Origin of the sequence: Brachybacterium halotolerans (assembly GCF_016623465.1) — a bacterium.
In the GTDB taxonomy this organism is placed as follows: domain Bacteria; phylum Actinomycetota; class Actinomycetes; order Actinomycetales; family Dermabacteraceae; genus Brachybacterium; species Brachybacterium halotolerans.
Genome location: NZ_JAEDAJ010000012.1, coordinates 1 through 85,899, shown reverse-complemented (window position 1 = coordinate 85,899; position 85,899 = coordinate 1). Strand labels below are relative to the sequence as shown.

At 72.7% G+C, this 85,899-nt stretch carries 80 protein-coding genes; 67 read left to right on the top strand and 13 right to left on the bottom strand.

Annotated features, from left to right (window positions below; all coding sequences use genetic code 11):
* Positions 1-412: hypothetical protein (locus I8D64_RS15125; RefSeq protein WP_214651301.1), on the bottom strand; the 412-nt coding region annotated here is incomplete at its 3' end.
* Positions 413-1,173: 761 nt separating this feature from the next.
* Between I8D64_RS15125 and ileS the strand changes: the two genes are divergently transcribed.
* From ileS to I8D64_RS15105, 4 genes are all read left to right on the top strand, one after another.
* The gene (gene ileS, locus I8D64_RS15120) at positions 1,174-4,470 is read left to right on the top strand and encodes an isoleucine--tRNA ligase (RefSeq protein WP_200503624.1); all 3,297 of its coding nucleotides are present in this window, start codon (positions 1,174-1,176) and stop codon (positions 4,468-4,470) included.
* 100 nt (positions 4,471-4,570) lie between these two features.
* Entirely contained in the window at positions 4,571-5,632 is a 1,062-nt protein-coding gene (locus tag I8D64_RS15115) for a DUF2891 family protein (RefSeq protein WP_200503623.1), read from the top strand.
* An 11-nt stretch (positions 5,633-5,643) separates the two neighbouring features.
* Complete coding sequence (locus I8D64_RS15110) at positions 5,644-6,345, top strand: DUF969 domain-containing protein (protein WP_200503622.1); 702 nt, start codon at positions 5,644-5,646, stop codon at positions 6,343-6,345.
* The gene (locus I8D64_RS15105; protein WP_200503621.1) at positions 6,342-7,316 is read left to right on the top strand and encodes a DUF979 domain-containing protein; all 975 of its coding nucleotides are present in this window, start codon (positions 6,342-6,344) and stop codon (positions 7,314-7,316) included. The genes I8D64_RS15110 and I8D64_RS15105 overlap by 4 nt, the downstream gene beginning before the upstream one ends.
* Before the next feature lie 90 nt (positions 7,317-7,406).
* Here I8D64_RS15105 and I8D64_RS15100 read toward each other — a convergent pair whose 3' ends face one another.
* The gene (locus I8D64_RS15100) at positions 7,407-9,074 is read right to left on the bottom strand and encodes a WXG100 family type VII secretion target (RefSeq protein ID WP_246483087.1); all 1,668 of its coding nucleotides are present in this window, start codon (positions 9,072-9,074) and stop codon (positions 7,407-7,409) included.
* 322 nt (positions 9,075-9,396) lie between these two features.
* Here I8D64_RS15100 and I8D64_RS15095 point away from each other — a divergent pair, with 322 nt between their 5' ends.
* The 9 genes from I8D64_RS15095 (at position 9,397) to ffh (ending at position 19,623) form a co-directional block, all read left to right on the top strand.
* The gene (locus tag I8D64_RS15095) at positions 9,397-10,770 is read left to right on the top strand and encodes a glutamate ligase domain-containing protein (RefSeq protein ID WP_200503619.1); all 1,374 of its coding nucleotides are present in this window, start codon (positions 9,397-9,399) and stop codon (positions 10,768-10,770) included.
* A gap of 2 nt (positions 10,771-10,772) precedes the next feature.
* Positions 10,773-11,189, top strand: coding sequence for a DUF4233 domain-containing protein (locus tag I8D64_RS15090; RefSeq protein WP_200503618.1), 417 nt, complete (start codon positions 10,773-10,775; stop codon positions 11,187-11,189).
* An 89-nt stretch (positions 11,190-11,278) separates the two neighbouring features.
* A complete protein-coding gene (gene ndk / locus I8D64_RS15085) occupies positions 11,279-11,701 on the top strand; it encodes a nucleoside-diphosphate kinase (protein WP_200503617.1) in 423 nt (140 codons plus the stop codon).
* 154 nt (positions 11,702-11,855) lie between these two features.
* Positions 11,856-12,005: a hypothetical protein gene (locus I8D64_RS15080; RefSeq protein ID WP_193636296.1), complete on the top strand. Its 150-nt coding sequence runs from the start codon at positions 11,856-11,858 to the stop codon at positions 12,003-12,005.
* A gap of 83 nt (positions 12,006-12,088) precedes the next feature.
* Positions 12,089-13,606 (top strand): signal recognition particle-docking protein FtsY, encoded by a 1,518-nt coding sequence (ftsY, locus tag I8D64_RS17875; RefSeq protein ID WP_200503616.1) that lies wholly within the window; start codon positions 12,089-12,091, stop codon positions 13,604-13,606.
* 174 nt (positions 13,607-13,780) lie between these two features.
* Positions 13,781-15,211 carry an ammonium transporter gene (locus I8D64_RS15070; protein ID WP_200503615.1) on the top strand — a complete coding sequence of 477 codons (1,431 nt, stop codon included), beginning with the start codon at positions 13,781-13,783 and terminating at the stop codon, positions 15,209-15,211.
* The gene (locus I8D64_RS15065) at positions 15,208-15,546 is read left to right on the top strand and encodes a P-II family nitrogen regulator (RefSeq protein WP_200503614.1); all 339 of its coding nucleotides are present in this window, start codon (positions 15,208-15,210) and stop codon (positions 15,544-15,546) included. Before I8D64_RS15070 ends, I8D64_RS15065 begins: the two co-directional genes overlap by 4 nt.
* Positions 15,536-17,884 (top strand): [protein-PII] uridylyltransferase family protein, encoded by a 2,349-nt coding sequence (locus tag I8D64_RS15060; protein WP_200503613.1) that lies wholly within the window; start codon positions 15,536-15,538, stop codon positions 17,882-17,884. Before I8D64_RS15065 ends, I8D64_RS15060 begins: the two co-directional genes overlap by 11 nt.
* Positions 17,885-18,033: 149 nt before the next feature.
* Positions 18,034-19,623: a signal recognition particle protein gene (gene ffh / locus I8D64_RS15055; protein WP_200503612.1), complete on the top strand. Its 1,590-nt coding sequence runs from the start codon at positions 18,034-18,036 to the stop codon at positions 19,621-19,623.
* 25 nt (positions 19,624-19,648) lie between these two features.
* Here the strand turns inward: ffh and I8D64_RS15050 are convergent, their stop codons facing one another.
* On the bottom strand, positions 19,649-20,575 hold the full coding sequence (locus tag I8D64_RS15050; RefSeq protein ID WP_200503611.1) for an SRPBCC family protein: 927 nt from the start codon (positions 20,573-20,575) through the stop codon (positions 19,649-19,651).
* A gap of 113 nt (positions 20,576-20,688) precedes the next feature.
* On the opposite strand from I8D64_RS15050, the gene I8D64_RS15045 reads away from it, so the two are divergent.
* From I8D64_RS15045 to I8D64_RS14965, 18 genes are all read left to right on the top strand, one after another.
* On the top strand, positions 20,689-21,885 hold the full coding sequence (locus I8D64_RS15045) for an amidohydrolase family protein (RefSeq protein ID WP_200503610.1): 1,197 nt from the start codon (positions 20,689-20,691) through the stop codon (positions 21,883-21,885).
* 77 nt (positions 21,886-21,962) lie between these two features.
* The gene (locus I8D64_RS15040; RefSeq protein WP_200503609.1) at positions 21,963-22,604 is read left to right on the top strand and encodes a DivIVA domain-containing protein; all 642 of its coding nucleotides are present in this window, start codon (positions 21,963-21,965) and stop codon (positions 22,602-22,604) included.
* Between the two features lie 146 nt (positions 22,605-22,750).
* Complete coding sequence (locus tag I8D64_RS17500; RefSeq protein ID WP_246483086.1) at positions 22,751-22,987, top strand: hypothetical protein; 237 nt, start codon at positions 22,751-22,753, stop codon at positions 22,985-22,987.
* A complete protein-coding gene (locus tag I8D64_RS17495) occupies positions 22,984-23,490 on the top strand; it encodes a MarR family winged helix-turn-helix transcriptional regulator (RefSeq protein WP_343068601.1) in 507 nt (168 codons plus the stop codon). The genes I8D64_RS17500 and I8D64_RS17495 overlap by 4 nt, the downstream gene beginning before the upstream one ends.
* A 65-nt stretch (positions 23,491-23,555) precedes the next feature.
* A complete protein-coding gene (locus I8D64_RS15030) occupies positions 23,556-24,929 on the top strand; it encodes an Nramp family divalent metal transporter (protein WP_200503607.1) in 1,374 nt (457 codons plus the stop codon).
* 202 nt (positions 24,930-25,131) lie between these two features.
* The gene (rpsP, locus tag I8D64_RS15025) at positions 25,132-25,629 is read left to right on the top strand and encodes a 30S ribosomal protein S16 (protein WP_200503606.1); all 498 of its coding nucleotides are present in this window, start codon (positions 25,132-25,134) and stop codon (positions 25,627-25,629) included.
* Position 25,630: 1 nt separating this feature from the next.
* Positions 25,631-25,873: an RNA-binding protein gene (locus I8D64_RS15020; RefSeq protein ID WP_200503605.1), complete on the top strand. Its 243-nt coding sequence runs from the start codon at positions 25,631-25,633 to the stop codon at positions 25,871-25,873.
* 105 nt (positions 25,874-25,978) lie between these two features.
* Complete coding sequence (gene rimM, locus I8D64_RS15015) at positions 25,979-26,533, top strand: ribosome maturation factor RimM (RefSeq protein WP_200503604.1); 555 nt, start codon at positions 25,979-25,981, stop codon at positions 26,531-26,533.
* 3 nt (positions 26,534-26,536) lie between these two features.
* Positions 26,537-27,268 carry a tRNA (guanosine(37)-N1)-methyltransferase TrmD gene (gene trmD / locus I8D64_RS15010; RefSeq protein WP_200503603.1) on the top strand — a complete coding sequence of 244 codons (732 nt, stop codon included), beginning with the start codon at positions 26,537-26,539 and terminating at the stop codon, positions 27,266-27,268.
* 301 nt (positions 27,269-27,569) lie between these two features.
* The gene (rplS, locus tag I8D64_RS15005) at positions 27,570-27,920 is read left to right on the top strand and encodes a 50S ribosomal protein L19 (protein ID WP_200503602.1); all 351 of its coding nucleotides are present in this window, start codon (positions 27,570-27,572) and stop codon (positions 27,918-27,920) included.
* A 2-nt stretch (positions 27,921-27,922) separates the two neighbouring features.
* Positions 27,923-28,498, top strand: a complete 576-nt coding sequence (lepB, locus tag I8D64_RS15000) for a signal peptidase I (protein ID WP_343068600.1) — start codon at positions 27,923-27,925, stop codon at positions 28,496-28,498.
* Positions 28,499-28,508: 10 nt separating this feature from the next.
* The gene (lepB, locus tag I8D64_RS14995; RefSeq protein WP_200503601.1) at positions 28,509-29,318 is read left to right on the top strand and encodes a signal peptidase I; all 810 of its coding nucleotides are present in this window, start codon (positions 28,509-28,511) and stop codon (positions 29,316-29,318) included.
* Between the two features lie 8 nt (positions 29,319-29,326).
* Complete coding sequence (locus I8D64_RS14990; protein ID WP_343068599.1) at positions 29,327-30,220, top strand: ribonuclease HII; 894 nt, start codon at positions 29,327-29,329, stop codon at positions 30,218-30,220.
* The gene (locus I8D64_RS14985; protein ID WP_109275318.1) at positions 30,217-30,519 is read left to right on the top strand and encodes a DUF2469 domain-containing protein; all 303 of its coding nucleotides are present in this window, start codon (positions 30,217-30,219) and stop codon (positions 30,517-30,519) included. The genes I8D64_RS14990 and I8D64_RS14985 overlap by 4 nt, the downstream gene beginning before the upstream one ends.
* A 160-nt stretch (positions 30,520-30,679) precedes the next feature.
* Positions 30,680-31,087 carry a YraN family protein gene (locus tag I8D64_RS14980; RefSeq protein ID WP_200503600.1) on the top strand — a complete coding sequence of 136 codons (408 nt, stop codon included), beginning with the start codon at positions 30,680-30,682 and terminating at the stop codon, positions 31,085-31,087.
* Positions 31,084-32,649: a YifB family Mg chelatase-like AAA ATPase gene (locus tag I8D64_RS14975; protein ID WP_200503599.1), complete on the top strand. Its 1,566-nt coding sequence runs from the start codon at positions 31,084-31,086 to the stop codon at positions 32,647-32,649. The genes I8D64_RS14980 and I8D64_RS14975 overlap by 4 nt, the downstream gene beginning before the upstream one ends.
* A gap of 110 nt (positions 32,650-32,759) precedes the next feature.
* Positions 32,760-33,926: a DNA-processing protein DprA gene (dprA, locus tag I8D64_RS14970; RefSeq protein WP_246483085.1), complete on the top strand. Its 1,167-nt coding sequence runs from the start codon at positions 32,760-32,762 to the stop codon at positions 33,924-33,926.
* A gap of 80 nt (positions 33,927-34,006) precedes the next feature.
* The gene (locus tag I8D64_RS14965) at positions 34,007-35,068 is read left to right on the top strand and encodes a tyrosine recombinase XerC (protein ID WP_200503597.1); all 1,062 of its coding nucleotides are present in this window, start codon (positions 34,007-34,009) and stop codon (positions 35,066-35,068) included.
* Between the two features lie 10 nt (positions 35,069-35,078).
* Here the strand turns inward: I8D64_RS14965 and I8D64_RS14960 are convergent, their stop codons facing one another.
* Positions 35,079-35,696, bottom strand: coding sequence for a murein hydrolase activator EnvC family protein (locus I8D64_RS14960; RefSeq protein WP_343068598.1), 618 nt, complete (start codon positions 35,694-35,696; stop codon positions 35,079-35,081).
* 524 nt (positions 35,697-36,220) lie between these two features.
* Here I8D64_RS14960 and rpsB point away from each other — a divergent pair.
* From rpsB to I8D64_RS14915, 9 genes are all read left to right on the top strand, one after another.
* A complete protein-coding gene (gene rpsB / locus I8D64_RS14955) occupies positions 36,221-37,243 on the top strand; it encodes a 30S ribosomal protein S2 (RefSeq protein ID WP_200503596.1) in 1,023 nt (340 codons plus the stop codon).
* Positions 37,244-37,342: 99 nt separating this feature from the next.
* Positions 37,343-38,167 (top strand): translation elongation factor Ts, encoded by an 825-nt coding sequence (gene tsf, locus I8D64_RS14950; protein WP_200503595.1) that lies wholly within the window; start codon positions 37,343-37,345, stop codon positions 38,165-38,167.
* Positions 38,168-38,359: 192 nt separating this feature from the next.
* Positions 38,360-39,118 (top strand): UMP kinase, encoded by a 759-nt coding sequence (gene pyrH, locus I8D64_RS14945; RefSeq protein WP_200503594.1) that lies wholly within the window; start codon positions 38,360-38,362, stop codon positions 39,116-39,118.
* A gap of 165 nt (positions 39,119-39,283) precedes the next feature.
* Positions 39,284-39,850, top strand: a complete 567-nt coding sequence (frr, locus tag I8D64_RS14940; protein ID WP_228358887.1) for a ribosome recycling factor — start codon at positions 39,284-39,286, stop codon at positions 39,848-39,850.
* Positions 39,851-39,884: 34 nt separating this feature from the next.
* The gene (locus I8D64_RS14935; protein WP_228358886.1) at positions 39,885-40,799 is read left to right on the top strand and encodes a phosphatidate cytidylyltransferase; all 915 of its coding nucleotides are present in this window, start codon (positions 39,885-39,887) and stop codon (positions 40,797-40,799) included.
* Positions 40,796-42,148 (top strand): dual-specificity RNA methyltransferase RlmN, encoded by a 1,353-nt coding sequence (gene rlmN, locus I8D64_RS14930; RefSeq protein ID WP_200503592.1) that lies wholly within the window; start codon positions 40,796-40,798, stop codon positions 42,146-42,148. Before I8D64_RS14935 ends, rlmN begins: the two co-directional genes overlap by 4 nt.
* A 124-nt stretch (positions 42,149-42,272) precedes the next feature.
* Positions 42,273-42,821: a hypothetical protein gene (locus I8D64_RS14925; RefSeq protein ID WP_200503591.1), complete on the top strand. Its 549-nt coding sequence runs from the start codon at positions 42,273-42,275 to the stop codon at positions 42,819-42,821.
* Between the two features lie 76 nt (positions 42,822-42,897).
* Positions 42,898-44,238 (top strand): M50 family metallopeptidase, encoded by a 1,341-nt coding sequence (locus I8D64_RS14920; RefSeq protein ID WP_200503590.1) that lies wholly within the window; start codon positions 42,898-42,900, stop codon positions 44,236-44,238.
* A gap of 58 nt (positions 44,239-44,296) precedes the next feature.
* Complete coding sequence (locus I8D64_RS14915) at positions 44,297-45,100, top strand: GNAT family N-acetyltransferase (RefSeq protein ID WP_343068596.1); 804 nt, start codon at positions 44,297-44,299, stop codon at positions 45,098-45,100.
* Positions 45,101-45,106: 6 nt separating this feature from the next.
* On the opposite strand, the gene I8D64_RS14910 is transcribed toward I8D64_RS14915, so the two are convergent.
* From I8D64_RS14910 to I8D64_RS14890, 5 genes are read right to left on the bottom strand one after another with little or no spacing between them, the layout of a single operon-like run.
* Positions 45,107-45,928 carry a class I SAM-dependent methyltransferase gene (locus I8D64_RS14910; RefSeq protein WP_200503588.1) on the bottom strand — a complete coding sequence of 274 codons (822 nt, stop codon included), beginning with the start codon at positions 45,926-45,928 and terminating at the stop codon, positions 45,107-45,109.
* Positions 45,929-45,932: 4 nt separating this feature from the next.
* A complete protein-coding gene (locus I8D64_RS14905; RefSeq protein WP_200503587.1) occupies positions 45,933-46,808 on the bottom strand; it encodes a class I SAM-dependent methyltransferase in 876 nt (291 codons plus the stop codon).
* A 56-nt stretch (positions 46,809-46,864) separates the two neighbouring features.
* Positions 46,865-47,866, bottom strand: coding sequence for an ABC transporter substrate-binding protein (locus I8D64_RS14900; RefSeq protein WP_200503586.1), 1,002 nt, complete (start codon positions 47,864-47,866; stop codon positions 46,865-46,867).
* Positions 47,863-48,870: an ABC transporter permease gene (locus I8D64_RS14895; RefSeq protein WP_200503585.1), complete on the bottom strand. Its 1,008-nt coding sequence runs from the start codon at positions 48,868-48,870 to the stop codon at positions 47,863-47,865. Before I8D64_RS14895 ends, I8D64_RS14900 begins: the two co-directional genes overlap by 4 nt.
* Entirely contained in the window at positions 48,867-50,495 is a 1,629-nt protein-coding gene (locus I8D64_RS14890) for a sugar ABC transporter ATP-binding protein (protein WP_200503584.1), read from the bottom strand. The genes I8D64_RS14895 and I8D64_RS14890 overlap by 4 nt, the downstream gene beginning before the upstream one ends.
* A 297-nt stretch (positions 50,496-50,792) precedes the next feature.
* On the opposite strand from I8D64_RS14890, the gene I8D64_RS14885 reads away from it, so the two are divergent.
* Positions 50,793-51,071 (top strand): hypothetical protein, encoded by a 279-nt coding sequence (locus tag I8D64_RS14885; RefSeq protein ID WP_200503583.1) that lies wholly within the window; start codon positions 50,793-50,795, stop codon positions 51,069-51,071.
* A 111-nt stretch (positions 51,072-51,182) separates the two neighbouring features.
* Positions 51,183-52,964: a proline--tRNA ligase gene (locus tag I8D64_RS14880; RefSeq protein ID WP_200503582.1), complete on the top strand. Its 1,782-nt coding sequence runs from the start codon at positions 51,183-51,185 to the stop codon at positions 52,962-52,964.
* A gap of 116 nt (positions 52,965-53,080) precedes the next feature.
* Here the strand turns inward: I8D64_RS14880 and I8D64_RS14875 are convergent, their stop codons facing one another.
* The gene (locus I8D64_RS14875; protein WP_200503581.1) at positions 53,081-54,154 is read right to left on the bottom strand and encodes a DUF4439 domain-containing protein; all 1,074 of its coding nucleotides are present in this window, start codon (positions 54,152-54,154) and stop codon (positions 53,081-53,083) included.
* Between the two features lie 232 nt (positions 54,155-54,386).
* Between I8D64_RS14875 and I8D64_RS14870 the strand changes: the two genes are divergently transcribed.
* The 7 genes from I8D64_RS14870 (at position 54,387) to truB (ending at position 62,618) form a co-directional block, all read left to right on the top strand.
* Positions 54,387-55,058, top strand: a complete 672-nt coding sequence (locus I8D64_RS14870) for a ribosome maturation factor RimP (protein ID WP_200503580.1) — start codon at positions 54,387-54,389, stop codon at positions 55,056-55,058.
* 1 nt (position 55,059) lies between these two features.
* Positions 55,060-56,202: a transcription termination factor NusA gene (gene nusA, locus I8D64_RS14865; RefSeq protein ID WP_200503579.1), complete on the top strand. Its 1,143-nt coding sequence runs from the start codon at positions 55,060-55,062 to the stop codon at positions 56,200-56,202.
* A 79-nt stretch (positions 56,203-56,281) separates the two neighbouring features.
* Entirely contained in the window at positions 56,282-56,590 is a 309-nt protein-coding gene (locus I8D64_RS17685) for a DUF448 domain-containing protein (protein WP_200503578.1), read from the top strand.
* Between the two features lie 96 nt (positions 56,591-56,686).
* Positions 56,687-59,623, top strand: a complete 2,937-nt coding sequence (gene infB, locus I8D64_RS14855) for a translation initiation factor IF-2 (protein ID WP_200503577.1) — start codon at positions 56,687-56,689, stop codon at positions 59,621-59,623.
* A gap of 130 nt (positions 59,624-59,753) precedes the next feature.
* A complete protein-coding gene (locus tag I8D64_RS14850) occupies positions 59,754-61,169 on the top strand; it encodes a TRM11 family SAM-dependent methyltransferase (protein WP_200503576.1) in 1,416 nt (471 codons plus the stop codon).
* The gene (gene rbfA, locus I8D64_RS14845; protein ID WP_200503575.1) at positions 61,162-61,668 is read left to right on the top strand and encodes a 30S ribosome-binding factor RbfA; all 507 of its coding nucleotides are present in this window, start codon (positions 61,162-61,164) and stop codon (positions 61,666-61,668) included. The genes I8D64_RS14850 and rbfA overlap by 8 nt, the downstream gene beginning before the upstream one ends.
* Positions 61,668-62,618 (top strand): tRNA pseudouridine(55) synthase TruB, encoded by a 951-nt coding sequence (gene truB / locus I8D64_RS14840; protein ID WP_200503574.1) that lies wholly within the window; start codon positions 61,668-61,670, stop codon positions 62,616-62,618. The genes rbfA and truB overlap by 1 nt, the downstream gene beginning before the upstream one ends.
* A 190-nt stretch (positions 62,619-62,808) precedes the next feature.
* Here the strand turns inward: truB and I8D64_RS14835 are convergent, their stop codons facing one another.
* Positions 62,809-64,383 carry a L,D-transpeptidase family protein gene (locus I8D64_RS14835; protein WP_200503573.1) on the bottom strand — a complete coding sequence of 525 codons (1,575 nt, stop codon included), beginning with the start codon at positions 64,381-64,383 and terminating at the stop codon, positions 62,809-62,811.
* Positions 64,384-64,726: 343 nt separating this feature from the next.
* Here I8D64_RS14835 and I8D64_RS14830 point away from each other — a divergent pair, with 343 nt between their 5' ends.
* The 6 genes from I8D64_RS14830 to I8D64_RS14805 all read left to right on the top strand — a co-directional run bounded on the left by I8D64_RS14830 (position 64,727) and on the right by I8D64_RS14805 (position 71,456).
* The gene (locus I8D64_RS14830) at positions 64,727-65,737 is read left to right on the top strand and encodes a bifunctional riboflavin kinase/FAD synthetase (RefSeq protein WP_200503572.1); all 1,011 of its coding nucleotides are present in this window, start codon (positions 64,727-64,729) and stop codon (positions 65,735-65,737) included.
* Between the two features lie 166 nt (positions 65,738-65,903).
* On the top strand, positions 65,904-66,173 hold the full coding sequence (gene rpsO / locus I8D64_RS14825) for a 30S ribosomal protein S15 (RefSeq protein WP_152353576.1): 270 nt from the start codon (positions 65,904-65,906) through the stop codon (positions 66,171-66,173).
* A gap of 256 nt (positions 66,174-66,429) precedes the next feature.
* Positions 66,430-68,685 carry a polyribonucleotide nucleotidyltransferase gene (locus tag I8D64_RS14820; RefSeq protein ID WP_200503627.1) on the top strand — a complete coding sequence of 752 codons (2,256 nt, stop codon included), beginning with the start codon at positions 66,430-66,432 and terminating at the stop codon, positions 68,683-68,685.
* A gap of 109 nt (positions 68,686-68,794) precedes the next feature.
* Positions 68,795-70,144: an insulinase family protein gene (locus I8D64_RS14815; protein ID WP_200503571.1), complete on the top strand. Its 1,350-nt coding sequence runs from the start codon at positions 68,795-68,797 to the stop codon at positions 70,142-70,144.
* Between the two features lie 56 nt (positions 70,145-70,200).
* A complete protein-coding gene (gene dapB, locus I8D64_RS14810; RefSeq protein ID WP_200503570.1) occupies positions 70,201-70,956 on the top strand; it encodes a 4-hydroxy-tetrahydrodipicolinate reductase in 756 nt (251 codons plus the stop codon).
* 2 nt (positions 70,957-70,958) lie between these two features.
* Positions 70,959-71,456 (top strand): hypothetical protein, encoded by a 498-nt coding sequence (locus tag I8D64_RS14805; RefSeq protein ID WP_200503569.1) that lies wholly within the window; start codon positions 70,959-70,961, stop codon positions 71,454-71,456.
* On the opposite strand, the gene I8D64_RS14800 is transcribed toward I8D64_RS14805, so the two are convergent.
* Both I8D64_RS14800 and I8D64_RS14795 read right to left on the bottom strand, forming a co-directional pair.
* Entirely contained in the window at positions 71,457-71,771 is a 315-nt protein-coding gene (locus I8D64_RS14800; protein ID WP_200503568.1) for an AzlD domain-containing protein, read from the bottom strand.
* Positions 71,768-72,562 carry an AzlC family ABC transporter permease gene (locus I8D64_RS14795; protein ID WP_200503567.1) on the bottom strand — a complete coding sequence of 265 codons (795 nt, stop codon included), beginning with the start codon at positions 72,560-72,562 and terminating at the stop codon, positions 71,768-71,770. The genes I8D64_RS14800 and I8D64_RS14795 overlap by 4 nt, the downstream gene beginning before the upstream one ends.
* Positions 72,563-72,631: 69 nt before the next feature.
* On the opposite strand from I8D64_RS14795, the gene I8D64_RS14790 reads away from it, so the two are divergent.
* The 12 genes from I8D64_RS14790 to recA all read left to right on the top strand — a co-directional run bounded on the left by I8D64_RS14790 (position 72,632) and on the right by recA (position 85,833).
* The gene (locus I8D64_RS14790) at positions 72,632-73,369 is read left to right on the top strand and encodes an HAD-IA family hydrolase (protein ID WP_200503566.1); all 738 of its coding nucleotides are present in this window, start codon (positions 72,632-72,634) and stop codon (positions 73,367-73,369) included.
* Between the two features lie 29 nt (positions 73,370-73,398).
* The gene (locus I8D64_RS14785) at positions 73,399-74,736 is read left to right on the top strand and encodes a DUF1727 domain-containing protein (protein WP_214651300.1); all 1,338 of its coding nucleotides are present in this window, start codon (positions 73,399-73,401) and stop codon (positions 74,734-74,736) included.
* Positions 74,733-75,593 carry a type 1 glutamine amidotransferase gene (locus I8D64_RS14780; protein ID WP_343068595.1) on the top strand — a complete coding sequence of 287 codons (861 nt, stop codon included), beginning with the start codon at positions 74,733-74,735 and terminating at the stop codon, positions 75,591-75,593. The genes I8D64_RS14785 and I8D64_RS14780 overlap by 4 nt, the downstream gene beginning before the upstream one ends.
* Before the next feature lie 29 nt (positions 75,594-75,622).
* Positions 75,623-76,354, top strand: coding sequence for an FAD-dependent thymidylate synthase (gene thyX, locus I8D64_RS14775; RefSeq protein ID WP_200503564.1), 732 nt, complete (start codon positions 75,623-75,625; stop codon positions 76,352-76,354).
* Positions 76,355-76,425: 71 nt separating this feature from the next.
* The gene (gene dapA / locus I8D64_RS14770) at positions 76,426-77,346 is read left to right on the top strand and encodes a 4-hydroxy-tetrahydrodipicolinate synthase (protein ID WP_200503563.1); all 921 of its coding nucleotides are present in this window, start codon (positions 76,426-76,428) and stop codon (positions 77,344-77,346) included.
* Positions 77,347-77,361: 15 nt separating this feature from the next.
* Positions 77,362-79,062: a ribonuclease J gene (locus tag I8D64_RS14765; protein ID WP_200503562.1), complete on the top strand. Its 1,701-nt coding sequence runs from the start codon at positions 77,362-77,364 to the stop codon at positions 79,060-79,062.
* Positions 79,063-79,370: 308 nt separating this feature from the next.
* Complete coding sequence (locus I8D64_RS14760; protein WP_343068594.1) at positions 79,371-82,349, top strand: FtsK/SpoIIIE family DNA translocase; 2,979 nt, start codon at positions 79,371-79,373, stop codon at positions 82,347-82,349.
* A gap of 71 nt (positions 82,350-82,420) precedes the next feature.
* Positions 82,421-83,029 (top strand): CDP-diacylglycerol--glycerol-3-phosphate 3-phosphatidyltransferase, encoded by a 609-nt coding sequence (gene pgsA / locus I8D64_RS14755; RefSeq protein ID WP_152353564.1) that lies wholly within the window; start codon positions 82,421-82,423, stop codon positions 83,027-83,029.
* Complete coding sequence (locus I8D64_RS14750; RefSeq protein ID WP_200503560.1) at positions 83,026-83,556, top strand: CinA family protein; 531 nt, start codon at positions 83,026-83,028, stop codon at positions 83,554-83,556. The genes pgsA and I8D64_RS14750 overlap by 4 nt, the downstream gene beginning before the upstream one ends.
* Before the next feature lie 339 nt (positions 83,557-83,895).
* Complete coding sequence (locus I8D64_RS14745) at positions 83,896-84,201, top strand: helix-turn-helix domain-containing protein (protein WP_152353562.1); 306 nt, start codon at positions 83,896-83,898, stop codon at positions 84,199-84,201.
* Between the two features lies 1 nt (position 84,202).
* Complete coding sequence (locus I8D64_RS14740; protein WP_152353561.1) at positions 84,203-84,427, top strand: DUF3046 domain-containing protein; 225 nt, start codon at positions 84,203-84,205, stop codon at positions 84,425-84,427.
* Between the two features lie 284 nt (positions 84,428-84,711).
* A complete protein-coding gene (gene recA, locus I8D64_RS14735; RefSeq protein ID WP_152353560.1) occupies positions 84,712-85,833 on the top strand; it encodes a recombinase RecA in 1,122 nt (373 codons plus the stop codon).
* Positions 85,834-85,899: the final 66 nt, after the last annotated feature.

The following is an 85,899-nucleotide window of genomic DNA, read 5'->3' as shown; positions in this document are numbered from 1 at the left end:
GCATCGCCACAGCGACCATCAGGTCCTGCTGCTCGACCTCGAACGGGTCGGCGTCCATGTCCTCACGCCCCGCCCAGAACGGAGCCAGCGCCACGAAGCGGCGGGAGAGCTCATAGGACTCGTCGACACCCTCGTCCCACAGGGCACGGACCTGCGCAGTGAGCTCCGCATCCGGCCTCGCCTTGACCCTGCGCGCCACCACATCCCGGCAGACCGCCTTTTTGGGTTCCTTCACGATGAACAGCGGCTTGACACCCTCCGGGGGCGCGGCCACGAAGCGGGGCGTGTGGGCATGCATGTCCTCACGCTGACGCTCGGTCATCTTCTCCACGTCATCCAGGACCGAGAAGGTCGACTCGACCGCCGGCTGCCCGGGCAGGTCCAGACGACCCTGCGACTCCGGCTGCTCCACCGCACTCATGACACCCACCCCCTTCCCGGCATTCCACGACTCCGCGCGATAGTGCACGACGTAAGGACTCTGAATCGATAGACGAGAACAATGAATCCGACGACTTCGCCCGTGAACCCGCGATCTCTCATGCTCGATCGATATGTCCGATTCTATCCCGTCTTGCCACCGAAAACTAGACCTCAATCGAGAATGTGGATAAACCCGCGAACATTCTCCGCCTCCTCTGTGCCCACCCACCTCTCAGTGGATAACCCCGTGGACAACACCCCCTTGTGGAGGAACCACGGATACCGAGCCGACGCGCACGCGACACCAGAACCTGACACACGTCGAGAGCGACACGAGTCGAGCTCTCGCGCCGATGCATCGCGCCGCACCGGCACGCCCGCCCGTGGGCCTCATACCGCCCTCCGCCCACCCGCCCCACCCCACGACGAGACCGATTCCACCGCGGACCCCGGTGACCCGCCCGTCGGCCCCGACGTAGACTGACGCCCATCGGCATCGACCCGGCCATCACCGGTGAGCCGCGGGAAGAACGGTCAGGGGCCCGAGCGCGCAGCGCGAGCGGCCCGTCGGCCCAGTAGAACCTGCCGGGACCAGCCCGTCACAGCTGAGGAACGAGGGGACGCCTTCCGGGGCGTCAACCGAGGTGGTACCGCGCACGCGCACCGCCCCGCCGCAGGTCGGCAGGGGAGGGGAGCGGCGTCCTCGGACAGCACAGTCGCCGTCCGCCTACGCCCCGCTCGGAGGTCCTCATGGTCTATCCGGTCTCCGGAGACCCGCTCGTCCCCTCGCCGAACCTTCCCGACCTCGAGAGCCGCATCCTGCGGTTCTGGGACAGGGACGACACCTTCCGCGCCTCGATCGCGCAGCGCGAGGGCGCCCCCGAGTACGTGTTCTACGACGGCCCGCCCTTCGCCAACGGGCTCCCGCACTACGGGCACCTGCTCACGGGCTTCGTCAAGGACGTGGTCCCGCGCTTCCGCACAATGGACGGGTACAAGGTGGACCGCCGTTTCGGCTGGGACACCCACGGCCTGCCCGCCGAGCTCGAGGCCATGCGCGAGCTGGGCATGACGGAGAAGTCCGAGATCGAGGAGATGGGCGTCCAGGCGTTCAACTCCGCCGCGCGCTCCTCGGTGCTGAAGTACACCAAGGAGTGGGAGGAGTACGTGACCCGGCAGGCGCGCTGGGTCGACTTCGAGAACGGCTACAAGACCCTCGACGTCTCCTTCATGGAGTCCGTGCTGTGGGCCTTCAAGACCCTGTGGGACAAGGGTCGTGCCTACGAGGGCTACTACGTGCTGCCCTACTGCTGGAACGATCAGACGCCGCTGAGCTCCCACGAGCTGCGCATGGACGACGACGTCTACCAGGACCGCCAGGACCCGACCGTCACCGTCACCTTCCCCTTCGAGGGGGAGAGGGCCGACGAGCTCGGCCTCGCGGGCGTCAAGGCTCTCGCCTGGACGACGACCCCGTGGACGCTGCCCACGAACTTCTCGCTGGCCGTGGGCCCGGAGGTCGAGTACGCGGTGGCGCCCGCCGGGCCCGAGGGTGCGGCCGACGGCGGAGCCTCCGGCGCCGACCGGTACCTGCTGGCCGCGGCCCTGGTCGGCGAGTACGCGAAGGAGCTCGGGTACGCGAGCGCCGAGGACGCCGTCGCCGCGGTCGAGGAGCGCACCTATCGCGGCGCCGAGCTCGAGCACATGGCCTACGAGCCGCTGTGGACCGTCTACTCGGAGGACCGCGATCGCTGGGGCACGCAGAACGCGTGGATCGTGACGGTCGCCGACTACGTCTCGACCGACGACGGCACCGGCGTGGTCCACCAGGCCACCGCTTACGGCGAGATCGACCAGCAGGTCAACGCCGAGTACGGGATCCCCGTGATCGTCTCCGTCGACGACGGCGCGCAGTTCCTCGACTACTTCCGCGGCACCGCGCTCGACGAGATCGCCGGGCTGCAGGTGTTCGATGCGAACCGGCCGATCATCCGCAACCTGCAGCGCGAGCACCGGCTGATGCGGGAGAAGAGCCACGTGCACTCCTACCCGCACTGCTGGCGCTGCCGGAAGCCGCTCATCTACAAGGCCGTGAGCTCCTGGTACGTGAAGGTCGCCGATCAGCGCGAGCGGATGCTCGAGCTCAACGAGCAGATCGACTGGGTGCCCGGCAACGTCAAGCACGGCCAGTTCGGCAAGTGGCTCGAGGGCGCTCGCGACTGGGCGATCTCCCGCAACCGCTACTTCGGCTCGCCGATCCCGGTGTGGAAGAGCGACGACCCGAACCACCCGCGCATCGAGGTGTACGGCTCGCTCGCGGAGCTCGAGGAGGCCTTCGGGACGCTCCCGCGCGACGAGTTCGGCGAGGTCAACCTGCACCGGCCGTACATCGACGAGCTCACGCGGCCGAACCCCGACGATCCGAGCGGGAAGTCGACGATGCGCCGCATCACCGACGTCTTCGACGTCTGGTTCGACTCCGGCTCGATGCCGTTCGCGCAGGTGCACTACCCCTTCGAGAACGCCGAGTGGTTCGAGAGCCACAACCCCGCGGACTTCATCGTCGAGTACATCGGCCAGACCCGCGGCTGGTTCTACATGATGCACGTGCTGGCCACGGCGCTCTTCGACCGTCCCGCGTTCACCTCCGTCATCTGCCACGGCATCGTGCTGGGCGAGGACGGGCAGAAGATGAGCAAGTCCCTGCGCAATTACCCCGACGTGCGCGACATGTACGCGACCTACGGCGCGGACGCGATGCGCTGGTTCCTCATGAGCTCGCCGATCCTGCGCGGGGGCAACCTCATCGTCGACGAGGCGAAGATCCGCGACGCCACCCGCCACGTGGTGCTGCCGCTGTGGAACGTCTGGTACTTCCTGGGGCTGTACGCCAACGCCGCCGGCCCGAAGGACGCGGACGGCCGGCCCCAGGGGTACCGGGGGAAGACGCGATACGAGTCCGACGACGTCATGGACCGCTACCTGCTGGCCCGCACGGGCGTGCTCGCACGGGGCGTGCGGGAGTCCTTCGAGGCCCTCGCGATCGCCGATGCCGCCGAGAAGGTCCAGGACTACCTGGACATGCTCACCAACTGGTACGTGCGCCGCTCGCGCGATCGCTTCTGGGAGGGCGACGAGCAGGCGATCGACGTGCTCTACACGTGCCTGGAGACGCTGTGCCGCGTGGCAGCGCCGCTGCTGCCGATGGTCTCCGAGGAGATCTGGAAGCAGCTCACCGGCGGTCGCTCGGTGCACCTCACCGACTGGCCGGACGCGGAGCTGTTCCCGGCCGATCAGGGTCTGGTGGCGCAGATGGACGACGTGCGGCACGTGGCGAGCGTCGGCAACTCGCTGCGCAAGAAGGAGGGGCTGCGGGCGCGTCTGCCGCTCGCGCAGCTCACCGTGGTCCACCACGACCCGGCCTCGCTCGCGCCCTTCGCGGAGATCATCGCCGACGAGCTCAACGTCAAGGACGTGCGGCTCGTGGACGTGGCGAGCGAGGAGTCGCGCTCGATGGGCGTCGAGCAGCGTCTCAGCGTGAACGCGCGCGCCGCCGGGCCGCGCCTGGGCAAGCAGGTGCAGGCCGTCATCAAGGGATCGAAGACGGGCGACTGGTCCGTGGCCGAGGACGGCACGGTCACCTCCGGCGGGATCGCACTGGCCGAGGGCGAGTACTCGCTGGATCTCGTCGCCGGCTCCGACTCGGCGGCCGAGGGCCGGGCGATCGGCGTGCTGCGCGGCGGCGACTTCCTGGTGCTCGACACCCGGGTGACGCCCGAGCTGGAGGCCGAGGGCACCGCCCGCGACGTGGTGCGCGCGATCCAGTCGGCCCGGCGCGACGCGGGGCTCGACGTCTCGGACCGGATCACCCTCACGGTCTCGGGCGACCAGGCCGTCGTCGACGCCGTCGCCGCCCACCGGGACCTGGTGGCGGGCGAGGTCCTCGCGACCGCGCTCGAGGTGCCGGCCGATCCCGCTCCCGGGGCGCACGAGACGAGCGAGAAGGTCTCCGGCGGCACGGTGAATGTGTCGGTCGCGAAGGCGTGAGGCGGCGGGGACCCGGCGCGTCGGCTCGATACGGGCGGTGCCGGGTCCCAGACTGTCGGGGCGGTCCGCGCGCTGGGCGCCGCCGTGGAAGGAGCCCCGGATGACCACCATCGCGCACACCGGAGTCCCCGCCGACGCGCCGCTCGACGCCCTGGCCGGGGTGGCCCTGGAGAACCTCTCGCGACAGTTCCCGTACGCCGCCCACCACGTGCAGGACTCCGCCGAGGACCTACATCAGCCCGCCCGGATGCACCCGGCCTTCGCCACCTCCTTCGACTGGCACTCGAGCGTGCACATGCACTGGCTGCTGGCATCGCTCGTCGAGGCCACGGCCGACGCCCCCTGGCGGGAGCAGGCCCTCGTGCTGCTCGCCGACCACCTCGCCCCGCAGGAGCTCGCGGTCGAAGCGGCCTATCTGCGCGAGCACCCCACCTGGGAGAGGCCCTACGGATGGGCGTGGGCGGCGCAGCTCGCCGTGGCGCTCGCAGAGGCCCGCACACCGGAGCTGCGCCGGCTCGCCGGCGCCGCCGCCCCGCTGCGAGACGAGGTGCTCGCCCTGACGCGCAGCTGGCTCCCGCGCACCCCGCTGCCGGTGCGGCACGGGCTGCACACCAACACCGCGTTCGGCCTGCGCCGCCTGCTGCTCGCGGCCCGCGCGACCCGTGCGGCCTCGGCCGACGAGGCGAGCGGCGAGATCGAGCAGGCCGCCCGGCGGTTCTTCCTCGACGACGCGGACTGGGCCTTCGACCAGGAGCGCAGCGGGCAGGACTTCCTCTCCGCCGGGCTCAGCGAGGCGGACCTCATGATCGAGGTGCTCGACGAGGACGAGCTCGCCGACTGGCTGCCGCGCTTCCTCTCCCGCCTCCGTCCCGGCTCCGACGTGCTCCGCCCCGTCCCCGTGATCGATCCGAGCGACGGGTACCAGTCCCATCTCGACGGGCTCGGCCTCACCGCCGCAGCGAGCGGCCTGCGGATCGCCGACGCGCTCGAGCGGATCGGATCCGAGCACGGCCGGGAGCTCGCCGCAGCCCTGCGGGATGCGGCCCCGCGCCTGATGGAGCCCGGTCTGCGCTCCGCCGTCTCCGAGGAGTACATGGCCTCCCACTGGCTGGCCACGTTCGCCTGGGAGGCGCACCTCGCCCTCGCATCCCGCACCGACTGAAGGAAGCGCCCATGTTCGTCCTCATCGGGGTCGCGCTGGTGATCATCGGCTTCGCCCTGCGCATCAACCCCCTCCTGGTGGTGACCGTCTCCGGCATCGTCACCGCGCTGATCGGCGGCCTCACGCCGGTCGAGATCCTGAACACCTTCGGGACCGGGTTCGCCGGGTCCCGCTCCATCACCACCTTCGTGCTCGTGCTCCCGGTGATCGGCCTGATCGAGCGGTACGGGCTGCAGGCCGCGGCCGGCAACCTGATCCGCAGGCTGAGCGGCCTCACCGCCGGGCGGCTGCTCGCCCTCTACATGCTGATCCGCCAGGCGACGGCCGCGATCGGCCTCCAGTCCGTCGCGGGCCCCGCCCAGACGGTGCGGCCGCTGGTCTACCCGATGGCGGAGGCCGCCGAGGAGCGGCGCCGAGGAGCCGCTCCGAATGAGAAGGCCACCGAGACCATCAAGGGGTACTCGGCCTCGGCCGACACCGTGGGCGTCTTCTTCGGGGAGGACGCCTTCGTGGCGATCGGGTCGATCCTCCTCATCACCTCCTTCGTGGACACCACCTACGGGCTCACCCTCGAGCCCATCCAGCTGGCGCTCTGGGCCGTGCCCGTGGCCGTGATGGCCTACCTGGTGCACGGCACGCGGTTGCTGCGGCTCGACCGCAGGCTCGACCGGCTCGCCGGCGCCGTCCCCGTCCCGCAGGGAGGCGCGAAGTGATCTCCAACGAATGGCTCTACTGGCTGATCGGCGCCTTCTTCCTCACCGTCGCCGTGCTCGTCGCCACGCACGAGGACCACTCGCGCAGGCTCGGCTCCGCGGCGTTCTGGGGGCTGCTGGGCCTCTCGTTCTTCTACTCCACGTTCGTGACCGCCGGCTCCGCGCCCGCCTGGGTGCTGGGCCTCGCGGTGCTCGCGATGGTGGCGATCGCCGGATTCGGCGGACTCGGCAAGGGCACCGAGCACACCACCTCCGAGGAGGAGAGGGAGGGCTTCGCGGCGCGGCTGCGCGGGCGGCTGTTCATCCCCGCGCTGCTCGTGCCGATCGTCACCGTGATCGTGGCGCTGCTCGGCCCGCGGCTCAGCGTGGGCGGCGAGCCGCTGCTCGCGGAGGGCTCGGCCACGCTCACGGGGCTCGGCGTGGGCGCGCTGGTCGCCCTCGTCGTCGCCTGCATCATCCTGCGGCCGCCGCGCCTGTCGGTCCCGTTCACCGAGAGCACGAGACTGCTCGAGGCCATCGGCTGGGCGGCGCTGCTCCCGCAGATGCTCTCGACCCTGGGGACCCTGTTCACGGAGGCCGGCGTCGGCACCGCCGTCGGCGACATCTTCGGATTCATCGTCCCCGAGGACGTCCTGGTCTGGGGCGTGATCGCGTACTGCGTCGGCATGGCCGTGTTCACCGTGATCATGGGCAACGCCTTCGCGGCCTTCCCGATCATGACCGCCGCCGTGGGCTGGCCCATCCTCGTGGAGAACTTCCACGGCAACGCCCCCGCGGTGTTCGCCCTCGGGATGCTCGCCGGGTTCTGCGGGACCCTGTGCACGCCGATGGCCGCGAACTTCAACATCGTGCCGGCCGCGCTGCTGGAGATGAGGAACAAGTACGGCGCGATCGCCGTGCAGATCCCGACGGCGCTGATCATGCTCGTGCTCATCACCGTGTTCATGTGGGGCTTCGCCTTTTCGCACTGAGCATCGGCCTGCGGGGCCTGCGGGGCCTGCGGGGAGGGCGGCGGCGCCGCGACGGCCGGCCCTGATCCGGGACGACCCGACCGGACGCCGTCACGGCTCACCGCGCCCGACGTCGACCACGGTCGAACGGGAGACGTACGTGCCCTCGCCGATGTACCGGCCGTCGAGATCGCCCTGGAGCGCGGACAGGACGGGGTCGGAGGCGGTGTGCTCCTGGATCGATCCGTAGTAGTAGGCGTCCGGGGAACCGCTCTCGAAGGACTCATGGTTCGCCTCGATCCCGCGGACCCCGTCGCTCGCATGCTGCGTGCTCCCGGGCAGCATCACCTCGTGCACGTTCGGCGCGCTCAGGGTGCCGCCTCCCATCTGGGCGCCCTGCAGGTCCAGCTCCGCGATCGGATCGCCGGTGTACTCGAGGTCCGGGCGGTGGGAGGTGCCGAGGGAGAGGTGGGGATCCAGGCCGACGGGGCCGTGCGCCACGTTGACGACCTGGGTCGAGTCCTGGGACGGGATCACCGTCTGCACCGGGGAGCCCGCCGAGAAGCTGTGGGTCACGTTGAAGGTGCCCTCCGCGCCGCAGGTGCTGTTGAAGCTCGGGTCCGCCGCGAGGTGCGAGGTGATGATCCCGCCCTGCGAATGGCCGACCAGCATGACGTCGGCCCCGGCGGGGACGTCGGCGGCCGTCATCGCCGCGCGCACGTCGTCCATCGCGGCAGGGTCTTGGCCCGCGACGAGCCGCAGGTTCGAGCCCCAGTCCCGGGAGTTGCCCGTCTGGCCGTAGGCGCCGGAGAGGTCCTGGACATCGGGGCCCTCGGTGGGCGGCACCTGCACGATGTACACGGGATCGCCGCCGGACGTGCTGCGCACCTCCTGCACGCCGATCTGCCCGGTCGCGAGCGCGCCCGAGGAGTCGGCGCCGCGGCCCTTCATCCGCAGGGAGTCGTTGCCGATGAGGAGGTCGCCCAGGTCCCGCGGGCTCGCCGACGGCGCGTCGTCGACCCGCACATCGGAGACGATGCCGCCGGGACGGTCGTCGAGGAAGGCGGTGTCCTGGTCGTCGTCGCTGACCGCCTCGGAGGTCACGGCACCGGCGGAGCCGAGCGTCACGACCCCGGAGGCCCCGAGCTCCGCGTACGTGGGCGCTCGCTCGCCCGCGGCCCAGTCCTCGAGGATCCCCCCGAACCGGTCGCCGTCCCGGCGCAGCTGGCCGATGGCGTCGCTGCGCCGACCGGAGCGATCGAGCCCCAGCTCGAGGACGTCGAGGCCCGAGTCCCAGCTCCGGCCGACCGCATCGGAGACCGAGTGGGCGGTGCCGGAGAGGAGCTGCTCCCCGGGGTGCTCGAGCCAGTCGGGGATCACGGGGTTGTCGTCCCGCAGGTACCCCTGGTGCATGTCCGACGACGGCGCATCCGGGATTCCCGAGACGGGGTCCGATGCGTCGGGCGCGCAGACGCCGAGCGCTCCCGGTTCCGAGCCACGCCCCCCGCCCGCCCCACCCCCGCTGCCCTGGGCGCTCGAGGCCGCGTCCTGGTCGTCGGCCTGCGCGGCGGCCTGCTCGCCTCGCGAGGCGAGTGCCGCGGTGGCGGACCGGAAGGCGTCCAGGGAGAGCAGTGCCCACAGGGAGCGGAAGGCCTCCGCGTCCGGACCGCTCCACGCGGCGCCCGCGACGGCGGCGTCCAGATGCGACTGCCATGCCTCGAGCCGGTCGGCGGCGCCGCGGAGCTGCTCGGCGTGATCGCGCACCTGTGCGGTGTCCATGCCGCAGAAGCCGCTCATCGTCCGACCCCTGCCGCCCCCGGTCCCACCGTCTCCCGCCGGACCTCCCGGAGTCCCGTCAGTCCCTCGGCCATGTGCCCCTCCTCGCCCGCCGCTCGCGCCGCGGGAGGTGCCCCGCGGTGCATGCCGGTCACGCTAGGTAGACGGTGCCCGTGCGACCACGGCCGGGCGCCCGTTGTGGATGGGCGCACGATGGGGAGGACCCGTGAGGGCGTTCCCCGGCGCGCGCTCGTAGACTGGAGGACGGCCGCCGGCCGTCGGCCGCCGCACTCCACCCCGCCCCACCCCGTCCCGAGGAGCCGCAGTGCCACGTCCGTCCCGTCCGGAGCTCGGCCCTCAGCTGCGCGAGGTCTACGCGGCGCTGCTCGAGCGGGCGCCCGAGAACCGCATCGAGCCCGACCTGAGCCGCATCCGCCGGGTCATGGAGCTGATGGGGGACCCCCAGAACTCCTACCGCTCCATCCGCATCGCCGGCACCAACGGCAAGACCACGACCGCCCGCATCGCCGAGGCGATCCTGCGCGCCGCCGGCCTGCGCACCGGGCGCACCACGAGCCCCCACCTGCACTCCCCGGCCGAGCGGATCGCGATCGACGGCGAGAGCGTCGACGAGGAGACATTCGTCCAGGCCTACCGGGACGTCGAGCCCTTCGCGCTGATGGTCGACGAGGAGTCCCGTGCGGCCGGCGGCCCGCCCCTGACCTACTTCGAGTACCTCACCGCGATGGCCTACCAGGCCTTCGCCTCCGCCCCCGTCGACGTCGCCGTCGTCGAGACCGGCATGGGCGGCACCTGGGACGCGACCGGCGTCGTCGATCCCGACGTCACCGTCATAGCGCCCATCGGCTTCGACCACCAGGAGTACCTGGGCGAGACCATCGAGGAGATCGCGGGGGAGAAGGCCGGGATCCTCACCTCGCGCGCGCTCGCCGTGATCGCCGAGCAGAGCGAGCCCGGGGCCTTCGACGTGATCCGCGAGCGCCTGCTCGAGCTGGGCACCGAGGCCGCGATCGAGGGCGACCAGATCGGCGTGCTCTCGCGCACCCCCGGCGTCGGCGGGCAGCTCGTGGCCTTCCAGGGCATCGCCGGCCGCTACGAGGACGTGTTCCTGCCGCTGCTCGGCGAGCACCAGGCCCACAACGCCCTGCTCGCGATCGCCGCCTGCGAGGCGCTGCTGGGAGGCGGCGAGCAGGTGCTCGGCGCGGACCTGCTCACCGAGGGCCTGGCGACCGTCACCTCCCCGGGCCGTGCCGAGGTGGTGCGCCAGGCGCCGACGATCCTCGTGGACGCCGCCCACAACCCCGCGGGCGCCGAGGCACTGGTCGCGACCGTGCGCGAGAACTTCCGCTTCACCCGCACCATCGGCCTCGTCGGGATTTTGCAGGAGAAGGACGCCGAGCAGCTGCTCGCGACCCTCGAGCCGCTGCTGGACACCGTGGTCGTCACCCAGTCCTCCTCGCCGCGCGCGATCCCCGCCGACCGCCTCGCCGACGTCGCCCGCGACGTCTTCGAGGACGAGGACCGCGTCATCGAGTCCGCCTCCCTGCCCGATGCGATCCAGCGGGCCGTGGACCTCGCGGAGGCCTCGGGCGACCAGTTCGGCGGGGTCGTCGCCGCGGGCTCCGTGACCCTCGCCGCCGAGGTCCGCGACCTGCTCGGCGTGGCCGAGGAGGTCTGAGCATGGCCCTGCACCTCACCCCGTCCCAGCGCCCGCACGGGGCGCAGCGCATGTTCAGCTCCACCACGCTCACCGTCGAGGCGCTCATCGTCTTCTTCGCGGCGCTCGTCTCCCACCAGCTGAACCCCGATGACCGTGTCCCCGTGTGGACGATCTCCCTGATCAGCGCCGTGCTCCTGCTCGCCTGCGCGGGCATGCTGAAGAAGCGCGCCTGGCCGTACGTGCTCGGCGCCCTGCTGCAGATCCCGATCCTGCTGCTGGGGCTGTGGGTGAGCGCCATGTGGATCGTGGGCGCCCTGTTCGCCGTGCTCTTCGTATACGGGGTCCTCAAGGGACACGCGCTGGACCGGGAGAAGGACGCGGTCGACGCCCGCTACTGGGCCGCCCATCCCGAGCAGGCGGACACCCCGGGGACCTGATCCCTCGGTCGAGGGCTGGTCGAGGGCCGGTCGAGGGCTGGCCGACGGCGGTGAGACGCCGTGCGGGCACGACCGATACAGTGCCCTCCATGACCGAACGCACTCTGATCCTGCTCAAGCCCGACGCCGTCGAGCGCGGCCTGCGCGGCGAGATCCTCCGCCGCCTCGAGGCCAAGGGGTACGGCATCGTCGCCCTCGACCAGCGCGTGGCCGACGCCGACACCCTCGCCGCCCACTACGCCGAGCACGAGGGCAAGCCCTTCTACGGCCCGCTCGTCCAGTACATGGGCTCCGGCCCGCTCGTCGCCGTCGTCGCCGAGGGCGAGGGCGTCATCGCCGGCTTCCGCTCGCTCGCCGGCGCCACCAACCCCACCGAGGCGGCGCCCGGCTCGATCCGCGGCGACCTCGCCCGCGAGTGGGACGCCCCGGTGATCCAGAACCTCGTGCACGGCTCCGACTCCGTCGAGTCCGCGACCCGCGAGATCGGGATCTGGTTCCCCTCGCTCGGCTGAGCCCGCTCCGCGCAGCACTGCGGCCGACGGCCCCGCTCCCGCGCCCTCGTGGCTCGGGGGAGCGGGGCCGTCGCCGTTCGCCTGTGAGCAAGGCGACACGCGGTCGTCCTCTCGGATGATGGAAGCGGAGGCCCCTCCCGCTGAGAATGAACCCATGGGCATCGTCATGATCGTCTTCCTCCTCTTCGCCGTCCTCGTTGGGGCGCTCGTCCTCGTGCTGACCGCGCTGAGCTCGCGCGCCGTCGAGCGCGCCGAGGACGGCACCGTGCTGCGCGGTTCCTCGCGCACCCGCCGCGACGCCTGAACGCGCGGTCCGCACCTCCCTCCGTCCCGCCTACACTGGGCGAGGCCTGCGCCGCCCGGCGCCGTTCGACCCGGAGGTGACCTGTGGACCCCAATGACATCCTCGCCGCCCTCGCCGGCACCGGCGGCGGCATCGTCGTCATCGGCGCCGGAGCCTGGGCATGGGTGCGCAGCCGGCGTCGCCGCGGCCAGGGCGGGGATCAGGACGCCGAGGGCCGCCAGGACTCCCAGGGCGCCGGTCGCGCCGATCGCACCGGCGGCTCCACCGCCACCGCGCAGAAGCCCCGCACCGACCGGCCCGCGGCCCCGACCTGGGGCGACACGCTCTCCAAGCCCGCCTCGCCGTCCGCTCCCGCGACGCCCACGGCCGGCAGCGCCTCCGCGCGCGCCGCCCACCCCTCGAACCCCGTCATCCCCGGCACGGAGCCGGGACGCACCACGACGCCCGACTCCGCCTCGACCAGCGCCTCGCCGTCGGCCCCGGCCGATGGCCCCGAGGCCGCGGAGACCACGGAGTCCACGGAGTCCACGGAGCCCACGGAGCTCGCTCAGGCCTCCGGGACCGCCGAGGCGCCCGCCGAGCTGCCGGAGTCCGACGCCCAGGCGCCCGCGGACGCCCAGAGCGCCGAGACCGCGCCGCCGCTCGAGACCCCCGAGCCCGCCGGCAGCCGCATGGAGCGCCTGCGCGACCGGCTCTCGCGCTCCGGCTCGCTCGGCCGCGGCCTGCTGGGCCTGCTCACGAGCGGCACGATCGACGAGAGCACCTGGGACGAGATCGAGGAGACGCTGCTGCTGGCCGATCTCGGCCCCGACGCGACCGACGAGCTCATGGAGAACCTGCGTCGCCGGATCCAGGTCATCAGCACCGACGACCCCGCGCAGATCCGCGAGGCCCTGCGCGCCGAGCTGCTCGCCCTCGTCGACCCGAGCCTGGACCGCCGTCTCGCCGCGACCCGCCGCGAGGCGCCCGACGGCACCGAGGTGCCCTCCGTCGCCCTCATGGTGGGCGTCAACGGCACCGGCAAGACCACGACCGTCGGCAAGCTCGCCCGCGTGCTCGTCGCCGAGGACCGCAGCGTCGTCCTCGGTGCGGCCGACACCTTCCGCGCCGCGGCCGCCGACCAGCTCGCCACCTGGGGATCCCGCGTGGGCGTGGACACCGTGCGCTCGGACCGCGACGGGGCCGACCCCGCCTCGGTCGCCTTCGACGCCGTCGCCCAGGGCATCGCGCAGCAGGCCGACGTCGTCATCATCGACACCGCCGGCCGCCTGCAGAACAAGAAGGGCCTCATGGACGAGCTCGGCAAGGTGCGCCGGGTCGCCGAGAAGGCCCTGCACGGCGACGGCGTCGCCGAGGTGCTGCTCGTGCTGGACGCGACCACCGGGCAGAACGGCATGCAGCAGGCGAAGGTCTTCTCCGAGGTCGTCGACGTGACCGGCATCGTGCTCACCAAGCTCGACGGCACCGCCAAGGGCGGCATCGTCGTCAACGTGCAGCGCGCGCTCGGCGTCCCGGTGAAGATGGTCGGGCTCGGGGAGGGCATGGATGACCTCGCCCCCTTCGACCCGCACGGCTTCGTCGACGCCCTCCTGGAGGCCTGAGCCGGCCGCGGTCGGCGCGCTCCGTGGGCGTCCACGCCCCGGACCCGAGATCACAAAAGGATCACGGCAGGGCCTGGAGGAGCGGACGATCAACTCTGCGCCGCACGATGTGGGGACGATCCACCCGGGTCGCGCCGGGCCCTCGGCCCGGGCCCTCCGAGCCAGGACACCGACATGGCCTTCACCCTCGATACGGGAGCCACAGCGTGGCTCCTGGTCAGCGCGTCCCTCGTGCTGCTCATGACGCCCGCCCTCGCGTTCTTCTACGGCGGCATGGTGCGCGCCCGCACCGTGCTCAACATGATGCTGATGTCCTTCGCCGCCCTCGGGGTCGGCGCGATCGTCTGGACGCTCGTCGGCTACTCGATCGCTTTCGGCGACGACATCGCCGGACTCTTCGGCAATCCGTTCCAGTTCCTCGGCCTTCACGGCGAAGACGGCCAGTCCCTCCTGGCCGAATCGGGCGTCCCCTTCCTCGTAGCCGCGGGCTTCCAGATGACCTTCGCGATCATCACGGTGGCCCTGATCTCCGGTGCGATCGCGGATCGCGTGAGATTCGGTACGTGGATCGCCTTCAGCGCGATCTGGATCGTCCTGTGCTATGCGCCGATGGCGCACATGGTCTGGGGTGGCGGCCTGCTCTCGGCCGACGGACCGTTCGCGGCGATCGCGGAGCCGATCGACTTCGCAGGCGGCACGGTCGTGCACATCAACGCGGGCACAGCCGGCCTGGTGCTCGCCCTGATCGTCGGCAAGCGGCTGGGATGGCGCAAGGATCCGATGAAGCCTCACAGCCTGCCGCTGGTGATGCTGGGAGCTGCGCTGCTGTGGTTCGGCTGGTTCGGCTTCAATGCGGGCTCGGCCGGCACCGCCGACTCCACGGCCGGACTCGCATGGGTCAACACCACGGTCGCGACTGCCGCCGCGATGCTCGGCTGGATGATCACCGAGAAGATCCGGGACAAGAACGTCACCAGCCTGGGAGCCGCCTCGGGCGTGGTCGCGGGTCTGGTGGCGATCACGCCGGCCGCCGGCTCGGTGAGCCCGATCGGCTCGATCGTGCTCGGCGCGATCGCCGGCATCGTCTGTGCGCTGGCGGTCGGGCTCAAGTACCGTCTCGGCTTCGACGACTCGCTCGACGTCGTCGGCGTGCACCTCGTCGGCGGTCTCGTGGGCACCGTACTCATCGGGTTCCTCGCCACCGACAGCGGCCTCCTCTACGGAGGTGGGGTGCGCCAGCTGCTGGTCCAGATCGTGATCGCTGTTGCGGCCGTGATCTTCTCCGCCGTGGTGACGACGATCATCGCGCTGTTGCTGAAGGCCCTGATGGGCTGGAGGGTCAGCGAGGAGGACGAACTCACCGGGATCGATGTCACCCACCACGCCGAGACGGGATGGGACCTCATGGGGGGCTTCGGCTCCCGTCGGGCCGCGGGTTCCCCGCAGAGCACGGGTGCCTCCACCGGTTCAGCGGGCTCCGCCCCGTACGGTGAGACCATGTCCGCGCATGCCGCTGCGCAGGATCCGCCCACCGACAGCTCGTCCCCGGAGGACGACCGCGAGTCCCGTCCCGCCCAGCCCGCCACCACAGGAGAGCCCCGATGAAGCTCGTCACCGCCATCGTCCAGCCGCACGCGCTCAGCGACGTCGCCGACGCCCTCCGCGAGTACGGGATCGCCGGGATGACCGTCACCCAGGTCGCGGGCTACGGCCGACAGGGGGGCCACACCGAGGTCTATCGCGGCGCAGAGTACAGCATCGACCAGATCCCGAAGTCCCGCATCGAGATCGTCCTGCCCGACGAGAGCGTCGCCGAGGCCGTGGACCTCATCGTGCGCACCGCACGCAGCGGTCGCATCGGCGACGGCAAGGTCTGGGTGACCGACGTCGTCGACGTGGTGCGCGTGCGCACGGGGGAGCGGGGCGCGGATGCCATCTGAGCCGCTGCCCGGCAGGCGTCTCACCCACGTCCTGCACGCGGGCTTCGCGGACCCGCAGGCCGGCCCCTCCCGGCGCCGCGAGCATGCCGTCCTGGTGGACGAGTGGCTCGGCGAGCTCTGGGAGGCGGCCGGCCCGCCGGCGTCCGGCGCCGCCCTCGCCGCGATCGGCTCCCTGGGCCGCCTCGACCTGGGGCCCATGAGCGACCTGGACCTGATCCTGCTCGTGGACCGCGAGCAGGTCGACGAGGAGGAGGCCTCCCGGCTGGCCGCTGGCCTGTGGTACCCGATCTGGGACTCGGGGACCTCCCTCGACCATGCCGTGCGCAGCCCCGCCGAGTGCGCCGAAGTGGCGCGCGAGGACCTGCGCGCGGCGATCTCCCTGCTCGACCTGCGGCCCGTCGTCGGCGACGCCGCGCTCGTCGACGAGTCGGCGGCGCGGGTGAGGGCGCAGTGGCGCCGCGACGCCCGCCGCTTCACCGAGGACATGATCCGCATCGCCGAGGACCGGGAGGGCCGCTACGGCCAGCTCGCCCACTCCACCGAGCCCAACCTCAAGTCCGACCGCGGCGGCCTGCGCGATGCCGTGGTGATCCGCGCCTTCGCCGAGTCCTGGCTCGCCGACCACGACCACCGCGTCCTCGAGGAGGCCTCGGGCGTGCTGCTCGACGCCCGCGACGCCCTGCAGACCGTCACCGGGCGCAGCACCACGCGGCTCGCGCGCGCGGAGCAGGACGCGGTCGCCGCCCTCACCGGCCACGACACCGCCGACGACCATCTCGCCGCCCTCGCCGACGCCTCCCGTGCGGTCGCCTGGCAGCTGCACCGCACCGTGCGCGCGGCGCGCGCCGCCGCGGCCCCCGGCGGGCGCGGCACCCGCGGACTGGGCGCCGACCGCCGCCCGGCCCTCACCCGGCACCCGCACGGCGTCATCGTCCAGGCCGACGAGATCTCGATCGACCCGCGCGTCACCGACCCCCTGCGCGACCTGGCCGCGGTGCGGCTCGCCGCGACCACCGGCATGCCGCTCTCCGATGCGACCCTCACCCGTCTCGCCGCCGGGTCCGCGCGCGCCTCCCTGAGCTCCGTGCAGCGCGACGTGCTCGTGGACGCGCTCGCCGGGGAGCGCATCGGCGCCGCCTACGAGGCCCTCGACGTCCACGGGGCCTTCGGCCGCTGGGTCGCCGGCTGGGACGGGGTGCGCAACCGCCCCCAGCGCTCGCCGGTGCACCGCTTCACCGTGGACCGCCACCAGATCGAGACCGTCCGCGAGTCCCAGGCGATGCTGGGCACCGTCGACCGGCCGGACATCCTGCTGGTCGCCGCCCTCCTGCACGACCTCGGCAAGCGGGCCGGCAGCCGGGACCACGCCGCCGAGGGGGCGCCGCTCGCCCGCGCCGCCGCGCTGCGCCTCGGCTTCGACGCGAGGGACGCCGACCTCGTCGAGCTGCTCGTGCGCGAGCACCTCACCCTGGTCGAGCTCGCGACCGGGCGCGACCTCTCGGACGCGAGCACGCTCGAGGCCCTGCTCCAGGCCGTCGGCCGTGACCTGACGACTCTCGAGCTGCTGCGCGCCCTCACCGAGGCCGACGCCCGCGCGGCCGGCCCCGCCGCGTGGTCCTCGTGGCGCTCCCAGCTCGTCGACCACCTCACCGCGCAGGCCCGCGACGCCCTCACCGGCACGCCCCGCGCCCCGCGCGACCTGCTCGCGCCGCAGCGCGCCGTCCAGGAGGCCGTGCGCGAGGCCGTCGTGCGCACGGGCTCAGCCCAGGTCCTCTATCCCGCCCCGACCGACGAGGAGCCCATCACCCAGGTGTGCCTGGGCGCGTCCGACGGGCCCGGGGTCTTCGCCGCCCAGGCGCGGGTCCTCGCCCGCCACCGGATGGACGTGCGCAGCGCGGTCGTGCTCACCCTCGACGGCGTCGCCGTGAACACCTGGTGGGTGACGGGCAGGCCGTCGGACCAGCCGCACCCGACCGCGCTGCGCTCGGCCCTCGAGAGGGAGCTGCGGCGCCGGGAGGATCCCGCGGCGCGCGTCCTGGACGTCGATCCCGGCGCCCCGCCGCGCACCGCCGAGGACGCCCCGGTGGTGACCCTGCTGCCCGGGGCCTCGAGCGAGGCGACCGTCGTGCAGGTCAACGCCCGCAACCGCCCGAGCCTGCTCGCGGACGTCGCCGAGATGATCACCCTCCTCCGCCTCCACGTGCGCAGCGCCCATGTGATGACCCTCGGCCAGCGCGCCGTCGACGTCCTCTACCTCACCGATGCGCGCGGGCGTCCGCTCGAGGCGCCGATGGTGGGCCGGGTCATCGCCGCGCTCATGGACGCGGCCGCGACCTGACCGGCTGACCGGCGCGCGTGCGATGCGCGCGAGGGGTCCGAGGGCGACCCGAGGGTGAGGTGGGCCGCGCCGGGGCCTCCCGGCCAGGGTCCGCCCCGGACGGCTGACTACACTGGGGCGGTCCGTCCGAGCAAGGGGAAGCCGCTTTCGTGTTCAACAACCTCTCCGACCGCATCACCGCGTCCCTCAAGGGGCTGCGAGGCCATGGCCGTCTGAGCGAGGCGGACGTCGACAAGACGATCCGCGAGATCCGCCGCGCGCTGCTCGACGCCGACGTCGCCGTCCCCGTCGTCCGGGACTTCACCGGGCGCGTGCGCGAGCGCGCCCTGGGCGAGGAGGTCTCGAAGGCCCTCAACCCCGCCCAGCAGGTCGTGAAGATCGTCAACGACGAGCTGGTGGACGTCCTCGGCGGCGCCACCGGCGAGCTCACCTGGGCGAAGAACCCGCCCACGGTCATCATGCTCGCGGGCCTCCAGGGCGCCGGCAAGACCACCCTCGCGGGCAAGCTCGCGAAGTGGACGAAGGACCAGGGGCACACGCCGATGCTGGTCGCGGCCGACCTCCAGCGCCCCAACGCCGTCAACCAGCTGCAGATCGTCGGCGAGCGCGCGGGCGTGCCGGTGTTCGCCCCCGAGCCGGGCAACGGCGTGGGCGACCCGGTGCAGGTCGCCCTCAACGGCGTCTCCACCGCGCAGTTCCAGCAGCACGACGTCGTCATCGTCGACACCGCCGGCCGGCTCGGCGTCGACGAGGAGATGATGCAGCAGGCGCGCGACATCCGCGACGCCGTGCACCCCGACGACACCCTCTTCGTGGTCGACGCGATGATCGGCCAGGACGCCGCGCGCGTCGCCGAGGCCTTCCGCGACGGCGTCGGCTTCACCGGCGTCGTCCTGTCCAAGCTCGACGGCGACGCCCGCGGCGGCGCGGCCCTCTCGATCACGGGCGTCACCCAGCGCCCCATCCTCTTCGCCTCCACCGGCGAGCAGCTGGGCGACTTCGAGCGCTTCCATCCCGACCGCATGGCCGGGCGGATCCTCGACATGGGCGACGTGCTCACCCTCATCGAGCAGGCCGAGCGCACCTTCGACCAGGCCGAGGCCGAGAAGACCGCGAAGAAGCTCCAGAGCGGCCAGGACCTCACCCTCGACGACTTCCTGGGCCTCATGCAGCAGGTCAAGAAGATGGGCAGCCTCAAGAAGATGCTCGGCATGATGCCGAACATGGGGCAGTTCCGCGACCAGCTCGACAGCTTCGACGACAGCCAGCTGGGCCGCATCGAGGCGATCATCCACTCGATGACCCCTTCCGAGCGCGCCGACCCCAAGCTCATCAACGGCTCGCGCCGCTCCCGCATCGCCAAGGGCTCCGGCTCGACCGTGCAGCAGGTCAACCAGCTGCTCGAGAACTTCAAGAACGCCCAGCAGGCCATGCGCTCGATGGGCCGCGGCGGCGGCGGAGGCATGCCGGGCATGCCCGGGATGCCCGGCATGGGCGGCGGCAAGAAGTCCCGTGGCCGCATGCAGGCCCCGGCGAAGAAGGGCAAGAAGTCGAAGTCGAAGAACCCGGCGAAGGCGGCCCGCGAGGAGGCCGAGGCCGCGCGCCGCGCCGCCGAGGAGCCCGCGGACTCCGGCTCGGCCTTCGGCCCCGGCGCGGGCGGCGGGTCCTCGGACCTCTCGGACATCGATCCCTCGCAGCTGCCCGCGGAGATGCAGAAGCTCTTCGGCCGCGGCCGCTGAGCCGCGGCGCGATCCTCGCGGGTCCTCAGCCGCCGAGCACCTCGGCGAGCTGGCCCAGGGTGGACTCCCAGCCCTGCCGGTAGTTCTCCTGCAGGGAGTCCTCGGCCCAGGGGCCCGTGTGGCGCACGCGCAGACGGGTGTTCCCCGGGGACGTCCCCTCCTCCAGGCGCAGGTCGATCGCCTCGTCGGCCGCGGTGCCGCTCGCCTCGGACCACACCCAGGTCGCCGCGAGGCGGGCGGGGCGCTCGACCACGAGGCGTTCGAGGTCGAGGGTCGTGGCGATCCTCGGGGCGGTGATCCGGGCCGCGCCGCGCTCGCGGTCGAGCTCGACCTCGACGTCGTCCCAGTGGCGCCACCACCAGGACGCGAGCCCCTCGCGCGTGGTCAGCGCCTCCCAGACCCGCTCGGGGGAGGCCGGCAGCACGCGCTCGATCTCGACGGGGCGCTGCGTCATCAGGTGCCAGCGCTCGGCGGCGGCGGTCTCGATCGCCGCATCGTCCTCCGCGTCGGCCGCCTCGCAGCCGAGCTCCCGGGCGAGGGCCTGGAGCACCTGCTCCCAGCCGCCGCCGTAGCCCTCGACGTGATCGGGCTCGGCGAGGGAGTGGCGCACCCCGATCTCGCTGCCCGCACCGTCCGGCCCGGGGCGCACGCGCACGTGCAGGACGCTCTCGCGCTCGCCCTGCCAGGACCACGTGGTCGCCAGGTGCTCAGGGTCCAGCAGCAGGAGCCGGCCGACGGCTGCGTCCGAGGCCTCGTCGCCCAGTCTCAGCTCGAAGGCGTCCCCGGCCGCGGCCGGATCCCCGTCGAGGGCGCCCAGCCAGCGTCCGCGCCGCTCGGGGTCGGCGAGGGCCTCGCGCACAGCCTCGGGCGCGGCGGAGACGCGGCGGAGCAGCACCAGCTCGGGGGACTCCGCCGTCCCCAGCAGGAAGCGGGAGGTCGGGTGCGGGCTCATGGGTGCTCCTTCGACGATGGTGAGTGACGCACGGCACATCCAGTGAAGCACTCCGGGGTCTCGAACGACAGCCCTCGCCCTCGGGGCGGCCCGCTGCTCGATAGCCTCGGGGCATGCGCACCGATGCCCCCTCCGTCCGCGCCGCCCGCGAGTCCTTCGCCGAGGGCCGACGCCCCGCCGCCGACGGCCCCGCCTACGACCGCGCCGAGGCGACGGCCTCGCCCGTCCTGCACCTGACCGGGCCGATCCTGCTCGGGCCCGAGGAGGAGCTCGCCGAGGCCTGGGTGGCGGGCGGGCGCATCCACCACGAGAAGCCGGACCTCCCCGCCGGGACCGGGATCGAGCGGATCGACGGCTTCGTGCTGCCCGGTCTCGCGGACCTCCACTGCCACGTGGGCATCAGCGACGAGGGCACCGCGACGGGACTCGAGGGCGCCCGCGCCCAGGCGCGCATCGACCGCGACACCGGCGTGCTCCTCATCCGCGACGCCGGCTCCATCACCGACACCGCGCCCCTGCAGCGCGAGGCCGATCTGCCCCGCATCGTCCGCGCGGGACGGCACGTCGCCCGCACCCGTCGCTACCTCATCGGCTACGCCCACGAGGTCGACCCGGAGGACCTGCCCGCCACCGTCGCCGCCGAGGCCGAGCGCGGCGACGGCTGGGTGAAGCTCGTCGGCGACTGGATCGACCGGCAGGTCGGGGACCTCACCCCGACCTGGTCGGCCGACGACTTCCGCGCCGCGGCCGAGGCCGCGCACGCCCACGGCGCCCGCATCACGACGCACACCTTCGACGAGGAGACCCTGCCGCTGGTCCTCGACGCGGGCTTCGACTGCCTCGAGCACGCGACCGGTCTCACGGGCGACACCATCGCCCGCGCCGCCGAGGCGGGCGTGCCCGTGGTGACCACGCTCGTGAACGTCGACGAGTTCGAGACGTACGCGAGCCAGGGGGAGCGGAAGTTCCCCGACTACGCGGCGCACATGCGGCGCCTGCGCGCACGGCGGTTCGAGCGCACGCGCGACGCCCACGACGCCGGCGTCCAGCTGCTCACCGGCACGGACGCCGGGGGAGTGCTGGGCCACGGCATCATCCACGACGAGCTCGACGAGCTCGCCGCCTGCGGGCTCGATCCGCTCGCGATCCTCCAGGCGGCCTCCTGGGGGCCTCGCGCGTTCCTCGGCGCCCCCGGCCTCGAGGACGGCGCCCCCGCCGATCTCCTCGTCGCGTGCGAGGATCCCCGCCGCGACCATCGCGCGCTGCGGGATCCCGCGCACATCGTGCTCGGCGGCGCGGTCATCCGCTGACGGCGGCATCCGCTCACGGCGGCGGTCGTTCCCTCCATCCCCTTCATCCCATCCCACTCCGCTCCGGGAGAACCACCATGACCGTCGACCCCTTCGGCTCCGCCTCCGACCCCACCGCTCCCGACCCCGCCGCCCCCTCCGACGCCGACGTCGTCGCGCTGCTCACCGGCGCACGGTTCGTGACGGTCAAGGGCTTCGGATCCGGCTACGACTGCGAGGAGGTCGACCAGTACCTCGACCGCCTCGCCCGGGAGGTCGGGGCCTCCGGGCGCCGGCGCGACCTCGAGCTGCTCGGCGGGATCTCCGACGTGCGCTTCACCCCGCGCATGTCCGGCGTCCGCTACGCGATGGACGCGGTCGACGACTTCCTGGACTCCCGGGCGGCTCCCGCCGCCGCCGCCGTGCTGGGGCGGGCACAGGGGGCGAGCCGAATCGCCGAGGGCACCGCGACGGGTGCGATCGCGGCCGAGCTGCAGGAATCGCGCTTCGCCCCGGCGCGCCGCGGGGACCGCTACGACATGGACGGCATCGACCAGCTCCTGGACCAGGCCTTCGCGGCGCTCACGGCCGAGGGCGACGAGCACTCCCGCGCGGACGCCGCCCTGCAGCTGCTCCTCGGCGGACGGCCCACCGCCGTCCGCCGCCTGCGCGAGGGGTACCGCAGCGCCGACGTCGACGACTTCCTGCGCGGCATCGTCGAGCGGCTGCGCGGGATCTGAGCGCCGCGCCGCCGTCCGACGGGCGGCGGCCGCCGTGATGCCCATCGCCCTCTCGGCCCAGGGGTGGCCGAAAGGCGCTCCGCGTCGCACAATGGATTTGTGCACCAAACATTGGTGCGCAAGGCACCGACGTCGACGGAGGGCACATGGACAGGCCACGCGGCACCGACTCCTTCTCCTGGCTGTATCGCACCGGGTTCCGGACGAGCTATATCCTGCTGCACATCAAGGGGCCGGCCACGCTCGACTCGGCCATCGACCCCCGCGCCCGGCGCAAGCGCGAGTACCTGCGCCGACGCGACCTGCATCGGCAGTGGCGCGAGAGCAGGCGGACGGACAGCGAGAGCAGGCAGACGGACCAGCGGGAGGAATCCTCGACGTGAGCGGGACTCGGGCAGACGCGGGCGCGACGAGCGATGCCGCGCGGCAGGAGGTCGACCCCCTCGCGCTCGAGAGCCAGGTGTGCTTCGCCATCACGCGCGCGTCCCGCGGGATCGTCGCGGCCTACCGGCCCGTGCTCGAACCCCTGCATCTGACGCATCCGCAGTACCTGGTCATGCTCGCCCTGTGGCAGGAGTCCCCGCTCTCCCTGAAGGAGCTCAGCTCCCGGCTGGCTCTGGACCCCGGGACCCTGTCGCCCCTGGTGAAGAGGCTCGAGTCCACCGGCTATCTCGAGCGGACCCGGGCCTCGGAGGACGAGCGCTCGCTCGCGATCGTGCTCACCGACACCGGCCGGGCCCTGCGCGAGCGCGCGCAGGCCGTCCCCGGCATCATGCGCGAGCGCCTGGGGATGGACGAGGACGATGTGCAGGCGCTGCACGCCGGGATGATGAAGGTCGTCGAGCTCGCGGCGCGCTCCGAGCAGGGCGGGCCCGCGGAGATCTGACGGGCGTCGGGCGGACGGCGCGCCGCGGTGCGCGGACGGCGGCCTCGGCCCTGTAGCGTCGGCGCATGCACTCCGAGGACGCAGCGCACCCCTCCCCGCACCCCAGAGATCGCACCGACGCCCCCTCGACGTCGGAGGCGCCCACCGCCGTCGACGCGGTCGAGGAGGCCTCCGGCCCCGCCCGCTGGCGGATCATCGGACCCGGCCTCGTCGTGGCCGCGACCGGCATCGGCGCGGGCGACCTCGTGGCGACCCTCGTCGCCGGGTCCCGCTACGGCTACGCCCTGCTGTGGGCCGCGGTCGCCGGCGTCGTCATCAAGATCTTCCTCGTCGAAGGCGCGGGCCGCTGGACGCTCGCCACCGGGCACTCGATCTTCGAGGGCTGGCGGCGCGTGGGCCGCTGGACCTCCTGGTACTTCGGGCCCTACATCATGGTCTGGGGCTTCGTGTACGGTGCGACCGCCATGAGCGCCTCCGCGCTGCCGATCGCCGCGCTCGTCCCGCAGCTGCCCGTGATCGGCGACATCGGTCTGTTCGCCCACATGCCTCTGGCCGTCTACGCGGTCTTCTCGGGTCTGGTCGGCGCGGGGCTCGTGTGGTTCGGCCGCTACCACGCCCTCGAGAAGGTCGTCGCGGTGCTGGTCGGCATCATGTTCGTGACCGTCGTCGGCGCGGCCGTCATCACCCTGCCGAACATCCCGGACATCCTAGGAGGGCTGATCCCGCGGATCCCCGAGGGCGGACTCTGGTACACCCTGAGCATCGCGGGCGGCGTGGGCGGCACCATCACGCTCGCCGCCTACGGCTACTGGCTCACCGAGAAGGGCTGGTCCACGCCGCGCTGGATGCGCGTGATGCGGATCGACAACGCGATGGCCTACGTCATCTCCGGCATCTTCGTGGTCGCGATGCTCATCGTCGGCGCCGAGCTGCTGTACTCCAGCGGCATCGCGATCGGCGAGGAGGACCGCGGTCTGCTGGATCTCGCGGACGTCCTCGCCTCCCGCTACGGCACCGCCATGAGCTGGGTCTTCCTCATCGGCTTCTGGGCATCGTCGTTCTCCTCCGTGCTGGGCGTGTGGAACGGCGTCTCCATCATGTTCGCCGACTTCTGGGGCAGCGCCCGCAAGCTCCCCGAGGACCACCCGAAGCGGCGCATCGGCGGCACCTACTACCGCTTCTTCATCCTCTGGCTGACGTTCCCGCCGATGCTCCTGCTGCTGCTCGGCAAGCCCGTGCAGGTGATCGTCGCCTACGGCGTGCTGGGGTCGCTGTTCATGCCCTTCCTCGCGATCACGCTGCTGGTGCTCATGAACTCCCGGCACATGCCCGAGCGCTGGCGCAACGGCTGGGTGCTCAACGCGATCCTCGGGATCGTCGCGGTCGTGTTCATCGCGCTCGGCGGCAATCAGCTCGTGGGCGCGATCGCCGGCGCCTGAGGCGGGGGAGGGGCCGTGTGCCTCGGGGCACACGCCCTCGCCTGGCGACCGCCCGTCGGGCCTGGCATAATCGACCCCTGTATGCGCGCCGACCGGCCCTCTACCCGTCTTCGCGCGTCACCCCGAGACGCGTCAGCGCCCGCATGACCCCACAGGCTGCGGCGCGGCTCACCCGAACATCGCCGAAGGAGAGTCCACACTCGTGGCCGTCAAGATCCGTCTCAAGCGCATGGGCAAGATCCGTGCACCGTTCTACCGCATCGTCGTGGCCGACTCGCGCAAGAAGCGCGACGGCGCCGTGATCGAGGAGATCGGCAAGTACCACCCCACCGAGCAGCCCTCGTTCATCGAGGTCCAGTCCGAGCGCGCGCAGTACTGGCTCGGCGTGGGTGCGCAGCCCACCGAGCAGGTCGCCGCGATCCTCAAGGTCACCGGCGACTGGCAGAAGTTCACCGGTGAGGGCGACGCCGCCGGCTCCCTCAAGGGCGCCGAGTCCAAGCAGTCCGCCGAGGACCTCATCGCCGAGGCCGACAAGGCCGCCGCCGCGTCCCGCGAGGACGCGAAGAAGGCCAAGGACGCGGACGCGGCCGAGCAGCCCGAGGGCCAGGACGTCGAGCCCGGCTCCGAGGAGGCCCCCGCCGAGGGCGAGACCACCGCCGAGGCCGCCGCCGCCGACGACGCGAAGCCCGACGAGGCCTGAGATGAGCGCACGCGCTGAGGCTCTCGACCACCTGGTCCGCGGCATCGTCGACAACCCCGACGACGTCCGCGTCACCGAGAAGGACACCCGGCGCGGCCCGCTCCTCGAGGTGCGCGTCAGCCCCGAGGACCTGGGGCGCGTGATCGGCCGCTCGGGCCGCACCGCCCGCGCCCTGCGCACCGTCACCGGAGCGATCTCCGAGGACGACGTGCGGGTGGACATCGTCGATGTCGACCGGCGCTGAGCAGAGCTCATCTCGCACCGCACACGGAGGCGGCACCGGTCACCGGTGCCGCCTCCGTCGCGTCAGGGCCCGTCGGCCCCATCCCCTCCGGCAGAAAGCGATCCCATGAACGCACTGGACGTCACCGTCGCGACCATCGGCAAGGCCCACGGGCTCAAGGGCGAGGTCGCGCTGATCCTGCGCACCGACCAGCCCGAGGAGCGCCTCGCCGCCGGCACCGTCTTCACCGCCGCGACGGAGACCGGCGAGCGGGACCTCACGGTCGCCGCGACCCGCATCCAGCAGGGACGCTGGTACGCGCGCTTCTCCGAGGTCTCGAGCCGCACCGACGCCGAGTCCCTGCGAGGGGTCGAGCTGACCCTCGCCGTGGACACCGAGGTCGAGGCCGAGGAGGACCCGGAGGCCTGGTACCCCTCCGAGCTCAAGGGCCTCGCCGTGCGCCACGTCGACGGACGCGAGCTGGGCACCGTCATCGATCTCGAGCACTACCCGGCCCAGGACCTGCTCATCGTGCGCGCCGCCGACGGCCGTCGCGTCATGCTGCCCTTCGTCGAGGAGCTCGTGCCCGAGGTCGACATCGAGGCCGGCACGGTGCTCGCCGACCCGCCCGGAGGTCTCTTCGAGGCGACGGACGAGGACGCCCCGGGGACCGGGGCCTGAGCCGTGCGCGTCGACGCGATCACCATCTTCCCCGAGTACCTCCAGGCCCTCGACCTCTCCCTCATCGGGAAGGCGGCGCGCGACGGCCTGATCTCCGTGCACCGTCACGACCTGCGGACCTGGACCCACGACCGCCATCGCACGGTCGACGACTCGCCGCTCGGCGGGGGCGCCGGCATGGTCATGAAGCCCGAGCCCTGGGCCGAGGCCTTCGCCGCCGTGCTCGCCGCGGGCCGCGCCGAGCTCGGGGCCGACGCACGTCCGCTCATCGTCTTCCCGAATCCCGCGGGGCGGGTGTTCCGGCAGGACCTCGCCCAGGAGTGGTCCGCGCGCGAGTGGATCGTCTTCGCGTGCGGGCGCTACGAGGGCATCGACGAGCGGGTCTACGAGCACCTGGCCGACGAGGGCCACGAGGTCGCCCTGGTCTCCCTCGGCGACTACGTGCTGAACGGGGGAGAGGTCGCCGTGCTCGCCCTCACCGAGGCGATCGTGCGCCTGGTCCCCGGCGTCGTCGGGAACGCGGCGTCGCTGGTCGAGGAGTCCCATTCCGACGGGATGCTCGAATACCCCCTGTACACGCGGCCGGCGCGCTGGACGGACCCGTCCGGCGCCGTGCGCGAGGCCCCCGAGATCCTGCTCTCCGGGGACCACGGACGGATCGCGGCCTGGCGCGCCGAGCGCTCCGCCGAGCGCACGCGGCAGCGCCGCCCCGACCTCTGGGACGCCCGCGGCTGATCCCTCCTGGCGTCCATCCCCCGCCCGGGCGTGATCTGCGCCGGACCGGATTGCCGGGGCGCTCGCGCTGCTGGCAGAATGACCCGCTGTGTGCATGCCGCGCACCGCTCTGCCCCAGGGGAGCGATGCAGGCAGCGGCCGGGCAGGTCCGTCGCGTCGGAAACGCGGCCAGAGGCCCAGCACCACGGAGCGGCGCGACTCCTCGCGAGCGGCGCCGCACCGGAACCCACGGTTCACCATGCAGGGGCTCAGGGCCCTTCGAGAACCCCGTCCGACCTGGGGCGAACGGCAGGAGAGAACGATGCAGAAGCTCGATGCGATCGATCAGGCGCAGCTGCGGGACGACGTCCCCGATTTCCGCGCCGGCGACAACATCAAGGTCCACGTGAAGGTCGTCGAGGGCAACCGCTCCCGCGTGCAGGTCTTCCAGGGCTACGTCATCGCCCGTCAGGGCGACGGCATCCGCGAGACCTTCCGCGTGCGCAAGGTGTCCTTCGGCGTCGGCGTGGAGCGCGTGTTCCCCGTCCACGCCCCCACGATCGACAAGATCGAGGTCGTCACCCGCGGTGACGTCCGCCGCGCGAAGCTGTACTACCTGCGCAACCTCACGGGCAAGAAGGCCCGCATCAAGGAGAAGCGCGAGCACTCCTGAGCGTGCCCAGCACCTCGTCCACGCGGCGGCGGCCACTCCTGGTGGCCGCCGCCGCGTGCGTCGTCCTGCTGCTGGTCGTCGCGTTCGGGGTGCGCCAGTTCGTCGCCGCGCCGTTTCGGGTCCCCAGCGGATCGATGGAGCCGACGCTGCGCTCGGGCGACGTGATCCTCGCCGACCGCACCGGAGGTACGGCGGTGCAGCGCGGCGAGCTCGTCGTCTTCGACGGCTCGGGCTACTTCCCGAAGGACGGCGCGATCTCGCGCTACTGGGTCAAGCGCGTGGTGGCCGTGGGCGGCGACAGCATCCGCTGCTGCGACGACGGCGGGCACCTCGTGCTGAACGGCGAGAGGCTCGAGGAGCCCTACCTCGCGCCCGGCACCGACACCACCACGGTCCGCTTCGACCTCGAGGTCCCCGAGGGGCGCATGTTCGTCCTCGGCGACAACCGGGCGGACTCCACGGATTCCCGCTTCCTGCTCGGATCGCCCGGCGGGGGCATGATCCCGACCGATCGCGTGATCGGTGAGGCCAGTCGCATTGTCTGGCCCCTGGGAAGAGCGGGCCGACTCGACCGATAGGATCAGCGCGATGAACGAGAAGGCGCCGACCCCCGGGGACCACGATCCCGAGGACGCGACCGTCCGCGACCAGTCGTCGGAGGCCGCGAGCGCCGGCGGCGCGGGGCAGCAGCCCCAGCCCGGCCGGAGCGGGGGCGCACGCGCCGCGAGGCGCCGCGGATACCGCGGGAGCTGGCTCGACTACGCGGTGACCATGCTGGTCGCGCTGATCATCGCCGTGCTCGTCAAGACCTTCCTCATCCAGCCGTTCTTCATCCCCTCGGACTCGATGAACCCGACGCTGGTCCAGAACGACAAGATCCTGGTCTCGAAGCTGAGCCCCGGGGTCTTCGACCTCCATCGCGGCGACGTCGTCGTCTTCGAGGACACCCAGAACTGGATGCAGAGCGAGACAGGGACGGACCAGTCCTCCCGCTACCGCCTGCTCTCGGTGCTCAGCTGGGTGGGACTGGCCCCCGATCCCTCGCAGAACCACCTGGTCAAGCGCCTGATCGGCCTTCCGGGTGATCACGTGAAGTGCGTCGAGGGCGGAGATCTCTCTGTGAACGGCAAGACCCTCGACGAGCCGTACATCAACCCCGAGACCCCCGCCTGTCAGACCTCCTTCGACGTCACGGTCCCGGCGGACAAGCTCTGGGTCATGGGCGACAATCGCTTCGACTCCGCGGACTCCTCGTACCACTACTCGCAGGGCGAGGAGCCCTACGTCGACGAGGACGACGTCACCGGCCGCGCGGTCGCGATCTTCTGGCCCGTGAGCCGCTGGACCGGACTGGGCGACGGGCGCGACGCCTTCGCCTCGGTCCCCGACCCCTCCTGAGGGCGCCCGTGACCGCGCCCGCGTCCTCGACTGCTGGTCGGCGCCGCGCGTCGGCCCCGACCTGGGACACCGAGATCGCCCTCGCGCTCGCGCACGCCGGTGCCGCGCACCCCGCGCCGCACGGGCACCCCGCCCCGCACGGAGACGCAGCCGCCGAGCCCGCGCGCCCCGTCGTCATCGCGGGCGTGGACGAGGTGGGCCGCGGTGCGCTCGCGGGCCCGGTGGTCGTCGGGGCCTTCGCGGTGCTCATCGGAGCCGACGGCCCGGAGCGCGCCCTGCCCGAGGGCGTCCGCGACTCCAAGGCCCTCACCGCCCGCCGCCGCGAAGCCCTCGTCGGCCCCCTCCGGGAGGTCGCCCACGCCCATGCCCTGGGTTGGGCGAGCCCCGAGGAGATCGACGCCCGCGGCATCCTCGCCGCGCTGAGCCTCGCCGCGGGCCGCGCGATCGCCGGGCTCGGCGTCGCCGCGGACATCGTGCTCATGGACGGCGACGCCGACGTCATCACCCCGGCCCTCGCCGCACAGGGACCCGGATCGGCCGACGGGTGGGAGGCCGGACATCCCCTGCCCTCGGTGCACCTGCGCGTGAAGGCCGACCGCGACTGCATGAGCGTCGCCGCGGCGAGCGTGCTCGCGAAGGTCGCGCGCGACGCGCACATGGTCGACCTCGACGCCCTCGCGCCCCACTACGGCTGGGCGGGCAACAAGGGGTACGGATCGGCGGCGCACCGCGAGGCGCTGCGGACCCGCGGGGCCCACGCCCAGCACCGCAGGTCCTGGAACCTGGGACTCCCCGTGAGCGGGGCCGCGAACGTCCAGGAGACGCCGGGCGTCCCTGGCGTACTGTGGTCGGACGCGGGCGAGCAGCCCCGTCCCCGGATCCCGAAGGAGGCGCAGCCGTGAGCACGCAGGACCTCGAGAGCTACGAGTCCGACATGGAGCTGCAGCTCATCCGGGAGTACCGCGACGTGGTGGGGCTGTTCACCTACGTCGTCGAGACCGAGCGCCGCTTCTACCTGTGCAACCAGGTCGACATGCAGGTCCGCACCGCCGGCGGCGAGGTCTTCTACGAGCTCACCCTGGCCGACGTCTGGGTCTGGGACATCTACCGCTCGAGCCGCTTCGTCCGCTCCGTGCGCGTGGTGACCTTTAAGGACGTCAACATCGAGGAGCTCGCGAAGCCGGACATCGCGCTTCCCTGAGCCCTGATCCCTGAGCCCTGAGCCCTGATCCCCGGGGGCGACGGACGGGCCGATCCCGTCGGCCGGCCGCGGGCCGCCCTCCGTTCCTCCCCAGTGCCCCGTCATCCACATCGGCGGCCCCGGCCGCGCGCGAGGCGTGCGCGAGCGCCAGGGTGAGGGCATGACACGTCGACCCGCACCCATCCCGTTCCCCGCCGCCGTCCCGCTGGCCAGGCTCAGCGCCCTCGAGCTCGGGAGGATCGGCGAGCAGGTCGTCGCCGACCACCTCGCCGGGGCCGGCTGGCAGATCGTGGAGCGCAACGCCCGCTTCCGCGCCGGTGAGATCGACATCGTCGCCCTCGAGGGCACCACCCTCGTGTTCGTCGAGGTCAAGACGCGCCGCACCCTGGTGACGGGTGTCCCGCAGGCGGCCGTCACCCCGTTGAAGATGCGACGCCTGCGCGCACTCGCCGGCGCGTACCTCATGGAGCACGCTCCGCGGCACCACGAGGTGCGGATCGACGTGGTCGCCGTGCACGTGCTGGGTGCGGGCGGCTGCGAGATCGAGCACCTGCGGTCCGTGTCATGAGCGCCGTGACCACGCGCCGGGGCGCGAGGACGGGCGCCGTCGGGCTGCGCGGCGTCACCGGGACCCTCGTCGAGGTCGAGGCCGACGTCGCCACCGGGCTGCCCGCGTTCTCGCTGGTCGGCCTTCCGGACTCGACCACCCTCCAGGCGCGCGAGCGGGTGCGCGCGGCCGCGGGTGCCATCGGCACCCCGCTCGCCCAGCGCCGGATCACCGTGAATCTGAGTCCCGCGTTCATCCACAAGGTGGGCTCGGGGTTCGACCTCGGGATCGCCGTCGCGATCCTCGCCGCCCAGGGCACGCTGGATCCGGAGGCGGTGGCGGACGTCGTCCACCTCGGCGAGCTCGGTCTGGACGCGACGCTGCGCCCGATCCCGGGAGTGCTGCCCGCGCTGATCGCCGCGCGCGCGGCGGGCGTGCGCCGCGCCGTCGTCCCCGAGCAGAACGCGCGCGAGGCACGGCTCGTGGACGGCATCGAGGTGTTCTCCGCGGTGGACCTGGGCCAGGTCATGCGCCACCACGGATGCCGGGCGCCGCTGAACCCTCCCGCCCAGAAGACCCTCGCACCGCGCAGACCTCCCGCGACCCGAGCGGAGGCCGGTGCGCGCCGCCCAGGCCTCGACTTCGCCGACGTCATCGGTCAGGCCCAGGCGCGCCGTGCCGCCGAGGTCGCCGCCGCCGGCGGGCACCACCTGATGCTGCAGGGGCCTCCGGGCACGGGGAAGACGATGATCGCCTCGAGGATCTCCGGGATCCTGCCCGCCCTCGAGGACGAGGACGCGATCGCCGTCAGCGCGATCCGCTCCCTGGACCGGAGCTTCGACGCCGGAGGCGGCCTGATCCGCACCGCCCCCTTCGAGAGCCCGCACCACACCGCGAGCGCGCCGAGCGTGATCGGCGGCGGCAGCGGCATCGCCCGCCCCGGCGCGGTCTCCCGCGCCCATGCCGGGGTGCTGTTCCTCGACGAGGCCCCCGAGTTCAACTCCCGCGTGCTCGAGGCGCTGCGCGAGCCCCTCGAAACGGGCGACATCACCCTGCACCGCGCGCTGAGCGTCACCCGCTATCCCGCGCGCTTCCAGCTCGTGCTCGCCGCCAACCCGTGCCCCTGCGGGCTGTCGTGGGGGAAGGGCACCCGCTGCACGTGCACCCCCATGCAGCGCCGCAGCTATCTCCGGAAGATCTCCGGCCCGGTGCTGGACCGGATCGACATGCGCGTGGACGTGGGGCCGGTCGACCCGATGCGACGGGACGCCGGCGCCTCCGAGTCCAGCGCGGAGATCGCCCGGCGCGTCGCCCGCGCCCGTCAGAGCCAGGCGGCGCGCTTCGCCGACGAGCCCTGGCACCTGAACTCCCAGATCCCCGGCCCCGAGCTGCGGCGCACGTACAGCGCCGACGAGCGCGCCGCGGCCATGCTCCAGCGCGCCCTGTCCCACGGCCGCCTGACCCTGCGCGGCCACGACCGCGTGCTGCGCGTCGCCTGGACCCTCGCCGACCTCGACGGCAGCGCGCGCCCCGACACCGACCACGTGGGCCTCGCGCTCACCCTGCGCGGGAAGGACTTGTGATGACCGCGGCGAGCCCCCGGGACCGCGCGTGCGAGGAGAGTGCGCAGGCGCACGAACGACTCGCGTCGGACGCGCGAGGCACGTCCGACGCGGCGTCGTCGGCGGATCGCATGGCCCGCATCACCTGGTCGCTGCTCGCGGAGCCCTCCGACGATGTCGCGCACTCCACCTGCACGGTCCACGGCGTGCGCGAGGGGCTCGAGATCCTCGCCCGAGGAGATCTCGACGCGGTCGAGCACGCCCTGCGCATCCTGCCGGTCCACGACCCCACCGCGCCGCGTGCGCAGCGCATGGATCGTCGCGCCGCCGCCGCGGCCGGGCTCTCGCGCTGGAAGGAGCGCGAGGGGAGGATCGATGCGCGGTCCGTCCTGGATCGGGCCGCCGGCCAGGGAATGCGCGTGATCGTGCCCGGGGACGCGCAATGGCCCGCGGGTCTCGACGACCTCGGCCTCGCCGCCCCGTTCTGCCTGTGGGCCCACGGCCCCGGGGATCCGGCACGGCTCGCCGACGAGCGGGCGATCGCGATGGTCGGCTCCCGCGCCTCCACCCCGTACGGCGAGGACTGCGCCTCATCGATGGCCGCGCAGCTCGCCGCGGAGGGGTCGACGGTGCTCTCGGGCGGGGCCTACGGCATCGACGCCGCCGCGCACCGCGGGGCGCTCGCCGCCGGAGGACCCACGATCGCCGTCCTCGCCGGAGGTCTCGACCGGCTGTACCCGCGGGGGAACGACCAGCTGCTGCGCGCCATCCGCGAGCGCCACGTGCTGCTGAGCGAGGCACCGCCGGGGACGGCGCCCACGCGATGGAGGTTCCTCGCCCGCAACCGGCTGATCGCGGCGCTCGCGCGCATCGTGGTGGTCGTCGAGGCGGCCTGGCGCTCCGGCGCGCTGTCCACCGCGCGGCACGCCGGGGCGATCGAGCCGCCGCGCACCGTCGCTGCGCTGCCCGGGCCGGTCACCTCGGCCGCCTCCGCGGGCTGCCATCGGCTGGTGCGTGACGGGCAGGCCGTCCTGGTCACCGAGGCGCAGGAGATCCGCGAACTGCTGCCGCACTCGGCACCGGCCGGCGACTCCTCCTTCGCCCAGCAGGACGAGCTGGACCTCCTCGACCCCGCCGACCGGCACGTGCTGGACGCCGTCCCGCCGCGCTCGCGCATCACGATCGACCGCCTCGCGAGCGAGGTCGGCCGCCGCGAGAGCGAGCTGATGGCGGCCCTGGGGAGGCTCGACGCCCTCGGGCACGTACGCATCACCGGGGAGAAAGTGGGCCGGCGCTGAGCGAGCGAACGGCCCGGCGACGCGCCTCGCGGACTGCGCGCCGCCCGGCCCCGTCGCCGGCGCGGTGCGACACTGGGCCCATGGCCACCGGGAGCACTGCACGCGACGGGGGAGCGGTGCGCGCCGCGGAGGACGATCAGGTGCTCGACGCCTTCGCCGAGCACCTGCGCTTCGAGCGAGGACGCTCCGAGCACACGGTCGCCGCCTACTCCCGAGAGGCGCGCAGCCTGCTCGTGCATCTGCACGAGGTCGAGCGCATCGAGCTCGCCGATCTCGACGTGACGGCCCTGCGCTCCTGGCTCGGCGCCCGTGCCGAGGCCGGCCTCGCCTCCTCGTCCCTCGCCCGGGCGGCCGCTGCCGCGCGCACCTTCACCACCTGGCTCGCGCGCACCGGACGGATCCCTCAGGACATCGGCGGCCGGCTCAAGGCTCCCAAGCGGGGTCGCCATCTGCCCGCCGTGCTCAGCCAGGGCCAGACGGAGGAACTGCTCGAAGCGGCCGAGCACGGGACCACCCCGCCTCGCCCCGCGGGCGGCGCGCACGGCACGGGGCGCGGGGAGCGGTCGGGACGGAGCACAGACGACCGGAGCATCGACGGCCAGCTCGCAGACGACTCCCGCCGCGAGATCGACGAAGCGCTGCGCCGGCGCGATGCGGCGGTGCTCGAGCTGCTCTACTCCTCGGGCCTGCGCGTCTCCGAGCTCGTCGCCCTCGACCTGCGCTCGATCGACCACGCGGAGCGCACCGTGCGCGTCCTCGGCAAGGGGTCCAAGGAGCGCATCGTGCCCGTCGGCCTCCCCGCGATCCGCGCGATCGAGGAGTGGACCGGCACGGGCCGCCCGGTGCTCGCGTCCGGGGGCTCGGGCGAGGCGCTGTTCCTGGGGTCCCGCGGGGGTCGCCTCGGCGACCGCGCGGTGCGCACCCTCGTGGACCGCCACGCCCAGGAGGCGGGGATCCCCCGCCACATCAGCCCGCATACGCTCCGCCACACCGCCGCCACGCACCTCGTGGAGGGCGGCGCGGACCTGCGCAGCGTCCAGGACTTCCTGGGCCACTCCTCGCTGGGCACCACGCAGATCTACACCCACGTCAGCGCCGAGCGCCTGCGCAGCACCCTGGACCAGGCGCACCCGCGCGCCTGACCGCCGGCCCTCAACCCGCGCGCCGAGCGAGCAGGGCGAGCGCCGTCCCTGCCGCCTCCAGGGGCAGCAGCACGCTCGGCTCGGCCCCGCGCAGCAGCGGCTCGGGATCCACGTAGTCGGCGCCTCCGCGTCGAGCCCCGAGATGCAGGCACGCCTGCGCGCAGTGGCTCGCCCCCTCGCCGTCGCCCGGCCCGCCGTCCCCGCCCTCCTGGAGCTCGCCGATCACCTGGCCGGCGCGCACCCGATCACCCGCCGCCACCTCCGCCGTCACCGGTTCGTAGGTCGAGAGCAGCCCGTCGGCGTGCAGGATCGAGACCACGCCCCGACCGGCCACGGAGCCGGCGAACCGGACCGTCCCGTCCTCGACGGCCCGCACCTCGGTGCCGCTGGCGAGGATGTCCACGCCCCGGTGGCCCGGCCCGTAGCGGTGCTCGGGCGCGACGAACGGAGCGATGATCCGATGCGGGGGAGCCATCGGCCACTCCCAGCGGGCCCGCGCAGCTGAGGTCGCACCGGCCCCGTCGCCGCCCGCGGTGTCCCCGGGAGACCCGGGATCCCCGTGGGCGGGGACCGTCATCTGCAGCGTGGCGACCAGCACCAGGCCCATCAGCGCGACCAGGAGGCGCACAGCGCCGCAGGGGACGTGGGCGTCCCGAGGGGCGCCCGGACGGTGCGCGGTCCGCGCGGCGTGCGCGCCTTGGGCAGAGCGAGTGGGGTGCGCACCATGAGCACGGCGGGTCGGGTGAGGAGCCATGCCCGGATTCTCGCTCCGCACGCGCCGTCCCGTCGGCGCCGGGGCCCGACGGTGGACAACCGGGGCATGGGGAGGATCGGCGGGATGAACGCACGTGCGCGCGTGATGCACGGCGCTCCCCGGAGGGTGCCTGCGGGCACCGCGGTCGGCTAGACTGACGACAGCGTCCGGCACGTCCGGGCGACTTCGCGTGCCCGCATGGTCCATCCGGTCGTCGGTCCTCGCGATCCGCGTCCCCGCCTCCCGGCGGGGGAGGGATCCGGGGAGGTCGGAGGGCCGGGCACCAGGCCCTGCGCCGTCCGGCGGCAGGGGAGAACCGAGAATGCAGGTCCTGCGCGAGGACCGCGGACGCCGCCACGGTGCGCCGCGCGAGCCCAGGGCCGGGAAAGAGACAGACCATGGCAGTCGTCACCATGCGCCAGCTCCTCGAGAGCGGCGTCCACTTCGGACACCAGACCCGTCGCTGGAACCCGAAGGTGAAGCGCTTCGTGTTCGCCGAGCGCAACGGCATCTACATCGTCGACCTGATGCAGACGCTGACCTACATCGACAAGGCGTACGAGTTCGTCCGCGCGACCGTCGCCCACGGCGGCACCATCCTGTTCGTCGGCACGAAGAAGCAGGCGCAGGAGTCCATCCGCGAGCAGGCCACCCGCGTGGGCATGCCCTACGTGAACCAGCGCTGGCTCGGCGGCATGCTCACCAACCTGCAGACGGTCTCGCAGCGCGTGAACCGCCTCAAGGAGCTCGAGCAGATCGACTTCGACGATGTGGCCTCCTCCGGCCGCACCAAGAAGGAGCTGCTGATGATGCGCCGCGAGAAGGACAAGCTCGAGAAGACCCTGGGCGGCATCCGCGACATGGGCCGCACCCCGAGCGCCGTCTGGATCGTGGACACCAACAAGGAGCACCTCGCCGTCGACGAGGCCCAGAAGCTCAACATCCCGGTCGTCGCGATCCTCGACACCAACTGCGACCCCGACGAGATCACCTACCCGATCCCGGGCAACGACGACGCGATCCGCTCCGTCGCCCTGCTGACCCGCGTCGTGGCCGACGCCGTCGCCGCGGGCCTCCAGGACCGCCACGCGAAGTCGGAGAAGGGCGAGAAGAACGTCTCGGCGGTCGACGCCGAGCCGCTCGCCGAGTGGGAGCAGGAGCTGCTCAAGCAGTCCGAGGTCCAGCAGGACGGCGCCCCCGCCGAGGAGTCCGTCACCGCCGAGGCCGAGGGCGTCGCCGGTGCCGAGAAGAACCTCGAGGAGCAGAAGGCCGCCGCGGCCGAGGAGAAGGCCGTCGAGGAGACCCCCGAGGTCCCCACTGCCGACGCCTCCGATGTCGAGGCCTCCGAGGTCCTCGGTGCCGAGGAGGACGCCAAGGCGTCCGCCGGCGAGACCGAGGTCCAGACCGAGCCCTCCGAGTGAGCGCGCTCCCCGGGCAGGGTGCGTCCTTCGCGGCGCACCCCGCCCGGGGGCTCCTCCCCACCTCCCCGCACGACCTCTCCCACCAGGAAGAAGGAACACATGGCGAACTACACGGCTGCTGACATCAAGGAGATCCGGGAGTCCACCGGCGCCGGGATGCTCGACGTCAAGAAGGCACTCGACGAGGCCGAGGGCGACAAGGCCAAGGCCGTCGAGCTGATCCGCGTCAAGGGTCTCAAGGGCATCGCCAAGCGCGAGGGCCGCAGCGCCTCCGAGGGCCTCATCGCCGCGGACATCCGCGACGCCGAGGGCGGTCAGGAGGGCACCCTCGTGGAGCTCAACTCCGAGACCGACTTCGTCGCCAAGAACGACAAGTTCGTCGCCCTGGGCGACGAGGCCGTGGCCGCGGCCGTCGAGTCCGGCGCGACCGACCCCGAGCAGCTCGCCGAGACCTCCTTCGGCGAGGCCCTCACCAGCGCCGCCGCGACCATGGGCGAGAAGATCGTCGTGCGCCGCATCGGCCGCGTGAAGGGCGAGGTCGTCACCTCGTACATGCACCGCACCAACAAGGACCTGCCCCCGCAGGTCGGCGTGCTCGTCGCCACCGACGAGGCCGGCGCCGAGGTCGCGCGCGACGTGGCGATGCACATCGCCGCCTACTCGCCCGCGTACCTCACGCGCGACGAGGTGCCCGCGGAGATCGTCGCCGACGAGCGCCGCATCGCCGAGGAGACCGCGAAGAACGAGAACAAGCCCGAGAAGGCCATCCCGAAGATCATCGAGGGGCGACTCAACGGCTACTTCAAGGAGAACGTCCTGCTCGACCAGGCGTTCGCCAAGGATCCCAAGCAGACCGTGGGCAAGGTCCTCGAGGGCGCCGGCGGCACCCTGGCGGGCTTCGTCCGCTTCCGCGTCGGCAACTGATCCCGCGCATCTGACGAGCGCCCGGGCCCCGCGCCCGCGCCGCGCCCGCTCACGCAGGGCCCCGCATCCGCCACGGATGCGGGGCCCTGCGCCGTCACGCGTGCGGACGTGATCACGTCCGCGCCGATCCATGGGGTCCGCCGCCCCGTGCGCCGGTATCATCGCCCGAGACCTCGACCGGAAGGACCTTCCATGACCCAGGCGTCCGTCACCTCCCAGATCCCGGTTCTCCCGAAGAAGGAGGGCGGTCGCCGCGTCCTCCTCAAGCTCTCGGGCGAAGCCTTCGGCGGCGGCACCGTGGGCGTGGACCCCGATGTCGTCTCCCGCATCGCCGGCGAGATCGCCGAGGGCGTCGCGCAGGGCGTCGAATGCGCCGTCGTCGTGGGCGGGGGCAACTTCTTCCGCGGCGCCGAGCTCTCGCAGCGCGGCATGGACCGCCGCCGCGCCGACTACATGGGCATGCTCGGCACGGTCATGAACAGCCTCGCGCTCCAGGACTTCCTCGAGCAGAAGGGCGTCTCCACGCGCGTGCAGACCGCCATCGCGATGGGCCAGGTCGCCGAGCCCTACCTGCCGCTGCGCGCCGTGCGCCACCTCGAGAAGGGCCGCGTGGTCATCTTCGGCGCGGGCGCGGGCATGCCGTACTTCTCGACCGACACGGTCGCCGTGCAGCGCGCCCTGGAGATCGGCTGCCAGGAGGTGCTGATGGCCAAGAACGGCGTGGACGGCGTCTACACCGCCGACCCGCACAAGGACCCGACGGCCGAGAAGATCGAGCAGATCACGTACGGCGACGCCCTGCAGCGCGGCCTCAAGGTCGTGGACGCCACGGCCTTCAGCCTCTGCATGGACAACGCCCAGCAGATGATGGTGTTCGGCCTGGACACCCCCGGCAGCATCACCCGTGCCATGGTGGGCGACCGCATCGGCACCCTCGTCACCGGCGACTGAGCCCGCGAGGCGGGGCGGACGCCGTCCGGCCCGGCCCCGTCGGCCCCGTCCCGCGCCGCCCGACCGCCGCCGGTCGCGCACGACGGGGAGCGATGGGGGAGAATGGACCGCGGTGCCGGCGCACGGAGCCGGTGCCACCACGAGAAGAGCAGCGAGGAGCGCGACGTGAGCGATGACATCCCCGGTGTCCTGAAGGACGCCGAGACCAAGATGACCAAGACGATCGAGGTCACCAAGGAGGACTTCTCCACGATCCGCACCGGTCGGGCGAACGCCGCCATGTTCCAGGGCATCACCGTGGAGTACTACGGCGCCCCGACCCCGCTGAACCAGCTGGCCTCCCTGCAGTTCCCCGAGGCCCGCACGGTCATCGTCACCCCCTACGACAAGTCCTCCACGGGAGCCGTCGAGAGCGCTCTGCGCGACTCCGACCTGGGCGTGAACCCCACGAACAACGGCGACAACCTGCGCATCGTCCTGCCGGCCCTCACCGAGGAGCGCCGCAAGGACTACATCAAGCAGGCCAAGTCCAAGGCGGAGGACGGCCGCGTGGCCGTGCGCGCCAGCCGCGGCACCGCCAAGAAGGCCATCGAGAAGCTGGTCAAGGACAAGGAGGTCGGCGAGGACGAGGGCTCGCGCGCCGAGAAGGACCTCGAGGCGCTCACCAAGAAGTACATCGAGCAGGTCGACGAGGCCCTCGCGGCCAAGGAGACCGAGCTGGCCACGGTCTGAGCGCTCGCGCTCCCTCCGCCCGCTCGTCCGCGCCGTGGTCCCCGCAGCACCCGATCGCACCGCCCCGTCCCTCCCGGACGGGGCGGTGCCGGGTGCGCCCGAGGACGGGACCCGGCCCGAGGGCGAGGCCCCGGCGGCCAAGCGGCGCGGGCCGGGCCGCGACCTGCGCGCGGCGATCCCCGTCGGCATCGGCCTCGTGGCCGTGCTGCTGGTGTGCCTGTTCGTCGTCCCCGTCGTCTTCCCCGCCTTCATCGCGCTCGCGCTCGTCCTCGCCGTCCTCGAGCTGACCCGCGCGCTCGCCGCCGGGGGCATGCGGGTGCCCGTGATGCCCGTGCTCGTGGGCGTGGTCGGCATGGTCGTCACCACCGAGGTCTTCCGCCTGGACGGCCTGGTGATCGCGACGGCGCTGGCCGTCTGCGTGCTGATCCTCTGGCGCGTCACCGAGTCGATGGGCACAGTCGCCCTGCGCGACGTCGCCGCGGGCGTGTTCACGATCGCCTGGGTGCCCTTCCTGGGCTGCTTCGCGCTCCTGCTCTTCGATCGCCCCGACGGCGCCCTGCTCGTGCTGCTCGCGTTCCTCGTGCCCGTCGCCAACGACACCGGCGGCTTCATCGCCGGGGTGCTGCTGGGGCGGCATCCGATGGCCCCGTCGATCAGCCCCAAGAAGAGCTGGGAGGGATTCTTCGGCTCGCTGGTGCTGGGCACCGCCGCGGCCGTCGTCTTCCTGGTGTTCGCGGACACCGCGCCCTGGTGGACGGGCCTGGTCATCGGCCCGGTGCTGGTGATCATCTCGACCTGCGGCGATCTCGCCGAGTCCCTGCTCAAGAGGGACCTCGGCATCAAGGACATGGGGCACCTGCTGCCCGGCCACGGGGGCGTCCTGGATCGCATCGACTCGATCCTGCTGGCGGCCCCCGCCACGTTCATCCTCCTGGAGGTGCTGGTATGACGCACGACCTTCCCGATCCCGCCGTGCCCGCCCCCGGCGCCCGCGACGCGGGCCCGTCGGCCGACGGGGCGAGCCTGCCCGACCTCTCCCGCGAGGCGGTCCCGGGCGAGAAGATCGCCCTCGCCCCCGGTCAGCTCCAGCTGCGCCCCACCCGGCGCGGCAAGCCGCCGGCCCACCTCGCGGACCTGACCATGGACGAGCGCATCGCGGCCGTCGATGAGATGGGCCTTCCGGGCTTCCGGGCCAAGCAGCTGTCCGTGCACTACTTCGAGCACGCGACCGTCGACCCCGAGGCGATGACGGACCTGCCCAAGGACCGCCGCGAGGAGCTCGTCGCCCGCTTCTTCCCGCAGCTGCTCACGCTCGTCTCGATGCAGAGCGCCGACAACGGCGCCACCCAGAAGATGCTCTGGCGGCTGTTCGACGGCTCCCTCGTGGAGTCCGTGCTGATGCGCTACACGGGCCGCACCACCCTGTGCATCTCCTCGGAGGCGGGCTGCGGCATGAACTGCCCGTTCTGCGCGACCGGGCAGATGGGGCTGAGCCGCAACCTCTCGACCGCCGAGATCCTCGAGCAGGTGCGGATCGCCAACGGGAAGCTCGCCGCGGGCGACGTCCCGGGCGGCACCGGCCGCGTCAGCAACATCGTGTTCATGGGCATGGGCGAGCCGCTCGCGAACTACCGGCCGGTCGCGACCGTCTGCAAGCGCCTGAACGCCCCGGCCCCCGAGGGCTTCGGGATGAGCGCCCGCAACATCACCGTCTCGACCGTGGGCCTCGCCCCGGCCGTGCGCAAGCTCGTCAAGGAGGAGATCCCGGTGACGCTCGCGGTCTCCCTGCATGCTCCGGACGACGCCCTGCGCGACGAGCTCGTCCCGATCAACACCCGCTTCGACGTCGACGAGATCCTCAGCGCCGCCCACGAGTACTTCGAGGCCACCGGCCGTCGTGTGAGCATCGAGTACGCGCTGATCCGCGACATCAACGACCAGGAGCACCGCGCCCAGCTGCTCGCCGACCGCCTGATCGACAAGGGCGGGCGGCACTGGGTGCACGTGAACCCGATCCCCCTGAACCCCGTCAAGGGCTCGAAGTGGACCGCCTCGGACCCGATGGTGGAGAAGCGCTTCGTGGAGACCCTGCGGGACAACGGCATCCGCACCACGATCCGCGACACCCGCGGCTCCGACATCGACGGCGCCTGCGGCCAGCTCGCGGCGACCGTCATCGAGTCCGACACGCACCGCGCCGACCGCGAGGCGCGCGTCGCCCGCGTCGAGGCCATCGCCTCCCGTCCCGAGGACGACGAGGGCACCGTGCTCGAGGACGCTCCCGAGATCGTGGGCTGAGGGTCGCGCCCCACCCGGCGCGTCCGTCCCGCCCGGCGCGTCCCGCCCGGCGCGGCATCAGCTCCCCGCCCCGCCCGCTCGGTACAGTGGGGGAGCGGCATCGACCCCTGGAAGGAACTGCCCCGTGAGCACATCGTTCGAGCGCGTCTCCCGCTTCAGCGTCGGCTACGACCCGCATGAGGTGGACGACTTCCTCGCGCGCGCCCGCACCGCCTACGAGCACGGCGGCTCCGGCTTCGACAGCGCCGACGTCACGTCCGCGAGCTTCGGCACCCTCCGGGGCGGCTACGACATGCGCACCGTCGACGAGGCCCTGGACCGGCTCTCGGACGCCTTCGCCCTCCAGCAGCGCGACGACGCCATCGCCCGCCAGGGCGAGGAGCAGTGGATCTCGCGCCTCACCGAGCGCGCCGAGACCCTCAAGGACCGCCTCGAGCGCCCCGCCGGGGAGCGGTTCGCCCCCGGCGCCCACGGTGAGCGCTCCTACGACCGCACCGACGTCGACGCCCTGTGCGACCAGCTCATCGCCTACTTCACCGAGGGCCTGCCGATGAGCGTGGACGACGTGCGCCGCGCGGCCTTCCGCCGCCGCAAGGGCGAGGACGGCTACCAGGAGGCCGTGGTGGACGTGTACCTCGACCACGTCGCCGACCTCATGGCCTCCGTGCCGTGATCCTGCCCGTCCGGACCCCGTCGGCCGCATCCGGGGACCCCCGGAACGCACCCGCCGCGAGCGGGCGCCCCCGCCCATGACCGTCCTCCTGTACGCGCTCGGGGTGCTGGCCGTGGCCCTGGGCATCGCGGTCTCGATCGCCCTGCATGAGCTGGGGCACCTGATCCCCGCCAAGGCGTTCGGGGTGCGCGTCACCCAGTACATGATCGGTTTCGGGCCGACGATCCTCTCCCGTCGCCGCGGCGAGACCGAGTACGGCGTCAAGGCGATCCCGCTGGGCGGGTACATCCGCATGATCGGCATGTATCCGCCGCGCCGCGACGACGCCCCGGGGACGATCCGCGAGGACTCCACGGGCCTGTTCCAGCAGATGGCGCAGGACGCCCGCGAGTGGGAGGCCGAGCAGTACGACCCGGCCGAGTCCCATCGCACGTTCTCCGCGCTGACCGTGCCGCGCAAGCTCGTCGTCATGCTCGGCGGGCCGACGATGAACCTCCTGATCAGCGCGGTGCTGCTCGGTGTGCTCGTGTGCGGTATCGGCCTGCCGGCGTCCTCGACGACCGTCGAGACCGTCTCCCGCTGCGTGCTCCCGGCCGACGCCCCCGAGGGCACCTCCTGCACGGGTCATCCCGAGGCCCCCGCCCTCGCCGCGGGGATCGAGCCCGGTGACCGGCTGCTCGAGATCGACGGGCACGCGATCGATCAGTGGGCCGACGTCACGAGCGCCGTGCGCGGCGCCGGCGACCGCGAGATCGACGTGGTCGTCGAGCGCGACGGGGAGCGGCTCGCCCTGCACGCGACACCGATCCTCGACGAGCGCCCCGTGATCGCGGAGGACGGCAGCGCGAAGACCGACGCGCACGGCGACGTGGTCACCGAGAAGGTCGGCTTCCTGGGCGTCGGCCCCGGTCAGGAGCTGCAGCGGCAGTCCCCGCTCGAGGTGCCGGGCACGGTCTGGCAGACCTTCGAGGGGACCGCCCGCATCGTCGTCACGCTGCCCATGCGGCTCATCGACGTCGCGAAGGCCGCCTTCGGCGACGGCGAGCGGGACCCCGACGGGCCGATCGGCGTGGTCGGCGTGAGCCGGCTCGCGGGGGAGGTCGCGAGCGCCGACCAGCCCCGCTTCGACCTCACGGCGAAGGTCTCCACGCTGATCTCGATGCTCGCCTCGCTGAACATGGCACTGTTCGTGTTCAACCTGATCCCGCTCATGCCGCTGGACGGCGGGCACGTCGCGGGCGCCCTCGTCGAAGGGGTCCGACGGCGCATCGCCCGCTGGCGCGGGAGGCCCGACCCGGGCCCGGTCGACATGTCGCGGCTGCTGCCCCTGACGAACGTGGTCGCGCTGCTCTTCCTCGCGATGACCGTCATGCTGCTGTATGCGGACATCGTGGACCCCATCACCCTGTTCCCGTGAGAGGCTCGGATCCATGTTCTCCCGCGGTCCTCGGCTGCGAGCCCTGAGACCCACCGGCGTGCAGGGCGCGATCGACCACGTCCTCACGGACCCCCTGGTCAACGCCCTGCCGGGCGCGCGGCTCGTCGACATCCGCCACAGCCTGAGCGTCGGCCAGGAGTTCAGCGTCGCGGGGGAGGAGCGGCGCACCGACGGGCTCCTCTGGCACGGCGTGAACGTGTCCCCGGTGAGCGCGAGCCCCCGCGCGATCGGCCTGTTCGCCGAGCACCTCGCCGCCCGGCCCCGCCGCTGCAGCTCGATCGTCGGGGAGCGCTCGGCGGTCGCGTCGCTGTGGGCGCAGCTGGCCCCCGTCTGGGGCCGGCAGATCCGCGAGCAGCGCTGGTCCCAGCCCTTGCTCGAGGCGACCGCAGAGCCGTCGCGACCCCTGCCGCCCTCGGGCCTGCGCCGGGCGGTGCGCGGGGAGGAGGAGATCGTCTTCCCCGCCGCGGTCTCCATGTTCCGCGAGGAGGTCGGCACCGACCCCCTCGCGCATGACGGAGGGCGCGGCTACCGCTCGCGCGTGCGCGACCTCATCACGCTGGGCCGCACCTACGTGGTCGTGCGCGACGGGCGGGTGCTGTTCAAGGCCGACGTGGGCGCCGTGCTGGGGCCCGTCGCCCAGATCCACGGCGTCTGGGTGGACCCCGAGCGCCGCGGGGAGGGGATCGGCCGCGCGGCCATGCACGACCTCGTCGGCCTGGTGGCCCGGGACCACGCCCCGCGGGTCTCCCTCTACGTCAACGACTTCAACGAGCCCGCGCGCCGCGCGTACGCGGCCGCCGGCTTCACCCAGCGCGGCGAGCTCACCACGATCCTCTTCTGAACGCGCTCAGGGCCGCGCGATGATCAGCCGCAGGGAGCCGTCGAACGCCTCCGCCTCGCGCAGATGCCCGTGCCGCGCATCCCACGCCCCGGACTCGAGGTCCGTGCCCAGTTCGCGCACGAAGCGCTCGGAGACCTCCGGGCCCACGAAGCTCCACGCCGAGTTCGCCGTGCGGGCGCCCGGATCCAGCAGGGCCTCGGGCCTGCCGAAGTAGGCCTCGCCGAAGCCGTCGGTGCAGCCGCGCGGGATCGGCAGCTCCCGCACCTCGACGTCGCCGCCCAGGATCTCGGCGATCCGCGCGGGAGCCGGGTAGCGGGAGGCCTCGGTCGCGATCACCTCGGGCGCGTACTCGGCCAGCCAGAACCGGTCGAGCGCCGCCGGATCGCAGCTCAGCACGACGACGGGCCCCGCGGTCACCCGCCGCACCTCGCGCAGCCCCTTCTCGAGGTCGCCCCACTGGTGGACGGTGAAGGAGGCGAGCGCCGCGTCGAAGGCGCCGTCGGCGAACGGGAGGTCCTCGGCGCTCGCCTCGATCGCGGGGGCGAGGTCCGACGGCCGCTGCGCGCGCATGGTGGCGCTCGGCTCGACGGGCGTGACCTCGCGGTCCGTCGGCTCGTAGGAACCGGCGCCCGCGCCCACGTTCACCAGCGTGCGCGCCGTGCCCAGCGCGTCCTCGATCGCCTCCGCGATCCGCGGGTCAGGCCGGCGGTAGGTGCGGTAGCCCGCGCCGATCGCCGAGTAGTCGGCGTCCCCGGCGGAGCCGTCGCCGCCGGGCGCCGCGGTGCCTGCGGGGGCGGGGGCGGATGCGGGATCCCAGGAGTGCGTCATGCGCTCATCCTTCACCATGGGCCCCGTCGGACTCACCGGCCCCGCCCGCCGGACGGTGGGCGGTCGCGACGAACTGCAGGGCGATCCGGTCGGGGTCCTCCCGCAGACGCCAGCGATCCCCCTCGCGCACCATGAGATCGGGCCACTGGCACCAGGCCGAGTACGGCGTCTCCTCGAGCGAGTCGAGCACCAGGCCGGCCTCCAGCAGGGCGTTCACGATCTGCGCGAGGGAGTGGTTCCACTGGTGGCTGCGGCTGTGCGCGATCGCGGGGGCATCGGGCGGAGCCTCCACGTAGCTGAACTCCTCGTCCCAGGTCATGGGCTGCTCGCGCTCGAAATAGGGCTGTTCGATGCGCAGCCCGTCGCTCACGTCCTCGCCGATCGCCATGAACATCGGATGGTCGTCGCGGACGAGGAATCTGCCGCCCGGGCGCAGCAGGGAGGCGATCACGCGCGCCCAGGCGCGCACGTCGGGCAGCCAGCACAGCACCCCGATCGACGTGTACACGAGGTCGAAGTCCCCGCTCACCGCCTCGCGCGCGTCGTACACGTTGGCCTCGACCAGCTCGAGATCGGCGCGGCAGCGCTCGGCGATCCGTGCGGCCCGGGCGAGGGAGGCGGGGGAGAGATCCAGGCCCACGACCCGGCGGGCGCCGAGGCGTGCGAGCCCGACCGTGTCGGTGCCCAGGTGGCACTGCAGGTGGATGACGTCGAGCCCCGTGAGGTCCCCGAGGCGTTCGCGGTCCTGGGCCAGCGCGGGACTGATCGCCGACGGGTCGGTGACGAGCTCCTCGATGCCGTAGCCCGAGGCCTCGTGGAGCGCCGAGCGGTCGTCCCAGTTGGCGCGGTTCTCGGCGAAGTGCTGTGCACGGGGGTCCATGCTCCGACGGTAGCGGGCGGGGGCCGCAGGAGCCGAGGGGTTTTCGCCCGGCACGCTCAGAGGTACACCGCCCGCTGCACGTCGTCGCTGTCGATGTTGTCCCCGTCGTACCAGAGGAAGCCGGTGTCGATCATCTTCTCGACCTTCTTCCCCGCGAGGGCCTGCAGCGCCGTGCGCACGGTGAGGCGTCCCATCTGCATCGGGTCCTGGGTGACGGCGCCCGCCATCTCGCCGGCGCGGATCGCCTCGACCTGCGCGCGCCCGGAGTCGAAGCCGATCACGGCCAGGTCGGTGCGCCCGGACTCCTCGACGCCCTTGAGGACGCCGATCGCCGATCCCTCGTTGGTGCCGAACAGCCCCTTCAGGTCGGGATGCGCGGTGATCATGGAGCGCGCGATGTCGGCGGACTTCGCCTGGTCGCCCTCCCCGTACTGCACCTCGAGGGCCTCCACCCCGGGTCCGTACTCCTCCAGCCCGGCCAGGAAGCCGTCGCGGCGGTCGGTGCCGGAGAGGGACACCTGGTCGTGGGCGACGATGCCCACCTGGCCCTTCCCGTCGATCAGCTCGCACATGTGCTTGGCGGCCTCCTTCGCGGCCGCGGCATTGTCGGTGGCGACCGTCGCGAGCGGGATGTCGGAGTCCACGCCCGAGTCGAAGGCGATCACCGGGATCCCCTTGGAGTCCGCCTCCTCGAGGGCCAGCGCCGCCGCGCGGGAGTCCAGGGCCGCGAGGCCCAGCGCGTCGGGGTTCCGCGTCACGGCGTTCTGCAGCATCGTGATCTGGGCCTCGACGTCGGTCTCCGCGGGCGGGCCCTCGAAGGTGAGGACCACACCGTTCTCCTCGGCCTCCGCGCGGGCGCCGCGTCGCACGGCCTGCCAGAACTGGTGCTGGAAGCCCTTGGAGACCAGGGCGATGTGCGTGACGTCCTCGCGCGAGCTGCCGCAGCCCGCCGCCGGCATGAGCAGGACCGCACCGCCGAGGGCGAGCACGGCACGCCGGCTCGGCGCGCGCCGACCGGGACGCGGCCCGCCGACCGCCCCGGCCCCGCCCCCGTTCATGCCGTGCGCTCCGCGCGACGACGCAGGCGGTCGATGAACACGGCCACCAGGATCACCGCTCCGAGCAGGACGTCCTGCCATTCCTGGAGGATGGAGAGGATCTGCAGACCGTTGGTGAGCACGGAGATGATGAGCGCGCCGATCACCGTGCCGACGATCGTCCCGCGCCCGCCGGACAGCGAGGTCCCGCCGATGACGACGGCGGCGATCGCGTCGAGCTCGTAGCCCATGCCGGTCGCGGGCTGCGCGGAGCCGAGCCGGGCCGAGATCATGACGCCCGCGAGCCCGGTGAACAGACCGCCCACGATGTAGACGATCATCAGCCACTTCCTCACGGCCACGCCCGCGAGCTCCGCGGCCTCCTGGTGGGAGCCGATCGCCGTCGCGTAGCGCCCCAGCAGGGTGCGGGACATGAGCACGGCCGCGATCACGGCGGCGAGGGCCAGCACGAGCACGGCATTGGGAATCGAGGGGATGATCGTCCCGGTCGAGAAGCCCATGTAGGAGGGGTCCTCGAAGTAGATCGGTGCGGCGCCGGAGATCACCAGCGCGAGCCCGGAGGCGACCATCATCATCGCCAGGGTTGCGATGAACGGCGGCAGGTCGAGGATCGCGACGCTCACCCCGTTGATCAGGCCGATGAGGCCGCCGAAGAGGATCGCGAGCACGATGCCGAGCGGGACAGGGATCCCCCAGTTCACGATGAACATGCCGCTCATCACCGCGCACAGCGCCATTCCCGTGCCCACCGACAGGTCGATGCCCGCAGTGGTGATCACGAAGGTCGCGCCGAGGGCGAGCAGGCCGATCACCACGGTCGAGTACAGGATCGTGACGATGTTCCCCCAGGTGGGGAAGATCGAAGGACTCGCGATGGAGAACGCGAGGAAGATCAGGACGAGAGTCCCGGCGGCCAGCAGCTGCTGGAGGCGGACGCGGCGCGGTCCGCGCGGGCGGCCGGTGCCGGACTCCTCGCGGGTCGGGGAGGCGGCGAGCGTGCTCATCGGTGTCCTTCCGTGGTGGCGGACGCGTCGGTGCGTCCGCGCTCGGGGGCGGGGTCGGGATCTGCGGCGCGGGGATGGCCGGGGGCCTCCTCGACGGCCGCGAGGCGCATGACGGACTCGGGGTCGGCGTCGCCCGCGTCGAGCACCCCCGCGACGCGGCCCTCCGCCATGACGACGACGCGGTGGGCCAGGCGCAGCACCTCGGGCAGCTCGGAGGAGATGACGATCAGGGAGCGGCCCTGCGCGGCGAGGTCCTCGAGAAGCGAGTGGATCTCCTCCTTCGCGCCGACGTCGATGCCGCGGGTGGGCTCGTCGAAGATCAGCACGTCGCTCTCCCGCATCAGCCAGCGTCCGATGACGGCCTTCTGCTGATTGCCGCCCGAGAGGTTCTTGATCGGCTGCTCGAGGTGCGGGGTGCGGATGCGCAGCGCGCTCGCCTGCTCCTCGGCCGCCCGGCGCGCGTCGGCGCGGCGCACGAGGCCCGCGCGCTGGAAGCGGGAGCCGAGCGAGGAGAGCTCCATGTTCGCCAGCACTGAGCTCTCGAGCATGAGGCCCAGACGCTTGCGGTCCTCGGGCAGGTAGCCGATGCCCGCGCGGGCCGCCTGGGCGGGGGAGCGGAAGGCGACCGGTCGTCCGCGCAGGCGGACCTCTCCGCCCTGGCGGGGGAGGGAGCCGATGAGCGCTCGGGCCGTCTCGGTGCGCCCGGCGCCCATCAGGCCCGCGAAGCCCAGGATCTCGCCCTCGCGCAGCTCGAAGGAGACGTCGCGGACGAGCGGCTCGCTGCGCAGGTGCTCGACGGAGAGGAGGACCGGGCGGTCTTCGCGATCGGACTGCGCGTCCCGGGGAGCGCGCGCACGCCCGGTGGTCACGGGGCGCCCGACCATCTTGGTGACGACCTCGTCGAGGGTCGCGCCGGCCATCGGGAAGTCGTCCACGTAATCGCCGTCGCGGATGACCTGCACGCGGTCGGCGAGGCCCCGCAGCTCCTCCATGCGGTGCGAGATGAAGACGACGCCTGTGCGCGGGGTGACGAAGTCGCGGATGAGGGTGTGGAGGGCGCCGGCCTCGGTCTCGTTGAGCGCGGCCGTGGGCTCGTCCATGACCAGCACCCGGGCATCGAAGCTGAGCGCCTTCGCGATCTCGACCATCTGCTGCTGGGCGACGGTGAGGTCCTCTGCGCGGGCCGACGGGTCGAGGTCCATGCCGAGCCGTTCCAGCAGGTCCTTGGTGCGCGACTCCAGGTCCCTGGGACGGGTGAACAGGCCTGCGGCGGGGTTCTCACGGCGCAGGAAGATGTTCTGCGCCACGGTGAGCGCGGGGATCAGGTTCAGCTCCTGGTGGATGATCGCGAGCCCCTGCCGGGCCGCGTCCAGGGGTCCGCTCACCCGCAGGGGCCGCCCCAGGTAGCGGAACTCGCCCGTGTCCGGGCGATGCACGCCGGTGAGCACCTTCATGAGCGTGGACTTCCCGGCGCCGTTCTCCCCGACCAGGGCGAGCACCTCTCCCGCGCGCAGGTCGAGGCGCATGTCGGAGAGCGCGCGCACCCCGGGGAACGTCTTCACGGCGCCTCGCACCTCGAGCAGCAGCTCGTCCTCGGGGTCGGGAGCCCTCTGCGGATCCGTCATCGCACACGCACCGTCCGGACATCGTCGTCGGAAATCGATTACTCGATGGTACGGGGGCGCCGGTGCGCCGTGTCAACCCGATGCGCGACGACGTCCGCCCCTGCGCCCCTCCGCAGGTCGCGCCGTCCATCGCCCTGATTCCACCCCAGGTCGTAGGCCGGGCCCCGAGGGCCACCCCGGGGGCCGATGCGATGACGACGACGCCGCGCGAGGATGGGGGCATCCCGGTCCGAGCGGCGAGCGCATGAACACGAGCAACCGCCGCCCGGCACGCAGAACCCCACGAAGGAGAGCACGATGACCCACACGTCCATGAGCGTCCGCACCGGTGACGAGACCGGACGGGGCACGGCGAGCCTCGTCATCGGCATCTGCTCGCTGATGGCCGGCTGGATCTTCATCGGCCCGATCATCGGCCTGTGGCTGGGCGTCTCCTCGCGCGGCCGCGAGCCGCTGGCGCGCGGGCGCGCGGGCTGGGGGATCACGCTGAACCTGATCGCGCTGCTCGGCTGGATCGTGCTCGTGGGCATCGTGCTCGTCTCCGGCGTCGGCATGGCGCTGCTCCAGCAGGACTGAGCGGGCCGCCGGGCGGCGCACCTGCACGTGGCACGGGCGCGTCTCCTCTACCATGGTGGGGGCTCCTCCCGCCGTCGTGGGGCGCCCACACCTCCGTTCGAAAGGCCCTCCATGATCCGCATGTCCTCCTCGTTCGTCCGCACCCTGCGCGAGGACCCGTCGGACGCCGAGGTCGCGAGCCACAAGCTGCTCGTGCGCGCCGGGTACATCCGCCGCAGCGCGCCGGGCGTGTACACCTGGCTGCCGCTGGGCCTGCGGGTGATGCGGAAGGTCGAGCAGATCGTGCGCGAGGAGCAGGACGCGATCGGCGGCAACGAGCTGCTGTTCTCCGCGCTGCAGCCCCGCGAGCCCTACGAGGCGACCGGCCGCTGGGAGGAGTACGGCCCCACCCTGTTCCGCCTGCAGGACCGCAAGCAGGCCGACTACCTGCTCGCACCCACCCACGAGGAGATGTTCACCCTCGCGGTGAAGGATCTGTTCAACTCGTACAAGGACCTCCCGGTCATGCTGTACCAGATCCAGACCAAGTACCGCGACGAGGCGCGTCCGCGCGCCGGCCTGCTGCGCGTGCGCGAGTTCATCATGAAGGACGCCTACTCCTTCGACATCGACGACGCCGGCCTGGACGCCTCCTACTTCAAACAGCGCGGCGCCTACCAGCGCACCTTCGAGCGCCTGGGCCTGCCCACCGTCATCTGCCAGGCCGACGCGGGCGCGATGGGCGGCTCGCGCTCGGAGGAGTTCCTGCACCCCACGCCGATCGGCGAGGACACCTTCGTGGTCTCCGACGGCGGCTACGCCGCGAACGTGGAGGCCGTCACGACCGTCGTCCCCGAGGCGCTCGCCGCGGACCGGATCGCGCAGCTGCCCGCCGCGCATGTCGAGGACACCCCGGGCGCCTCGACCATCGCGAAGCTCACCGACTTCTCCAACGAGGCCTTCCCCGGCCAGGGGTACGTCGCGGAGTCGGGGGAGTGGACCCGCTACGAGATGCTCAAGCACCTTGTCTACCTACTCACCCACCCCGACGGCACCACGGAGCCGCTCGTGATCGCCCTGCCCGGAGACCGTGAGGTCGACGACAAGCGCCTCGAGGTGGCCGTGGCCCCCGCGATCGCGACGGCCTTCACCGAGGAGGACTTCGCCGAGCACCCCGTGCTCCAGAAGGGCTACATCGGCCCCGAGGGCCTGGGCCTCGAGGCGCCGTCCAAGATCCGCTACGTCGTCGACCCCCGGGTCGTCCCGGGCACCCGCTGGGTCGCCGGGGCCGGCGCGAAGGACAAGCACGTCTACGACCTCGTGTTCGGCCGCGACTTCACCGCCGACGGCACGATCGAGGCCGCTGAGGTCCGCGACGGCGACCCCGCGCCCGACGGCTCGGGCCCGATGCGCCTGACCCGCGGCATGGAGATGGGGCACATCTTCCAGCTGGGGCGGAAGTACGCCGAGGCGCTCGACCTGCGCGTGCTCGACGAGAACGGCAAGTCCGCCGTGGTGACCATGGGCTCCTACGGCATCGGCGTCACGCGCGCGGTCGCCGCGATCGCCGAGCTGCACCACGACGAGAAGGGTCTGACCTGGCCGCGCGCTGTCGCCCCGGCCGACGTCCACGTGCTCGCGACGGGCAAGGACCAGAGCGTCTTCGACGAGGCCGAGCGGATCGCGCGGGAGCTCGAGGCCCAGGGCCTCGAGGTGCTCTACGACGATCGCCCGAAGGTCTCCCCGGGCGTGAAGTTCAAGGACTCCGAGCTGCTGGGCCTGCCCACCACGGTCGTCGTCGGCCGCGGTCTCGCCGAGGGCAAGGTCGAGATCCGCGATCGTGCGAGCGGCGAGGTCGCCGAGGTCTCCCCGCAGGAGGTCGTGGACCTCGTGGTCCGCGCCGTCCGCGCCTGAACCGCGCGCGATCCCTCGACCCGACGCCCCGTCCCTCACCGCGAGGGACGGGGCGTCCGCTCGTCGGGGAGCCGACGCCGCGGGAGCCGGACGCCGCGGAACGCGGACGCCCGTGCTCAGCCCTCCGGGTCGAGGGTCGGCAGCGCCGACAGGGAGGAGCGCAGGGACGCCAGCAGCACCGCCTGGTCCAGGGCGGCCGCGATCGACAGCGACCGGCGCTCGAAGGGCGCGGCGCCGGTGAGGATCACGTGGTCCTCGACGAGGGTGAGGGCGAGCGCCTCGGGCTCGTCCTTCCGCAGCTCCTGCGTGACGCCGCCGCCCGGCAGCGGGTACACGGCCGCGCGCAGCACCTCCTTCGCACCGTCCTCGCGGGCGAAGGCGCCGAGCTGCTCGGCGCGCTCGCGGTCGGCATCGCTCTGGGCGATGAGGGCCGAGCGCTGCGTCCCGCTCGCGGAGGCCGCGAGCACCTCGCGCACGTAGCCCGCGTACCACTCGTCCTCCTGCGCCCGCTCGAGCGAGGAGTGGTAGTCGACCTCCGCACCGATCGACGGCGGGTCGGACTCCGGCACGTCGCGCGTGGGCACGATCTTCTCGGCCGACGGGGGACGGGTGGGTGCCTTGGTGCCGCCGATCCGGGCGAGCCTCTGCGCCGCCCAGGCCGAGAAGACGCCGGTGGCGAGCATGGGGCGCGCGAGGGAGCCGGAGACCTGCCGGGCCGCGTCGGTGGTGAGGTCGCGGATCGCCACGAGCAGGTCCGAGAGCCCCTGCAGGTCGGTCGGCGCGGCATCGCCGCCACCGCCGTTCCCCGTGCCGCCGCCATCGCTGCTGCCGGTGCCGCCGCTGCCGCCCGAGTCGCCGCTGCCGCCGCCGTCGCTCGACGCGGAGCTCTCGTCCTCCGCCTCGGCTCCGGTGAGCATGGCCTCGCGCTGTCGGCCGAGCGCCTCCTGCACCCCGGTGACCAGGCCGCGCGAGCGCTCGTCGGCCTCGATCTGCGCGCCGAGGCCCGTCTCGAGCAGGGCCAGCAGGTCGCGGCGGTAGAGGTCGTCGATGCCCTCCGGCGGCGGGGTGTACACGGCGGGCTGGCCGATCCTCACGCCGTCGCAGCCGGACAGGGCGAGCGCGCCGAGCGAGAGCCCGCCCAGCAGGACCGCACGACGGCGGGGCCCGGGGTGGGGGAGCTCGGCACGCATGAGCCCGATTCTGCCATCACCGCGCGGCTCCACCGCCATCGTGCGACGCCGCCGCGATCGTGCGGCGCCGTCATGGCCGCCCGACCTCCCCGTGAGCGCCCTGCCTCTCGGGCGTGCGCCTCGCCACGTGCGCGCGGTCCGGGGCCGCGCACGCGGGCGAGACCCGCGTGCGCGGACTAGAGTGGTGTCCCCGCAGGACGCACAGCAGAACACAGGAGAAGAGGTGGGAGCCATGACCTCCGAGCAGACCGTCGGACGCGTCGAGGACGCCGCATCGCAGATCCTCTCCCGCCACGATCTCGTGCTCGAGGACGCCGCCGTCCACGAGCGCCAGGGCACCACCGAGGTCACGCTCGTCGTCGATCTGCCCGAGGACCGCACGGGGAGCGCGGACCTCGACGCGGTCGCGGAGGCGTCCCGCGAGATCTCCGAGCTGTTGGACGAGGACGAGTCGATCCTCGGCCCCGGTCCGAGCCTGCTCGAGGTCACCACCCCCGGCGCCGAGCGCACGCTCACGCAGCCCCGCCACTTCCGCCGCTCCCGCGGCCGCCTGCTCACGACCACGCTGGCGGGCGCCGCCGGTGCGGGCGAGACGAGCCTGCGCGCCCGGCTGCTCGCCGTGGCCGAGGACGGGACGCTCACGCTGCATCCCGAGCCCGGCGTCGACGACCGCGGACGCCCCCGCAAGCTCCCGGCGGGAACTCCCGAGTTCCTCGCCGTGCCCCTCTCGGACGTCGTCTCGGCACGCGTCGAGGTCGAGTTCACCCCGCCGCCGGACCAGGCGCAGCTGGACGAGCTCGCCGCCCGCGCCGCCGCGGCCGTGCCCGCCGGGCAGACCGACCCCGCCGCCCCCGAGGACGGCACCACCCGCCCCTCATCCGCCGCTGACGATTCGGAGCGCTGACATGGACATCGACATGGGAGCCCTGCGGGCCCTGGAGCGCGAGCGGGAGATCCCCGTGGACGTGCTCCTGGACGCGATCCGCCAGGCGCTGCACGCCGCCTACCTGCACACCGACCACCCGGTGAAGGACTCCGAGGTCACGATCGACGAGCGCACCGGCGCCGTCGCCGTGCTCGCCCGCGAGCGCGATGCCGACGGCGAGCTCGTCGAGGAGTGGGACGACACCCCGGAGAACTTCGGCCGGGTCGCCGCCTCGACCGCGCGCCAGGTGATCTTCCAGCGCATCCGCCAGCTCGAGGACGACGCGGTGCTGGGCGAGTACGCCGACCGCACCGAGGACATCGTCTCGGGGATCATCCAGCAGGGCCGCGACCCGCGCATGGTGATGGTCGACCTCGGCACCGTCGAGGCCGTGCTGCCCCCGCACGAGCGCGTGCCCGGCGAGGACTACTCGCACGGCCGCCGCATCCGCTCCTACGTCGTGGAGACCCGCCGCGGTCCCAAGGGGCCGCAGATCACGCTCTCGCGCTCGCACCCGAACTTCGTGCGCCGCCTTTTCGCGCTCGAGGTCCCGGAGGTCGCCGACGGCACCGTCGAGATCGTGGGGCTCGCCCGCGAGGCGGGCCACCGCACCAAGATGGCTGTGCGCGCGACCGTGCCCGGGGTGAACCCCAAGGGCGCGTGCATCGGCCCGATGGGCGCGCGCGTCCGCTCGGTGATGAACGAGCTGAACGGCGAGAAGATCGACATCGTCGACTTCGACGAGGACCCCACCGTCTTCGTCGCCCATGCGCTCTCGCCGGCGCGCGTCACCTCGGTCGCCGTGACCGACGAGGTGGGCCGCGCCGTCCGCGCGATCGTGCCCGACGGCCAGTTCTCCCTGGCCATCGGCAAGGAGGGGCAGAACGCCCGTCTCGCCGCGAAGCTCACGGGCTGGAAGATCGACATCCGCTCGGACGCCGCCCCGGAGCAGCCCGTCGTCGCGCAGGCCGCCCCGTCGGACGAGGCCCCGTCGGAGCAGGCGCCGTCGACCACGGCCCCGTCGGGCGAGGCGCGGTCGGCCCCCGTCGCGTCGGACGCCCCCGCTGCCGCCGAGGAGTCCACCGCCGAGCCCGCGCCGGGCGAGGAATCCTCGCAGCTGTAACGCACGCCTCGCGGATGCCGGGCTCCGCGAGCAGGTCGGCTACACTGGTCAGGCTGTGTGCGCGCGAACCGGAGGCCCTGTGGAGAACCGTTCCACGAGCCATCGGCCCGAGCGCACGTGCGTGGGCTGCCGCACGGTGGCCCCTCGCGACCAGCTGGTGCGCCTCGTCATGGAGCAGACCCCCGAGGGGGTCGCGCCCCGCGTGCGTGCGGATCCCTCCGGATCCGCGCCGGGTCGGGGAGCGTGGCTCCACGCCGACGCATCATGCCTCGACCTCGCCCTGAAGCGGGGCGGCTTCGCCCGGTCCTTCCGCGGCGCGGTCGACACCGGGCTCCTCGCCCGGGATCTCGAGGCCTCTTACCCACTCGCCTTCCAGGGGAACAGGTAGAAGAACCAATGGACATCCGATGAGTACTCGGTCATGAGCACCCACAGGAACTAATGGTCCGCGCCCTTCTGTCGGCCGGACCGAGACAGGAGAATTGTGGCTAAGGTCCGCGTCCACGAGCTCGCCAAGGAGCTCGGACAGCCGAGCAAGGTCGTTCTGCAGAAGCTGCAGGACATGGGCGAATTCGTCCGTTCCGCCTCCTCGACCATCGAAGCACCCGTCGCGCGCAGGCTGCGCGAGGCGTTCCCGGCCTCCGAGGCCGGCAGCGAGAAGAAGAAGCCCGCTGCGAAGCCCGGAGCCGCCAAGCCGGCTCCCGCCAAGCCCGGCGCCTCCCCGAAGGCGCCCGCCAAGGACGATGCCGCCGCGCCCGCCCCCTCGGCCCCCGCCGAGAAGCCCGCGCCGGCGCCCTCGCAGGAGAAGCCGGAGAGCGCCGAGGCGCCCGCGGCGAAGCCCTCGAGCACTCCCTCCAAGCCCTCCGCGCCCACGCCCCGCACCGCCGCGGCGAAGCAGGAGGACGCCGCCGAGAGCGCTGCGCAGAGCGAGCAGTCCCATGCGGACGACACGGACGGCAAGGAGTCGTCCGGCTCGGCCGCCCCGCGCCCCGGCGCGGCTCCCAAGCCCGGCGGCGCCCGCCCCGGCAACAACCCGTTCGCGACCTCCCAGGGGATGCCGCGTCCCGGCCGTCCGCGCCCGCAGCGCGACGGCGGCGGCAACCGCCCCGGCGGCCCGCGCCCCGGCAACAACCCCTTCGCAACCGCGCAGGGCATGCCCCGTCCCGGTGGGCCGCGCCCGCAGGGTCGTGGCGGCGCCGGCTCCGGCTCCGGCGGAGACCAGGGCTCGCGTCCGCCCCGTGAGGGCGGCGCACGCTCGGGCGCTCCCCGTCCCGGCATGCCCACCCCGGGCATCATGCGCCAGCACTCCCACGGCGGCCTCGCCGACGCCCAGAAGCCGGGCGGCGGCGGTCGCGGCGGCCGTGGCGGCGGTCCCCGCAGCGGCGGCGGCCCCGGCGGCGGTCCCGGTGGTGGCGGCGGTCCCCGCAGCGGCTTCGGCGGTCCCCGCGGCCGCGGCGGACGCGGCGCCACCCAGGGCGCCTTCGGCCGCGGTGGCAAGCCCGCGCGCTCGCGCAAGTCGAAGCGCGCGAAGCGCCAGGAGTTCGAGCAGATGCAGGCGCCCGCACCGGGCGGCGTGTCGATCCCTCGCGGGAACGGCACGACCATCCGGCTGCGCCGCGGCGCGTCGCTCAGCGACTTCGCCGACCGCATCGAGGTGAACCCCGCGTCGCTGATCACCGTGCTCTTCGCGATGGGCGAGATGGCCACTGCCACCCAGTCCCTCGACGAGGACACCTTCCACCTGCTGGGGGAGGAGCTCGGCTACAAGATCGAGATCGTCTCCCCGGAGGACGAGGAGCGCGAGCTGCTCGAGCAGTTCGACATCGATCTCGATGCCGAGCTCGCCGAGGAGGACGACGAGGATCGTCTGCCCCGCTCGCCCGTGGTCACCGTCATGGGTCACGTCGACCACGGCAAGACCCGCCTGCTGGACTCGATCCGCAACGCGAAGGTCCAGGCAGGCGAGGCCGGCGGGATCACCCAGCACATCGGCGCCTACCAGGTCGAGGTGGAGCACGAGAGCGAGGACGGTCCCGAGGACCGCGCGATCACCTTCATCGACACCCCGGGTCACGAGGCCTTCACGGCCATGCGTGCCCGCGGCGCCGACGTCACCGACATCGCGATCCTCGTGGTCGCGGCCGATGACGGCGTGATGCCGCAGACGATCGAGGCGCTCAACCACGCCCAGGCGGCCGACGTGCCGATTGTGGTCGCGGTGAACAAGATCGACAAGCCGGACGCGAATCCGGACAAGGTCCGTCAGCAGCTGACCGAGTACAACCTGATCGCCGAGGAGTACGGCGGTGACACCATGTTCGTCGACGTCTCCGCCCGCGAGGGGCAGAACATCGACAAGCTCCTGGACGCCGTCCTGCTCACCGCGGACGCCGCCCTGGATCTGCGCGCCAACCCGGACAAGCAGGCCCGCGGCATCGCGATCGAGGCCAACCTGGACCGCGGTCGCGGCCCGGTGGCCACGGTCCTCGTGCAGCAGGGCACGCTCCACGTGGGCGACGCGATCGTCTGCGGGACCGGCCACGGCCGCGTGCGAGCGATGCTCGACGAGCACGGCCAGAACGTCGAGGAGGCGGGCCCGTCCCGCCCGGTGCAGGTGCTCGGTCTGACCTCCGTGCCCGGCGCCGGCGACTCCTTCCTGGTCGCGGCCGACGAGCGCACCGCCCGTCAGATCGCCGAGAAGCGCGAGGCCGCCAAGCGTGCCGCCGCGCTGTCGAAGGCCCGCAAGCGGATCAGCCTCGAGGACATCACCAAGTCGATGGCCGAGGGCAAGGTCGAGACCCTCAACCTCATCCTCAAGGGCGATGCGGCGGGCTCCGTCGAGGCGCTCGAGGAGGCTCTGCTGGGCATCGAGATCGACGACCAGGTGCAGCTGCGGATCATCGACCGCGGCGTCGGCGCGATCACGATGAACAACATCAACCTCGCCGTCGCCTCCGACGCCGTGATCATCGGCTTCAACGTGCGCGCCGAGGGCCAGAACGCCGAGTACGCGGACCGCGAGGGCGTGGAGATCAAGTACTACTCCGTGATCTACCGCGCCATCGAGGAGATCGAGCAGGCCCTGCAGGGCATGCTCAAGCCCGAGTACGAGGAGGTCGACACGGGGTCGGCGGAGATCCGCGAGATCTTCCGCTCCTCGAAGTTCGGCAACATCGCCGGTTCGATCGTGCGCAGCGGCGAGATCCGCCGCGGCGCGAAGGCACGCATCACCCGCGGTGGCGTGGTCATCACCGAAGGACTCGAGATCGCCGGTCTGCGTCGCTTCAAGGACGACGTGACCGAGGTCCGCGAGGGCTTCGAGTGCGGCATCAACCTGGGGCGCTTCAACGACCTCCAGACCGATGACCTGATCACCACCTACGAGATGCGCGAGAAGCCTCGCGAGAACACCTCGAAGTGACAGCGCGCGTCGGGCGCCCCGGTCGAACCGGGGCGCCCGACGCGTCCCTGCATCCCGGCGACGCAGGGCCCGCTCCGGCGATGCGAGCTCGGCCGGGGCCCCACAGGCCGACAGGGAGGGAGCCGAGACCATGACCGAGAGCCTGCTCGTGCTGCGCGCCCCCTCGGCGAACCGCGTGTTCACCGCGTCGGCCGGTCCTCTCGCCGTCCGCGAGGCCCGCTGGGTGCTCGGCGCCCATCTCGGTGCGCCGGTGGACGTGCGCGAGCGCGAGATCGCGGGCGTCGACTACCTCGAGATCCGGACGGACCCCCAGGACACGACGCCGGGATCCTCCGGGGACTCCCTGCGACCGCTCGTCGCGCAGCTCTCCTCGGCCTTCGCGGTCTTCGAGGCGTCGGATTCGGGTGCTGGGACCGCCCCGGCAGGCGCTGATCCGGCAGGTGCGGCTCCGGCGGGCGCGGATACGACCGGCCCGGAACCGACCGGCCCGGATCCGACCGGCCCGGAACCGAACGGCTCCGCCCTCCCGCTGCTGCGTCCGACGCCCCTGCCGGAGGTCATGCGCCACGGCAGCGAGCTCGAGACCACCCTGCGGTACCCGGGGAAGACGAACGAGCAGTTCACCGCACTGCTGCTGAACCTCGCCGCCGCCCTGTCGAGCCGGCGCGGGGGAGTGCTGCGCGGCGATCTCGCACTGCTCGACCCCACGTGCGGACGAGGCACGACGCTCAGCCGCGCCCTGCGCCTCGGCCTCAGCCCCACCGGCGCCGACATCGACGCCAAGGACATCGACGCCTACCGCACCTTCCTCACCACGTGGGCCAAGCAGCATCACCTCCCGCACACCCAGAGCTCGGGCCGTCTGGGACTCCGCTCCCCGGCCGGCGGCCGCGGCGCAGGATCGCGCTGGGACCTCGAGCTCGCCGCCGACCGCCGGGCGCAGCGCGCGGGCGAGGTCCAGAAGCTCCACCTGCTGACCTGCGACACGACCCGGCTGGCCGAGGTGCTCCCGGACCGCTCGGTCGACGCGCTCGTGGCGGACCTGCCCTACGGCGTCCAGCACGGCGCACGGACCGAGGGCTGGCAGCGCTCCCCGCTGGACCTGCTCGAGCAGGCGATGCCCGCATGGCGCGCGCTGCTGCGCACGGGCGGCGGCATGGCGCTCGCCCTGAACCGCCGCACCGCGCCCTACGAGCGAGTGCGTGAGATCCTCGGATCCCACGGACTCACCGTGCTCAGCAGCGACGGGGCGTTCCGCCATCGCGTCGACCAGGCCATCGACCGGGATGTGGTCCTCGCCGTCCCCGACGACCATCCCCAGCTGGACCTGCTGCGCGCCCTCGCCGCCTCCGCCGACGAGCCCACCACCCCGCAGCTCACCACCCCGCAGGCCGCCGCCCGGCGGGCCACCCCTGCGAGGGCCCCGTCGTCCACGACGGGGGACGGGACATCGGCCGCGGCCGCCACAGACCCCGAAGCCACCACGACAGACCCGCCCGCCCGTGCCGAGGCGCACGAGCCCCGCGAAAGGACCCGCCATGAGTGAGAACAGCCCCCGCGCCCGGCGCCTCGCCGACCGCATCCAGCAGATCGTCGCGACCATGCTCGACACCCGCGTGAAGGATCCCCGCCTGGGCTTCATCACGATCACCGAGGTGCGCGTGACCGGCGATCTCCAGCACGCCACGATCTTCTACACCGTCTTCGGGGACGACGAGGAGCGCGCGGGCACCGCCGCCGCCCTCCAGAGCGCCACCGGGATGCTGCGCCGTGAGGTGGGCCGCCAGACCGGCGTGCGCCTCACCCCGACCCTCGAGTTCGTCGAGGACGCTCTCCCCGAGAACGCCCGCACGATCGAGGACCTGCTGGTCCAGGCCAGGTCCCGCGACGCCGATCTCGCCCGCCAGCAGGAGGGCGCGTCCTTCGCGGGTGAGGAGGACCCCTACCGCAAGCCCCGCGACGAGGACGACGTCGAGGAGGACCTCGAGGACGGCTCAGCGGACGATCCCGCGGACGAGGACCCCGCGGGCGACGCGCGCGCGTGATGGCGCGCGGTCCGCAGGACCTCGCGGCCCTGCCCCACGGCGTGCTGCTCGTGGACAAGGCGCCCGAGCGCACCAGCCATGACGTGGTCGCCCGCGTGCGCTGGCTGCTGGGCACGAAGAAGGTCGGCCACGCCGGCACCCTCGACCCGATGGCCACGGGGCTGCTGATCCTGGGCGTCGGGCAGGGCACGCGCCTGCTCACCCACCTCGTGGGACTCGACAAGACCTACACGGCGACGATCCGCCTGGGTCTCGCCACCACCACCGACGACCGCGAGGGCGAGGAGATCGGGGAGGTCGTCCCCGCCGTGGGCCTCACGCCGCAACGGATCGAGGAGAGCCTGGACGCCCTGCGAGGGGAGATCCAGCAGGTGCCCTCGACCGTCAGCGCCATCAAGGTCGACGGCAAGCGCGCCTATGCCCGCGCCCGTGCGGGCGAGGACGTGGTGCTCGCCGCGCGTCCCGTGACGATCAGCGACTTCACGGTGCTCGCCCGGCGCGACGCGGACCCCTTCCTCGATCTCGACGTGACCGTGACCTGCAGCTCGGGCACCTACGTGCGGGCGCTCGCCCGGGACCTCGGCGCTGCGCTGGGCGTGGGCGGGCACCTCACCGCTCTGCGGCGCACGCGCGTGGGCCCCTTCGACGTCCAGGACGCGGTGCACGTGCCCGCCCGCGGCGAGGGCGACGACGTGGAGCTTCCGCTGCGGGGCCTCGGCGAGACCGCCGCGCACGTGATGCCCACCGTCGCACTGGACGAGGAGAGGGCGATCGCCCTCGGGCAGGGCAAGCGCGTGCACGCGACGCCGTCCCCGGGCGGGGCCGACGGGGGAGTGCGAGCTGCGCTCGACCCGGAGGGTCGCCTGGTCGCCGTCGTCGAGACCGAGGCCGACGCCGAGGGCGAGCGTCTGCGGCCCGTCCTCGTCGTCCCCCCGGAGGCGCGCAGCTGACGGGAGGCCGGCGCCGGGTCATCCGATCCGGGCTCGACACCGCGCTCGGTCCCCGCCCCGCATCCTCTGCCCGTCCACCGGCGCAGCAGAAGGGCCCCGCCTCTCGGCGGGGCCCTTCTGTCGTTCGGGCGGCCATCGGCTCGGCGCGCCGCCGGTGCCTCGATGAGGGGACCGGATCAGGGTCTCCTGATCAGCGGTGCACCTCGACTCGGGTGCCGATCGATGCCCAGTCGTACAGCCACTTGGCGTCCGAGACGCGCATGTTGATGCAGCCGTGCGAGCCGGAGTACCCGAAGGACGAGCGCCACGGCGCGCCGTGGAACGCGTATCCGCGGTACCAGTACTGCACCCAGGGGACGTCCTTGGTGTTGTAGTACTCGGGATCCTGCTGATCCTTGTAGGCGCCGTTGGTCATGTCCTGCTTGTCGTAGCGCAGGTAGATCTTGTACGAGCCGGTCACCGTGCCGTGCCCGTTGGCCCCGTCGCCGTCGACGATGGAGCGCGGGCCCCACACGGGGGTGTCGCCCTGGTAGGCGGTCACCGTCTTGTTCGAGAGGTTGACGTCGATCCACTTCTCACCGGTCGGCTTGTCGGAGGAGGCGTCGTCGTCCTTGGACTTGTCGTCGTCCTTCGACTTCTCGTCGTCCTTGGACGTGTCGTCGTCCTTCGAGTCCGAGTCCTCGTCGTCCTTCGACTCGGGGGCCTTGGCCTTGGTCATCTCGGCCTCGACCTTCTTGGTCTCGAAGGACGCCTCGAGCGGACTCGTCCCGGTCATCGCCGCGACGAGCTTCTCGGTGACGGCATCGGTGTTGGTGATCTCCACGCCGTCGGTCTTCTCGGCGATGGTCTTGACGACCTTGCCGTCGGTGTCGACCTGCTCGATGCCGTCCTTCTTCTCGACGCTGTCCTCGTCGGCGCGTGCCGAGACCCACTCGCGCACGGCGTCCTCGTCGACCCCGATCTTCAGGTCCTTGCCCTTGTCGTCGGTCGTGACGGAGAGCCAGCCGGAGCGGCGATCCTTGGAGACCGAGTGGGTCGCCCCGTCGGGCCCCGTGATCGACATCGGCTGGTCCAGCATCTTCGTGATCTGGTCCTTGACCTTCTGGGCCGTGTCCGTCGAGATCTTCGGGGCGGTCTCGGTGACCTTCTGCGTGAGGGTGAAGCTCTCGAGCTTCGAGGCGTCCTTCGTGAGGGCGGAGACGAACGCGTCGGTCTCCACGCCCTGGCCGTTCTTCGCCGTGGCGACGTTCCAGGTCCCGGCGTCCTCGTCGTAGGACACCTTCGCGTCCACGGGAGCGGTGCGATCCTCGGGGATCTGCTTCGTGGCGAAGTCGGCGGCAGCCTTCTCGTCGACGGACACCACCGGGTCCACGCCGCGCGAACCGGAGATCGTGGAGGAGACGACCTCGCCGATCGAGCCGTCGTGGGCGACGGCCTGCTCTCCGGTCTTCTTCGCGTCGACGTCGACGCCGAGGTCGGCCAGGGAAGCGGTCGTGGTCTCGCCGTCGGTGTCGACGGTGACCTCCGTGCTCTCGGCCTTCTTCTGGACGAGCGCGGAGATCTCCTCGGCGCTCTTGCCGGAGACGTCCTGCCCCAGGACCGTCGTGCCCGGGAGGGCCTTGCCCTCGAAGTTCTTGGCGTACGCGAAGGCGCCGCCCGTGAGGACGACGGCCAGCACGGCCAGGATCGCGATCACGATCAGCAGGACACGTCGGCGTCCGCCGCCGGACCGGCCCACATCGGTGGTGTCGGTGAGGTGCGACATATGGTCTCGCTCATCTCTTCGCTGCGGTTCCGGTTCCCCCTCGTCACGGGACCGCCCGCAGAAGGTCCACGGGTCCGCATTCGTACCCTTCACCATACGTCAGACTCCCCGGTCGAGCCGAGGGGACGGGAGTCACAGACGCGTCACAGTCGGGGCGGGACGCGCGGAGGTCCTCCGGCTGCTGTCCGCTCCCGCCCGCCCCGGCAGCCGCGGGTCCGTGACGACCGCCCGGGCTGTCGCGCCGGGACGTCCGTGCGGCGATACAGTGTTCCCCGTCCTCCCGCCCGCGCCCCCGGATCCCGGCTCCGGCGCGGGACCGGGCCCCGTCGGAAGGATCCTCACCGTGACCCGTGCGCAGATCTGGCACTCCCTCGAGGAAGTGCCCGCCGACCTCGGCGCGAGCGCGGTGACCATCGGGAACTTCGACGGCGTGCACCTGGGCCACCGCTACGTGCTCGACGCGCTGCGGGAGAACGCCGCGGCCCGCTCGCTGGAGCCGGTCGCCCTGACCTTCTGGCCGCATCCGCGCCACGTCATGCACACCCCGGGCGATCCCGCCCTCGTCACCGCGCACGAGGACCGCGACCGCCTGCTGCTCCTGGCCGGCATGAGCGGCGTGCTCGACCTCGAGTTCACCTGGGACTTCGCCCAGTACAGCGCAGAGGACTTCGTGCGCGTCTTCCTCGTCGAGGGCCTGGGCATGCGCTGCATCGTCACGGGTGCGGACACCCGCTTCGGCCGCAGGAACACCGGCGACGTCGAGACCCTGCGCGCGCTCGGGGAGAAGTACGGCTTCGAGGTGGTCGTGCTGCCCGACCTGCCGTTCGACGGGGAGCGGATCTCCTCCTCGGCGATCCGCGCGGCGCTGCTCGGCGGGGACATGCCCGAGGCGACCGCCATGCTGGGCCGCTTCCACACGGTGTCCGACACCGTCCACCACGGCTTCAAGCGCGGACGCGAGCTGGGGTTCCCCACCGCGAACCTCGGCCCGCGCCCCCATGGGCTGGTGCCGCAGGACGGCGTCTACGCGGGCTTCCTCACCGTCGTCGAGCAGGCGAGCGAGCACCGGGGGATCGAGCCCCTCGTCGGCGCGGTCACGACGATCTCCATCGGCACCAATCCCACCTTCCACGAGGGCAGCGACGACTCCCCGCGGATGGTCGAGGCCTACGTCCACGGCGACGACACCCTGGACCTGTACGGGGACACCGTGCGCCTCGAGTTCGTCGAGCGCCAGCGGCCCACGCTGCGCTTCTCCTCGGTCGACGCGCTCGTGGCCCAGATGGAGATCGACAAGGACGTGACTCGCCGCACTCTGGACGGAGTGCAGCCCGATGTCCTCCATCGCCGCTGATAAACTCTCAGCGCCGTCATATCGGCCGCGGAGGATTCCGCGCGCCCGAACGGCGCGCCCAGGCTCGTGAAGCCCGGGACGTGCCCGGAGCGCAGCAGGATCCGACACACAGAGCCCGGGAGAACAGGCCCCGGTGCGCCGCGCAACGACCGAGGGAGAAGCCGACATGGCCTTCGACTCCGCCACCAAGCAGGAGATCATCAAGGAATACGCGACCGCTGAGGGCGACACCGGTTCGCCCGAGGTCCAGATCGCGCTCCTGACCCACCGCATCACCTACCTGACCGAGCACCTCAAGGAGCACAAGCACGACCACCACACCCGTCGTGGTCTGATGCTCCTGGTCGGTCAGCGCCGCCGTCTGCTCAAGTACCTGCAGAACGTCGACATCGAGCGTTACCGTGCGCTGATCCAGCGCCTCGGCATCCGCCGGTGACACCCGCCGCCGCTCGTCCCCACGGGGCGGGCGGCGGTTCGCATCCGGCCCCGTGCCACGCGCGGGGCACGACCCGCGAGGCCGCGCCCAGAGCGCCGGCCCGCACGACCCACCAGCCCCTCGACCGTGGGCACGGTCCTCGGCAGAGACCTTCGGGAACCCCGATCCGCCCGGATCAGGAGGCTCCCCGCGGGCCCCTGACGATGGCCGCGTCCGGCGAGGGGCACCGATCCCATCGAAGGAGATCCCCATGGCCATGGAAGGCCCCGACATCACGGCGACCACCGCCGTCATCGACAACGGCAGCTACGGCACCCGCGAGGTGCGCTTCGAGACCGGCCGCCTCGCCCAGCAGGCCGCCGGCGCGGTCTCCGTGTACCTCGACGACGACACGATGGTGCTCTCGGCGACCGCCGTCTCCAACAAGCCGAAGGACAACTTCGACTTCTTCCCGCTCACGGTCGACGTCGAGGAGCGGATGTACGCCGCGGGCCGCATCCCCGGCTCGTTCTTCCGTCGCGAGGGCCGCCCGGGCACCGACGCGATCCTCGCCTGCCGCCTCACCGACCGCCCGCTGCGCCCGGCCTTCGTCAAGGGCCTGCGCAACGAGGTCCAGGTCGTCCTCACCGTCATGGCCGTCAACCCCGACGACGCCTACGACGTGGTCGGCATCAACGGCGCCTCCGCCTCCACCCAGATCTCGGGCCTGCCCTTCAACGGCCCGATCGGCGGCGTGCGCGTGGCCCTCATGCCGAGCGCCGAGGGCGGCCAGTGGGTCGCGTTCCCGACCTTCAGCCAGCTCGACGAGGCCGTGTTCTCCATGGTCGTCGCCGGTCGCATCGTCGGCGACGACGTCGCGATCATGATGGTCGAGGCCGAGGCCACCGACAACGCCTGGTCCATGATCAAGGACCAGGGCGCGATCGCCCCCACCGAGGAGGTCGTGGCCGAGGGCCTCGAGGCGTCCAAGGTCTTCATCCGCACCCTGTGCGAGGCGCAGCAGGAGCTGGCCGACGCCGCCGCCAAGCCGGTGCGCGAGTTCCCGCTCTTCCTGGACTACCAGGACGACGCCTACGAGCTGGTCGAGAAGACCGCCGCCGACCGCCTCCGCGAGGTCATGAGCATCGCCGGCAAGCAGGAGCGCGAGGAGTCCACCGACGCGCTCGCCGCCGAGGTCGTCTCCGAGCTCGGTGCCGAGGGCGCAGCCCTCGAGGGCCGCGACAAGGAGATCTCCGGCGCCTTCCGCGCGCTGACCAAGAAGGTCGTCCGCCAGAAGATCCTCACCGAGGGCGTGCGCATCGACGGTCGCGGCCTGCGCGACATCCGCCAGCTCTCGGCCGAGGTCGAGGTGCTCCCGCGCGTGCACGGCTCCGCCCTGTTCCAGCGCGGCGAGACCCAGATCCTGGGTGTGACCACGCTGAACATGCTCAAGATGGAGCAGCAGATCGACTCGCTCTCGCCGGTCCATCACAAGCGCTACATCCACCACTACAACTTCCCGCCCTTCTCGACCGGCGAGACCGGCCGCGTGGGCTCCCCGAAGCGCCGCGAGATCGGCCACGGCATGCTCGCCGAGCGCGCCCTGGTCCCGGTCCTCCCGGGCCGCGAGGAGTTCCCCTACGCGATCCGCCAGGTCTCCGAGGCGCTGGGCTCCAACGGCTCGACCTCGATGGGCTCCGTCTGCGCCTCGACCCTGTCGATGCTCAACGCCGGCGTGCCGCTCAAGGCGCCCGTCGCGGGCATCGCCATGGGCCTCGTCTCCGACACCGTGGGCGGGGAGACCAAGTACGCGGCCCTCACCGACATCCTCGGTGCGGAGGACGCCTTCGGCGACATGGACTTCAAGGTCGCCGGCACCAACGAGTTCGTCACCGCGATCCAGCTGGACACCAAGCTCGACGGCATCCCGGCCTCCGTGCTCGCCGCCGCGCTGTCCCAGGCCCGCGAGGCCCGCCTGCACATCCTGGGCGTCCTCAACGAGGCCATCGACGTGCCGGACGAGATGAGCCCGAACGCCCCGCGCGTGCTCGCGGTGACCATCCCCGTCGACAAGATCGGTGCGGTCATCGGCCCCAAGGGCCAGATGATCAACCAGATCCAGGACGACACCGGCGCCGACATCACCATCGAGGACGACGGCACCGTCTACATCGGCGCGACCGACGGCCCGTCGGCCGAGGCCGCCCGCGCGACGATCAACGCGATCGCCAACCCGATGGTCCCCGAGGTCGGCGAGCGCTACCTCGGCACCGTGGTGCGCGTGGTCGACTTCGGCGCCTTCGTCTCGCTGACCCCCGGCAAGGACGGCCTCCTGCACGTCACCCAGCTGCGCAAGCTGAACGACGGCAAGCGCGTGGACAACGTCGAGGACGTCGCGAAGGTCGGCCAGAAGATCGAGGTCGAGATCCGCGAGATCGACGCGCGCGGCAAGATCAGCCTCGCGATCGCCGAGGACGACGCCGAGGAGACGGGGTCCGACGAGGGCTCCGAGAAGGCGTCCGACTCCGAGTGAGCCCGACCGACCGCGTGAACGCGTGACCGCCGCGGGCGGCACCCCTCGACGGGGTGCCGCCCGCGCTCGCTCTCCATCTCCCCGCACCCGACCCTGGGAGGACCCTCCGGTGCCGATCGACCTGACCACTGACGCCGCAGAGCGCGACCAGCTCCTCGAACCCGGGGGAGACGGGCCGCTCGTGCGACGCACGATCCTCCCCGGCGGCGTGCGCCTGCTCACGGAGACCGACCGCTCGGTGCGCAGCGCGACGCTCGGCCTCTGGCTGCCCGTGGGCTCGCGGGACGAGACCCCCGCGCACGCCGGCTCCACCCATGCCCTCGAGCACCTGCTGTTCAAGGGCACCGCCAGGCGCAGCGCGCTGGACATCGCGACGGCCTTCGACGAGGTCGGCGGCGAGTCCAACGCGGTCACCGCGAAGGAGCACACCGTGTACCACGGGCGGGTGCGCAGCGCCGACCTGCCGCTCGCCCTGGACGTGCTCACCGACATGGTCACCTCCTCGCAGCTCGCGCCCGAGGCCCTCGAGACCGAGCGCGAGGTGATCCTCGAGGAGCTCGCGATGGCGCAGGACGATCCCACCGACTCCGGGTACGAGGAGTTCCTCGCCCAGGTGCTCGGGCCCGACACCCCGATGGGACGGCCCGTCGGCGGGACCCTCGAGACCGTCAGCGCCCTCGCCGACGCCGACGTGCGCGCGCACTTCGCCGCGCACTACAGGCCCCAGAACCTCGTGGTCACCGCCGTCGGCGACCTCGACCACGACGAGCTCGCCGGGCGCCTCGCCGACCGCCTGGCCGCGGGCGGCTGGGACCTCCCGGCGGGCGTCGCTCCGTCGGAGCGTCGGCCCGCCCTCGAGCGCTCGCTGCCCGCCGCCGGCGCGACGCCCGGACCGGCGTCGGCCGTCGTTCCGCACCGCATCGTGCGCCCCCTCGAGCAGACCCACATCTACCTGGGCGGGCCGTCGATCTGCGCGACCAGCGAGGACCGCCACACGATGAACGTGCTGATGGCGATCCTCGGCGGCGGCATGTCCTCGCGGCTGTTCCAGCACATCCGCGAGGAGCGCGGCCTGGTCTACACCGTCTACTCCTTCAGCGCCGCCTACCGCGACGCGGGCCTGTTCGGCATGTACGCCGCCTGCCGGCCCTCGCGCGCCGAGCAGGTCGTCGAGCTCATGGGGGCCGAGATCGAGCAGATGCGCGATCACGGCGTCACCGACGAGGAGATGCGACGCGCGCTCGGGCAGATCACGGGCGCTCTCGCGCTCGGTCTCGAGGACACCGCGTCGCGGATGGGGCGCCTGGGCAGCCTCGAGCTCGTCCAGGGCCGCTACTCGACGGTCGACGAGGCACTCGAGAAGATGGCCGGCGTGACCGCCCAGGACGTGCGGGACCTCGCCGCGCGCCTCGCCGAGTCGTTCACCACCCGGGTCGACGTCGGCCCCGAGGCCGGCTGAGCCGCCGGCTCGGCCCCGCACACCGCATACCACCGCCCTCCCGGAAGGAACCCACCATGTCGCAGAGCATCCGCGTCGCCGTCCTCGGCGCCCACGGTCGCATGGGCAGCGCCGCCTGCACCGCCGTCGAGGAAGCCGACGGCCTCGAGCTCGTCGCCCGCATCGGCAGCTCCGACCCGCTCGACGCCGCGGCCGACGCCGGCGCGCAGGTCGTCGTCGACCTCACCGTCCCCGCCGTCACCAAGCGCAACGTGCTCTGGGCGATCGAGCACGGGATCCACGCCGTGGTCGGCGCGACCGGCTGGGACGAGGAGTCCCTCGCCGACGTCCGCGCCGCGCTCGGCGAGCACCCGAGCACCGGTGTGCTCATCGCACCGAACTTCGCGATCGGCGCCGTCCTGGTGATGCGCTTCGCCGAGGCCGCGGCCCGCTACTACGAGAGCGCCGAGGTGATCGAGATGCACCACCCCGACAAGCTCGACGCGCCCTCGGGCACCGCCCGCCACACGGCCGCGGCGATCGCCCGCGGCCGCGAGGCCGGGGGACTGGGGGCCGTGCCCGACGCGACGCAGAAGGACGAGCTCGGTGCGCGGGGCGCGGTCGTCGACGGCATCCACGTGCACGCCGTCCGCCAGCGCGGCCTCGTCGCCCACGAGGTCGTCCAGTTCGGCGGCGTCGGCGAGCAGCTCGAGCTGCGCCACGACTCCTTCGATCGCGTGTCCTTCATGCCCGGCGTGCTGCTGGGCGTGCGCGAGGTCGGCTCCCGCCCCGGGCTCACCGTGGGCCTCGACGGCTACATGGACCTCGGCTGAGCATGCGCGCGAAGATCGGTGTCGCCCTGCTGCTGCTGGTCACGGCGGCCTACTGCTGGGGCCTGCTCTGGATCGCGACCGGTTTCGCGCGCGCAGGCGGCGTGATCGGCTGGGGGCTGGCAGCGGGCCTCGTCGTGCTGCTCGTCCTCACCGTGTGGGTGACCTGGCGCGAGGTCCTGTTCGGGCTGCGCGCAGGACGGCTCGCCCGGCTCTACGGCGCGGCGCGCTTCGAGCCCCGGGCCGACGACGGGACCGAGGGCATGGCGGCCGACGGGACCGGAGCCCGTGCGGAGCAGGACCCCGTCGCCCAGCGCGATCCGCGCAGGGCCGCGGCCCGCGCGGAGTTCGAGGCGGCGCGCGACGCCGTACAGGACGGGGGAGAGGACGACTGGCGGGCCTGGTACCGCCTGGGCCTGGCCTACTCCGCGAACCGGGACACCCGCGACGCCCGCGCCGCCGTGCGCCGGGCGATCGCCGTGGAGGCCGGCCGCGGGGTGTGATCAGCCCCAGCCGAGGGCACGGCAGAGCGCCGCGACCACGGCGGCCGCGATCACGACCACCAGGAAGGGCGCGCGCAGGGCGAGCAGCAGCGCGGCGACCGCGAGCGCGGGCAGGCGGGCGTCGGCCATCAGCTGCGGGCCGTCGGCCGCGGCCTGGGTGGCGACCAGCGCGCCCAGCAGCGCGACGGGCAGCAGGGACGTGACCCGCGCGATGCGCGGTTTCTCGAGCACGCCCGGCGGCACCTGGTAGCCGATCCACTTCTGCGCGAAGGACAGCACCGCCGCCGCGATCACGCCCGCCCACAGCCAGCTCATGCCTGCTCACCGTCCTCGTCCGTCGCGTCGACCCGATTCCCGCCGGCCACCGGGCGACGCGGCAGCAGCCCGACGACCACGGCGACCAGCGCCGCAGCGAGCACCGGCAGGCCGGCCGGCAGGACGGGCGTCGCGATCAGCGCGATGAACGCCGCGGCGACGGCGACGGCCACCACGTCCTTCGAGACCAGGCGGGGCCACAGCAGCCCCAGGAACGCCGCGGCGGCCGCGGCATCCAGGCCCCATGCGCCTGGATCGCCGACGCTCTGGCCGATCAGCGCTCCCACCAGGGAGAACAGGTTCCAGAAGACGTAGACCGCGATGCCTGCCGCCCAGAAGCCGGCGCGCTTGGCGGCCGGGGGACCGGCGGTCGCGGCCACGGCTGCGGACTCGTCGATCGTGAGCAGGGAGCGCGCGGCCCCCTTCGCCCCGCCTCGGGGCAGTGTCGGCGCGAGCACGAGGCCGTAGAGGGTGTTGCGGATGCCCAGCAGCACGGCGGCCAGCGCTGCGCCCAGTGCGCTGCCGCCGCCTCCGATCACGCCCACGAAGGCGAACTGGCTGCCGCCGGTGAACATGATCGCCGAGAGCACCATCGCCTGCCACACGTCGAGCCCCGAGGCGGTCGCGAGCGCCCCGAAGGAGATCCCGTACAGACCCGTCGCGACCCCCACGGACAGCCCCTTGCGGCGGGCGGCCGAGACGGCGAGGGACACCGATGCGGCGTCCGGCGACGGCGCCTCGTGGGCGCTCCGCGCGGCGGGGGAGCGGTCGCTCGGATCGTGCGTGTTCATGACCCGTCCACAGTAACCGGGGAGTTTCCCGCATGCGCAGGTCGCACGGGGTATGAGACCGTGGGAAGCATGAACGGAGCCGCCGCCGCGGGCGCCCCCGAGGGGGACGCTCAGGCCCCCCAGGACCCCTTCCCCCTCGACGTCGACGCCCTGCTGCTCGACATGGACGGGACCCTCGTCGATTCGGGCCCCTCGGTGGAGCGCGCCTGGACGAAGCTGTTCGAGGAGCACGGCTCGAACCGGACCTTCGACCACACCCTCCACGGCATGCCCGCCCGAGGGGTGCTCGCCGACGTCTTCCCCGACATGCCGGCCGACGAGATCGAGGCCGCCCACGCGCGTGTCGAGGACCTGGAGGTCGAGGACGCCAAGCGGATCTCGATCCTCCCGGGCACGGCCCGCCTGATCGGCGAGCTGCAGTCCGCCGCCGAGCAGCTCGGTCGGCCCACCTGGACGATCGTGACCTCCTGCACGCGGCGCCTGTTCGAGGCCCGCTGGGCGATCACCGACCTGCCCTACCCCGAGGAGACCCTCGTCACCGCCGACCAGGTGAGTCGCGGCAAGCCCGATCCGGAGCCGTACGTGCTCGGCGCCGAGCGCCTGGGCGCGGACCCCTCCCGTGCGCTCGTGATCGAGGACTCCCTGGGAGGGCTCGCGTCCGCCCGTGCCGCGGGATGCCCGGCGATCGCGGTGACCACGACCACCCTCGCGCACGAGCTCGCGCCCCACGCCGAGGCGCTCCTGACCTCGCTCGACGACGTCGCCGTGGAGGTCCACGAGGGACGCCTGCGCGTCGTCCGCCGCTGAGGGCGTCGCCCGGTCCCGGCTCCAGTACGATGCCGAGCATGCGTTCCGCTCTCACCGTGGCCGCCGGCCGTGCCGCGCGCCGCCTGGCCAGACTCCGCGGCGGGGGCCGCGGGGGCAGCGCCTTCCCCGGACTCGTGGTCGAGAGGATCGACCCCGGCTTCCTCGCGCGCACCCTCGAGGAGCTGCCGCTGGGCGTGGTCGTCGTCTCCGGCACCAACGGGAAGACCACCACTACGAAGATCCTGGTGGAGCTGCTGCGCTCCCAGGGTCTGCGGGTCTTCACCAACCCCACCGGCTCCAACTTCGTGCGCGGCGTCGCGGCGGCCCTGCTCACCGAGGTCGACGCCCGCGGCCGCCTCGCCGCCGACATCGCCGTGCTCGAGCTCGACGAGGCCCACGCCGTGCACTTCGTGCGCCAGGTGCGCCCGCGCGCGAGCCTGCTGCTGAACGTCATGCGCGACCAGCTCGACCGCTTCGGGGAGATCGACCACACCGCCGACCTCCTGCACACGGTCGCGAAGGCCAGCACCGAGCTCGTCGTCCTCAACGGCGACGACCCGCGCCTGTCCGCGCCGCGCTTCACCGACGACCTGGGCGCTCGCGTCGAGCGCTTCGGCATCGGGGAGGGGCTGCGCCGCGTCTTCCTCTCCGACGACGACCTGCGCCGCGAGGACGCCGGGGGCGCGATGCTCGAGGACGCGGGCCTCGGCGCCGGCCCCGCCGACGACACGCAGACCCCCGCCACGCGGCTCGAGGCCATCGACGGGCGCCGCGCCCGCATCCTCGTCGACGGCGCGGAGCACGAGGTCGAGTTCGTGCTGCCCGGCGTGCACAACATGCTCAACGCCACTGGCGCCCTGGCGCTCGCCTCCTCCCTGCTCGGGGCCGACGCGGACCTCCCGGCCCTGCTGCGCGCCCTCGCGCACGTGCGCGCGGCCTTCGGCCGCGGCGAGATGCTCGAGGTCGACGGCGTCCCCCTCGAGCTGGCCCTCGTGAAGAACCCCGCCGGCTTCCGGATGAGCCTGCTGAGCGCGGGCACGGACCCGGCGGAGACGATGATCGCGATCAACGACGAGTACGCCGACGGCCGGGACATGTCATGGCTCTGGGACGTCGACTTCAGCGCCCTGCGCGCGAGCGGCGTGCACGTGGTCAGCGGCGTGCGCGCCTACGACATGGCCCTGCGCCTGCGCTACGACGAGGTGCTCGTGGACGGCGTCGAGACGGACCTCGGGCCGGCCGTGCGGTCGCTGATCGACGCCGCCCGCGCGAGCGGCCGGCCGATGCGCATCTTCTGCACCTACACCGCGATGCTCGCCGTGCGCGCGCAGCTCTCGCGGATCACCCACGTGGAGACGGTCCTGTGAGCACGAACGAGCACCCCGCCCCGTCGGCCCCACGCAGCGCGGGGACCGGCCCGGACCTCACCCCCGTCCCGACGCCGCACCGGCAGCCCGCGCGCGAGGGCGCCCCGGCGCTGCGGATCCTGCAGCTCTACCCCTCCGAGATGAACATCTACGGAGACTGGGGGAACACCCTCACGCTGATCCGGCGGGCACAGTGGAGCGGCTTCGAGGTCGAGCTGCTGGCCCACGAGGTCGGCGACCGGCTCCCCGCGGACGTGGACCTCGTGGTCGCGGGCGGCGGCCAGGACTCCGGCCAGGTGCGCATCGCCGCCGACCTCCTCTCCCACGGCCCCGCGATCTGCGAGTGGGCCGAGCAGGACGTCCCCATGCTCGCCGTGTGCGGCTCCTACCAGCTGTTCGGGCACGTGTTCGTGCCCGCGACCGGCGACACGGCCGACGAGCCGCTGACCGGCATCTCGCTGCTGGACGTCGAGACCCGCGGCAGCAGCACCCGCCTGATCGGCAACCTCACCGTCGAGACCGAGCGCTTCGGACCCGTGGTGGGCTACGAGAACCACTCCGGGCTGACCACCCTCGGGGCGGACTGCACGGCGCTCGGCTCCGTGCGCGCCTTCGGCCAGGAGAGCTCGCGCGCGGGCGGGAACAACGGGGCCGACGGCACCGAGGGCGCGGTGCACCGCGAGGTCATCGGCACCTACCTGCACGGCTCCGTGCTCCCCAAGAACCCGGCGCTCGCCGACCACCTGCTCGCCGCGGCCGTGCGCCACCGGGTGGGGGAGGACGCGTACACCGCGCCCGACCTGGAGGGGATCGTCACCCAGCGCGCCCGCGACATCGCCATGTCCCGGCCTCGCTGAGGCCTCCGCCTCGACTACCCTGGGGAACCATGAGCGACAGCGAGAGCGACATCGTCTTCCGGTCCGACATGACCGTCCAGCTGGTGCGGTCGGCGGCGCAGGACGGCGACGTCGTCTTCGCGGCCCGCGTCTCGACCCAGGGGGAGAAGACGCTGGCCACCGCGGGCGAGGACGCGAGCGAGCGCGACAAAGGCCTGATCCGGTTCCTCATGCGCGACCGCCACGGCAGCCCCTTCGAGCACAACAGCTTCACCTTCTACGTCGAGGCGCCGATCTTCGTGTTCCGCGAGTTCATGCGCCACCGCATGGCCTCCTACAACGAGGAGTCCGGCCGCTACCGGAAGATGCGGCCGGTGTTCTACGTGCCCGGCCCCGAGCGCAACCTCCAGCAGGTCGGCAAGCCCGGCGCCTACACCTTCGAGCCCGGCACCCCCGAGCAGCACGCGCTCGTCACCGAGACCGTGCGCGCGCAGTCGACCTCCGCCTACGAGGGCTACCGCCGGATGCTCGAGGCGGGCGTCGCCCGCGAGGTCGCCCGCACGGTGCTGCCGCTGAACCTGTACTCCTCGATGTACGTCACCGTGAACGCGCGCAGCATGATGAACTTCCTGAGCCTGCGCACCCAGCGCCCCGACTCTGCGTTCCCCTCCTTCCCGCAGCGCGAGATCGAGATGGTCGCCGAGCTCATGGAGCAGCACTTCGCCGAGAAGATGCCGCTCACCCACGCCGCCTTCGAGGCGGGCGGCCGCGTCGCACCCTGACGCGCCCGCTCGCCGCACCCGCATCCCCATCAGGCAGTCCCACCAGCCAGGCAGTCCCACCAGGAGGACAGATGACCGTCCAGCCCGCACCGGCAGCACGGCCCTTCGGCACCGTCGGCACCGCGATGGTCACCCCCTTCACCGAGGACGGTTCGACCCTCGATCTGGATGCGGCGCAGGCCGTCGCCGCGCACCTCGTCGCGCACGGCAACGACTGCCTCGTGGTCAACGGGACGACGGGCGAATCGCCCACCACGAGCGACGCGGAGAAGATCGCCCTGGTCAGGGCCGTGCGCGAGGCCATCGGCCCCGGGATCACGCTGCTCGCGGGCGTCGGCAGCAACGACACCCGCCACAGCATCGAACTCGCCCGCGCCCACGCGGACCTCGACCTGCAGGGCCTGCTCGTCGTCACGCCCTACTACTCGAAGCCCTCCCAGGACGGCATCATCGCGCACACCGAGCAGGTGGCCGACGCCACCGAGCTGCCGATCCTGCTCTACGACATCCCCGGCCGCAGCGGCGTCCCGCTCGCGCACGAGACGCTCCTGCGCCTCGCCCAGCACGAGCGGATCCTCGCGGTCAAGGACGCCAAGGGCGACCTCCAGCAGGCCGCCCTGGTCACCGCCCAGTCCGACCTCGTGTACTACTCGGGGGAGGACGCCCTGAACCTCGCCTGGCTCGCCGTCGGAGCGGCCGGCATCGTCTCGGTCGTCGGCCACGTCGCCGGTGAACTCGAGGCGCAGATGGTCGCCGCCGTCCAGGCCGGCGACCTCCCCGCTGCTCAGCAGCTCAACCGTCGCCTGGCCCCCGTGGTCGAGGCGGTCATGACCCGCATGCCCGGTGCGGTCGCCGCGAAGACGGCCCTGGTGCTCCAGGGCGTCCTCCCGCACGCGACCGTCCGCGGCCCCCTCGCCCCTGCGAGCGCACCCCAGATGGCCGAGCTCAGAGAATCGCTCGCCGCCGTCGAGGGGATCCCGCCGCTCGTCTGAACACCGGAAGGACCCATGACACTCACCACTCCCTTCAGCGAGCGGCTCCAGCAGCCCCGCAAGCCCGCCAAGGACACCCTGCGGATCATCCCGCTGGGCGGCCTCGGCGACGTGGGCCGCAACATGACCGTCTTCGACTACAACGGGCGCCTGCTCGTCGTCGACTGCGGCGTGCTGTTCCCCGAGGAGTCCCAGCCCGGCGTGGACCTGATCCTGCCGGACTTCCAGTACCTCGAGGACCGCCTCGACGACATCGCGGCGATCGTCCTCACCCACGGCCACGAGGACCACATCGGCGCCGTGCCCTACCTGCTGCGCCTGAAGCCCGACATCCCCGTCGTCGGCAGCCAGCTCACCCTCGCGTTCATCGAGGCCAAGCTGCGCGAGCACCGCATCAAGCCGTACACCCTCGCCGTCAAGGAGGGGGACAGCGAGAGCTTCGGCCCCTTCGACTGCGAGTTCGTCGCCGTCAACCACTCGATCCCCGACGCGCTCGCCGTGTACATCCAGACGCCCGCCGGGACCGTCCTGCACACCGGCGACTTCAAGATGGACCAGCTTCCGCTCGACGGCCGCATCACCGACCTGCGCGCCTTCGCGCGGCTCGGCGAGAAGGGAGTCGACCTGTTCATGGTCGACTCCACGAACGCCGAGGTCCCGGGCTTCACGACCGCCGAGCGGGAGATCGGCCCGGTCATCGACTCGATCTTCGCGCGCTCGCGCCAGAAGATCGTCGTGGCCTCGTTCTCGAGCCACGTCCACCGCGTCCAGCAGGTCCTCGACGCCGCCGCGAAGCACGGCCGCAAGGTCGCCTTCGTGGGCCGCTCGATGGTGCGCAACATGGGGATCGCCTCGGACATGGGCTACCTCGACGTGCCGCCGAACACCCTCGTGGACGTCAAGAAGATCGATTCCCTGCCCGACGAGAAGGTCGTGCTCATGTGCACGGGCAGCCAGGGCGAGCCGATGGCCGCGCTGGGCCGGATCGCGAACAGCGACCACCGCGTCTCGGTGGGCCCCGGGGACGTCGTGATCCTCGCGAGCTCCCTGATCCCCGGCAACGAGAACGCGGTCTTCCGGATCGTCAACGGCCTGATGGCCCTCGGCGCCGAGGTGGTCCACCAGGGCAGCGCCCGCGTGCACGTCTCCGGGCACGCGAGCTCGGGGGAGCTCCTGTACTGCTACAACATCGTGCGGCCGAAGAACGTCATGCCCGTGCACGGCGAGGTCCGCCACCTCATCGCCAACGGTCGCATCGCCGAGTCCTCGGGCGTGCCCTCCGACCACGTGGTCCTCGCGCACGACGGCTCCGTGGTCGACCTCAAGGACGGGAACGCGAAGGTCGTGGGCGAGATCCCCAACGGCTACGTGTACGTGGACGGATCCAGCATCGGCGAGATCTCCGAGGCCGACCTCAAGGATCGCCGCATCCTCGCCGATGAGGGCTTCATCTCCCTGTTCACCGTGGTCAGCTCCGAGACCGGCGAGATCCTCGCGGGCCCGGAGATCCACGCGCGCGGCGTCGCGGAGGACACGGCCGTCTTCGAGAAGATCCGCCCCGACATCGTCAAGGCCCTCGAGAAGGCCCTCGCCGAGCAGACCGGCAAGCGCGACACGCACCAGCTGCAGCAGGTCATGCGGCGGGTCGTGGGCCGCTACGTGGGCCAGCGCCTGCGCCGCCGCCCGATGATCATCCCGGTGGTCGTCGAGGCCTGATCGGGCCGGCGCACGCCGTGCCGGACGTCCCGGATCCCGCTCGCCCCGAGCGGGATCCGGGACGGAGCCGGGGGGGCGGCCCCGGGGGCGGCCGGCCCCCCCCCCCCCCCCCCCCGGGGGGGGGCCCCGGCCACGTCTCCGTGTCGCCGCACCCGGGTCCGACGGGCCCGAGAGGGTAGATTGGCCCCATGGCGACACGTACGTCTTCCCCCGCACGTGCGTCGAAGGGCTCGTCCCGGACCTCGTCCTCCCGCTCCTCGCAAGGAGCCGGCGCGGCCGCCCACGATCCGTCGACGCTCCCGCTCCCGGTGCGCGCAGTCCGCGCCGGGTACCTCGGCATCGCCCGCGCGATCGGCGGATTCATCCGCGCGATCGGCGTGGCCCGCTGGGAGGTCCCCTTCGACCAGCGCCGTGACGGCTACGCCCTGTTCCTGCTGCTGATCGCGGCCCTCGTGGCGACCCGCGAGTGGTTCCGCGCGCCCGGCGCGCTGTTCGACGGCGTGCACGCGGTGGTCGGCGGGACCTTCGGCATCGCCTCCGTCGCGGTGCCCCTGCTCGCGATCGGCTGGGCGCTGCGCATGTTCCGGCGCCCCGACTTCGTGCGCGCGAACACGCGGATCGCCCTGGGCGTCGCCCTGCTCATGGTCTCGTTCTCCGCTATCGCCTCGATCCACGCGCGCATGCCCGCCCCGTCCGACGGGATCGACGCGCTCGCCTCCGGCGGCGGGGTCCTCGGCTACCTGGGTGCCGCGCCCCTCGAGGCCCTCGTGCCGGCCCCCGTGGTGATCGCCGTCTACGTCCTCGTGGCGCTGTTCGCGGTGCTCGTGCTCACCGCCACGCCGGTCGAGGCGCTGCCCTCACGGATCCGCGGCGTCTACGCGAGCCTCGTCGGCCACAGCGAGGAGGAGGACGCCGAGCGCGAGAGCTTCGGACTGCGCCCGCGCCGCTCCGCCGCCCCCGCCGCGGCCGAGGAGCAGGCGGAGGCCTCTCCCAAGCCCCGTCGCCGCCGCACCAAGAAGGAGATCGCCGAGGACGCCGCGCGCGACCACGACGAGTTCGGCTACGCGGGCGACGAGGCCTTCTCCGGCGCCGTGCAGGACGACGAGGACACGGCCGGCGGCCGCCGCTCCCGCGGTGCCCGCACCCGCAAGGGCGCCCGCGCCGCGGACGGCGCAGAGGGCACCGACAGCACCGAGGTCTTCGACGTCGTCGCCGACGAGAACGCCCGCGCCAAGGGCTTCCCCGGGAAGACCGCGGCCCTCCCGGTCGGCGGCGCCGGGGCCGACGGGCGCACCGCGCCGATGCCGGCCGCCGGTGCGCGCGGTCAGAAGGGCGCGCGCGGCCAGGGCGCCGCGAGCGCGCAGGACGGCCAGCAGACCCGCCAGGCCCCGTCGGCGGCCGCGGCCTCGAAGGCGCCGCAGGAGGAGCGCCCCGAGATCATCCTCCCGCCCAGCGGAGACCTGCCGCGCGCGGGGGAGCAGCTCGAGCTCGCGGGCGACGTCGTCTACACCCTCCCGGACTCGTCGTTCCTGCTCGAGGGCCCGCCCGCGAAGTCCCGCTCCGAGGCCAACGACCGCGTGGTCGAGGCCCTCGGCGAGGTCTTCGCCCAGTTCAACGTCAACGCGGAGGTCGTCGGCTTCTCGCGCGGCCCGACGGTCACCCGCTACGAGGTCGAGCTCGCACCCGGAACGAAGGTCGAGAAGGTCACCGCGCTCGACAAGAACATCTCGTACGCGGTCGCGAGCTCGGACGTGCGCATCCTCTCGCCGATCCCGGGCAAGAAGGCCATCGGCATCGAGATCCCGAACGCCGACCGCGAGACCGTCGCCCTGGGCGACGTGCTGCGCAGCCCCGTCGCGACCCGCAACGAGCACCCGATGGTGATGGGCGTGGGCAAGGACGTCGAGGGCGGCTACGTCGTCGCGAACCTCGCGAAGATGCCGCACCTGCTGGTCGCGGGCGCCACCGGCTCGGGCAAGTCGAGCCTCGTGAACGCGATGATCACCTCGATCCTCATGCGCGCCACCCCGGAGGAGGTGCGCATGGTGCTCGTGGACCCCAAGCGCGTGGAGCTCACGATCTACGAGGGCATCCCGCACCTCATCACGCCGATCATCACCAACCCGAAGAAGGCCGCCGAGGCCCTCGAGTGGGTCGTCAAGGAGATGGACGCCCGTTACGACGACCTCGCGACCTTCGGCTTCAAGCACATCGACGACTTCAACAAGGCCGTGCGCGCCGGGGAGGTCGAGGTGCCCGCGGGCAGCGAGCGGCGCCTCGCCCCGTACCCGTACCTGCTGGTCGTCGTCGACGAGCTCGCGGACCTGATGATGGTCGCCCCGCGCGACGTCGAGGCCTCGATCCAGCGCATCACGCAGCTGGCCCGCGCCGCCGGCATCCACCTCGTGCTCGCGACCCAGCGTCCGAGCGTCGACGTGGTCACCGGCATCATCAAGGCGAACGTACCCAGCCGCCTGGCCTTCTCGACCTCCTCCCTCCAGGACTCCCGCGTGATCCTGGATTCTCCCGGGGCCGAGAAGCTCATCGGGCAGGGCGACGCCCTGTTCCACCCGATGGGCAAGGCCAAGCCGATGCGCGCCCAGGTCGCCTGGGTCAACGAGTCGGAGATCCACAAGGTCGTCGACCACGTCAAGAAGCAGATGAAGCCGCACTACCGCGAGGACGTCACCGTCGCCGCGGCCAAGAAGCAGATCGACGACGACATCGGCGACGATCTCGAGGTGCTGCTGCAGGCGGCCGAGCTCGTGGTGACCACGCAGTTCGGCTCGACCTCCATGCTGCAGCGCAAGCTCCGCGTCGGCTTCGCCAAGGCCGGCCGCCTGATGGACCTGCTCGAGTCCCGTGAGATCGTCGGCCCGTCGATCGGCTCGAAGTCCCGCGACGTCCTCGTCGGCCCCGACGACCTCGCCGGCGCCGTGGCCCGCATCAAGGGCGAGGACGATCCCGGGTCAGCGGGCCGCGCCCCCTCGGACTCCGACGCCCCCTTCGACTCCGGCACCGACGTGGGCGACGGGGCCGGGTACTCCGAGGACGCGTACGACGACGCCGGATACGGCGGGGCTGACGAGGGCGACGACGGCTCCGGGGACGCGCCCGCGGGCCCCGGCGGCCCCGCCCCCTCCGCCTCGGCACAGGGCGGCGCCCCCGACCGCTACGGCCAGGACCCGCTCGCCCACGACGCGGGCGACGTCGCGACCGACTACTACGACGACTACGACTCCGCGGAGGGAGAGAGCGAGGACGCCTGGCAGCTCACCGGCAGGTGAGCCGTCGGCGCCCGAGCGATCGACACCGCGAGTCCCGACCGGGCGTCATCGACGCCGACCGAGGAGCAGGCATGAACGCCCCGCAGACCCACCCGGACGCCCCGCCCGTCCCGCTGTGGAACATCGCGAACATCCTCACGATGATCCGCTGCGTGATGGTGCCGGTGTTCGTCGTCGTCGCCGCCTTCTACCCGGACGTCATCTCCGGGCGGCTCGTCATCACGGCGATCTTCGTGCTCGCGATGATCACGGACTTCCTCGACGGGCACCTCGCCCGCAGCCGGAACCTCATCACCGACTTCGGGAAGATCGTCGACCCGATCGCGGACAAGGCCATGACCGGCGCCGCCTTCGTCATGCTCTCGGTCTGGGAGTACATCCCCTGGTGGATGACGATCCTGATCCTGCTGCGCGAGTTCGGCATCACCATCATGCGCTTCACGATCCTCAAGTACGGCGCGCTGCCGGCGAACCTCGCGGGCAAGACCAAGACGATGATGCAGACGATCGCGATCACCTTCTGTCTACTGCCCTTCGAGCTGTGGTGGGGCCCGGCGCGCTGGATCGGCCTCGCCCTCGTGGTGATCGCCCTGGTCCTCACCGTCTACTCGGGCCTGGTGAACCTCAAGGACGGCCTGCGGCTGCGTCGCGAGGCCCTCTCCTCGACCTCCCGCCGATGAGCGGGTCCCCGGACACCGCCCGGGCGGTGATCGCTCTCGCGACCGAGGCCGGGCTGCAGCTCGCGACCGCGGAGTCGCTCACCGCCGGAGCCGTCGTCGCGCGGCTCGTGGACGTTCCCGGCGCGAGCGCATGCGTCGCCGGGGGAGCGGCCTGCTACAGCTACGGGGCCAAGCGCCGCGTGCTCGGGGTCGACGCCTCCGAGCTCGAGCGCACCGGCGCCGTCACGGCGGAGGTCGCCCGGGCCATGGCCCGCGGCGCCCTCGCCCTCTACGACGCCGATCTCGCCGTGTCGACCACCGGGGTCGCCGGTCCGGGGGCCGACGATCGCGGCGTCCCCGAGGGGACCGTCCACCTCGCCGTCGCGGTGCGCGGGGGCGGGGAGCGGTCCGCGCCGGAGTCCCGGATCGCCCTCGAGCGTGAGCTGCATCTCGCCGGATCTCGCGCCGAGATCCGTGAGGAGAGCGTCGGCGTCGCGCTCGACCTGCTGCGCACCGAGCTCGAACGGATGGCGCAGGCCCCCTTCTGACCTCGCGCGATGCGCCGAGGGAACCCTCGGCCGGGGTTCGACGGCTCGTCCGCACAGCGTCATGAGGGGCAATGCACTGGGTTCTCCGAGGGAGCCGACCGTAGGATCGGGAACACCCGGAGCGGTCGGGACGTTGCACTCACCGTGATGAGCACGATGAATCCCACCCGCGCACGGCGCCCCGGACACCCGGCGCCCGCCCGCGCGACCACCCGTCCCGGGACCCTGCGCGCGGGAGCGCAGCTCCCCGCCGGGGCGCTCCGCACCCCCCGCAGGGACACGCACGCACACGCGGATGCGGCCACGGCCGCCCCCGCGCACACGAAGGGAGTCCGACCCATGATCCTCTTCCGCCAGGAGCTCGGCGACGTCCTGCGCGAGACCCGGCGCTCCCAGGGTCGCACCCTCCGACAGGTCTCCTCGGACGCCCGCGTCTCGCTGGGCTACCTCAGCGAGATCGAGCGCGGCCAGAAGGAGGCCTCGAGCGAGCTGCTCTCCTCGGTCACCGAGGCGCTCGGCATGCCCCTGTCCTTCGTGCTGCGCGAGGTCTCCGACCGCATCGCCGTGGCCGAGGGCATGAGCATCCCCGACACCATCCCCGAGGGTCTGGCCGACGGCACCGAGAGCCTCGTCGGCGCCGCCTGACGTGCGCCGCAGCGAGTACACGCAGCTCGCGGACCACGTCTTCGGGCGCACCCTCGCGACGACGTACACGCAGGAGCTCGCCCTCGCGCGGCTCGGCCACCGCACCCCCGCCCAGGCGATCGCCCAGGGCGAGGACGTGCGGGCGGTCTGGACCGCTCTGTGCGACGAGATGGACGTCCCGGAGTCGCGGCGCTGGGAGATCCCTCCCGAGCTGCGGCATCGCTGAGGGGCCGCAGGGCGCCTCGCCAGCACGCGGGCCCTTCTTCCACGCGGCGCGCCGGACGACCGGCGCGCCGCGTGTCGCATACGTGCGTTCGAACATCTGTTCGGGTATCGTGGCGCCCGACGACCGGTTCCGCACAGGACCGATCCGCCCTCGCCCACGGGTCCTCCACAAGGGCCCTCCATCCACAGGCGGGGCGGGATCCTCCCGGATGTCCGACCGTCGACCTAGTGTGGCCGCACGGCACGCATCCGCCGGTCGCACCGGCTCCCCGGAAGGAACAGAACATGCCCGCAGCGAAGTCCAGCTCCGCACCCAAGGACCGCGCGTCCAAGGACCGAGCGTCCTCCCTCGACAACGCCCTCGCCCAGATCGACCGCCAGTTCGGCAAGGGCTCGATCATGCGACTGGGCGATGACACCCGCCCTCCGGTCGAGGTCATCCCCACCGGCTCGGTCGCCCTCGACGCCGCCCTCGGCATCGGCGGCCTGCCCCGCGGCCGCATCGTGGAGATCTACGGCCCGGAGTCCTCGGGCAAGACCACGGTGGCCCTGCACGCGGTCGCCAACGCCCAGCGCAACGGCGGCATCGCCGCCTTCATCGACGCCGAGCACGCCCTGGATCCCGAGTACGCGAAGAAGCTCGGCGTGGACACCGACGCCCTGCTGGTCTCCCAGCCGGACACCGGCGAGCAGGCCCTCGAGATCGCCGACATGCTGATCCGCTCCGGCGCCCTTGACGTGGTGGTCGTCGACTCCGTCGCCGCGCTCGTGCCCAAGGCGGAGATCGAGGGCGAGATGGGCGACTCCCACGTCGGCCTGCAGGCGCGCCTCATGTCCCAGGCGCTGCGCAAGCTCACCGGTGCGCTGTCCTCCTCGGGCACCACCGCGATCTTCATCAACCAGCTGCGCGAGAAGATCGGCGTGTTCTTCGGCAGCCCGGAGACCACCACGGGCGGCAAGGCCCTGAAGTTCTACGCCTCCGTGCGCATGGACATCCGCCGCATCGAGACCCTCAAGACCGGTCAGGACTCCGTGGGCAACCGCACCCGCGTCAAGGTCGTGAAGAACAAGATGGCCCCGCCCTTCAAGCAGGCCGAGTTCGACATCCTCTACGGCGAGGGCATCTCCCGCGAGGGCGGCCTCATCGACATGGGCGTGGAGAACGGCATCGTGCGCAAGTCCGGCGCCTGGTTCACCTACGAGGGCGACCAGCTGGGCCAGGGCAAGGAGAACGCCCGCCAGTTCCTCAAGGACAACCCGGACCTCGCCGCCGAGATCGAGCAGAAGATCCTGCAGACCCTCGGTGTGGGCGAGTACGCCGTCAAGGAGGAGGCTCCGGCCGAGGCCGAGGGCGAGTCCTTCGACGCCGGCGAGTTCCTCGACGAGGACGTCCCGGCGACGATCTGATCCGGCCACCCCGATCGGTCACCCATGACCGGGACGGAATCCGACCCAGCGCGGGGCGGCGCGGGG

Coding starts and splice junctions, on each gene's coding strand:
- I8D64_RS14765 (WP_200503562.1), top strand. CDS start 77,362: ATGACACTCACCACTCCCTTCAGCGAGCGGCTCCAGCAGCCCCGCAAG.
- I8D64_RS14920 (WP_200503590.1), top strand. CDS start 42,898: ATGACCGTCCTCCTGTACGCGCTCGGGGTGCTGGCCGTGGCCCTGGGC.
- I8D64_RS14870 (WP_200503580.1), top strand. CDS start 54,387: ATGACCTCCGAGCAGACCGTCGGACGCGTCGAGGACGCCGCATCGCAG.
- I8D64_RS14975 (WP_200503599.1), top strand. CDS start 31,084: ATGAGCGCCGTGACCACGCGCCGGGGCGCGAGGACGGGCGCCGTCGGG.
- I8D64_RS15080 (WP_193636296.1), top strand. CDS start 11,856: ATGGGCATCGTCATGATCGTCTTCCTCCTCTTCGCCGTCCTCGTTGGG.
- dprA (WP_246483085.1), top strand. CDS start 32,760: ATGGCCCGCATCACCTGGTCGCTGCTCGCGGAGCCCTCCGACGATGTC.
- I8D64_RS14800 (WP_200503568.1), bottom strand. CDS start 71,771: ATGAGCTGGCTGTGGGCGGGCGTGATCGCGGCGGCGGTGCTGTCCTTC.
- I8D64_RS15050 (WP_200503611.1), bottom strand. CDS start 20,575: ATGAGCCCGCACCCGACCTCCCGCTTCCTGCTGGGGACGGCGGAGTCC.
- ileS (WP_200503624.1), top strand. CDS start 1,174: ATGGTCTATCCGGTCTCCGGAGACCCGCTCGTCCCCTCGCCGAACCTT.
- I8D64_RS15045 (WP_200503610.1), top strand. CDS start 20,689: ATGCGCACCGATGCCCCCTCCGTCCGCGCCGCCCGCGAGTCCTTCGCC.
- I8D64_RS14905 (WP_200503587.1), bottom strand. CDS start 46,808: ATGGACCCCCGTGCACAGCACTTCGCCGAGAACCGCGCCAACTGGGAC.
- I8D64_RS15070 (WP_200503615.1), top strand. CDS start 13,781: ATGGCCTTCACCCTCGATACGGGAGCCACAGCGTGGCTCCTGGTCAGC.
- lepB (WP_200503601.1), top strand. CDS start 28,509: ATGAACGAGAAGGCGCCGACCCCCGGGGACCACGATCCCGAGGACGCG.
- I8D64_RS14750 (WP_200503560.1), top strand. CDS start 83,026: ATGAGCGGGTCCCCGGACACCGCCCGGGCGGTGATCGCTCTCGCGACC.
- I8D64_RS14880 (WP_200503582.1), top strand. CDS start 51,183: ATGATCCGCATGTCCTCCTCGTTCGTCCGCACCCTGCGCGAGGACCCG.
- I8D64_RS14910 (WP_200503588.1), bottom strand. CDS start 45,928: ATGACGCACTCCTGGGATCCCGCATCCGCCCCCGCCCCCGCAGGCACC.
- pgsA (WP_152353564.1), top strand. CDS start 82,421: ATGAACGCCCCGCAGACCCACCCGGACGCCCCGCCCGTCCCGCTGTGG.
- I8D64_RS15060 (WP_200503613.1), top strand. CDS start 15,536: ATGCCATCTGAGCCGCTGCCCGGCAGGCGTCTCACCCACGTCCTGCAC.
- I8D64_RS14900 (WP_200503586.1), bottom strand. CDS start 47,866: ATGAACGGGGGCGGGGCCGGGGCGGTCGGCGGGCCGCGTCCCGGTCGG.
- I8D64_RS17500 (WP_246483086.1), top strand. CDS start 22,751: ATGGACAGGCCACGCGGCACCGACTCCTTCTCCTGGCTGTATCGCACC.
- I8D64_RS14980 (WP_200503600.1), top strand. CDS start 30,680: ATGACACGTCGACCCGCACCCATCCCGTTCCCCGCCGCCGTCCCGCTG.
- I8D64_RS14785 (WP_214651300.1), top strand. CDS start 73,399: ATGCCGAGCATGCGTTCCGCTCTCACCGTGGCCGCCGGCCGTGCCGCG.
- I8D64_RS15110 (WP_200503622.1), top strand. CDS start 5,644: ATGTTCGTCCTCATCGGGGTCGCGCTGGTGATCATCGGCTTCGCCCTG.
- I8D64_RS15090 (WP_200503618.1), top strand. CDS start 10,773: ATGGCCCTGCACCTCACCCCGTCCCAGCGCCCGCACGGGGCGCAGCGC.
- I8D64_RS14795 (WP_200503567.1), bottom strand. CDS start 72,562: ATGAACACGCACGATCCGAGCGACCGCTCCCCCGCCGCGCGGAGCGCC.
- tsf (WP_200503595.1), top strand. CDS start 37,343: ATGGCGAACTACACGGCTGCTGACATCAAGGAGATCCGGGAGTCCACC.
- I8D64_RS15030 (WP_200503607.1), top strand. CDS start 23,556: ATGCACTCCGAGGACGCAGCGCACCCCTCCCCGCACCCCAGAGATCGC.
- truB (WP_200503574.1), top strand. CDS start 61,668: ATGGCGCGCGGTCCGCAGGACCTCGCGGCCCTGCCCCACGGCGTGCTG.
- rlmN (WP_200503592.1), top strand. CDS start 40,796: ATGACGCACGACCTTCCCGATCCCGCCGTGCCCGCCCCCGGCGCCCGC.
- I8D64_RS15040 (WP_200503609.1), top strand. CDS start 21,963: ATGACCGTCGACCCCTTCGGCTCCGCCTCCGACCCCACCGCTCCCGAC.
- pyrH (WP_200503594.1), top strand. CDS start 38,360: ATGACCCAGGCGTCCGTCACCTCCCAGATCCCGGTTCTCCCGAAGAAG.
- dapA (WP_200503563.1), top strand. CDS start 76,426: ATGACCGTCCAGCCCGCACCGGCAGCACGGCCCTTCGGCACCGTCGGC.
- I8D64_RS14895 (WP_200503585.1), bottom strand. CDS start 48,870: ATGAGCACGCTCGCCGCCTCCCCGACCCGCGAGGAGTCCGGCACCGGC.
- I8D64_RS15100 (WP_246483087.1), bottom strand. CDS start 9,074: ATGGACACCGCACAGGTGCGCGATCACGCCGAGCAGCTCCGCGGCGCC.
- rplS (WP_200503602.1), top strand. CDS start 27,570: ATGCAGAAGCTCGATGCGATCGATCAGGCGCAGCTGCGGGACGACGTC.
- I8D64_RS15020 (WP_200503605.1), top strand. CDS start 25,631: ATGAGCGCACGCGCTGAGGCTCTCGACCACCTGGTCCGCGGCATCGTC.
- I8D64_RS14885 (WP_200503583.1), top strand. CDS start 50,793: ATGACCCACACGTCCATGAGCGTCCGCACCGGTGACGAGACCGGACGG.
- rimM (WP_200503604.1), top strand. CDS start 25,979: ATGAACGCACTGGACGTCACCGTCGCGACCATCGGCAAGGCCCACGGG.
- I8D64_RS15115 (WP_200503623.1), top strand. CDS start 4,571: ATGACCACCATCGCGCACACCGGAGTCCCCGCCGACGCGCCGCTCGAC.
- I8D64_RS14745 (WP_152353562.1), top strand. CDS start 83,896: ATGATCCTCTTCCGCCAGGAGCTCGGCGACGTCCTGCGCGAGACCCGG.
- I8D64_RS14820 (WP_200503627.1), top strand. CDS start 66,430: ATGGAAGGCCCCGACATCACGGCGACCACCGCCGTCATCGACAACGGC.
- thyX (WP_200503564.1), top strand. CDS start 75,623: ATGAGCGACAGCGAGAGCGACATCGTCTTCCGGTCCGACATGACCGTC.
- I8D64_RS15065 (WP_200503614.1), top strand. CDS start 15,208: ATGAAGCTCGTCACCGCCATCGTCCAGCCGCACGCGCTCAGCGACGTC.
- recA (WP_152353560.1), top strand. CDS start 84,712: ATGCCCGCAGCGAAGTCCAGCTCCGCACCCAAGGACCGCGCGTCCAAG.
- rbfA (WP_200503575.1), top strand. CDS start 61,162: ATGAGTGAGAACAGCCCCCGCGCCCGGCGCCTCGCCGACCGCATCCAG.
- I8D64_RS14890 (WP_200503584.1), bottom strand. CDS start 50,495: ATGACGGATCCGCAGAGGGCTCCCGACCCCGAGGACGAGCTGCTGCTC.
- nusA (WP_200503579.1), top strand. CDS start 55,060: ATGGACATCGACATGGGAGCCCTGCGGGCCCTGGAGCGCGAGCGGGAG.
- rpsB (WP_200503596.1), top strand. CDS start 36,221: ATGGCAGTCGTCACCATGCGCCAGCTCCTCGAGAGCGGCGTCCACTTC.
- I8D64_RS14835 (WP_200503573.1), bottom strand. CDS start 64,383: ATGTCGCACCTCACCGACACCACCGATGTGGGCCGGTCCGGCGGCGGA.
- dapB (WP_200503570.1), top strand. CDS start 70,201: ATGTCGCAGAGCATCCGCGTCGCCGTCCTCGGCGCCCACGGTCGCATG.
- I8D64_RS14965 (WP_200503597.1), top strand. CDS start 34,007: ATGGCCACCGGGAGCACTGCACGCGACGGGGGAGCGGTGCGCGCCGCG.
- ndk (WP_200503617.1), top strand. CDS start 11,279: ATGACCGAACGCACTCTGATCCTGCTCAAGCCCGACGCCGTCGAGCGC.
- I8D64_RS14805 (WP_200503569.1), top strand. CDS start 70,959: ATGCGCGCGAAGATCGGTGTCGCCCTGCTGCTGCTGGTCACGGCGGCC.
- rpsO (WP_152353576.1), top strand. CDS start 65,904: ATGGCCTTCGACTCCGCCACCAAGCAGGAGATCATCAAGGAATACGCG.
- I8D64_RS14790 (WP_200503566.1), top strand. CDS start 72,632: ATGAACGGAGCCGCCGCCGCGGGCGCCCCCGAGGGGGACGCTCAGGCC.
- I8D64_RS14875 (WP_200503581.1), bottom strand. CDS start 54,154: ATGCGTGCCGAGCTCCCCCACCCCGGGCCCCGCCGTCGTGCGGTCCTG.
- I8D64_RS14850 (WP_200503576.1), top strand. CDS start 59,754: ATGACCGAGAGCCTGCTCGTGCTGCGCGCCCCCTCGGCGAACCGCGTG.